Annotated in this window: 114 protein-coding genes (2 of these 114 cut by a window edge); 108 read left to right on the top strand and 6 right to left on the bottom strand. The window is 45.3% G+C overall.

The window, feature by feature from the left end:
• The 7 genes from DW183_RS02930 to DW183_RS02900 form a co-directional block, all read left to right on the top strand.
• On the top strand, nucleotides 1-293 hold the 3' portion of the coding sequence (locus DW183_RS02930) for an ABC transporter substrate-binding protein (RefSeq protein WP_118280561.1). The gene continues 1,060 nt to the left of window position 1, outside the view; the window shows 293 of its 1,353 coding nt (coding positions 1,061-1,353); the start codon falls outside the window, past its left edge; the stop codon is at nucleotides 291-293.
• A gap of 177 nt (nucleotides 294-470) precedes the next feature.
• Complete coding sequence (locus DW183_RS02925) at nucleotides 471-1,292, top strand: carbohydrate ABC transporter permease (protein ID WP_118280702.1); 822 nt, start codon at nucleotides 471-473, stop codon at nucleotides 1,290-1,292.
• Nucleotides 1,285-2,115, top strand: a complete 831-nt coding sequence (locus DW183_RS02920; protein WP_178010200.1) for a carbohydrate ABC transporter permease — start codon at nucleotides 1,285-1,287, stop codon at nucleotides 2,113-2,115. The genes DW183_RS02925 and DW183_RS02920 overlap by 8 nt, the downstream gene beginning before the upstream one ends.
• A 57-nt stretch (nucleotides 2,116-2,172) precedes the next feature.
• Nucleotides 2,173-5,193 carry a glycoside hydrolase family 2 TIM barrel-domain containing protein gene (locus DW183_RS02915; protein WP_118280560.1) on the top strand — a complete coding sequence of 1,007 codons (3,021 nt, stop codon included), beginning with the start codon at nucleotides 2,173-2,175 and terminating at the stop codon, nucleotides 5,191-5,193.
• Nucleotides 5,194-5,262: 69 nt separating this feature from the next.
• The gene (locus tag DW183_RS02910; protein WP_118280559.1) at nucleotides 5,263-7,275 is read left to right on the top strand and encodes a beta-galactosidase; all 2,013 of its coding nucleotides are present in this window, start codon (nucleotides 5,263-5,265) and stop codon (nucleotides 7,273-7,275) included.
• Complete coding sequence (locus tag DW183_RS02905; RefSeq protein WP_118280558.1) at nucleotides 7,272-7,784, top strand: hypothetical protein; 513 nt, start codon at nucleotides 7,272-7,274, stop codon at nucleotides 7,782-7,784. The genes DW183_RS02910 and DW183_RS02905 overlap by 4 nt, the downstream gene beginning before the upstream one ends.
• 37 nt (nucleotides 7,785-7,821) lie before the next feature.
• Nucleotides 7,822-8,994, top strand: coding sequence for a galactokinase (locus DW183_RS02900; RefSeq protein WP_118280557.1), 1,173 nt, complete (start codon nucleotides 7,822-7,824; stop codon nucleotides 8,992-8,994).
• A 70-nt stretch (nucleotides 8,995-9,064) separates the two neighbouring features.
• Here DW183_RS02900 and DW183_RS02895 read toward each other — a convergent pair whose 3' ends face one another.
• Nucleotides 9,065-9,967: a PucR family transcriptional regulator gene (locus DW183_RS02895; protein ID WP_118280556.1), complete on the bottom strand. Its 903-nt coding sequence runs from the start codon at nucleotides 9,965-9,967 to the stop codon at nucleotides 9,065-9,067.
• A 198-nt stretch (nucleotides 9,968-10,165) separates the two neighbouring features.
• On the opposite strand from DW183_RS02895, the gene DW183_RS02890 reads away from it, so the two are divergent.
• The 6 genes from DW183_RS02890 to DW183_RS02865 all read left to right on the top strand — a co-directional run bounded on the left by DW183_RS02890 (nucleotide 10,166) and on the right by DW183_RS02865 (nucleotide 16,322).
• Nucleotides 10,166-10,399 carry an HPr family phosphocarrier protein gene (locus DW183_RS02890; RefSeq protein ID WP_118280555.1) on the top strand — a complete coding sequence of 78 codons (234 nt, stop codon included), beginning with the start codon at nucleotides 10,166-10,168 and terminating at the stop codon, nucleotides 10,397-10,399.
• A gap of 38 nt (nucleotides 10,400-10,437) precedes the next feature.
• Nucleotides 10,438-11,550, top strand: a complete 1,113-nt coding sequence (locus DW183_RS02885) for an ABC transporter ATP-binding protein (protein ID WP_118280554.1) — start codon at nucleotides 10,438-10,440, stop codon at nucleotides 11,548-11,550.
• A gap of 151 nt (nucleotides 11,551-11,701) precedes the next feature.
• On the top strand, nucleotides 11,702-13,759 hold the full coding sequence (locus tag DW183_RS02880) for a DHH family phosphoesterase (protein ID WP_118280553.1): 2,058 nt from the start codon (nucleotides 11,702-11,704) through the stop codon (nucleotides 13,757-13,759).
• Nucleotides 13,756-14,202 (top strand): 50S ribosomal protein L9, encoded by a 447-nt coding sequence (gene rplI / locus DW183_RS02875; RefSeq protein ID WP_118280552.1) that lies wholly within the window; start codon nucleotides 13,756-13,758, stop codon nucleotides 14,200-14,202. Before DW183_RS02880 ends, rplI begins: the two co-directional genes overlap by 4 nt.
• Before the next feature lies 1 nt (nucleotide 14,203).
• A complete protein-coding gene (gene dnaB / locus DW183_RS02870; protein ID WP_118280551.1) occupies nucleotides 14,204-15,541 on the top strand; it encodes a replicative DNA helicase in 1,338 nt (445 codons plus the stop codon).
• A 106-nt stretch (nucleotides 15,542-15,647) separates the two neighbouring features.
• Nucleotides 15,648-16,322 carry a helix-turn-helix domain-containing protein gene (locus DW183_RS02865; RefSeq protein WP_118280550.1) on the top strand — a complete coding sequence of 225 codons (675 nt, stop codon included), beginning with the start codon at nucleotides 15,648-15,650 and terminating at the stop codon, nucleotides 16,320-16,322.
• Nucleotides 16,323-16,395: 73 nt separating this feature from the next.
• Here DW183_RS02865 and DW183_RS02860 read toward each other — a convergent pair whose 3' ends face one another.
• The gene (locus DW183_RS02860) at nucleotides 16,396-16,602 is read right to left on the bottom strand and encodes a DUF1858 domain-containing protein (RefSeq protein ID WP_118280549.1); all 207 of its coding nucleotides are present in this window, start codon (nucleotides 16,600-16,602) and stop codon (nucleotides 16,396-16,398) included.
• 168 nt (nucleotides 16,603-16,770) lie between these two features.
• On the opposite strand from DW183_RS02860, the gene DW183_RS02855 reads away from it, so the two are divergent.
• On the top strand, nucleotides 16,771-16,941 hold the full coding sequence (locus DW183_RS02855; RefSeq protein ID WP_118280548.1) for a DUF362 domain-containing protein: 171 nt from the start codon (nucleotides 16,771-16,773) through the stop codon (nucleotides 16,939-16,941).
• Nucleotides 16,942-17,078: 137 nt separating this feature from the next.
• Here the strand turns inward: DW183_RS02855 and DW183_RS02850 are convergent, their stop codons facing one another.
• The gene (locus tag DW183_RS02850) at nucleotides 17,079-17,831 is read right to left on the bottom strand and encodes an adaptor protein MecA (protein WP_118280547.1); all 753 of its coding nucleotides are present in this window, start codon (nucleotides 17,829-17,831) and stop codon (nucleotides 17,079-17,081) included.
• A gap of 209 nt (nucleotides 17,832-18,040) precedes the next feature.
• Between DW183_RS02850 and DW183_RS02845 the strand changes: the two genes are divergently transcribed.
• The 20 genes from DW183_RS02845 to DW183_RS02750 all read left to right on the top strand — a co-directional run bounded on the left by DW183_RS02845 (nucleotide 18,041) and on the right by DW183_RS02750 (nucleotide 35,239).
• Entirely contained in the window at nucleotides 18,041-19,345 is a 1,305-nt protein-coding gene (locus DW183_RS02845; RefSeq protein ID WP_118280546.1) for a serine/threonine protein kinase, read from the top strand.
• The gene (locus DW183_RS02840; RefSeq protein WP_118280545.1) at nucleotides 19,338-19,913 is read left to right on the top strand and encodes a hypothetical protein; all 576 of its coding nucleotides are present in this window, start codon (nucleotides 19,338-19,340) and stop codon (nucleotides 19,911-19,913) included. Before DW183_RS02845 ends, DW183_RS02840 begins: the two co-directional genes overlap by 8 nt.
• A gap of 238 nt (nucleotides 19,914-20,151) precedes the next feature.
• Complete coding sequence (locus DW183_RS02835) at nucleotides 20,152-21,909, top strand: glycosyl hydrolase family 18 protein (RefSeq protein ID WP_118280544.1); 1,758 nt, start codon at nucleotides 20,152-20,154, stop codon at nucleotides 21,907-21,909.
• A 70-nt stretch (nucleotides 21,910-21,979) separates the two neighbouring features.
• Nucleotides 21,980-22,672: an N-acetylmuramoyl-L-alanine amidase gene (locus DW183_RS02830; protein WP_118280543.1), complete on the top strand. Its 693-nt coding sequence runs from the start codon at nucleotides 21,980-21,982 to the stop codon at nucleotides 22,670-22,672.
• A gap of 44 nt (nucleotides 22,673-22,716) precedes the next feature.
• The gene (locus DW183_RS02825) at nucleotides 22,717-23,766 is read left to right on the top strand and encodes an L-threonylcarbamoyladenylate synthase (RefSeq protein ID WP_118280542.1); all 1,050 of its coding nucleotides are present in this window, start codon (nucleotides 22,717-22,719) and stop codon (nucleotides 23,764-23,766) included.
• 27 nt (nucleotides 23,767-23,793) lie between these two features.
• On the top strand, nucleotides 23,794-24,267 hold the full coding sequence (locus DW183_RS02820; protein WP_118280541.1) for an arsenate reductase/protein-tyrosine-phosphatase family protein: 474 nt from the start codon (nucleotides 23,794-23,796) through the stop codon (nucleotides 24,265-24,267).
• Complete coding sequence (locus DW183_RS02815) at nucleotides 24,264-24,749, top strand: deoxycytidylate deaminase (protein WP_118280540.1); 486 nt, start codon at nucleotides 24,264-24,266, stop codon at nucleotides 24,747-24,749. The genes DW183_RS02820 and DW183_RS02815 overlap by 4 nt, the downstream gene beginning before the upstream one ends.
• Nucleotides 24,750-24,764: 15 nt before the next feature.
• Nucleotides 24,765-25,064, top strand: a complete 300-nt coding sequence (locus DW183_RS02810) for an AtpZ/AtpI family protein (RefSeq protein WP_243069499.1) — start codon at nucleotides 24,765-24,767, stop codon at nucleotides 25,062-25,064.
• The gene (locus DW183_RS02805; protein WP_118280539.1) at nucleotides 25,036-25,473 is read left to right on the top strand and encodes a hypothetical protein; all 438 of its coding nucleotides are present in this window, start codon (nucleotides 25,036-25,038) and stop codon (nucleotides 25,471-25,473) included. Before DW183_RS02810 ends, DW183_RS02805 begins: the two co-directional genes overlap by 29 nt.
• Nucleotides 25,474-25,487: 14 nt before the next feature.
• Nucleotides 25,488-26,207, top strand: coding sequence for a F0F1 ATP synthase subunit A (atpB, locus tag DW183_RS02800; RefSeq protein ID WP_118280538.1), 720 nt, complete (start codon nucleotides 25,488-25,490; stop codon nucleotides 26,205-26,207).
• 29 nt (nucleotides 26,208-26,236) lie between these two features.
• A complete protein-coding gene (locus DW183_RS02795) occupies nucleotides 26,237-26,494 on the top strand; it encodes an ATP synthase Fo subunit C (protein ID WP_118280537.1) in 258 nt (85 codons plus the stop codon).
• 48 nt (nucleotides 26,495-26,542) lie between these two features.
• Complete coding sequence (atpF, locus tag DW183_RS02790) at nucleotides 26,543-27,058, top strand: F0F1 ATP synthase subunit B (protein ID WP_118280536.1); 516 nt, start codon at nucleotides 26,543-26,545, stop codon at nucleotides 27,056-27,058.
• A complete protein-coding gene (gene atpH, locus DW183_RS02785) occupies nucleotides 27,046-27,612 on the top strand; it encodes an ATP synthase F1 subunit delta (RefSeq protein ID WP_118280535.1) in 567 nt (188 codons plus the stop codon). The genes atpF and atpH overlap by 13 nt, the downstream gene beginning before the upstream one ends.
• Entirely contained in the window at nucleotides 27,609-29,114 is a 1,506-nt protein-coding gene (gene atpA, locus DW183_RS02780; RefSeq protein WP_118280534.1) for a F0F1 ATP synthase subunit alpha, read from the top strand. The genes atpH and atpA overlap by 4 nt, the downstream gene beginning before the upstream one ends.
• Nucleotides 29,115-29,132: 18 nt before the next feature.
• The gene (gene atpG / locus DW183_RS02775; protein ID WP_118280533.1) at nucleotides 29,133-29,990 is read left to right on the top strand and encodes an ATP synthase F1 subunit gamma; all 858 of its coding nucleotides are present in this window, start codon (nucleotides 29,133-29,135) and stop codon (nucleotides 29,988-29,990) included.
• Nucleotides 29,991-30,045: 55 nt separating this feature from the next.
• Nucleotides 30,046-31,437 carry a F0F1 ATP synthase subunit beta gene (gene atpD / locus DW183_RS02770; RefSeq protein ID WP_118280532.1) on the top strand — a complete coding sequence of 464 codons (1,392 nt, stop codon included), beginning with the start codon at nucleotides 30,046-30,048 and terminating at the stop codon, nucleotides 31,435-31,437.
• Nucleotides 31,438-31,448: 11 nt separating this feature from the next.
• Entirely contained in the window at nucleotides 31,449-31,850 is a 402-nt protein-coding gene (gene atpC, locus DW183_RS02765) for an ATP synthase F1 subunit epsilon (RefSeq protein ID WP_118280531.1), read from the top strand.
• A 163-nt stretch (nucleotides 31,851-32,013) separates the two neighbouring features.
• Nucleotides 32,014-33,999, top strand: coding sequence for a DUF6020 family protein (locus tag DW183_RS02760; protein WP_118280530.1), 1,986 nt, complete (start codon nucleotides 32,014-32,016; stop codon nucleotides 33,997-33,999).
• Between the two features lie 17 nt (nucleotides 34,000-34,016).
• Nucleotides 34,017-34,220 (top strand): hypothetical protein, encoded by a 204-nt coding sequence (locus DW183_RS02755; RefSeq protein WP_118280529.1) that lies wholly within the window; start codon nucleotides 34,017-34,019, stop codon nucleotides 34,218-34,220.
• A complete protein-coding gene (locus tag DW183_RS02750) occupies nucleotides 34,220-35,239 on the top strand; it encodes a DMT family transporter (protein ID WP_118280528.1) in 1,020 nt (339 codons plus the stop codon). The genes DW183_RS02755 and DW183_RS02750 overlap by 1 nt, the downstream gene beginning before the upstream one ends.
• 38 nt (nucleotides 35,240-35,277) lie before the next feature.
• Here the strand turns inward: DW183_RS02750 and greA are convergent, their stop codons facing one another.
• Nucleotides 35,278-35,781 (bottom strand): transcription elongation factor GreA, encoded by a 504-nt coding sequence (gene greA, locus DW183_RS02745; RefSeq protein ID WP_118280527.1) that lies wholly within the window; start codon nucleotides 35,779-35,781, stop codon nucleotides 35,278-35,280.
• Between the two features lie 217 nt (nucleotides 35,782-35,998).
• Here greA and DW183_RS02740 point away from each other — a divergent pair, with 217 nt between their 5' ends.
• The 11 genes from DW183_RS02740 to DW183_RS02690 all read left to right on the top strand — a co-directional run bounded on the left by DW183_RS02740 (nucleotide 35,999) and on the right by DW183_RS02690 (nucleotide 48,415).
• The gene (locus DW183_RS02740; RefSeq protein WP_118280526.1) at nucleotides 35,999-36,715 is read left to right on the top strand and encodes a glycosyltransferase; all 717 of its coding nucleotides are present in this window, start codon (nucleotides 35,999-36,001) and stop codon (nucleotides 36,713-36,715) included.
• A 55-nt stretch (nucleotides 36,716-36,770) separates the two neighbouring features.
• Nucleotides 36,771-37,241: a GtrA family protein gene (locus DW183_RS02735; protein ID WP_118280525.1), complete on the top strand. Its 471-nt coding sequence runs from the start codon at nucleotides 36,771-36,773 to the stop codon at nucleotides 37,239-37,241.
• 3 nt (nucleotides 37,242-37,244) lie between these two features.
• Complete coding sequence (locus DW183_RS02730; protein ID WP_118280524.1) at nucleotides 37,245-38,207, top strand: GDP-mannose 4,6-dehydratase; 963 nt, start codon at nucleotides 37,245-37,247, stop codon at nucleotides 38,205-38,207.
• A gap of 19 nt (nucleotides 38,208-38,226) precedes the next feature.
• Complete coding sequence (locus DW183_RS02725) at nucleotides 38,227-40,140, top strand: DUF6311 domain-containing protein (protein WP_118280523.1); 1,914 nt, start codon at nucleotides 38,227-38,229, stop codon at nucleotides 40,138-40,140.
• Nucleotides 40,141-40,179: 39 nt separating this feature from the next.
• The gene (gmd, locus tag DW183_RS02720; RefSeq protein WP_118280522.1) at nucleotides 40,180-41,232 is read left to right on the top strand and encodes a GDP-mannose 4,6-dehydratase; all 1,053 of its coding nucleotides are present in this window, start codon (nucleotides 40,180-40,182) and stop codon (nucleotides 41,230-41,232) included.
• Complete coding sequence (locus DW183_RS02715; RefSeq protein WP_118280521.1) at nucleotides 41,233-42,300, top strand: acyltransferase family protein; 1,068 nt, start codon at nucleotides 41,233-41,235, stop codon at nucleotides 42,298-42,300.
• Nucleotides 42,301-42,334: 34 nt separating this feature from the next.
• On the top strand, nucleotides 42,335-43,435 hold the full coding sequence (locus tag DW183_RS02710; RefSeq protein ID WP_158573005.1) for an acyltransferase family protein: 1,101 nt from the start codon (nucleotides 42,335-42,337) through the stop codon (nucleotides 43,433-43,435).
• 68 nt (nucleotides 43,436-43,503) lie between these two features.
• The gene (locus DW183_RS02705; RefSeq protein ID WP_118280519.1) at nucleotides 43,504-44,580 is read left to right on the top strand and encodes an acyltransferase family protein; all 1,077 of its coding nucleotides are present in this window, start codon (nucleotides 43,504-43,506) and stop codon (nucleotides 44,578-44,580) included.
• A 68-nt stretch (nucleotides 44,581-44,648) separates the two neighbouring features.
• Nucleotides 44,649-45,908: a hypothetical protein gene (locus tag DW183_RS02700; protein ID WP_118280518.1), complete on the top strand. Its 1,260-nt coding sequence runs from the start codon at nucleotides 44,649-44,651 to the stop codon at nucleotides 45,906-45,908.
• Between the two features lie 16 nt (nucleotides 45,909-45,924).
• Nucleotides 45,925-47,172, top strand: a complete 1,248-nt coding sequence (locus tag DW183_RS02695; protein WP_118280517.1) for a hypothetical protein — start codon at nucleotides 45,925-45,927, stop codon at nucleotides 47,170-47,172.
• Between the two features lie 10 nt (nucleotides 47,173-47,182).
• The gene (locus tag DW183_RS02690; protein WP_118280516.1) at nucleotides 47,183-48,415 is read left to right on the top strand and encodes a hypothetical protein; all 1,233 of its coding nucleotides are present in this window, start codon (nucleotides 47,183-47,185) and stop codon (nucleotides 48,413-48,415) included.
• 2 nt (nucleotides 48,416-48,417) lie between these two features.
• Here DW183_RS02690 and DW183_RS02685 read toward each other — a convergent pair whose 3' ends face one another.
• Complete coding sequence (locus DW183_RS02685) at nucleotides 48,418-49,527, bottom strand: glycosyltransferase family 2 protein (protein ID WP_158573004.1); 1,110 nt, start codon at nucleotides 49,525-49,527, stop codon at nucleotides 48,418-48,420.
• A 147-nt stretch (nucleotides 49,528-49,674) separates the two neighbouring features.
• Here DW183_RS02685 and DW183_RS02680 point away from each other — a divergent pair, with 147 nt between their 5' ends.
• The 46 genes from DW183_RS02680 (at nucleotide 49,675) to DW183_RS02460 (ending at nucleotide 101,710) form a co-directional block, all read left to right on the top strand.
• A complete protein-coding gene (locus DW183_RS02680) occupies nucleotides 49,675-51,231 on the top strand; it encodes a lipopolysaccharide biosynthesis protein (protein WP_118280514.1) in 1,557 nt (518 codons plus the stop codon).
• A gap of 5 nt (nucleotides 51,232-51,236) precedes the next feature.
• Nucleotides 51,237-52,352, top strand: a complete 1,116-nt coding sequence (locus DW183_RS02675) for an acyltransferase (RefSeq protein WP_118280513.1) — start codon at nucleotides 51,237-51,239, stop codon at nucleotides 52,350-52,352.
• Nucleotides 52,353-52,379: 27 nt separating this feature from the next.
• Nucleotides 52,380-53,414, top strand: a complete 1,035-nt coding sequence (locus DW183_RS02670; RefSeq protein WP_158573003.1) for an acyltransferase — start codon at nucleotides 52,380-52,382, stop codon at nucleotides 53,412-53,414.
• Nucleotides 53,415-54,671, top strand: coding sequence for a hypothetical protein (locus DW183_RS02665; protein WP_118280511.1), 1,257 nt, complete (start codon nucleotides 53,415-53,417; stop codon nucleotides 54,669-54,671).
• Between the two features lie 29 nt (nucleotides 54,672-54,700).
• Nucleotides 54,701-55,933 (top strand): hypothetical protein, encoded by a 1,233-nt coding sequence (locus DW183_RS02660; RefSeq protein WP_118280510.1) that lies wholly within the window; start codon nucleotides 54,701-54,703, stop codon nucleotides 55,931-55,933.
• 17 nt (nucleotides 55,934-55,950) lie between these two features.
• Nucleotides 55,951-56,940, top strand: coding sequence for a hypothetical protein (locus DW183_RS02655; RefSeq protein WP_118280509.1), 990 nt, complete (start codon nucleotides 55,951-55,953; stop codon nucleotides 56,938-56,940).
• 5 nt (nucleotides 56,941-56,945) lie between these two features.
• Complete coding sequence (locus DW183_RS02650) at nucleotides 56,946-58,262, top strand: hypothetical protein (RefSeq protein WP_118280508.1); 1,317 nt, start codon at nucleotides 56,946-56,948, stop codon at nucleotides 58,260-58,262.
• 1 nt (nucleotide 58,263) lies between these two features.
• Nucleotides 58,264-59,556: a hypothetical protein gene (locus DW183_RS02645; protein WP_118280507.1), complete on the top strand. Its 1,293-nt coding sequence runs from the start codon at nucleotides 58,264-58,266 to the stop codon at nucleotides 59,554-59,556.
• On the top strand, nucleotides 59,537-59,953 hold the full coding sequence (locus DW183_RS02640) for a MaoC family dehydratase (protein ID WP_118280506.1): 417 nt from the start codon (nucleotides 59,537-59,539) through the stop codon (nucleotides 59,951-59,953). The genes DW183_RS02645 and DW183_RS02640 overlap by 20 nt, the downstream gene beginning before the upstream one ends.
• A complete protein-coding gene (locus tag DW183_RS02635) occupies nucleotides 59,953-60,690 on the top strand; it encodes an SDR family NAD(P)-dependent oxidoreductase (protein ID WP_118280505.1) in 738 nt (245 codons plus the stop codon). The genes DW183_RS02640 and DW183_RS02635 overlap by 1 nt, the downstream gene beginning before the upstream one ends.
• Nucleotides 60,691-60,709: 19 nt before the next feature.
• A complete protein-coding gene (locus DW183_RS02630) occupies nucleotides 60,710-60,955 on the top strand; it encodes an acyl carrier protein (RefSeq protein WP_118280504.1) in 246 nt (81 codons plus the stop codon).
• 12 nt (nucleotides 60,956-60,967) lie between these two features.
• Nucleotides 60,968-62,488: an MBOAT family O-acyltransferase gene (locus tag DW183_RS02625; protein ID WP_118280503.1), complete on the top strand. Its 1,521-nt coding sequence runs from the start codon at nucleotides 60,968-60,970 to the stop codon at nucleotides 62,486-62,488.
• Between the two features lie 9 nt (nucleotides 62,489-62,497).
• Complete coding sequence (locus DW183_RS02620) at nucleotides 62,498-63,556, top strand: hypothetical protein (RefSeq protein ID WP_118280502.1); 1,059 nt, start codon at nucleotides 62,498-62,500, stop codon at nucleotides 63,554-63,556.
• Complete coding sequence (locus DW183_RS02615) at nucleotides 63,549-64,625, top strand: acyltransferase family protein (protein ID WP_158573002.1); 1,077 nt, start codon at nucleotides 63,549-63,551, stop codon at nucleotides 64,623-64,625. Before DW183_RS02620 ends, DW183_RS02615 begins: the two co-directional genes overlap by 8 nt.
• Nucleotides 64,622-65,677 (top strand): acyltransferase family protein, encoded by a 1,056-nt coding sequence (locus DW183_RS02610; RefSeq protein ID WP_118280500.1) that lies wholly within the window; start codon nucleotides 64,622-64,624, stop codon nucleotides 65,675-65,677. The genes DW183_RS02615 and DW183_RS02610 overlap by 4 nt, the downstream gene beginning before the upstream one ends.
• A gap of 2 nt (nucleotides 65,678-65,679) precedes the next feature.
• Nucleotides 65,680-67,467 carry an HAD-IIIC family phosphatase gene (locus tag DW183_RS02605; protein WP_118280499.1) on the top strand — a complete coding sequence of 596 codons (1,788 nt, stop codon included), beginning with the start codon at nucleotides 65,680-65,682 and terminating at the stop codon, nucleotides 67,465-67,467.
• Nucleotides 67,468-67,474: 7 nt separating this feature from the next.
• Nucleotides 67,475-68,518, top strand: a complete 1,044-nt coding sequence (locus DW183_RS02600; RefSeq protein ID WP_186854184.1) for an acyltransferase — start codon at nucleotides 67,475-67,477, stop codon at nucleotides 68,516-68,518.
• A gap of 15 nt (nucleotides 68,519-68,533) precedes the next feature.
• Nucleotides 68,534-68,731 (top strand): hypothetical protein, encoded by a 198-nt coding sequence (locus tag DW183_RS02595; protein WP_118280497.1) that lies wholly within the window; start codon nucleotides 68,534-68,536, stop codon nucleotides 68,729-68,731.
• Nucleotides 68,732-68,805: 74 nt separating this feature from the next.
• Nucleotides 68,806-69,036, top strand: coding sequence for a hypothetical protein (locus DW183_RS02590; protein WP_186854183.1), 231 nt, complete (start codon nucleotides 68,806-68,808; stop codon nucleotides 69,034-69,036).
• Nucleotides 69,037-69,089: 53 nt separating this feature from the next.
• Nucleotides 69,090-70,727, top strand: a complete 1,638-nt coding sequence (locus DW183_RS02585) for a DUF6020 family protein (RefSeq protein ID WP_118280495.1) — start codon at nucleotides 69,090-69,092, stop codon at nucleotides 70,725-70,727.
• 816 nt (nucleotides 70,728-71,543) lie between these two features.
• Nucleotides 71,544-72,533, top strand: a complete 990-nt coding sequence (locus tag DW183_RS02580; RefSeq protein ID WP_118280494.1) for an acyltransferase family protein — start codon at nucleotides 71,544-71,546, stop codon at nucleotides 72,531-72,533.
• 12 nt (nucleotides 72,534-72,545) lie between these two features.
• Nucleotides 72,546-73,532, top strand: coding sequence for an acyltransferase (locus DW183_RS02575; protein ID WP_158573001.1), 987 nt, complete (start codon nucleotides 72,546-72,548; stop codon nucleotides 73,530-73,532).
• 102 nt (nucleotides 73,533-73,634) lie between these two features.
• The gene (locus tag DW183_RS02570) at nucleotides 73,635-73,940 is read left to right on the top strand and encodes a helix-turn-helix domain-containing protein (protein ID WP_118280492.1); all 306 of its coding nucleotides are present in this window, start codon (nucleotides 73,635-73,637) and stop codon (nucleotides 73,938-73,940) included.
• The gene (locus DW183_RS12780; protein ID WP_330416263.1) at nucleotides 73,900-74,142 is read left to right on the top strand and encodes a HipA N-terminal domain-containing protein; all 243 of its coding nucleotides are present in this window, start codon (nucleotides 73,900-73,902) and stop codon (nucleotides 74,140-74,142) included. The genes DW183_RS02570 and DW183_RS12780 overlap by 41 nt, the downstream gene beginning before the upstream one ends.
• A complete protein-coding gene (locus tag DW183_RS12775; RefSeq protein WP_330416262.1) occupies nucleotides 74,124-74,702 on the top strand; it encodes a HipA domain-containing protein in 579 nt (192 codons plus the stop codon). The genes DW183_RS12780 and DW183_RS12775 overlap by 19 nt, the downstream gene beginning before the upstream one ends.
• Complete coding sequence (locus DW183_RS12840) at nucleotides 74,606-74,884, top strand: HipA domain-containing protein (RefSeq protein ID WP_334294450.1); 279 nt, start codon at nucleotides 74,606-74,608, stop codon at nucleotides 74,882-74,884. Before DW183_RS12775 ends, DW183_RS12840 begins: the two co-directional genes overlap by 97 nt.
• 23 nt (nucleotides 74,885-74,907) lie before the next feature.
• On the top strand, nucleotides 74,908-77,205 hold the full coding sequence (locus tag DW183_RS02560; protein WP_118280491.1) for a type I phosphomannose isomerase catalytic subunit: 2,298 nt from the start codon (nucleotides 74,908-74,910) through the stop codon (nucleotides 77,203-77,205).
• Nucleotides 77,206-77,240: 35 nt separating this feature from the next.
• The gene (locus DW183_RS02555; RefSeq protein ID WP_118280490.1) at nucleotides 77,241-78,308 is read left to right on the top strand and encodes a mannose-1-phosphate guanylyltransferase; all 1,068 of its coding nucleotides are present in this window, start codon (nucleotides 77,241-77,243) and stop codon (nucleotides 78,306-78,308) included.
• A gap of 12 nt (nucleotides 78,309-78,320) precedes the next feature.
• Entirely contained in the window at nucleotides 78,321-80,051 is a 1,731-nt protein-coding gene (locus tag DW183_RS02550; RefSeq protein WP_118280489.1) for a phospho-sugar mutase, read from the top strand.
• A 35-nt stretch (nucleotides 80,052-80,086) separates the two neighbouring features.
• Nucleotides 80,087-81,034 (top strand): glycosyltransferase family 2 protein, encoded by a 948-nt coding sequence (locus tag DW183_RS02545; RefSeq protein WP_118280488.1) that lies wholly within the window; start codon nucleotides 80,087-80,089, stop codon nucleotides 81,032-81,034.
• On the top strand, nucleotides 81,028-82,635 hold the full coding sequence (locus DW183_RS02540) for a response regulator (protein ID WP_118280487.1): 1,608 nt from the start codon (nucleotides 81,028-81,030) through the stop codon (nucleotides 82,633-82,635). The genes DW183_RS02545 and DW183_RS02540 overlap by 7 nt, the downstream gene beginning before the upstream one ends.
• A complete protein-coding gene (locus DW183_RS02535) occupies nucleotides 82,632-84,080 on the top strand; it encodes a sensor histidine kinase (RefSeq protein WP_118280486.1) in 1,449 nt (482 codons plus the stop codon). The genes DW183_RS02540 and DW183_RS02535 overlap by 4 nt, the downstream gene beginning before the upstream one ends.
• Nucleotides 84,081-84,242: 162 nt before the next feature.
• Nucleotides 84,243-85,238 (top strand): ABC transporter substrate-binding protein, encoded by a 996-nt coding sequence (locus tag DW183_RS02530; RefSeq protein ID WP_118280485.1) that lies wholly within the window; start codon nucleotides 84,243-84,245, stop codon nucleotides 85,236-85,238.
• Nucleotides 85,239-85,363: 125 nt separating this feature from the next.
• Nucleotides 85,364-86,854, top strand: a complete 1,491-nt coding sequence (locus tag DW183_RS02525) for a sugar ABC transporter ATP-binding protein (protein WP_118280484.1) — start codon at nucleotides 85,364-85,366, stop codon at nucleotides 86,852-86,854.
• Between the two features lie 2 nt (nucleotides 86,855-86,856).
• Nucleotides 86,857-87,945, top strand: a complete 1,089-nt coding sequence (locus DW183_RS02520; RefSeq protein ID WP_118280483.1) for an ABC transporter permease — start codon at nucleotides 86,857-86,859, stop codon at nucleotides 87,943-87,945.
• Between the two features lies 1 nt (nucleotide 87,946).
• Nucleotides 87,947-89,008 carry an ABC transporter permease subunit gene (locus DW183_RS02515; RefSeq protein WP_118280482.1) on the top strand — a complete coding sequence of 354 codons (1,062 nt, stop codon included), beginning with the start codon at nucleotides 87,947-87,949 and terminating at the stop codon, nucleotides 89,006-89,008.
• 151 nt (nucleotides 89,009-89,159) lie between these two features.
• Entirely contained in the window at nucleotides 89,160-90,260 is a 1,101-nt protein-coding gene (locus DW183_RS02510; protein ID WP_243069497.1) for an ABC transporter substrate-binding protein, read from the top strand.
• 14 nt (nucleotides 90,261-90,274) lie between these two features.
• Nucleotides 90,275-91,582 carry a hypothetical protein gene (locus tag DW183_RS12495; RefSeq protein ID WP_243069496.1) on the top strand — a complete coding sequence of 436 codons (1,308 nt, stop codon included), beginning with the start codon at nucleotides 90,275-90,277 and terminating at the stop codon, nucleotides 91,580-91,582.
• Between the two features lie 38 nt (nucleotides 91,583-91,620).
• Nucleotides 91,621-92,691, top strand: a complete 1,071-nt coding sequence (locus tag DW183_RS02495) for a 6-phosphofructokinase (RefSeq protein ID WP_118280481.1) — start codon at nucleotides 91,621-91,623, stop codon at nucleotides 92,689-92,691.
• Between the two features lie 19 nt (nucleotides 92,692-92,710).
• The gene (gene dnaX / locus DW183_RS02490; RefSeq protein ID WP_118280480.1) at nucleotides 92,711-94,315 is read left to right on the top strand and encodes a DNA polymerase III subunit gamma/tau; all 1,605 of its coding nucleotides are present in this window, start codon (nucleotides 92,711-92,713) and stop codon (nucleotides 94,313-94,315) included.
• Nucleotides 94,316-94,666: a YbaB/EbfC family nucleoid-associated protein gene (locus tag DW183_RS02485; RefSeq protein ID WP_118280479.1), complete on the top strand. Its 351-nt coding sequence runs from the start codon at nucleotides 94,316-94,318 to the stop codon at nucleotides 94,664-94,666.
• Nucleotides 94,667-94,675: 9 nt separating this feature from the next.
• Nucleotides 94,676-95,272: a recombination mediator RecR gene (recR, locus tag DW183_RS02480; protein WP_118280478.1), complete on the top strand. Its 597-nt coding sequence runs from the start codon at nucleotides 94,676-94,678 to the stop codon at nucleotides 95,270-95,272.
• Between the two features lie 92 nt (nucleotides 95,273-95,364).
• Nucleotides 95,365-96,543, top strand: coding sequence for a LysM peptidoglycan-binding domain-containing protein (locus DW183_RS02475; RefSeq protein WP_118280477.1), 1,179 nt, complete (start codon nucleotides 95,365-95,367; stop codon nucleotides 96,541-96,543).
• Between the two features lie 60 nt (nucleotides 96,544-96,603).
• Nucleotides 96,604-99,621 (top strand): DUF6240 domain-containing protein, encoded by a 3,018-nt coding sequence (locus DW183_RS02470; protein ID WP_118280476.1) that lies wholly within the window; start codon nucleotides 96,604-96,606, stop codon nucleotides 99,619-99,621.
• A 149-nt stretch (nucleotides 99,622-99,770) separates the two neighbouring features.
• Nucleotides 99,771-101,213 carry a flagellin N-terminal helical domain-containing protein gene (locus DW183_RS02465; RefSeq protein WP_118280475.1) on the top strand — a complete coding sequence of 481 codons (1,443 nt, stop codon included), beginning with the start codon at nucleotides 99,771-99,773 and terminating at the stop codon, nucleotides 101,211-101,213.
• An 11-nt stretch (nucleotides 101,214-101,224) separates the two neighbouring features.
• Nucleotides 101,225-101,710, top strand: a complete 486-nt coding sequence (locus tag DW183_RS02460; protein WP_118280474.1) for a flagellar export chaperone FliS — start codon at nucleotides 101,225-101,227, stop codon at nucleotides 101,708-101,710.
• Nucleotides 101,711-101,778: 68 nt separating this feature from the next.
• Here the strand turns inward: DW183_RS02460 and DW183_RS02455 are convergent, their stop codons facing one another.
• Nucleotides 101,779-101,991 (bottom strand): DUF2508 family protein, encoded by a 213-nt coding sequence (locus DW183_RS02455; protein WP_118280473.1) that lies wholly within the window; start codon nucleotides 101,989-101,991, stop codon nucleotides 101,779-101,781.
• 53 nt (nucleotides 101,992-102,044) lie between these two features.
• Here DW183_RS02455 and DW183_RS02450 point away from each other — a divergent pair, with 53 nt between their 5' ends.
• The 17 genes from DW183_RS02450 to DW183_RS02370 form a co-directional block, all read left to right on the top strand.
• Nucleotides 102,045-102,293 carry a hypothetical protein gene (locus DW183_RS02450; protein WP_118280472.1) on the top strand — a complete coding sequence of 83 codons (249 nt, stop codon included), beginning with the start codon at nucleotides 102,045-102,047 and terminating at the stop codon, nucleotides 102,291-102,293.
• Between the two features lie 33 nt (nucleotides 102,294-102,326).
• Nucleotides 102,327-102,833, top strand: coding sequence for an A24 family peptidase (locus DW183_RS02445; RefSeq protein WP_118280471.1), 507 nt, complete (start codon nucleotides 102,327-102,329; stop codon nucleotides 102,831-102,833).
• On the top strand, nucleotides 102,830-103,849 hold the full coding sequence (locus DW183_RS02440) for a hypothetical protein (RefSeq protein WP_118280470.1): 1,020 nt from the start codon (nucleotides 102,830-102,832) through the stop codon (nucleotides 103,847-103,849). The genes DW183_RS02445 and DW183_RS02440 overlap by 4 nt, the downstream gene beginning before the upstream one ends.
• On the top strand, nucleotides 103,836-105,068 hold the full coding sequence (locus DW183_RS02435) for a CpaF family protein (RefSeq protein WP_118280469.1): 1,233 nt from the start codon (nucleotides 103,836-103,838) through the stop codon (nucleotides 105,066-105,068). Before DW183_RS02440 ends, DW183_RS02435 begins: the two co-directional genes overlap by 14 nt.
• The gene (locus DW183_RS02430; RefSeq protein ID WP_158573000.1) at nucleotides 105,056-105,754 is read left to right on the top strand and encodes a type II secretion system F family protein; all 699 of its coding nucleotides are present in this window, start codon (nucleotides 105,056-105,058) and stop codon (nucleotides 105,752-105,754) included. Before DW183_RS02435 ends, DW183_RS02430 begins: the two co-directional genes overlap by 13 nt.
• Before the next feature lie 21 nt (nucleotides 105,755-105,775).
• Nucleotides 105,776-107,059, top strand: a complete 1,284-nt coding sequence (locus DW183_RS02425; RefSeq protein ID WP_118280467.1) for a hypothetical protein — start codon at nucleotides 105,776-105,778, stop codon at nucleotides 107,057-107,059.
• A gap of 17 nt (nucleotides 107,060-107,076) precedes the next feature.
• Nucleotides 107,077-107,241, top strand: a complete 165-nt coding sequence (locus tag DW183_RS02420) for a Flp1 family type IVb pilin (RefSeq protein ID WP_118280466.1) — start codon at nucleotides 107,077-107,079, stop codon at nucleotides 107,239-107,241.
• A complete protein-coding gene (locus DW183_RS02415) occupies nucleotides 107,242-108,729 on the top strand; it encodes a DUF5702 domain-containing protein (RefSeq protein ID WP_118280465.1) in 1,488 nt (495 codons plus the stop codon).
• Between the two features lie 103 nt (nucleotides 108,730-108,832).
• A complete protein-coding gene (locus tag DW183_RS02410) occupies nucleotides 108,833-109,651 on the top strand; it encodes a TadE/TadG family type IV pilus assembly protein (RefSeq protein ID WP_147403361.1) in 819 nt (272 codons plus the stop codon).
• A gap of 15 nt (nucleotides 109,652-109,666) precedes the next feature.
• Nucleotides 109,667-110,101, top strand: a complete 435-nt coding sequence (locus DW183_RS02405) for a prepilin peptidase (RefSeq protein ID WP_118280463.1) — start codon at nucleotides 109,667-109,669, stop codon at nucleotides 110,099-110,101.
• Between the two features lie 16 nt (nucleotides 110,102-110,117).
• Nucleotides 110,118-110,345 (top strand): hypothetical protein, encoded by a 228-nt coding sequence (locus DW183_RS02400; RefSeq protein ID WP_147403360.1) that lies wholly within the window; start codon nucleotides 110,118-110,120, stop codon nucleotides 110,343-110,345.
• A 13-nt stretch (nucleotides 110,346-110,358) separates the two neighbouring features.
• A complete protein-coding gene (locus DW183_RS02395; RefSeq protein WP_118280461.1) occupies nucleotides 110,359-111,501 on the top strand; it encodes a DUF6382 domain-containing protein in 1,143 nt (380 codons plus the stop codon).
• 80 nt (nucleotides 111,502-111,581) lie between these two features.
• Entirely contained in the window at nucleotides 111,582-112,583 is a 1,002-nt protein-coding gene (locus DW183_RS02390; RefSeq protein WP_118280460.1) for an SCP2 sterol-binding domain-containing protein, read from the top strand.
• Between the two features lie 24 nt (nucleotides 112,584-112,607).
• Complete coding sequence (locus tag DW183_RS02385; RefSeq protein ID WP_118280459.1) at nucleotides 112,608-113,021, top strand: HIT family protein; 414 nt, start codon at nucleotides 112,608-112,610, stop codon at nucleotides 113,019-113,021.
• A gap of 25 nt (nucleotides 113,022-113,046) precedes the next feature.
• Nucleotides 113,047-113,757 (top strand): LytR/AlgR family response regulator transcription factor, encoded by a 711-nt coding sequence (locus DW183_RS02380; RefSeq protein WP_118280458.1) that lies wholly within the window; start codon nucleotides 113,047-113,049, stop codon nucleotides 113,755-113,757.
• A complete protein-coding gene (locus DW183_RS02375) occupies nucleotides 113,754-115,094 on the top strand; it encodes an ATP-binding protein (protein ID WP_118280457.1) in 1,341 nt (446 codons plus the stop codon). Before DW183_RS02380 ends, DW183_RS02375 begins: the two co-directional genes overlap by 4 nt.
• 133 nt (nucleotides 115,095-115,227) lie before the next feature.
• Nucleotides 115,228-115,343: the 5' portion of a glycoside hydrolase family 3 C-terminal domain-containing protein gene (locus DW183_RS02370; RefSeq protein WP_158572999.1), read on the top strand. 3,007 nt of this gene lie beyond the right edge of the window; only the first 116 of its 3,123 coding nucleotides appear in the window; the start codon lies at nucleotides 115,228-115,230; its stop codon lies off the right edge, out of view.

Below are 115,343 nucleotides of genomic sequence, written 5' to 3'. Positions count from 1 at the left end.
GCGCAATCGATACATACGACAATGCACTTCGTAACGGTGGTGTTATCACAACATGTATCTCAGCTGGTAAGTCTGATGTTTACCAGGAAGGCGTTGCTTACTTCAACGATCAGCCAATCTACGCTAAGATCGTAGAAATGGGAGCAAACGTTAAGACTGTTGAGCAGAGTGATTACCACTACACACTTCGTGAGAAGTTGTCAGCAGCAATCACAAACATCCACAATGGAACATCTATTAAGGATGCAATTCAGCAGACACAGGATGATATCGACTTTGCAATGGAAGAGTAATTCCATACATTATATTTAAAAAAGCGGGGAATCGGATCTTCCGACTCCCCGTTTTCCATAAAGAAACCTCAATGAAATCGAAAAGGGGGGCTTAACTTGAGCAAGCAGCATAAGAGTTTGAACATACAGGGTAAACAACAAAGAGCAGGCTGGTTCTTCTTGGCGCCTGCAGCGATCATGATCGCAGTCTTTAGTTTTTGGCCGATGGTTCAGGCTTTCATTACATCATTTACAACAGGAACCGGTGTCAACCAAAAGATGGCGGATCCTATATTTTACAACTACACACGTATGTTTGCCGACAGGACATTCCTTCGTTCTGTAGGTAATACATTCCTTTATTTGGCGATCGAAGTGCCGGTCATGTTAGTTCTGGCAATTCTTTTGGCACAGTTACTGAACAACCGAGACCTCAAATGTCGTGGACTTTTCCGTACCATGGTATTCTTACCATGTGCGACATCACTCGTATCTTATGCATTGATCTTCAAATCACTCTTTGCATTAGATGGACTGATCAACACGATCTTTGTCAATCTTGGTATCCTTGAGACCAACTACAACTTCCTTGGAAATACCGGAAGTGCAAGAGCCATCATCATTATCGCACTGATCTGGAGATGGACGGGTTACAACATGGTATTCTATCTGGCAGGACTTCAGAATATCGAATATTCCGTATACGAGGCAGCCAAGATTGACGGTGCCAACGGATGGAAGACTTTCTGGAAGATCACAGTTCCGCTTTTGATGCCGACCATCGTTATGACAGTTATCATGTCAATCAATGGTACCTTACAGTTGTTTGATGAATCTGTAAACTTGACACAGGGTGGACCTGCATATTCAACCATGACCATGTCACATTACATTTACAACAATGCATTTGGTCAGGGTGTTGGTAAGTTTGGATATGCATCAGCAATGTCCTTCTTCATCTTTATTTTGGTTGCTATCCTATCTGCAATCAGTATGAAAGTAGGTGATAATCGTGACTAATAAAAAGAACTCTTCCGCTATCCAGCGTAGATTGATACCAACTTATATTTTTCTGATTATCGTATCCTTTATTTCGGTATTCCCGTTATACTGGATGATCGCAGCAGCAACCAACCGTTCTGTCGATGTTGCAAGAGGTAAGATCACTTTTGGCTCTTATGCCTTAGAGAACTTCCAAAATCTGACATCCCAGACAGATCTGTGGGGAGCACTTGGAAACTCTTTCCTTTATGCGATCGTACAGACAGTCGTAGCACTTTTTATCTGCTCTTTGGCAGGATTTGGTTTTGAATTGTACCACGACAAAGGTAAGGATAAAGTATTTTCTATCCTGCTTCTTGCAATGATGATCCCACAGGTGGCAACCATGATTCCACTCTTTAAGATGATCTCATCTGCAGGACTTTTGAATACGGTATGGGCATTTATCTTACCAAGTATTTCCACACCGTTTTTGATTATGATGTTCCGCCAGAACTCACGTAACTTCCCGATTGATATCATGGAGGCAGCGCGACTGGACGGATTGTCAGAGTTTCAGATCTACTTCCGCATGTATATGCCGGTCATGAAGTCAACCTATGCAGCAGCAGCGGTTATCACCTTCATGAACGCATGGAACGCTTATCTTTGGCCAAAGGTTGTTATGGCTGATACCAGAGCACAGACCATGCCAATGTTGATCGCCAACCTGGCAAGTGGATACACAGTAGATTATGGAATGCTTATGATGGGCGTATTGTTCTGCTCCATCCCAACCATGATCATCTTCTTCGTATTGCAGAAGCAGTTCGCAGAAGGTATCACAGGTTCTGTAAAATAAGTTTGGCAAGTCATACTTGCTATGATGTTTGATTAAAGTTAAGTGAAGGTAATGAATATGGCAGAATTTCGATATAGTATCATAAAAAATCCTGAAATCTTTATGGAAAATCGTTTGCCGGCACATTCCGATCATGCATATTATCGCAGTGAGGAAAGTGCCCTGGCAGGATGCTCTGATTTCAGGGAATCATTAAACGGTATCTGGAAATTCTCCTATGCAAAAAACATCTCATCTGCGATCGTAGGCTTTGAGAAAGAGGACTACGATTGCAGGACTTGGGATGATATCCGAGTGCCGGCACATATTCAGATGGAAGGATATGACACACCGCAATATGCCAACACCCAGTATCCATGGGATGGAAGACAGGCAGTTCTGCCGGGAGAGATCCCGGAGGAATTCAATCCAGTAGGGTCATATGTCAAATATTTTGAAGTGCCGAAGAGCATGGAGAATGGTCCGGTATATATTTCTTTCCAAGGTGTAGAAAGTGGTATGGCATTGTGGCTGAACGGCCATTATGTTGGATACAGTGAAGATTCTTTCACACCATCTGAATTTGAACTGACACCGTATCTTACAAAGGGCACCAACAAATTAGCCGTACAGGTCTACAAGTGGACGGCAGGTTCTTGGTGTGAGGATCAGGATTTCTTCCGATTCTCCGGTATTTATAGGGATGTTTATCTCTATACGATACCAAAAGTTCATATTCGCGATATGAAGTTAAAGACTGTCCTTGACAATGAGTACAAGGATGCTGTCTTACAATTAGATTTAGAGGCTACCGCAGATGGCAAGGCAGAGATCTGCCTGTCAGATGATGAGGTAGAAATGGTCATGACGGGGGACCTTACCAGGGGATCCAACCACATGGAAATGCCAGTTAAGAGCCCGTCTCTTTGGAGTGCAGAGGATCCTTATCTGTATGATCTGACCCTCCGTGTCACAGATCCGGCAGGAGTTTTAGAGGAAGTGGTAAAAGAACGGGTAGGTTTCCGCAAGTTTGAAATGAAGAACCGTATGATGCATATCAACGGCAAACGTATCGCATTTTACGGTGTCAACCGTCATGAATTCAGTGCAGACCGTGGCAGAGCCATCACGGAGGATATCATCTTAAAAGATATCATCACCATGAAGCAGCACAATATCAATGCAGTCCGTACCTGCCACTATCCAAATCAAAGCGCATTGTATCGTCTTTGTGATGAATATGGATTGTATGTGATCGATGAGACCAATCTGGAAACGCATGGAACATGGAATGCACACCAGATGGGACTGGTTGACAGAGATTTTGTTGTACCGGGCGACAGACCGGAATATCAGGAGTTGATCTTAGATCGTGCCAGAAGTATGTTCGAGCGCGACAAAAATCATCCGTCTATTGTGATCTGGTCTTGTGGTAATGAGTCCTTCGGTGGCAAGGATATCTTAGAAATGAGCAAGTCCTTCCACAAATGGGACGACACCAGACTGGTACATTATGAAGGTGTCTGGTGGGATCCGCGTTATCCGGAGACAACGGACATGGTAAGTTCCATGTACACACCGGCAGCAGAAATTCGGGAGTATTTAAAGAAGCATCGTGACAAGCCGTATATTCTTTGCGAATATACACACGCTATGGGCAATTCCTGTGGTGCGATGCACAAATATACAGACCTTATGGAAGAGGAGCCTCTTTTCCAAGGGGGATTTATCTGGGATTATATCGACCAGTCGCTGACAAAGAAAGACCGCTATGGCAATGAATTTCAGGCATACGGCGGTGACTTTGGTGAGCGCCCGTGTGATTACAATTTCAGTGGCAACGGCATCTGCTATGGCAAGGACAGAGATCCATCGCCAAAGATGCAGGAAGTCAAGTATAACTATCAGCCGATGGCGATCGAGATCCATGACCGGATCGCGACCATCCACAACAAAAATCTCTTTACCAACACGAATGTATATGATGCGATCGTGACGCTGGAAAAAGAGGGGCAGTTTGTGGATCAGCAGGTCATGACCATTGATGTAGAGCCATTGGGAAAGAAGAAGATCGAATTGGACGTTTCGGTTCCGACAGACGGCGAATATGTATTGACCTTATCCTTTATATTGCGCGAGGATACCCCTTGGGCAAAGAGAGGACATGAGGTGGCATACGGGCAGGAAGTGCTCGGGCATATGCCGGAGGCAGTACCGTCCGACAGACCATATCAGGTGACAAGAGGCTGGCATAATGTTGGTGTTAAGGGACAGGATTTTGAAGTTTTATTCTCTATCTTACACGGAGGACTTGTTTCCTACCGTTATGGTGGCGTAGAGTTGTTCAAGTCCATTCCAAAGCCAAACTTCTGGCGTGCCCTGACTGATAATGATGTAGCAAATCTCCTGCCATTTCGGGCAGGACAGTGGAAGATTGCAAGTATGTATTCTTCCTTTAAATATGAACACGGACGTGCAGCAACCGACTGCACGATTGATGAGGCAGAGAATCATGTGACCATCACCTATACCTACCATTTGCCGGTCAAACCACAGATGGATTGTCAGGTGGCATACAGTGTCTATGGTGACGGCGAGGTCAAGGTTGCAATGACTATGGATCCATCCGCTGAAGTTGGCGAGTTGCCGGAGTACAGCATGCTCTTTACCATGGATGCAGATTATGACAATCTGACATGGTACGGCTTGGGACCGGAAGAGACCTATGTCGACAAGCGCCATGCAAAATTGGGACTTTATAGCAATAAAGTGGCTGACAATATGGCAAAATATCTGGTTCCGCAGGAATGTGGCAACAAAGTCGGTGTCCGCTATGCAAAGGTGACAGACGAAAAAGGCAGAGGACTTTTATTCCGGGGCGATAAGTTACATTTTTCAGCCCTGCCGTACTCGCCGCATGAGTTGGACAATGCCCTGCATGCGACAGAACTTCCACTGGTACATTACACCTTTATCCGTGTCGGCTTGGAGCAGATGGGTATTGCGGGAGACGATACCTGGGGCGCATTGACGCATCCGGAATATCTGATCGACAACAGCAAAAAATTAACATTGACATTCTCTTTCCGAGGCATATAGAAAAGAGAGTTTTCAGCAAATGCTCTCACGAAGGTGGGAGCATTTGTCTTTTGGGAGAAGGAGGAATTTATGGACTTGGACAAGGTTTTATACGGAGGAGATTACAATCCGGAGCAGTGGTTAGACCGACCGGATATCTTGGAAGAAGATATCGCCATGATGCAGGAGGCGCATATCAATACGGTAACGCTGGGAGTGTTCTCCTGGTCGACCTTAGAGCCGGAAGAAGGAAAATACAACTTTGGCTGGCTGGATACCATCATGGATCGTCTGGATCAGGCTGGCATATCGGTCATTTTGGCAACGCCATCCGGTGCCAGACCACAGTGGATGGCAGAGAAATACCCAGAGGTGCTCCGTGTGAATGAGAGGCGTGAGCGTGCTCATTACGGCTATCGCCACAATCACTGTTATACCTCCCCGATCTATCGTCAGAAAGTGCGTGCCATCAATATGGAACTGGCAAAGCGCTATGGCAAAAGAAAGCAGGTCATTCTCTGGCATATTTCCAATGAGTATGGTGGGGAGTGCCATTGCCCACTCTGTCAGGAGGCTTTTCGTAACTGGGTAAAGGACAAATATAAGACTGTGGAGGCACTCAATCAGGCATGGAGTACGACTTTTTGGAGTCACACTTACCAGTCTTTTGACCAGGTGGAGAGTCCGTCTCCACTGGGCGAGACCATGTTACACGGCTTAAATCTGGACTGGAAGCGCTTTGTCAGCGAACAGACCGGAGATTTTATTGCGGAGGAGATCAAGGCGATCCGTGATGCGGGATCGGATATTCCTACTACCATCAATATGATGCATGATTTTTATGGGCTCAACTATCACCAACTGGCAAAACTGATCGATGTAGTGTCCTGGGACACCTATCCGACCTGGCACAAAGAACAGGAGATCCTGACCGCTACGGACAATGGATTTTGGCATGATTTCATGCGTTCTTTGAAGAATCAGCCATACCTGATGATGGAATCCTGCCCGTCCAGCACCAACTGGCAGTCGGTCAGCAAACTGAAAAGACCGGGCATGCTGGATGCGCAATCCATGCAGGCGATCGCGCATGGATCTGACAGTGTGCTTTATTTCCAGATCCGCCAGAGCCGGGGAGCATCTGAGAAGTTCCATGGTGCTGTGATCGATCACTATGGCGGCAGGGATACCCGCGTCTTTAAAGAAGTGACCAAGGTGGGTGAGGAATTGGGAGCCATCCGCGAACTGGTCGGATCGACCACCCATGCGGATGTGGCTGTGATCTATGATATTGAGAACCGCTGGGCAATGGAAGATGCACAGGGACCTAGAAACAAGGGGCTCCACTATGTAGAAGCCGTGCAAAAGTCCTATTATGCTTTCCGCAAACTTGGCTTAAATGTAGATGTGATCAATATGGATCATGCCTTTAAGGGATACAAGATCTTAGCGGCACCAATGGCATATATGTTCCGCGAGGGCTTTGCTGAAAGAGTCCGTGATTTTGTGGCACAGGGAGGTATCTTCATTACGACTTATCATTCCGGCATTGTGGATGCGACCGACCGCTGCTATCTGGGAGCAACACCGGCAGGACTTACAGATTTGCTTGGACTGCGCCAGACCGAGATCGACGGCTTGTATGATGGAGAGACCAATCAACTGGTGCCGGAGGACCGCAGTATTTTTGCAAACCAGATCTCATACGAGAGCAAGTATCTGTGCCAGTTGATCGATGTGACCAGCGCGCGTGTGCTGATGACCTATGGCACGGATTTTTACCAGGGACAGCCGGCTGTGACTTTCCAGCCTTATGGCATGGGCTATGGCTACTATATTGGGGCGGATGTGGAGCAGTCATGCTACGACGATCTCTACAAGCGTATCGTGGAACTTTCCCGCGTGTGCAAGCCGTTTAACTACATCCCGGAGGGCGTGGAAGTGACAACGCGCAGCAAGGAAGGATGCGATTATGTGATCCTGCAGAACTTTTCTGCCATGAATCAACATGTGGAACTTGGCGAGGGCGAGTTGCTTTTGGGTAGTCGGAGTGGTAAAATATCACCTTACGAGACTATTATCTTACGGAGGGATAAAAAGTGATCTACCAGGATGTATATATAGAAAAATCTGTCCATAGAAAGGCACCGGCGGTTACCAAGATCTACAATGTGCTTATGATCATGATCACGATCTTTATGGCACTCAATTTTGTTTTTGTAGATTACAGGGTGTTTGGTATTCCCTTGATCGTTATGATCATTGCCTGCTATTTTGTGACGCAGAATACCAAGATAGATTTTGACTATACCTATACCAATGGTATTTTGGAGATCACCAAGATCAAACGTAAGACCAAGCGACAGGAGTTGATCTCCTGCGAGATGAAGGACCTGGTTGTGGTTGCCCGTTCCAAGACAGAGCCGGTACAGCCATACATCGGACGAAATATGAAGACTTACGATTGTCTTTCCCATGACCCGGCGGTGACTTATTATACGATGATCATCCGGGATCCGGATATGGGAAATGAGATCAAGGTCTTGTTTGAGCCGGGAGAGGATCTGCTGGAAGCAATGCAGCGGATCTCACCGGACAAGGTACATATATAAGCATATGAAATAAAAGCAAATGGAAGGAGAAAAAGGCATGGACGCAAAGGATTTGCGAGCAAAATTTGTAGAGATCTACGGAGACGGTGGAGATATCCGCGAGTATTTTGCACCGGGACGTGTAAATCTGATCGGAGAGCATACAGACTATAATGGAGGTCACGTTTTTCCATGTGCCCTTACCATCGGTACTTATGGTGTAGCAAGAAAGAGAGAGGACGATAAGATCCACTTCTTCTCAGCAAATCTGGAGGATTGCGAGGTTGTGGAAGTATCTTTGTCAGACCTTAGTTACCAGACAAGATACAGTTGGGCAAACTATCCGCTGGGCGTTGTCTGGGCATTTGACGGCAAGGGCAAGAAGATGACACAAGGCTTTGATATGGCGATCTGGGGCAATATCCCAAACGGATCCGGACTTTCTTCTTCTGCATCCTTAGAGGTATTGACCGGAACTATCCTGCGTGATCTTTATGGATTTGCTGATCTTTCTATGACAGATCTGGCTTTGATCGGTCAGTATTCTGAGAATAATTTCAATGGTTGTAACTGCGGTATCATGGATCAGTTTGCCGTTGCCATGGGCAAAAAGGATTGTGCGATCTTCCTTGATACGAGCGACCTTTCCTATGAATATGCCAAGATTGCATTGCCGGATGCCAAGATCGTCATTACCAACAGCAAGGTAAAGCATAGTCTGGTGGACGGACAGTACAATAAGCGCCGTGAGGAATGTGCAGAAGCCTTGGCACAGTTGCAGACGGTCGTTGATATCCAGAGTCTGGGCGAATTGGATAACGAAGGCTTTGAAAAATACAAGGATGTTATCACTGATGAAGAATGTAAAAAGCGTGCCCGCCATGCGGTTGCAGAGAACCAGCGTACCATTGAGGCAGTTGCTGCTTTAAAAGATAACGACGTAGAAAAGTTCGGCAAACTTATGAATGCATCCCATGTATCTCTGCGCGATGATTACAAGGTATCCTGCGAGGAGATCGATATCTTGGTAGATCTGGCATGGTCTATCGACGGTGTGGTTGGATCCCGTATCACCGGAGGTGGCTTTGGTGGCTGTACCGTCAGCATTGTCAAGAATGATGCAGTAGACGCCTTTATGGAAAAAGTTGGTGCCGGATACAAGGAAAAGACTGGTATTGATGCAGAATTTTATGTGGTAGACATCGGCGACGGTGCCAGAAGAACCGTATAAAAAATTACATAGAAACTATAGAAATCCCGGACAGGTTCTTTGCCTTGTCCGGGATTTTTTAACTATATGTTTACTGATCGCTCTTATGTATGAGATAGGTGGAGATCATGAGCGCCATTTTACAGATGACGGCATCATCAAACTTGCGGATATCCAGCCCGGTCAATTGCTCGATCTTGTCCAGGCGGTAGATCAGGGTATTGCGGTGGAGATAGAGATTTCTGGCGCACTCTGCAATGCTAAGACCCGAGTCCAGAAAGGTATGGATGGTGTGCAGGGTCTCATCATCAATATCCGTCAGGTGGAGCCCGTGGAAATGATCGTGCAGATATTCTTCACAGGTCTCGACCGGCAGTTGATAGACCAGTTTGCCAAGCCCCAGATCCTGCGCCCAGTGGATGTGCTCCGTATCGGAGAAAATATTGCCGATCTCCATAGCGGAGGAGATATTGAGAAAAATACCCGGCAACTGGTCTAAGGATGTGGCGATACGGTCATAGGCAAAATGCAGGGAGATCATGGCTTCTGCCTCCAGAGTGCCCTGCATATCAAAGAGCATCTGGCGCAGTGTCTCCTGGGAGGATTCCTGCGGTAACTGGCGGATGAGCGCTATATGACATTCATCGGTCTGGATCAGAGTATCCGCACCGGAGGAGAAGAACTGGGCAAAGATAGACTGCTCCATGGATGAGATCGGTTGTCTGGTCTCCATGAGGACCGGGAAAAAGTAGCCGTTCTTTTCCAGATGAAAGCGGTGGATCCCCTCGGCGATCTCCTGATCAGATAAAAGCCCCAGCAAAAGTCCGCGCAAAAAGCCCTCCTTGGATGTACTGCTGTGCCCGGCACGGAGCATATTTTTTAAGGTGATGAGCAATTCTTCATCATCGATCTGGCTATCCGTAATGGAAAAACGGATGCCTGTCTGATTTTGTATCTGGTCTAATAATTCCTCAATTTCTTCTGCGCTTGTCATGATCTCTCCTCGTTCAAAATCCTCTGTATTTTTATAGATATTTTAACGTTTGTGCAAGCACTTCGTCAACCAAGTTAAAGTGACGAACATCCCTTGTTTATTTTGGTTAGTTTAACGATGACAGGTGGGAGGGGATTTCCTATAATAAGTTCATGAGTTGGCGAATAGTGCTTATACCAATCAGAAAGGAGATTTCGTATGACTTCAGTTACTGTTAATATCAATTCTATTGACAAGGTAAAGCGCTTTGTCAGTGCAATCACATCTTTTGACAATGATTTCGATCTGGTATGCGATCGTTATGTGATTGATGCAAAGTCTATCATGGGTATCTTCAGTTTGGATCTTTCCAAGAACCTGACACTGAATATCCAGAAGGATGACAATCTGGATGCTGTTTTGGCAGCCATCGATGAGTTCATCGTAAAATAATGACAGAAGATTTTTAGTATTGAAGAGAGGTTTTTATTATGGCAAGCATTTCATTAAAGAACATCAACAAAGTATATCCAAATGGATTCCATGCGGTTAAGGATTTCAACCTTGATATCGAGGACAAGGAATTTATCATTTTCGTAGGACCATCTGGATGTGGTAAGTCTACTACCCTTCGTATGGTAGCAGGTCTTGAGGATATTTCCAGCGGTGATCTTTTGATCGACGGCAAGCGTATGAATGACGTAGAGCCAAAGGATCGTGATATTGCAATGGTATTCCAGAACTACGCTTTGTATCCACATATGACCGTATATGACAACATGGCATTCGGCCTGAAACTTCGTAAATTACCAAAGGCTGAGATCGATCAAAAGGTTCGTGAAGCAGCCAAGATCCTGGATCTGGAAGGTCTCTTAGACCGTAAGCCAAAGGCTCTTTCCGGTGGACAGCGTCAGCGTGTTGCCATGGGTCGTGCGATCGTTCGTAATCCTAAGGTATTCCTTATGGATGAGCCACTCTCCAACCTGGATGCAAAACTGCGTGTGCAGATGAGAATTGAGATCTCAAAATTACATGAGAAATTAGGCGCAACCATCATCTACGTTACACATGATCAGACCGAGGCTATGACACTTGGTACCAGAATCGTTGTTATGAAGGATGGTGTTGTTCAACAGATCGATACACCACACAACTTATACAATAAGCCACAGAACTTGTTCGTTGCAGGATTTATCGGATCTCCACAGATGAACTTCATGGATGCTAAGATCGCTGTCAATGGTGAGACTGTTACAGCACAGGTGGGAGATGCTAACATCACAGTTCCGGCTGGAAAGGCAAAGGCTTTGATCGAAGGCGGATATGACGGCAAGACCGTAGTTCTCGGTATCCGTCCGGAGGATATCCATGATTCCCAGATGTTCATTGAAGCATCACCAAACAGCGTGATCGAAGCAAAGATCCGTGTATATGAATTACTTGGTGCAGAAGTTTTCCTGTATTTCGATTATGCAGGCACACAGGTTACAGCCCGTGTAGATCCAAGAACGACGGCAAAGCAGGGCGATCATATCAAGTTTGCGCTTGATATGGAGCATGCACATTTCTTTGATAAGGAAACAGAATTAGTGATTACTAACTAATCTTTTTCTTATATATCTTCCTATCTTATATGATGATACCCTCGGAGCGATCCGGGGGTATTATTATTCTACCCACAAACATAAAAAGTGTGTTATACTATAGGACAAAGCATCATGCCATAGGTGGCTGATACAGATAAGGGAGAATATTATGGAGACAATAAAATATACCGGCAAATTGCAGCGATACTTTCGGGCACCGATCTATATGATCATCTTGTTTGTTGCCGGGGATGTCCTGGTCTACCTGCAAAATATCAAGGCGGGGGCATTGGTTTCGGTCTGCATCATCATTTATGCAGCCATTGCCCTTTGGTACTACCGTACCTGTGCTGCGAGGCTGAATGAGGAGATTATCCATTTTGCGACGCATTATGGGACGGTGCAAAAGGAACTGCTGAACAAGTTTCAGATTCCTTATGCACTTATGGATTACACAGGAAAGGTCTTGTGGGTCAACGAAGAATTCGCGCGCGTGACCGGCAGGGACAAGCATTACAACAAGTCCATTACTTCTATCTTTAAGGAGATCACCCGTGAGGAGATCCAGAAAGCGGTCAATGACAATTTTTCCGTGGAACTAGAATTTGGCGACCGCAAGTATGCGGCAGATATGCAGCGCCTGCAATTCCATGAAGACCAAGATGCGGATGCCATGGAGATCATGACAGAGGCAGACAATTTCAATTCTCTGATCGCACTTCTCCTGTTTGACCAGACAGAACTGGATTACTACAAAGAAGAAAACGAAAAGCAGAAATTGGTCGTCGCTTTAGTGCATATTGACAATTATGAGGAAGTCTTTGATTCGATCGAGGAAGTCAAGCGCTCTTTGCTCACGGCGATCATTGATCGAAAGGTCAATAAGTATTTCCAGAATGTAGATGCTATTGTCCGTAAACTTGACCGAGATAAGTTTATGGTACTCTTCCAGCAGCAGTATCTGGCAAAGTTGGAGGAGGACAAATTCTCCATTCTGGAGGATATCAAGTCGACCAAGGCAGGTAATGAACTGGAGATCACACTGAGTATGGGCTTTGGTATCGGTGGCAATTCCTATGTGCAGAATGCAGAGTTTGCCCGTGTAGCGATCGATCTTGCCTTAGGACGTGGCGGATCGCAGGCAGTCATCAAGAATAATGGCGATGTCTCATACTATGGTGTGCGTGGTAAGGAGATCGAGCGAAATACCCGTGTCAAGGCGCGTGTCAAAGCACAGGCTCTGCGTGAGATCATGGAGACCAGAGAGCAGATCATCATTATGGGGCATCCGATCGCTGATGTCGATTCCTTTGGTGCGGCAGTCGGTCTGTATTGCGCGGCGCGTGAAATCCGAAAGAATGCAAGGATCGTCTTAAATACCGTGACAAGTTCCCTGCGCCCACTGGTCGAGTCTTTCTCAGAGGAAGCAGGCTATCCGGCGGATATGTTTATCAATTCCGAGCAGGCAGAGGAAATGGCAGACGCACAGACGCTTGTGATCGTCGTTGATACCAATCGTCCGAGTTATACGGACTGTCCGCGGCTTTTGGAGATCAGCAAGTCCATCGTTGTATTTGACCACCATAGACAGGGAAGTGAACAGGTCGTCAATCCAATCCTTTCCTATATTGAGCCGTATGCATCTTCTGCATGTGAAATGATCGCGGAGGTTTTACAGTATTTTTCCGAAAAAGTACATTTGAAATCAAACGAGGCAGATTGTATCTATGCCGGTATTTTGATCGATACCAACAACTTTATGACAAAGACAGGTGTGCGTACCTTTGAGGCTGCGGCATATCTGCGTCGCTGCGGTGCCGAGGTTACCCGTGTGCGAAAACTTTTGCGTGAGGATATGGCAGCCTATAAGGCGAGAGCCGAGATCATCCGCCATGCCGAGGTTTACCGGGGGCTCTTTGCGATCTCCATCTGTGAATCGCAGGAGTTGGAAAGCCCTACCGTTGTAGGAGCCAAGGCAGCCAACGAACTTTTGAATATCGTAGGCATCAAGGCATCTTTTGTACTGACGGAGTTCCAGCACAAGATCTATGTGAGTTCCCGTTCGATCGATGAGATCGACGTGCAGCAGATCATGGAGCGTCTGGGCGGCGGCGGTCATCTGAATGTCGCAGGTGCACAGATCGAAAATGCCAGCGTGGAAGAAGTCAAACGCAGAATCGAAGATATTCTGGATATTATGATAGATGAAGGAGAGATCAAACTATGAAAGTGATTTTATTACAGGATGTTAAGTCTCTTGGAAAAAAGGGAGAGATCGTCAATGTAAGTGAGGGCTATGCCCGCAATATGCTTTTGCCGAAAAAGTTAGGCGTAGAAGCAAACAATAAAAATTTGAATGATCTGAAATTACAGAACCAGCATGCCGATAAAGTAGCACAGGAAAATCTGGAAGCGGCACAGGCAATGGCAAAGAAGATCGAGGACTGGCTGGTTGAGACCAAGATCAAGACAGGCGAAGGCGGAAGAACTTTTGGCTCCGTTTCTTCCAAGGAGATCTGCGCGGCAGTCAAGAGCCAGTACAATGAGACGATCGACAAGAAAAAGGTGCATTTGGAAGAACCGATCCGTGCGCAGGGCACCTATGAGGTCAAAGTAAAATTGCATCCACAGGTAACAGCAGTGATGCGCGTACACGTATCAGGAGAGTAGCATGGAAGAAGCACTGATCAAAAGAACAATGCCTAATAGTCTGGAGTCCGAACAGTCAGTTGTCGGCTCCATGATTATGGATCGTGATGCGATCCTGACGGCATCTGAAATTTTGACAAAGGATGATTTCTATCATCAGCAGTATGGCGTCTTGTTTGAAGCCATTGTAGAACTTTATAATAGCGGACAGCCGGTGGATCTGGTCACCCTGCAGAATAAGTTGCGGGAAAAGGATGTGCCGCCGGAAGTGGCAAGTCTGGAATATATCAGTGATCTGGTCGCAGCTGTGCCGGTGACGATCAATGTGGCATCCTATGCCCAGATCGTCAAGGACAAAGCTCTGCTCCGTCAGATCATCAAGGTCAATCAGGAGATTGAAAACGATTGCTATAACGGCAAGGAGAGCGTGACGGAGATCTTGGAAAAGACAGAGCACGATATTTTTGCCTTAGTACAAAATCATGGAAATTCCGAGTATGTCCCGATCCGGCAGGTCGTTATGAATGCCATCCACAAGATCGAGCAGGCATCCAAGCAGAAGGGAACGGTTACCGGTATCCCGACCGGATTTATCGATCTGGATTATCAGACCGCCGGATTGCAGCCGTCCGATCTGATCTTGATCGCAGCGCGTCCTTCTATGGGTAAGACGGCGTTTGTTTTGAACCTGGCACAGTATGTTGCCTTTCACGAGGATCTGTGTACTGCCATATTTTCATTGGAAATGTCAAAGGAACAGTTGGTAAACCGTCTGTTCTCTTTGGAATCCCGCGTGGATGCACAGAAACTGCGTACCGGTAATCTGCAGGAGTCTGAGTGGGAAAAATTGATCGAGGGTGCCGGTATCATCGGTAATTCCCATTTGATCATTGATGATACGCCTGGTATCAGCATTTCGGAACTCCGCAGTAAGTGCCGTAAATACAAGATGGATCAGGATCTGCGTCTGATCATCATTGATTACCTGCAGTTGATGAGCGGTTCCGGTCGTTCGGAATCCAGACAGCAGGAGATTTCTGAGATTTCAAGATCCTTAAAGGCGCTTGCCAGAGAACTGAATGTGCCGGTCATTGCCCTGTCGCAGTTATCCCGTGCGGTGGAACAGCGTCCGGATCACAGACCTATGCTTTCGGATCTGCGTGAATCCGGAGCCATCGAGCAGGATGCCGATGTGGTAATGTTCATTTATCGTGATGATTATTATAATAAGGATACCGAACTCAAAAACATTTCAGAGATCATTGTAGCCAAGCAAAGAAACGGCCCGATCGGTACGATCAATCTGGCATGGTTGCCGGAATACACGAAGTTTGGCAATTTAGATCATACCCAGCAGTAAGATGTCGAAATCTTACGATTAGATTTGCTTGTCCGCCTTTCTGTAAGCGTTTATACTGGAATTATACATAGAAGAGAGCAGTATACATACAGGAAGGACTGGTTTTTTGGAAAAGGCACGTTATATGATCTCGGATGCGGCGCGCATGGTGGCATTGGAACAACATGTGCTGCGCTACTGGGAAGATGAACTGCAGTTGGATATCCCGCGCAATGAGATGGGGCATCGTTACTATACAGATGAGAACATCAAGGAAATTCTTCGTATCAAAGACCTGCGGGAAAAGGGCTATCAACTCAAAGCCATCCGCATGTATCTGAAAAAGGAAAAGCGCAACGAGGAAAAGGAGCAGGAAGCCAGAAAGAACCACGTGGACATTGATGGATTTGTCACCTTGACCTCTTCTAAAGACCTGGGGCTGGGAGAAGATATGGATGCTGAGCCTGTCGCAGATGCGGCATCGGATCCGATACATCCGGTCAGCCGGCGGGAAGACAGTCAGGTGTCTGCAGAAGCGCAGCAACAGGCACGCATCAAGATCGAGCAGTTTCAAAAACTGATGACAGAGATCGTGGCAAATGCCATGCGTGAGAATAATGACGCGCTGACGACCTATGTGGAAGAGCGCATTTTAAAAGAAATGAATTATCTGATGCAGGAGCATTATCAGTTGGAAGAAGATCATTATAGGAAATTGGACGAAGTTATCCGTAGCAGCCTAAAGCGCAAGCGGAACCGTGGTGTTAAGTGGCTGCTTCCGACCAAGAAATCAGAAAAATAGAGAACAGAAAAATAGAGAAAATAAAAGGGCGGCGCCATGAGAGATCATAGCGTCGCCTCTTTGTGCTTACTGATTAGCCCTGTGCTTCTAAGAAGTTGTTGATCTCGTCTACCAACATATCAGGGTCAATACCGTGTACCATAGCAGCCTGCTCGATAGTCTCCATCTGAGATGATGGGCATCCCAAACAGTGCATGCCGATATTTAATAAAATTGGTGCTACATTCTCATCGATCTGTAACAATTCACCAATCATAGTTGACTTATTTACTCTAGCCATGATCCTTATCCTCCTTATTTTTGATGGTGTTATTATAATGCCTTTTTTTGCCTTTTGCAATTCCTAATCTTGTTTTTAAATAAGAACTTGTCTTTTTAAAATAATTGATTTATTATGTGGTTACAGCAGAGTGCTGAATAAACAACAAGGTGATTGGAGGAATTTATAATGGCATACGTAATTTCTGATTCATGTGTAAGTTGTGGAACATGCGAACCTGAATGTCCAGTAGGTGCTATCTCTCAGGGAGACAGCCAGTTCGAAATCGATGGATCTGCTTGTGTTGAATGTGGCACATGCGCAGGTGTTTGTCCTACAGGTGCTATCTCTCAGGAGTAATCTTTAGATAGTTACATAACACAGACAAAGCAAAAGGCGTCCGCGTAAGCGGGCGTCTTTTTTGGTTCTATGAAGCAGTCTACGCAACGTAGATAAAAAGAAAAGGTGGTGGATCAAAGATCCATCACCTTTTGCATTTACAGTTTCGCTAACATACCAAGAGCATCGTCCGGGATGATCAAGGTGTAGTGTTCTTTGAAGTAAGCATCCTGTCCGACAGAAAAATCTGCCTGTGAACCATACTCGGTCAGGATATTGCAGGCCTTGTTGAAATCTTCCGGTGTGTGATCGCTCTTGCTGATGATCAGATAGAAAACATCATCCGAAGGACTCTTGTATAAGGAGTTGCGTCCATGGTAAAAATCACCAAGGACATGTGACAGGCGGATCATATCATCAAGGGATGAGAATACAAACAACTTGGTGATGTCGACCGGTACGGAGATCTGGCTGGCATCCGGCAGACTGGCATCTGCGGACTTGCCGATACGGGCTGCGGCTTCTTTTGCCTTGGAAAAGAGGGACAAAATATCGTCTGCCGCGGTTGGCGGATGTGGCATGGCGTCATCATAAGAATCCATGTCAAAATCATCCGAATCCATATCCTCTGAAAAATGAGAGAACCGGGTATCCAGTTCCTCAGGGTATTCCACCTTGGTCACTATCAATAAAATGGAGTCAGCGGTAAGTGGAACGGCCTCGATCATCAGAGGAATGTCCTCCGCATCAAAGCCGAATTCGTAAGAGGCTTTCTCCATCATCTCGCGAAAAAGAGATTTGGCTTTCTCTGTGCCATAAGCGAGTTCACTTAATTTTAAGTGCCTGCTATCGAGATCTTCTCTGGTAAGGGTGCAGCGAATCTGGTTATCGTTTACTTTTTCAATTTTCATAAGATCACATCCTTTACAGAAAATTAGGTAAACTTATACCTATACACATTATAAACAATGAAAAATACAAAGTAAAGAAAGCAAAGTATTAAAAATGTCTAAAAATGTTAAAAAAGTATAAACAATGTAGAAATGTCTTGCGTTTCAAAAAGGAATTTGCTATAAAATATGCAAGAGATGCTTTTCCGGTTCTAGGGAGGAGCATATGAATGTCATATTTTCTATCTGATCGCTACGAGACGCAGGACGTTTTGTATGAGACGTCGCATACGCGGGTAGTGCTTGTCAGAGCATTAGATACCGGTGATTTACATGTTATCAAGGGTATTAGAAAGGACCCGACTACACCGGAACATTTTTTTCTTGAAGCAAGTCTGCTACAGGATCTGAGTCATCCTGGAATTCCCATTCTACTTGAAACAGAAGAAGATGAATCATATTTCTATATCGTAGAAGAATATATTTATGGAGATTCCTTAGATCAGTATTTGCTTTATCATCAAAACATTTCCCAGGATACATTTTTACAATTTGCCATGCAGTTATGTGAGATCATAAGATATCTGCATACGCATGATCCATATCCTATTTTACATTTGGATCTGAAGCCGGATCATATTATAGTATGTGGCAATCAGTTGAAATTAATCGACTTTGGCAATGCAAAGATTCTTACCAGTTCGGGAAATGATTTCCAAAATTTTGGAACAAAAAAATATGCTGCACCGGAGCAAAAGCATGGTGGTGCGGTGGATCAAAGAACCGATATATACGGTCTGGGCAAAATCTTTTCTTATATGCTTTTATTTTTGCCAATGCAAAAACGTTTGCGGTTCTTTGGACTTGTCACCCGGATGCTTCGTTATGACAAAGGCAGGCGCATCACAGACATAAGTCGCGTGCAGGATCATCTGCAAAGGGTGTGGCAGAAAAACAAAAAAGAAAAGAAGAACAAAAAGCATCTCTTAAATCGTATCGCTGTTGTAGGAAGTGAGAGTGGTGTGGGGGCGACACACGTGGCTGTGGCACTGGTCTGTTATTTGAACCGGGCGGGGTTTTACGCGTATTATAGGAATGAAACAGAAGCGCCGACACTCGAACGCATGCTGCAATACAATATGGCTTGTATAGGACAGGATGGAATGATATATCACGAATTTTTCCGGGGCTATCTGGATGATGGACCGGCACTCGCCAAGGGCGAACCTCCCTATGGGATACAGGTCATAGACTGTGGATGCAGGACAGACGTCACGGCAGGTGCGACTATCTATGTCTGTAGTGGCAGAGTCTGGCAGAGACAAGAAAAGGTATTGGCGGAAAATATGATCCTCGTGGGAAATCATTTCTCACGGCAGGAAGCCGGGCAGTATGCAAGGGTGCAAAAGAAACGTATGTATTTGTTTCCATGGCAGAAAAATCCGTTTCATACGACACTGGCGGTACAAAGACTTTTTTCAAAAATGATAGAGAGGGAGTTGTTATGTGAAAAAAAGAAGCAGGCAGATGCCTAAAAAAGTAATGGGGTTCTTTGGCACAAGGGAGGGAGTGGGCTGTACGCATATGGCGCTGAGCGTAGCAAATTATCTGCACTCAGTGGAAAAGTGGGAGGTAATGTACTTGGAATTGGGGGATTTCAGTCATTTATATCCCATGTTTTCGGACCGAGTCGTAGAGAAAAGCGGCGATATCCTCTATGCCTATCAAGGGGTATTCTATCTGATCTGTCCCAAGGAGAAAGAGGCTTTACGCCTATTGGATGCTTTCGACGGGATGATGGTCATTGACTTTGGCAGATTCGCAAAGGAAAATCCACTTTTGGAAAGCAGATGTCAGCGCAGAGTTCTTATGGGCGGCTTACAGCCATGGGAACGCGAGGCTTATGCGACATGTATTGAAAAAAATAAAAAGAAAAGCGACATGGCGCAAATGGAATACTATAGCAGGCATGTAAATAGAAAGTCGCAGGTCTCATTTGCAAAAGAAAACGGCGTGTGGGTCAGACCAATGCCGGACATAGCAGATCCTTTTTCGTTGGAGGAAAAAGATATTTACTATTTGAAACAGTGGTTACAGAAGTGATCACACAAGAAGGAGGAGGTAAAGCACCGAACGAATAAGCAAATGACAAAATGTTGTTATCCTTATGTTTGAAAGGAAACAAGAATGCTAATACAGTAAACACGAAAAAAGATGAGGGCGTATCTGATAAAGAGGTGCGCCCTATTTGTTATGTGGCTTTTCTTGGCAGATGACATAGCACGACAAGATGTGCTATAATGAATGCAAATTTGCACACAAATGACCATTGGAGGGTAGAATGGACAAAAGAGATAGAAGAAAAGTGGGCGGCGGCAGCCGGAAGCATGAGCGAAAGAACCAGCAGATACCGAATCATATTTATCTGCTCGCAATCGCCTTTCTACTTTTGGTCGTCGTGGGGATGATCTTTGTTATCCGCAGATACACGCCGACCAAGGAGCATATGAGTCTGAGCGATTACTTTACTTTGACCGAGGAAAATCAGGCAGCCGTTATCTTAAATGGCGAATATAAAGAAGTCTCGGACAGCGATGATGCGATCTATGCCATTGCGACAGACCAGGGCATTTATCTGGAGATCAGTTTCTTAAAATCCAATCTGGATGACGGCTATGTTTACGATACGACGGAGGGAGTCCTGCGTTATGTGACAGATCAGGATGTGGTCTCTGCTTCCTTAAACAGTGATGCCTACACGGTAGGAAAGTCCAGAGAATCTCTGGGCAAAGACGTTGTTGTTTCACAAAATGGCGCTTACTTTGTGTCAGCGGATTTTGTCAAATTATATACCGATATGTCCTTTGAACTTTTTGACAGTCCAAACCGCGTCGTGATCGAGACGGCAGGCTATGAGAAAAAGGTTGCAAGCCTCAAACGTGATGCAGCACTGCGCCGTTTCGGCGGAGTCAAGAGCAAGATCTTAAAGGATGCGAAAAAGGGCGATCAGTTGACGATCTTGGAAAACTATGGCAAATGGAGCCATGTGCTGACAGAGGATGGTGTTCTGGCTTGTGTCCAGAACAGGCGCTTATCCAAGTCGGAAAAGCAGACGGTAGAGGCGACGCTGCCGGAGCGTACTTACAATCATATCACCGTCAAGGATCCGATCGTTATGGGCTGGCATCAGGTGACATCCCAGTCTGCCAACAGCGGCGTGTCACAGGTGGTGGCGGGCACAGGCCTCAATGTCATTTCACCGACCTGGTTCTCGCTCAGCGACAATCTGGGCAATATCAAGAGTCTTGCCAGCAGCGATTATGTGACTTATTGCCACCAGAACAACATTCAGGTATGGGGCTTAGTCAGCAATCTGGAAAATAAAAATGTCGACACGACAACGGTACTGAATACGACTTCCTACCGGGATAGTCTGGTCAACAACCTGATCACACAGGCGATTTCCTATGATCTGGACGGTATCAATGTCGATATGGAGGCGCTCAGTGTTTCTGCCAAGGATGGCTATATTGAGTTTATCAAGGAATTGTCCATCAAGTGCGAAAAGAATGACATTATCTTATCGGTAGACAACTACGTGCCTTCCGCATCCACTGCTTTTTATAATAGAAGCGTGCAGGCAGACTATGCAGATTATATTGCGGTCATGGCATATGATGAGCATTATGTCGGTGGTGATGAGGCGGGATCCGTCGCATCCATCGGTTTTGTGGAAAAAGGTGTAGCGGATACTCTGGAAGAAGTACCGGCAGATCAGATCATCTTAGGCATGCCTTTCTATGCCAGAGTGTGGGCGCAGTCCGATAGCGGTCTGACCAGTTCGGCATACGGTATGGAAGATATGCAGTCTTTCCTCAATCGCAATCAGGCAACGAGCACCTGGTCAGAGGAAGCAGGTCAGTATTATGCCGAATTTACGGAAGGTGACACGACCTATATGGCATGGATCGAGGATGCGACTTCACTTTCCAAGAAGTTAGACGTCATGAAAGAAAATAAACTGGCAGGTGCATCCTTCTGGAAACTTGGCTTCGAGACAAAGGATACCTGGCAGACCATAAAGACTTACTTTAAATAAAGCCAAACAGACTGTCATTACATATTTCTATTTTTGACACCATATATTATAAAAAACACGTGGTGATCTTATGAAACGAGAAATAGAAATGGTGATGGCAGTCTTTTTTATTGCGATCAGTCTCTTAGCAAGTGTCTGGGGCGTGTCGGTCGTTTCTGCAAAAAAGACGGCAAGCCACCTGAAAGTAGTGATCGACCCGGGGCATGGCGGCAGTGATCCGGGAAAAGTGGCGGTGGACGGATCTCTGGAAAAAGACATCAATCTGGCGATCGCACAGAAACTGGGGGCATATCTGGAAAAGCAGGGCGTGGAGGTCTATTACACAAGGGAGAGTGACTGCGAACTCTGCACCGAGTCCGGGGGCAGCAAAAAGGCAAAAGATTTACAAAAGCGCTGTCAGATCGTAGAAAATGTAGACCCGGATGTGACCATCAGCATCCACCAGAATTCTTATAGCGATGCCGGGATCTCCGGCGCGCAGGTCTTTTATTACAGTACCTCAGAAAAGAGCAGGCTCTTGGCGGAGCAGTTACAGGAGAAACTGATATCCATGGTCGATCCGACCAACCACAGGGCAGCCAAGGCAAACGATTCCTATTATATGCTGCGTAAGACCGTCAGTCCGACCGTGATCGTGGAATGTGGTTTTTTAAGCAATGAGAAGGAGTGTAAGAAACTACAGGAAGAAAAGTATCAGGACAAGATCGTGGAGGCGATCTATCAGGGAATTGTGACATTTGCACAGATGCAGGAGAGCAACTAGCGTTTTTAGTTGTGTAATTTACGAAAAGTGTTATAATGAGGACTATGAAAACGAAAGTATTTGTGGCTAGAGACAATCAGATAGAAGAAGCGGAACTCAAGGAAGCCTCTGCGGTCATTCGTAGCGGCGGCTTAGTCGCCTTTCCTACGGAAACGGTGTATGGATTGGGCGGTGATGCGACAAATCCGGAGGCTTCCCGCAAGATATATGCAGCAAAGGGTCGTCCGTCGGATAACCCTTTGATTGTTCATATAGCAGATTTTTCACAGTTGGAAGATATCGTGGCAGAGGTGCCACAGGAGGCGAGAGACTTAGCGGAGGCTTTTTGGCCGGGACCGCTTACCATGATCCTGCGCAAGAATGAGGTCATTCCTTATGAGACGACAGGAGGTCTGGATACGGTTGCCATCCGTATGCCGTCCCATCCGGTCGCCCGCAGGTTTTTACAAGACAGCGGTTGTATGATCGCAGCGCCGAGCGCCAACACATCCGGTCGCCCGAGCCCGACAACGGCACAGCATGTGTGGGAGGACTTACAGGGCAAGATCGAAGTCCTTTTGGATGGAGGACCGGTCGGTATCGGCATTGAGTCTACCATCGTGGATCTTTCCGAGGACCAGCCCATGATCTTACGACCGGGCTTTATTACTCAGGAGATGTTATCTCAGGTCTTGGGGCAGGTCGGTATGGATCCGGGCATTGCATCGGAAAACAGCAAGAAGCCGCCAAAGGCACCGGGCATGCGTTACCGCCATTATGCACCAAAGGCAGACCTTACCTTGGTCGAGGGACATATGGATCAGGTGATCGCAAAGATCAACGCACTGACCGGGGAGGCACAGGTCAAGGGACAGTCCGTTGGCGTATTGGCAACAGCGGAAAATCAGGATGCTTATATAGCGGATCATGTGATCGTGATCGGACAGCGGGAGGATGAAGCGGAGATCGCAAGACACCTCTTTGATGTCTTACGTCAGTTTGATACGCTTGGTGTAGATGTTATATATTCAGAGAGTTTTGCGGCTGCCGGAGTGGGACAGGCGATCATGAACCGATTGCTGAAAGCGGCAGGGCATAAACGGATTTTTGTATAAGGGAACTTTTTGGGAGAAGAAGTAACTATGGAAGAAATAAAACGTGTGATCTTTGCCGCGGGCAGTGGAACATCCCGCGCGCCCATGGCGGCAGCGATCATGAAGCAGATGACGGAGGGAAAAGATATCGATGTCTTAGCAAGAGGAGTTGTCGTTTTATTCCCGGAACCGATGAATCAAAAGTCGGAGGCAGTGCTGATCAGCAATGGCATTGCACCGGATAATTTTGCGGCAGAGCAGTTGACAGCGGCAGACATCGTGCCGGGCACACTGATTCTGACCATGGATGAGGCACAGCGCGTCAAGGTAATCGAGGAGATCGAGGGGGCAGATGAGGATAATACCTTTGTCTTATCGACCTATGTGGGAGATGAGATCGAGGTCGTCGATCCTTATGGGGCATCCTTACAGACCTATGGCTTATGCTTTGAAGTGCTGAAAAAGTCCATCGAAAAGTTATTGACAAAGTTAGAGACAGCTGATAAAGGGGGAGCATCATGAGTGACAAAAGACAGGATTATATCAGTTGGGACGAATATTTTATGGGTGTAGCCATGTTATCGGCTATGCGGTCCAAGGATCCGCACACGCAGGTGGGAGCCTGCATTGTCAGCGACGATCATAAGATCCTATCTATGGGGTACAATGGATTTCCTATGGGATGTTCGGATGACGATTTTCCTTGGTGTCGTGAGGGAGAGCCTTACGATAACAAGTATTTTTATACGACACACAGTGAACTAAATGCCATTCTAAACTATCGTGGGGGCAGTTTGGAAGGGGCTACTTTATATGTATCACTGTTTCCTTGTAATGAGTGTGCCAAAGCCATCATACAGTCTGGCATCCGCCGTATTGTCTATGATCAGGACAAATATGAGCACACGCCTGCCGTCATGGCATCCAAGCGTATGCTGCGTGCCGCAGGGGTAGAGTTCTATAAGTATGAACATACAGGACGCGAGATCACGATCTCGTTATAGTTTTTAGGAGAAGATTTGAGAAAAAAAGAAAGCAATGAGGTGGCAAATGCTCTGGTTCTGATCGTCCAGATCGGCGTGACTATGTTAGTACCTATTTTGTTGTGTGCGATCGGTGGCGCATGGCTGGATCATAAGTTGGGAACCAGATGGATTAGTGTATTGGGGTTTGTTCTAGGGGCGATAGCTGGTTTTCAGAATGTCTATCGTCTGGTCAAGAAATATCTAAAAGACACAAAATCCCCGGGTCAATTGCAAAGAGAAAAAGAAGAACAGGAAAAGGCATCATATGATCAAAGCATTAAAGAGACTGAATGAGGCTCTGCCGGGACTGCTCCTTGGCATTGCCATATATGGACTGATCGTAGAATTTGCCGGTGTGTGGTTTGTTTCCGACAAGCTGCGCTATACATCGGGCTTGTGGATCGGCATCGCCTGCGCTATGGGCATGGGAATTCATCTGGCCATGGTGATCGAGGAAGCGGTGCGCATGGGAGATACTGGAACCAAGCGCTTATCCTTTAAGTCTGTTCTGCGCTATCTGGTTGTGGTATTTGTATTTTTTATCATGATGTATTTTCACCTGGGTAATCTGGTGAGTGCATTTATAGGAGTTTTGGGGCTAAAGGTGAGTGCATATGTACAACCTTTTATGCATAAAATGATTTTTAAGGACATTGCGCCGGAAGAATCAACGAATGAACAGGAAGAGGAGGTGAAATTGTGAATGAAGCAATTCTAATGTCGGCTTCTGCTGATAACATTGACTTTATGATACATGGCTTGTTCTCATTTCAGTTATTTGGACAAGAAGTATGGATCACCACATCCCATGTATGTATTGCCATTGTTATGCTTGTGCTTGTGATCTTTTCTATTGTAGCCAATCGAAAAATAGCACATGCTACAGAAGTGCCTGATACCTTTCAGAACGTTCTGGAACTGATGGTAGAAAAATTGTCCGGTATCGTGGAAAACAACATGGGTTCCCACGCACCAAAGTTTACGAATTATATCTGTACGATCTTCGTATTTATATTGTTCAGTAACATATCCGGACTGTTTGGACTCAGACCGCCAACCGCGGACTATGGAACCACATTTGCCCTTGGTATCATTACGTTTGCACTGATTCACATCACAAAATGGAGACACCAGTCCTTCAAGAGGATCTGGGTTGACATGTGTTCTCCATTACCGCCGTGGTTTCCACTATGGCTGCCGATCAACTTGATCAGCGAGATCGCAGTGCCGATTTCCTTATCACTGCGTTTGTTTGCGAATGTATTGTCAGGAACCGTAATGATGGCCCTGGTTTACGGTCTGTTGGCGAAGATTGCATATGTCTGGCCTGCTGTATTACATGTCTATTTTGACCTGTTTTCCGGAGCCATTCAGACATACGTTTTCTGTATGCTTACCATGACATACATCACACAGTCCTATGGGGACGAAGAATAATTTATATTTCATATTAGGAGGAAAGAATTATGAATATCACAGGAGAAGATTTGATTTTAGCATGTTCCGCAATTGGTGCAGGTCTGGCAGTTATCGCCGGTATCGGACCTGGTATTGGACAGGGTATTGCAGCAGGTTACGGTGCAGCAGCCGTGGGTAGAAACCCGGGCGCACAGGGAAAGATCATGTCAACCATGTTACTTGGACAGGCAGTTGCCGAGACAACAGGTCTGTATGGACTTCTTGTTGCCATGCTCTTACTTTTCGTAAAACCATTAGTAGGCTAATGCGTGTAGTTTGGAATTTCCCGGGAAAGGAGGAACTACAGGAAAGTTATGACAAGATTATTTGACTTAGATTTTCAGTTGCTGTTTGACTCTGTTTCACTCGGCATTTCTGTCTTCTTTCTATTCCTGATCATGTCGTATTTTCTGTTCAATCCGGTAAGAAAACTCTTGCAGGATCGACAGGAAAAGATCCGTCAGGATATTGCCAGTGCGGCGCAGGATAAAGAAGACTCCGCCAAAGTCAAAGCAGAGTACGAAAAGCGTTTAAAAGATGTTGATAAAGAGGCTGAGACAATTCTTTCAGAAGCCAGACAAAAGGCGCTTAAGAACGAAGCCAAGATCATAGCGGATGCCAAAGAGGAAGCGGCACGTATTATTGCAAGAGCCGGAGAAGAAGCGGCTCTGGAGAAGAAGCGTGCAGCGGATGAGATGAAGCAGGAGATGATCTCCATCGCTTCTGTCATGGCTGGCAAGGTCGTGGCTGCCAATATAGACACCACGATTCAGAATGAATTGGTGGAAGAAACGCTAAAGGAAATGGGTGATGCTACATGGCAAAGTTAGTTTCAAATGTGTATGGTGAAGCATTGTTTGAACTGGCAATGGAGCAGGACCGTCTGGATGCCTATCTGGAGGAGAGCCAGGGAGTTCTTGATGTCCTTAGGGACAATCAGGAATTTAGTCAGATGATGACTCATCCCAACATCATAAAAGAAGAAAAATTGCAGATGGTAGAGATTGTTTTTAAGGGCAGGATTTCCGATGAGATGGTCGGGCTGATGCGGATGATCGTGGAGAAGGATCATTTTGCAAAGATGCCGGAGGTATTGACCTTCTTTATCGACAAGGCATTGGAAGAAAAGAAAGTCGGGATCGCCTATGTAACGACACCGATGGAAGTTACCGATGCCCAGAAAAAGCAGATTGAGGACCGTTTGCTAGAGACCACTGCATACCAGTCATTTCGTATGCATTATGCGGTGGATGCCGACCTGATCGGCGGGATGGTAATCCGTATTGGGGATCGCGTTGTGGACAGCAGTGTGCGCACCAAGATCTCAGAACTATCGAGAGAATTATCCAAAATACAGTTGAAAGTAGGTGAAAGCGCTTCATGAATTTAAAACCAGAAGAAATCAGCTCTGTGATCAAAGAGCAAATGAAAAGATATGCAGCGCAACTTCAAGTGGCAGACGTCGGCACCGTTATACAGGTGGCAGACGGTATTGCACGTATACATGGATTGGAAAATGCCATGCAGGGAGAACTTTTAGAGTTCCCTGGAGAAGTGTATGGTATGGTACTCAACCTCGAGGAAGACAATGTCGGTGCGGTTCTGCTTGGCAATAACCGCAATATCAATGAGGGAGATACCGTAAAGACAACAGGACGTGTAGTAGAAGTGCCGGTTGGAGATGCAATGTTAGGACGTGTCGTCAATGCGCTGGGACAGCCGATCGATGGCAAGGGACCGATCGAGACAGACAAGTTCCGACAGATCGAACGTGTGGCATCCGGCGTTATTTCCAGAAAGTCCGTTGATACCCCGTTACAGACAGGTATCAAGGCGATCGATTCCATGATCCCGATCGGACGTGGACAGAGAGAGTTGATCATTGGTGACCGTCAGACAGGTAAGACCGCCATCGCGATCGATACGATCATCAACCAAAAGGGACAGAACGTCAAATGTATTTATGTAGCCATCGGGCAAAAGGCATCTACCGTTGCTACGATCGTAAATACCCTGGAAGAATTCGGTGCTATGTCTTATACCACGGTAGTTGCATCTACCGCCAGTGAGTTGGCACCGCTACAGTATATTGCTCCGTACGCAGGATGTGCGATCGGAGAAGAATGGATGGAAAACGGAGAGGATGTGCTTGTTGTTTATGATGATTTGAGCAAGCATGCAACGGCATACCGTACCCTTTCCTTGCTGCTCCGTCGTCCACCAGGACGTGAGGCTTATCCGGGAGACGTATTCTATCTGCATTCCAGACTTTTGGAGCGTGCAGCACGTTTGAATGATTCTCTTGGCGGCGGATCACTGACAGCCCTGCCGATCATTGAGACGCAGGCGGGTGATGTATCTGCTTATATTCCGACCAATGTTATCTCGATCACAGATGGTCAGATCTATCTGGAGACCGAAGCCTTCAACGCAGGTTTCAGACCGGCGATCAATGCCGGACTTTCCGTATCCCGTGTTGGTGGTTCCGCACAGATCAAGGCGATGAAAAAGATCGCAGCCCCGATCCGTGTGGAGTTGGCACAGTACAGAGAACTGGCGTCTTTTGCACAGTTTGGTTCGGAACTCGATGCAGACACGACAGAGAAGCTGGCACAGGGTGAGCGTATCCAGGAAATGTTAAAGCAGCCGCAATACAAGCCGATGCCGGTAGAATATCAGATCATGATCATATATGCGGCAACCAAGAAATATCTTTTGGATATTCCGGTCGAGGATGTACTGCCGTTTGAGGCAGCCCTCTTTGCGTATGTGGATACCAAATATCCGGAGATACCGGAATCCATCCGCACCGAAAAAGTGCTGACAGAGGATACCGAAAAGGCGCTTATTCAGGCGATTGAGGAATGTAAGAAAAGCTATAAATAGCAAAGGCGGTGAGATGAAATGGCCTCAATGAGGGACATTAAAAGAAGAAAAACAAGTATTTCAAGTACGCAACAGATCACAAAAGCCATGAAACTTGTATCTACCGTAAAACTCCAAAAAGCCAAGAATAAGGCAGAAGAAACGACACCTTACTTCCGGTATATGTATCAGACAGTGTGTTCCATGCTGGCAAAGGCAGGGAATATCGATCATCCCTATTTGCGGGAGAGCGCGTCGGATCAAAAGGGAATCATTGTGATCACATCCAACCGTGGTCTTGCAGGCGGCTACAATTCCAATATCATCCGTCTGATCACGGGCAGTGACATCCCGCTGGAGAGCGCAAAGATCTACACAGTGGGGCGCAAGGGGCAGGAGGCTCTGGCGCGCAAAGGCTATCACATGAAGTCCGACTATTCGGATGTCATGGAGGCTCCTACTTATGAGGATGCGCAGGCGATCAGTAAGGAAGTCTTAAGTGCCTATGCAAAAGGCGAGATCGGTGAGATCTACTTAGCATATACACATTTCAAGAATACAGTCAGCCATGAGCCGACCCTGCTTCGTTTGTTACCGGTACAGGTAAAGGAAGAAGATCTTGCAGCAAATGACGCGGACCTTCTCATGAATTTTGAACCAAATGAAGAAGAGGCTCTGGATATGATCATTCCAAAGTACATTACCAGTCTGATCTACGGCGCGCTGGTTGAGGCGGTAGCCAGTGAGAACGGTGCGCGTATGCAGGCGATGGACTCAGCGACCAGCAATGCTGAGGATATGATCAACGACTTATCACTGAAATATAACCGTGCAAGACAGGGTTCCATCACACAGGAACTGACAGAGATCATTGCCGGTGCGGAAGCCATTTCCTAATCTTTACCAAGGGAGAAGGCAAAAACAAAGTTTTGATGAATTAGGAGTGACAAATATGGCGAAAGAAAATATAGGAAAGATCACTCAGATCATTGGTGCGGTACTTGATATCAAGTTCTCCGAAGGCGAACTGCCGGAGATCAATGATGCTATCAATATCCCAACAAAAGATGGCGGGAAATTGGTAGTCGAAGTAGCCCAGCATCTGGGAGACGATACTGTGCGTTGTATTGCCATGGGAACGACCGACGGATTGGTACGTGGAATGGAGGCACACGCTACGGGGGCACCGATCAGTGTTCCAGTTGGCGAGCAGACCTTAGGACGTATCTTTAACGTATTGGGCGAGCCTATCGACGAGATTGATGCACCGCAGGACGTGGAATATATGCCGATCCACAGAAAGGCACCTGCTTTTGAAGAGCAGGCAACTTCCACAGAAATGTTGGAGACCGGTATCAAGGTCGTAGATCTGCTCTGTCCTTATCAAAAGGGTGGAAAGATCGGACTCTTTGGTGGTGCCGGTGTAGGAAAGACGGTACTTATCCAGGAGTTGATTCATAATATCGCTACCGAGCACGGTGGATATTCTGTATTTACCGGTGTAGGAGAGCGTACCAGAGAGGGAAATGACCTCTACTATGAAATGAAAGAATCCGGGGTTATCGACAAGACCTGCATGGTCTTTGGACAGATGAATGAGCCACCTGGAGCAAGAATGCGTGTCGGTCTGACCGGTCTTACCATGGCAGAATATTTCCGTGATAAGGGTGGCAAGGATGTATTGCTCTTTATTGACAATATCTTCCGTTTCACCCAGGCTGGTTCTGAGGTGTCCGCCCTTTTGGGACGTATGCCGTCAGCCGTAGGTTACCAGCCGACCCTGCAGACAGAAATGGGCGCTTTACAGGAGCGTATTACATCAACCAAGAGCGGATCCATCACATCTGTGCAGGCAGTATATGTGCCGGCGGATGACTTGACAGACCCGGCTCCGGCAACCACGTTTGCCCATCTGGATGCCACCACGGTATTGGAGAGATCCATTGCCGAACTTGGTATTTATCCAGCAGTAGACCCATTGGCATCTACTTCCCGTATTCTGGATCCTCGTATCGTAGGACAGGAGCATTTTGAGGTAGCGCGTGGCGTGCAGGAGATCTTACAGAAGTACAAGGAATTACAGGATATCATCGCGATCCTTGGTATGGATGAATTGTCAGAAGATGACAAGTTGGTTGTCAGCCGTGCCAGAAAGATCCAGAGATTCCTGTCACAGCCATTCTTCGTAGCGGGACAGTTTACCGGATTGGAAGGAAAATACGTGCCGATTGCAGAAACCATCCGCGGATTTAGAGAGATCCTGGAAGGCAAGCATGATGATGTGCCGGAAGGACATTTCCTGAATGCAGGAACCATTGATGAAGTACGCGCCCGGATGCAGTAAGGGAGGCGACTATGGCAGATAATTTGTTTCAAGTCGAGATCATAACGCCTGACCGTATTTTTTATAAGGGGCAGGCAAGCATGATCGAGTTTACAACGACCGAAGGAGAAATCGGTGTTTTTAAGGATCACATTCCGCTGACGACAGTTCTGGCACCGGGGATCGTGACGATCACGGAGGCAGACGGCGCAAAGAAGGCCGTGGTGCATGCCGGATTTGCGGAGATCTTGGGGGAGAAGGTAACACTTCTTGCCGAGGTGGCTGAATGGCCGGAAGAGATTGATCTGGAACGTGCGAGAAAGGCGGAAGACCGGGCAAGGGAACGTCTGAATCGCAAGGATGCTGATCTGGATGTCGCGCGGGCAGAACTGGCATTAAAGCGGGCGCTGGCGCGCCAGGATATTTTGGCATAAGAATTGACCCACCATGGAGTCGCGATCTCATGCGGCTTTCTATTGGTGGGTTTATTTTTGACAAGAATTACGCTATACTAATACACTGAATGTAGACTTTTGTTGCGTAGAAGAAAAGTCACATAGAAAATCTGGTGGATATATAAGAAAAGATAGGAAGATAATGAAAGAAATTACAATAAAACTGAAAGGGAGAGATTCCTGGATCTCCGTGATCCTGGGAATCTATGGTGCCCTAGGTGCCTTTATTTCTCTTTCGCGGGAAGCAACCATAGACAACAGCCCGGATATTGATCTGGAGAGTCAGATCATGTTATATACGCGGACCATGTACCGGTCTTTTTCGTCCAATCGTCTGCGGACTTTTTTATTTGCACTTGTGATCGGCATACTGGTCTATATGGTCCTGCAATTCAGCCGAACTTATAAAGAACGTCTGGCAGATCTCTTATTCAGTCTTCTGTTTGCGTCAGGGCAGTTGGTTGCCATGATCTTTAAAAAGTGGGGCGGCTGGTACGCCATGATGGATGCCATGGAGGAGAGCGGTGTGGCAGAGATCCAGATGTACCGCATTTTCTTGAAGTGGTCTGCCTATGTTCTGATTTCCTATTTTATCGTGGCTGCCATGATGCATTTCTTCCGAAATTTTGCGGAGCAACAGGAGATCAGAGGACAAGCGGGACGAAAGGTCCCACCGGTATTGCAGATTCTTTTGATGGCAGTCTGTATGTTTGTGGCGTGGCTTCCGTATTTTATTTATTTCTACCCGGGAACCAGCAACGAAGATACGGTCATTATGATCATGGAGTATAACGAGATCCCGTCTTATATCCAGACCATGTCAGCGGTGCAGGCGGATGATATCTTCATCACAAATCATCATCCTTATATCCTGACGCTGGTGTTTTCTTGGTTTATTAAATTAGGATTGCATTTTGGAGACATCTGTATTGGCGTGGCAGCCTATGTTATCTTGCAGATGATTGCTCTGTCACTGGTATTTGCCGGATGTCTGTATTATATCCGCACTTGTGGCGTGACGACAAAGCGCATGATCGGAGCCCTGCTGATACTGATGTTCTTACCGATCTTTCCTATGTATGCCATCTGTATGCTAAAGGATACGGTCTATGCCACCTTTTGTCTGATCTTTATTATGATGATGCACTATGTGGCAAGGACAAAGGGACAGGCTTTCCGCAAGGTCTGGTTTGATCTGGCAATGTTTGCCGTAGCCTGTATGATGGTTTTGACCAAGGTATATGCAATGTACATTTTGCTGATCGTTGGCGTGGTATATCTGGTCAAATATCGACGGACTTTTGCCCAGATCATCGCGTCGGTTATCCTGCCGGTTATCTTATATAAGGTGGTATTCTGCGGCATCCTGCTTCCAGCACTGAATGTAGCACCGGGAGGCATCCAGGAGGCGCTGTCCGTGCCGTTTCAGCAGACGGCGCGCTATGTCACGGAATACGGCGACCAGGTGACAGCGGCAGAAAAGAAAGCCATCAATAAGGTGCTCCCTTACAAAAAACTGGCAAAGAAGTACAACCCGGAACTTTCGGATCCGGTCAAGAAATATTACAATCAGGAAGCGACAAAGCAGGATCTTAAGAATTATTTTAAGGTCTGGTGGCAGATGTTCCTAAAGCACCCGGAAGTCTATGTGGAGTCCGTGTTGCATAATACCTATCAGTATTATGACATCAATAAGATTTCCAGCCTGGTGTATTATAAGTTTAATGATTATCTGCAATTGCACGATAAAGAAGGGCAATATACCTATCTTTATGTGGAGAACACAGAGGAGTATCTGGAACAGCGCTACGCGATCAACCAATTGGTTCTTTTTTCGGAAAAAGTGCCAATCGTGAATATCTTTGCCTCGATCGGATTGTGGCCGTGGCTGTTTTTGTTTGCCCTGCTCTACAATCTGAAATGGAAGAAAAAAGAAGCGCAGGCGCTGCTTCTGGTGCCACTGATTACGATCGCAGTCTGTATGGTGTCGCCGGACAATGGAAATACACGTTATGTGATGCCGCTTTTATATACACTGCCGTTTTTGATCCCTTTGGAACTTCTGCCGGCAAAGGCAGATGATAAAAAGGGCATGGAAACAGCGGAAATAGCAGAAGATCAGGCATAGCCTGGGAGGAAAATACAATGGATATGGAGAGACGACTTGAGGTGGAAAGCCTCACGAGAGAATTACAGGTCTTAGAACGGGAAGAACAAGAGTTAAGAGAAAAGATCGACATGATCGCGATCAAGAAGGGCGATCTGCTCAAAAGGATTGCAGATTATTCGGATGAAAAATACGAGCAGGATGCACTGACACGCTTGTATGAGCAGAGAAGGGGCAAGTAATGCAACAAAAGACAGAGAGAAAACTTGTCTGGACTAATACAGCCGTAGTATGTCTGGTTGCCCTTTTGTGTTGCTTTTTGTGGGGCAGTGCTTTTCCGGGCATCAAGATCGGTTATGGGATTTTTGACATTTCGGGGGAGCAGACCGGATTACAGATCATTTTTGCCGGAACTAGATTTTTCCTGGCAGGAATCATGGCGGTGGTGATCGGAAGTTTTGCCCATAAACGTCCGCTTTTCCCAAAGAAAACGTCCTGGTTGCCGATCCTGCATCTGAGCCTTTTACAGACGACTCTGCAATATTTTTTCTTTTATATCGGCCTGGGAAAGACCAGTGGCGTCAAGGCATCCATTATCGAGGCTTTGAATGTCTTTGTGGCATTGTTTGTGGCATGCCTTCTTTTTAAACAGGAAAAATTAAAACAAAATAAAATTATTGGATCTATCCTTGGTTTTGCAGGAGTCTTTCTTGTAGAGATCTGGGGAAGCCGGGGGACGGGAAGCAGTCTGGGTGGTATTGGCATAGGAGAGATCTGTGTCTTTATCTCCACGGTCGCTTATGCTTTTTCTTCGGTCTATCTGCGGAAGTATTCCGAACAGGAAGAACCTTTTGTATTAAGCGGATATCAATTTATCGTGGGCGGGATCACATTGATCCTTCTGGGATTTTTGATGTGCATCTTCCTGCCGGCGAGTCTGGGATCCGGCTATGCGGCTATGACGACAGGACAGGTGCTGGGAGCCGTTGCAAGCCATATGGCGGGCGGGTTTTTCAGTCTCAAAGGATGCGGTATCGTGCTCTATCTGGCAATGGTATCGGCGGTGGCATATTCGCTCTGGGGTGTCCTCTTAAAGTACAACCCGGTATCAAAAGTGGCGGTATTTGGCTTTACCACGCCGATCTTTGGCGTGCTCTTATCCGCGATTTTATTGCGGGAGGCGGACACCTTGCGCATAGGCGTTTTGGTGATCTCTTTGATCCTGGTATCCATAGGAACACTTATGGCGCAGAAAAACTGATTTCTGCGCCATTTTTATCTGTTTATCCATATAAGATTCTAGTATCTGCGGATCTGGTCATCCTCATCCCCGACATTGCGGTCGATTTTTTTGATGACAACATCATAGGAAAAGGACGGATCCACCTGTACGGTCGCGGTCTCGCCAACCTTTTTACCACGGATGGCTTTGCCCAGAGGTGATTCAATGCTTACCATATCACGCAGGGAAGAACTGCGGATGGAGGTGACCAGTTTGTAAGTCTCCTCGCAGTCTTCATCCGGGATGTAGAGGGTCACGATCGTATTGATACCCACCTCGTCCTCGGAAGTATGGTCCTCAATGATGGTCGCATTCTTTAACATGCGCTCCAGATAACGGATGCGGCTTTCGTTCTGGTTCTTGTCCTTTTTTGCGGCATAATATTCAAAATTCTCGCTGAGGTCGCCCTGTGCCCGCGCTTCCTTTACGGCTTCAATGGCTGCCTTTCTGACAACCAGTTTGCGGTGGTCGATCTCTTTTTGTATCTTTTCTACATCTGACGGTGTTAAACGTTCTCCCATAGTTATACTCCTTATTCTGCCTGAATTTAAAATGTGAGACGCGGTCTTTCTTTCAAGTCTGACCGCATATATTAGTATAGCACAGGGCGTCAAAGAGAGAAAGTCAGACGGCATCAGAAAAAGATATAGCAAAAATCGTGCATTGATGGTAAAATATAGCAGTATATGTGTAAAAAATGTCTTTGGACAGTAGGAATCAAGGAAGGAAATCGGCATTATGGGAATTAGCCTTGTGTTGTTGGCATATAAGGAAGAAGATAATTTACGTGTTCTTTTGCCACAGATCATTGAAGAAGTAGAAAAGTGTAATGAGGAATATGAGATCCTTGTTGTAGATACAGCCAAGCCTTTGGATAACACCAAGGGTGTTTGTCAGGAATATGGCGCAAGATACATCAATCAGGAAGAACCGGGATTCGGAGGGGCTTTCCGTACTGCGATCAAGTATGCGAACAAGAGCAAGTTTTTGATCATGGACAGTGATGGCTCCCATCCGCCAAAGAGCATTCCGGCAATCCACAAGATGTTTGTCGAGGAAAAATGCGATGTTGTTATCGGATCACGTTATGTCAAAGGCGGTGTGACAAATGATGCCAAGTCGTCACAGATCATGTCGCATATGCTCAATTTTGCATTCCGCGTCTGTCTGGGACTGCATGCCAATGACCTGTCTACAGACTATCGTATGTATCACACAAAGCAGTTGAAAAAGGTCAAACTGACCTGTGAAAACTATGATGTTCTGGAAGAAGTTTTGCTCCGCTTAAAACTCAACAAGCGTGACAAGAAGTTAAAGATCGGGGAAGTGCCGATCAATTTCCAGAAGCGTATGTACGGCGAGTCCAAGCGCCAACTTTTGAAATTTATCATCAGTTATATCAAGACACTTTTCCGTCTTATGGGCGTGCGTATCCAAGATGCACTGCATAAATAAGAGACCGATAGAAAGATGAAATGTGATCGGAGAGATCACAGGAAGGCAGTATTAGATGAAAAAGTTAATTGACCAGATCTTAAAATTTGGTGTGGTAGGAATCATTTCTTTTATTGTGGACTTTGTCATTACCATGGCAGTATCGACCGGACTTCGTCAGGGCGCGGGTATGGGGACATCACAGGCGGCGTTGATCGGTGCCTTTTTCGGTTTTGTCGTATCGGTCATTGTCAATTACATCCTTTCTATGAAGTATGTGTTTGAGCGCAGGGATGATCTGGATCGTAAAAAAGAATTCATCATCTTTGTTGTGCTCAGTGTATTCGGTCTGGGCATCAACGAACTCATCATTCTTTTCTGCATTGATATTGTCTATGCAAACTGGGCATGGCTTCATGCACTGGTTGGTGCTACCCTTGCAACAGCGGGCGCTAAGATCGTGGCAACGGCAGTTGTTATGGTCTACAATTTCGTGACCAGAAAGATCTTCTTAGAAAACAAAAAGACGGAAACTGAGGGAGAATAGGATATGAAAAGAATGCTTATCACCGGATTTTCCGGTTTCGTCAGCCGTCATTTTTTAAATTATCTTGTAGAAAATAATCTGTCCTATGAGGTGCTTGGCGTAGATGTCAATCCGCCGAAATTTGCCATGGAGGACTATACGCCAACACTGGCTATGTCCTTTGAGCAGGTAAATCTCCTTGATAAAGAGGCAGTGGAAGATATGATCGCAACTTTCCGACCGGACTATATCCTGCATCTGGCATCTTTTTCCAGTGTTGCCTATAGTTGGCAGCATCCGGCAGACTGCTTTATGAACAATACCAGCATCTTTTTGAATGTGACAGAGGCATTGCGCAAGCATGACTTGTGTGACTGCCGTCTTTTGTCGGTGGGATCTTCGGAGGAATACGGCGATGTCAAAAAAGAGGAACTGCCGCTGCAGGAGGATATGCCTTTAGTTCCGGTCAATCCTTATGCGGTTGCCAGAGTTTCCCAGGAAATGATGGCAAAGGTATTGGCAGACAGTTTTGGCATGCAGATCATGCTGACCCGGTCTTTTAACCATATGGGACCTTTTCAGGATGAACGCTTTGTGATCCCGAGTTTTGTGCGCAGGATCTTAGATATTGCAGAAAGCGGTGCAAAAAGCGGCGAGATCGAGACCGGAGATACTTCCATTGTGCGTGACTTTGTGGATGTACGCGATGTCGTGCGTGCTTACTACCGTCTGCTTTTGGACGGAAAAGCGGGAGAAGTCTATAACATCTGTGGCGAAAAGGGCGTGTCTCTGGCAGAAGTCGTGGATCAGATCGCAGATATCGTGGGCGTTTCCGTGACAACCCGCGTCAATCCGGACTTTGTGAGACCGGGCGACAATCAGGTTGTGATCGGCTCGGCAGAAAAAATCCGACAGGATATCGGCTGGACAGCGGAGATCCCACTGCGTCAGACGCTTATGGATATGATAGGACACATGTGTGCATAGAGCGGTGCCGGAGAATTAGATGGAAAAATACTACGGGATGAACATAAGAAAAAGATTACAAAATCCATACCTGATTTTTGTACTAGGTTGTCTGCTGGGCAGCCTAGTTTTTGTATGTATCTATAGTCTGGCTGTGGTAAATGTCACAAATGTGGCGTGGCTGACGGACTCCTCACAGGCAGAAGGGCTATGGGATCTGACCCAGCATTATCTGGGCTGGGTCTTCTACCGGAAAAGTCCATGGCACTTTCCACTGGGGCTGGTCGAGGGGATTTACAGCCAGCCGGTGTCTATCGTCTATACAGACTCCATCCCTCTCTTTGCCCTGCTTTTTAAGATACTATCGCCCCTGCTCCCGGCTAATTTTCAGTATTTTGGCTTGTTTGAACTCTTGTCCTATGCCCTGATGGGGGGCTTTGGGGCGCTGTTTGTGCGGGCATTTTCAAAAAGAAGCCAGATCTGTCTGCTTTCTTCTCTCTTTTTTGTCCTGTCACCGGTCATGTTGAAACGGACTTTTTATCATACGGCGTTGTCTGCCCACTTTTTGATCCTGGCGGCATTTTGTCTCTGGGTCTGGAGAGGTAGCCTTTTGCCGGAGTATGCATCGACAGAGAGGGAAACAACGGGACAGATCATCAGAAGGCGCTGGCGTTATGCCGGGCGTTGGATCATCCTTTTATGTCTGTCGGCTCTGACCAATGCCTATTTTACGCCTATGATCCTTGGCATCTGGCTCTGTAGTGATCTGCAGGAGTATCTGGCGAAAGCGGGAAAGAAAGACAAGGGGCTGCTTGTAATCTATCTAGTGGAAGTGCTCGTTGCCGGACTGATCCTTTTTGGGATCTGTTATATCATGGGCTATTTTTATGGGGAGGTGTCTGTCTCTACGACAGGACTGGAAGAATTGTCTTTTAATCTGTTACAGTTTTTTGATCCGAGCAATGATCTTTGCGTCATTGATCACAGGAACTATATTTTCAGTAAACAGAATTATTCCTCACTTTTGCCGACCCTTCCGACTGTATCCGGTTGGCAGGAAGAAGGCTTTGCTTATCTTGGCTTTGGCATGATCTTTCTCCTTGCCTGCCTTGTGGTCTATGGCAGCATCCGCTGGATCGCAGGTAAATATAGAAAAAGACATGAGGGGGAGAAGGCGCAGATAGGGCAGGCGCAAAAAACCAACCGGCGATCTTGGAGCATCAGTATTCTGGTCGGTTTTTTGGTTTTTACCTTTCTTGCCCTGTCACCGCGGGCGAGTCTTGGCAGCAGGATCCTGTATCAGATCTCCTATCCGCAGGTCATCTATCAGGCGCTCAGTGTCTTTCGGTCGACGGGGCGCCTGATCTGGCCGGTCTACTATGGACTGCTGGCATTGGGGATCTATGGCATGGTTTTCCTCTTGGAAAGATCCAGGGGCAGGTTTTCTCTGGGATTTTTGATCGGTCTTTTAGTATTACAGGTCTATGACCTCTATCCGGGTGTTTCCTACAAACATCAGGCATATACCTATGCGGCAGAGACCGGCGGCGAAAGGGATGCGTCTCAAAGCCGGGATACCATGACAGCGGCATACAAAAAGTATTTGTCGTCGGATGTCTGGGATATGCTGGGAGACCAGATGGATGAGATCGTCTTTTATCCGCCGACCCAGTTTGGGATCGAGTGTGATCCAAAGACATCCTGCATTTTTGAGGAATATGCGCTTGCCCATGCTATGTCTTTGAACGTGACCTACATGAGCCGGGATATGAGCAGGACAGCGGATCAAAAGACCTATGCGCATTTTGAAAAGCGAAAAGAGGGAGAGAAATTTACGCATACCCTCTATATCTTTTTTGATATTTCAGATATACCACCGTCTGAGGAGACGCACTTGCAGTATTATCAGGTGGACGGCTATGTGATAGGGGTAGAGAAATCCCTGATTTTATGATATGATACAAGTATTTTATGAGGACAAAGGAGACAAGCAATGAGCAAAAATGTAGCACTTATTACAGGTATCACCGGACAGGACGGTAGTTACTTAGCAGAGTTTTTATTGGAAAAGGGATATGAGGTGCACGGTATCATCCGTCGTTCTTCCGTATCGACCACAGAGCGTATCGATCATCTGATCGCTGAGAATGCCATTACCTTACATGATGGAGACCTTTCGGATTCTTCTTCCATCATCCGTGTGGTAAATGAAGTCCGCCCGACAGAGATCTACAATCTGGCAGCACAGAGCCATGTAGGCGTGTCTTTTGATGCAGCAGAATATACAGGAGACGTAGACGCGCTTGGCGTTCTTCGTATCCTTGAGGCAGTACATATGCTTGGCATGGATAAGACCTGCCGTATTTACCAGGCTTCTACTTCTGAGTTGTACGGAAAGGTTGAGGAAGTTCCGCAGAACGAAAACACACCGTTCCACCCATTCAGCCCATATGCGGTTGCAAAGCAGTATGGCTTCTGGATGATGAAGGAATACAGAGAGGCTTACGGCATATTTGCCTGCAACGGTATCCTCTTCAATCATGAATCTGAGAGACGTGGTGAGACCTTTGTTACCAGAAAGATCACCCTTGCAGCAGGACGTATTGCCTGCGGATTACAGGATCATCTGGAACTCGGCAATCTGGATTCTCTGCGTGACTGGGGCTATGCCAAGGATTATGTAGAATGTATGTGGCTGATCTTACAGCAGGACCAGCCGGACGACTATGTTATCGCAACCGGTGTTCAGCATACCGTCCGTGAATTTACAACACTTGCCTTTGCCAATGACGGTATCGAACTAGAATGGCGTGGTGAAGGCATGGAAGAAAAGGGTTATGACAAGGCAACCGGCAAGATGCTGGTATGTGTCAACCCACAGTGGTTCCGTCCGACAGACGTTGTCAACCTCTGGGGAGATCCGACCAAGGCAAAGACCAAACTCGGCTGGAATCCACAGAAGACCAGTTATGAAGAATTATGCCGCATCATGGCACAGCATGACTTAGAACTTGCCAAGAGAGAGGCAAAGTTAAGGGCAGAATAAATGACGCAGGAGAAAAAAGAACGGCAATCCAACTTTGAACTGCTCCGTATTCTTTTGATGCTGACGATCCCGGTTTACCATCTGATGCTCTATAATGGCGTTTTCTATATGGACTATCATAAGAATGTGGCACCGGGATTGTTCCTCTCCAGTGGGGGAGCGATCACGGCGGATTATGCCTTTATTGCTCTGACATCTTATTTTCTGCTGGAAAGCAAAGACCGCCCAGTAATCCGGCGGTTTTTGACGTTTGGCGCACAGGTGCTGACGCTTTATGTCATCCGTTTTATTGTCATTCGCGGGCTTTGGGGATTCCATTCAGGAAACTGGTTTGTAGAAGACTATATTTTGGGTGGAGCATGGTGGTTCGTAGCACCTTATATGGTCCTGCTCCTGGTCTATCCGTGGCTGAACCGGCTGATGGAGAGGCTGTCCCGCGGCTGGCATGGGATGCTTTGTCTGGGCTTGGCTATCTGGTTTGTCATCAATGGTATGACCCTACAGATGAATTTTGTCAATGATCTGGTCGCTTTTCTGCTTACCTATTTTGTCATGGGTTATCTGCGCAGGGACGATTACAGGCGCTGGATCTTTCCGACAGGGAAGAAATGGATGGCTGGCATTTATATGACAGGCTTTCTGTTTACGTTTTTTTACGCCTGGTATGTCAAGATGCCGGGAGTCATGGCAAATGACGATGCCGCCAATCTGGTCGTAAAGCATCTGATCGGCAAATATGCGCCTTTGCAATTTGTCATGGGACTTGCCGTGTTCTTTTTCTTCCGGGCATTGCGGCTCCGCCAGTCGCCGCTTATCAATCGTATGGCAAAGAGTGTATTCTTTGTATTCCTTTTGCATGAGACAGTCATGGGCGTCTATTGGTATTTTGGCAAGATCAATGGGCAGTATCCTTACTATTCGGTGGCAGGATTTTGGGGCTGGCTGGTCGTCTATGCGGCAACCTGTCTGCTTGTAGGAATAGTGGCGCAGAAGTTATACACCGGATTTCTGGCACCGCTCTGGAAGCGGGGCATTGATGCCTTTTGCAAAAAATGCGGATTTCAGTAGTGTTAGGAAAGCCGATGGATCGAGAGATAAGAAAATGACCAATACAAGAGCAGAAAGAAAACAGTATCGCGCGATCGATATCGCAAAATTTGTCATGGCAATTCTTGTCGTGGCGATTCATGTGCGTCCTTTTACAGGACAGACAGCCTTTGTCTATGATGACATCATAGCGCGTATCGCAGATCCTCTCTTTTTTCAGATGACAGCATTTTTGTTTTTTGAAAAGATATTTGCACAAATATCCGGCGATCTGAGACAGGGGATGTCCTGGCGCATGCTGGGAAATTACATGAAGCGTATTTTGGCTTTATATACCGCATGGTTTGTTATCTATGCGCCTGTCGTTTTGCCGCGGACATGGCAGGAGTGCGGAAATATCCGCGGGATGCTTTTGGCACTGCTTAAAAAATACTGGCTGAGCGGTTATTATGGGGCAATGTGGTTTATGACAGCCCTCCTGCTGGCTATGCCTCTGGTCTTTATCCTGACAAAATATTTAGGATCGCGACTGTGTCTTCTCTTATCGGCACCATGGTTTTTGCTTACGGTGGCAAGGATGGAATATTGCAGTATCACCGATGGCTGGCAGGTGGCGGGTTATTTTGACTCTGCCATCTACGGTATTTTTGGCTGGTATGGAAATGGTCTGACTTACGGATTTTTCTTTTGCGCTCTGGGCATGTGGATCGCTTATAAACGGACACTGGGAGGACAAAAAAACGACAGCAGGGACTTCGCCCTGCCGAGTCTGATCAGTTTTTTACTCCTGATCATTGAATCCTATGTCATCCGTGACAAGGGACTGGGACAGAGTTTTGGGGCTATGTTCTTTTTGATTCCAACTTCTTATTTCCTCCTGCAGTGGCTTTTGTCTGTGGACATCTTTGAAAAAATGGGAGAGCAGAGCAGGAAACGGTTGGATTGCGCCTGTGCGCATATGCGCAGGCTTAGTATTTTGATCTTTACCATACACTATGGCGTCATGGAAGGCTTGCAGTATATGGTTGGAAAATATACCACATATGTCTGGAATGCGACAGTCCTATATTTCGTTGTATTGGTCGTAACGATAGTCTTAGCAGAACTTATCCTGCTGGCACAAAAGAAGATAAAATGGCTGCATATCCTGTACTGACGATGGCAAGAGGCTGTTTGCAGAAAATCTGACAGAAAACATAGATCAAATGAAATGAGTTGTAAGAGATGACACAGAAAAGACGAAATGAGATTACAGGCCTGCGGGGCTTGAGTGCCTGCGCGATCGCCTATATCTTTCACTATACAGAATTGTTTCATACCATGCCGGAACGTTTCCCCATACAGGCGGCTGTCATGGGATTTTTGGCACGCTATGGTGTCTGCATGTCTGAGATCTTTTTTATGCTCAGTGGTCTGCTTTTGTACTGGTCCTATCAGAAACGTCTGTCCGAGGGCGAATTGCGGCTGGGTAGTTTTATCCTGCCAAAGATGAAAAAGATCTATCCTATGATGATGGCATCTGCTTTGGTGACTTGGCTTTTGCAGAAAGTCGGCTATGCTATCTATGGTGTCTATATCCTGCATCCGGATGGAGCCGGGGTGCGAAATTCCCTCAAGGCACTCCTGGTATCGCTGCTGGGCTTGCAGACAGGATGGATTTCTGACAATGATACGCTGGCGGTCAACGGACCGAGTTGGTTTGTCAGTGTTTTCTTTGTCTGCTATGCCATTTACTATCTGCTGACGCGCTATGTCAGAGGACGTTTGTGGCAGAATGTATCCTATATGGGTATGATGGCATTGGGGATTTTCCTCATGATTCATCCCTTGGGACTGCCTCTTTTATACTGTACGAGTGGCAGAGGTTATTTTAGTTTTTTTGCCGGCATTATACTGGCACAGATCATAGAAAAGACCAAGGAGCGGGGCAAGACGTTTTCTTGTATATTGGCAAGTGTGGTATTGATCGGCAGTCTGATCTTGGCAGAAACTCACGAGAACTTGCGGACTTTGTGGTATGTCAGCGCTTTTGTGTGGACAAGTCTGATCTATCTGGCATGTCAGGTGGATATCCTGCGAAAGATCTTTGGGGCAAAACCTTTTGTCTGGCTGGGAAATGTCTGTATGCCGATCTTTTTGTGGAACATGGCGACTGATCTTGGGATGGAACTCATCAACCGTCTGTGTCATCTGGACTTAAATTACAGCAGTCTGACGGTATGGAGCATGCACCTTGTCATTTCTCTGTTGGTCGTATGGATCATGAATGAGGGAGATTGCCTGTTCCATAAAAGGCACTAAGGTGTTCGTGATGGCAGGGGTAGAAGTGTGAAAGATATGAAAAAGTATGCGTGTATGGAGTTTGTAGCATGGGAATAGAAAAAACAATGAGCCAAATGCCAAAAAAGAAGCAGATCAGCCGTTTTATGTGGCTTTTGATCTTGTTGTCATGCGCCATTTTCTTTTTGGACTATGACGAGAGAGTGCTGCCTTACAATTCGACGATTCTGGCATTTTCTTACAAATATGGTTTTATATCGCGAGGTCTTGCGGGAACGATCTATCAGTGGATAGACCATATCCTGCCGGTCAATATGATTGATTATGCTATGGTGCTCCGCTTTACGCTGATCGTGACGCTTGTTTTTTATGTGCTTTTCTTTGCTTTTTGCTATCAGTGCATGAAGCGGTGTCAGGAAGAGTATCTGGGCAGGTTTTTGTATCTGATCCTCTTTTACGCTGTTTTTGTTGTTTCCATGTTTGCCTACAAGCGCAATTTCGGAAGACTGGATCTCTATCTGATGGCGCTGACCGTCATCGGGACCATGTGTCTGATCGCAAAAAAGGCAGAATGGCTGATCGTGCCGCTTTCCATGATCAGTGTTATGTACCATCAGGGCTATGTCTTTATGTTTTACAATATCCTGCTTGCCCTTTTGGTTTATCGGATTTTGTCGGAAAAGGAAAAAAAGGCACGCATTTATTATGGCGTCATTCTTCTGGTCAGCCTGATCGGATGTTCTGCCCTCTTTTTGTGGTTCGAGTTCTTCAGCCATACGGACGGTGCCCGCTATGTGGATGAGATCATCGCTAATGCTAAGGCGATGACAAAGCCTTTTAACGGCATGACCTATCATGATACCCTGATCGACCATGAGATTCTGGGGATCGATCTGTCCGATGTGGAATATCCTTACCGCGTGATGAACTGGATCGAGATCCCGTTTTTTATAGCCATCATCTCTCCTTATATTGTTCTGGCGGTGAAACTATTCCGGCGGATCCTGGCGCGGGCTCAAGGAAAAACAGAACGGCTCAAATACGGCTTTCTTGCCATTGCCGCAGGAACGCTTTTGCCCCTGTTTTTGATGAAATGCGATTATGCGCGCTGGGTATTTGCCCTGATCTCCTATTACTGTATGATCTTTCTGGCACTGGTTGCCATGGGAGACCGGATCGTGGCGGAGGAGTTGACCGGCATTTTTACAGAGATCAAAGAAAAATATCCTTTTGCCATCCTTTTGCTTTTGCTGCCGGCGCTTTTGACACCGTTTTGGGATGTGCATATCAATGGGCTGCTGCGAGGAATCAGCAACCCGATCAATGAGACATTTTTGAATTTATGGTAGATAGACTGAGGTAGAAATGACAGAGCAATTTGATAAAGTTGAGAAAAAAAGATACAGGCAGTTTATCGGAACCATGCTGGCATTTGCGGTATTCTATTATCTGCGTTATTTTAAGCACACCATGACAGAGTACAATACGACGCTCTTTGCCATGTCCTATAAGTATGGCTTCATTTCCCGCGGTATGTTGGGGACGATCTGGGCAGGCTTGGATAAGATCCTGCCACTGGATCTGATGACCTATGAGGCGGTCTACTGGTTCAACTGGGGAATTACCTGGCTCTTTAGCCTTCTGGTAATCGTCTTTTTGGGAAAATGCATTCGAAAAGTCAAAGCTGAACATCGTCATAACATGTATTATATGGCGATCGCCTGTGCCATCTATTTCTTCCCTATGTTCTGGTCGGAAGAAATGTTTGGCAGACTGGATGTATATCTCTATATACTGACCTTTATCTGCCTTTTTGCCCTGCTTGATGAAAAAGCCGAGTGGATCATCATTCCTATTGGCATCCTTTGCATGTGTATTCATCAGGGCTTTGTTTTTACCAATGCGAATCTGATTCTGGTGCCGCTCTTTTATAAGATCATGACGGAAGAAGGAAAAAGGCGGAAAAAATATATCCTTCTTTTTGCAGGATTTTTCCTGACCATTTCTGCCTTGTTTTTATACTTTGAGTTTTTCAGCCATGGCAATGGGGCATCCATCTATAAAGAGGTCGTAGCCGCTGCAAAGGCACTTTCGGAAAACGGAAAAGGCTACAATAAATCCGTGATCCAGCATGAGATCCTGGGAAAAGATGTTTATGACTCAGAGGCGCGTTATCATGCGTTGAACCGGACAGAGTTCCCGGCATTTTTGGTTTTGTATGCGCCATATCTGCCGATCGTGATTCACTTTTTCAAAGGCCTGTTTGGACGGAGCAAGGATGCACGGAGCAAATGGGCGCACGCGGCATTTTTGCTGGGCGCATGTACGATCCTGCCGCAATACCTCCTAAAAGTAGATTTCGGCCGCTATGCCTTTACGACTTTTACCTATTATATCGTTATGGTCATGATCCTGATGGTCATGCAGGATAAGGCTGTCGCAGACCAGTTGGAGACGACCAAGGAAAAGATTAAGGCAACGATTCCGGTGCCTTGGATCGTTCTTTTGTACCCTATGTTTTTGATGCCTTTTTATGATGTGATCATTTCAGGGGCGACATCCAAGTTGCGGACGCTGGTGATGGAAGTGCTTGGTATGCAAGTAGGACAGTAGAGGAAAAGAGATGGAAACAGCAGAGAAAAATAGAAAAATCAAAGAATTTGTCATAGCAGAAGTCCTGTTTGGGGCACTTTTGTTCCTGCGTTATTATGAGGCGTGGGTACACCGAATCAACGGGACCATGATGGCATTTTCCTATAAATACGGCTTTATTTCCAGAGGTCTGATCGGAACCATCTATCAGGGACTGGATAAAATATTGCCGATCAACATGATGACCTATCAGGCATGTGTGGGCTATACGCTTGTTATCACGCTGCTTTTTTATGCAACGGTGCTGGGGCTCTTTGTCCTGTGTTTAAAAAGAGCCAGGGCAGAATATCTGGATGTCATGCGCTATCTGATGCTCTTTTTGACGATCTTTACCGTGCCTATGTTTGCCAGTCATTACAATTTTGGCAGACTGGATATTTATTGCGTATTCTTAAGCCTTCTTGGGGCTATGCTTTTGATCCAAGGTAAGGCAGAGTGGCTTCTGATCCCGATCTCAGCCCTTGGCGTTATGGTGCATCAGGGATATGTCTTTATGTTTTTTAACATCATTTTAGTCCTGCTCATGTATAAGATACTGTCGACAGAGGGCAAAGAACGCAAAAAATACATTACGATCTTTGCTTTGTCCCTGCTGGTGGCATGTATTCTCTTTTTCTGGTTTGAACTTTTTGCTCATGCTAATGGCAATGGTATCTATGAGGAGATTGTGGCAAGTGCCAAGAAATTGTGTAAAAACGGGAAAATCCATCAGGACGTTGTGGATAAAGAGATTTTAGGGATCGATCTAACAGGTCGTGAGGTAAAATACCACCGTATGAATGCGGTGCAGTTTCCGATATTTATTCTTTTGATGCTGCCTTATATCCTGCTTATGGTGCGCTTTTTTAAAGGATTGATCGCACAGGCGGCAGAGAAAAAAAATAAGATAAAATATATCTTTGTTGCCATCGGGGCAGGAACCATCCTGCCAGACCTGCTCTTAAAGGTGGATTTCGGACGCTGGATGTATGCGATCATCGCCTATTATTGCGTTGTGTTGCTGGCACTGTTTGCCATGGGGGATGAGGCGGTCGGCAGGCAGTTTGTCCTAGCGGTGGAGCGCATCAAAAAACATGGATTTGCGGCTCTTGTCATGCTCTTGTATCCGCTGATCTTCCAGCCGCTTTGGGATGTGGCAATCTGCAGCGTCGTTGCCAAACTTGCCGGTTATATCAATACCGGGCTGGGCTTGGGTTGGTGGTAGGCTTAGGGAAGGGTGCGTTCCTTCAGCCAACTGCAAAACTGCGGTGACCGGACCGGATAATATAAGGTACGAGGGGCTATGCGTTTGCATAGCCTTTTATAAGTTGCCATGGTCTCGGTGTATTGCTTCTGATAATGATTGCGATGTCTGGCATCTTTTAAGACATGGATGTCATCAAAGATCACATCAAAATAGAAGTTGTAGGCTCTGATATAGGCTTCCGGAAAATCCTTTTCCAGAAAATCCAGGATCTTGTCGTATGCTTTGTATGCCAGTGGCTGCCGGTCGATGATGTCCGTGTCCTTGTGGGTCAGACTGCCAGGCAAAAACATATAATGATACAGGATATGAGGCATGATAAGGGCAGAGGAAATCCGTGCACCGGCTTCCAGTACCCAGAGTTTGTCCTCGTAGATGGTAAGTGACTCATCATAAAGAGGCAGGGAACCGTCCGCATCCCGCAAGGCAGAGGTACGCCAGATCTTATTCCAAGGATAGCCGCCGCCATAATGGATATTGTCAGAGGCGATTTCGGTCAGAAGTGTTTCACGGTCACAGACAAGAGGCTGATTGCTTTCTTTCGAGCGAGGGAGTGATACACGCTTTTGACCGGAAGCAAGTGTTTCTTCTATTGGCGTTATGTGTCTCATGGCTTCTAAATGTTTGGCAATAGTGGACATAGAATAGTCTTGCGTAATGCAGTGGTCGACCAGAGTGCCATCGGCAAGATGATCCTGCCAGCCGAAGCAGACCAGATCGGAGTCGTGGCTTTGCATGGATTCTATACAGAGCGACCAGGCGTGAGAGTCTAAATAGTCATCAGAATCCATGAAAGTCAAAAATTCTCCTGTTACTTTGCTAAGTCCCAAATTTCGGGCAGAACTTACGCCTCCGTTTTCCTTATGAAATAAGTGGATGCGGTTATCACGAGTAGCAATTTGTTCCAGAACAGCGCAGCAATCTCTGCTAGATCCGTCATCCACCAAAATGATCTCGGTATTTGTATAGTCCTGCTGCAGCAGGCTGTTAATGCAGCGGTTCAGGTGTAAGGTCGGTGTGTTATAGACCGGCACAATGACACTGATTTTTGCGTTTTTTACGTTTGTTTCCATAAAACCCCTCATTTTCCTGCAGAAATCTGCCATATTTCCCATATATACATAGGATAATCATACCCAATGTTGAATTTTACATCAAGATAAAATATAATTTAATAATATGCTAGGTGCATTGTGTCCGGGCATACAAGGATAGGTGAAATGAGAACAAAGAATACTTTTTTAAATGCCCTGGCAAATTCGGGCTCTTATATTGTGAATTTGATACTTTCTTTTGTGGCACGTACGATCTTTATCCGCGTCCTGTCACAGGAGTATTTGGGCGTGCAGGGATTGTTTGGCAATATCCTTTCCGTGCTTTCTCTGGCAGAACTCGGTATCGGAACAGCCATGATCTACCATATGTATGGCCCGATCGCGCGCGAAGATGAAAAAGAGATCACGGAACTGATGAACCTCTACCGCAAACTCTACTCTTATGTAGCAGGCTTTATCATGGTAGCAGGACTTTGCCTGGTTCCTTTCTTAAAATATTTTATTGCGGACGATCCCGGGATCAGCGGGCTGACAGGGATTTATCTGCTCTATCTGTTGAATACGGTCGTGTCCTATTTATGGGGCTATAAGAGAGCGCTGATCGACGGACATCAAAAAGGCTATATCAGTACGCTTTATGTGACAGCCTTTATGACCATCCAGTTCATTGCGCAGATCATTGTTCTTTTGGTATTTGAAAATTTCATCATATATCTTTTGATGCAGATCATATGCAATATCCTGACCAATCTTTCAATCGCCTGGAAATGCGACCGGATGTATCCGTATCTGAAAAAGGATCGCAAGTCTCTGCCATCCAAGGGAACACAGAAGAGCATCTTTAAGAATGTCAGTGCCATGTTCATGCACAAGTTGGGTGATGTCATGGTCAACAATACGGACAGTCTGATCATTTCTGCCTTTGTCGGTCTGGTGACCGTGGGTATTTTTGACAATTACCGTATGCTTCTGGGAAGTGTCAATACAGCCATCAATGGCATTTTGGGTTCCTTTGTCGCAAGTATCGGAAATCTTAGCGTCACGGATGACAAAGAACGCGTTTTTCATATCTATAAGACCTTGAATTTTATCGGCTTCTGGATCCATTCCTATGCGGCAGTGACCTTTCTTGTCATGTTCAATCCGTTTATCGAGGTCTGGGCGGGCAAAGATTATCTTTTCCCGATGAGTGTTGTGTTTTTGATTGTACTGAACTTTTATATGAGCGGTATGCGCAAGGTGACATTGAATTTCCGTGATGCGATGGGACTGTATTGGTACGATCGTTACAAGCCGATCTTTGAAGTGATCGTAAACCTTGTGGTTTCTATTGTTCTGGTCATCAAGTATGGTCTGGTCGGTGTTTTGATCGGTACTTTTGTATCGACGGCTGGTGTCTGCTTCTGGGTGGAGGCACTGGTCACCTACAAGCACGGTTTTGAAAAGAGCGTCAGCCATTACTTCAAGATGTTTTCTATCTATACGGCATCTGCGGTGGCAGTCGGTGGATTTACTTATTTTGTCTGTAGCTTTATTGTCATGGGCGGATTGCTGGAGATCTTCTTAAAACTTGTCGTTTGTACGGCTATGTATAATATCCTGCTGATGCTGCTTTATGGCAGAACGGTAGAGTATAAGGAGTTCATGGAAAAGTTGATCGGTCTGATCGAGGGCAGGATGGGACGCGAACTGACGGGGCTGCGCAAGGTATTGATGCGGTAGAGGTTATGGAAAAAGTTATGCAACAAAAGACGAGTCGAATTGTATATTTGGATGTGTTAAAAGGTGTCAGTATGCTCCTGGTGATCTATTGTCATGGCGTTTTGCTGCCCTATCATTCTGTGGTAGGAAATTTGATGATGACCTTAGCCTGGGGAGCCGTTCCCTGTTTCGTTATGGCATCGGGGGCAGTACTGCATCAGAGCCGACATTTTACATGGCAAAAACACGGGAAACGCCTTGGATCTATGTATATGACTTTGGTCTGCTGGCGTTTGCTGTATTTGGTGGTTTATAGGATTGCAGGAAAGATCACCGGGATTTCCCTTTGGACATGCATCAAGTATCTGTTCTTTTTACAGGATTACGAGGGCGTGGATACAGGTCTTATGTGGTATATGATCGCCTATTTGGGGCTTATGATCGTATATCCTATTACCTATTTCCTGTTTACCGGCGGTACACTGGGAAGGCAGATTACATTCTTTATCATGATCCTATCCGGTCTGACAGGTATCCTTTTTCCATCTGTGAATTGGCTGGTTGGACAGATCATACATGGAAGGGAACTGCCATTGCAGGCATGGAATAGCATATTGACTTTTGGCAACAATAATAATTTGCTGTTTTATTTCCTGTTGGGAGCATTTTTACTGGAATATCAGCAAGGCGTTGATCGAAAAGAATGTGGGCGGATCTATAGATGGCGATTGCCTTTATCGGGGATATGTCTGGTAATCGGACTTATGGGGCTTATGTTTATCAAATACCGTGAGACCGGCTTACTGATATGGGGAGACACTTATCTGAGTTTTGGCTATGTCAGATTATCTACCGCCCTGATTGCAATAGGGCTGTATGGGGTATGTGAGAGCCTATTTTCCGACCGCGAGAACTTGGCAAGCAAAATCATAGGAGAATACATAGGACAAAATACACTGGGAATTTATTATCTGCATTACATATTACTGGCGGTATTTTCATGGACAACTTGTTTTTCATGGTTGCAATTCCATTATTTTATAGGGATGAATTTGATAAAAACGTTCGCAGTAGCGTTTGTATGTTACGTTGTGGTTGGTCTGGTGAGCAGGGTACCGCTGATTCGGAAAATGGCTTCATAAATGTGGCTAATATGGATGAAAGATAAAATGAAACAGAGAAGAGTTATATTTATTGATTATATTCGTGCTTTGGCAATCCTGATGGTTATCATGTGCCATGTGATTGATGTCAACTGCATGTTCTGGCTGGGATATCAGGACATGTCCGGGGCAAGACAGATCATCCTATATACTTTGCTGATCTTTGGCAGATGCGGCGTGCCGCTCTTTCTTATGATTACAGGTTATCTGCTGCTAGATCGAGACTATAGCGATGGAAAATGGAAAAGTTTTTATTTACATAAATGGTTATATTTGTTGCTGGTAACAGAAATATGGTTTGCCATTTACGAAGTATTTGCTGTTTGCGTGCAAGGGAAACCTTTTGTATGGAAAGATTTTGTTCTTAGATTATTATTTATAGAGGAACCAGTTTTGTCACATGCCTGGTATCTGCCGGTTATATTGGGGTTATATTTGCTCTTGCCTGTTTTTGCACTGGTTTGGAAAGAACTTTCCAATCGGGGATGCCTCATTACCGTCCTTTTGCTATGGGTACTTGTATTGTTGCTGCAGAATTTTGCCCAAGAAAGTATGGCGCAACATATAACCTATGCCGTGTATATGCTGATTGGCGGAGCATACAAGAGGTGGCATACAGCGTTGGTAGAACACAAAAAAGATGCTTACACCATATACAGTCTGGCAGGCATTTTCGCTTTGGCTGGATGTGAGGGCTATTTATGGCTCCAGCACAGAAGGGGAGAAAACGTGAGTCTTTGGTATGACCACGCGGGGATTGTTTTGCTCAGTCTGGCACTGTTTGGTTTTGCGATGTTTCTTGTGCAAAAGAATTGTTCCTTCGTGGAGCGTCTGTCACAGGATTCTTTTGGCATTTACCTCATACATAATATGATCGCACTCATGATGATGCCGTGGTTTAGTCAGTGGAACAGCAATCTATATTTGAAAATGATCCTTACCTATCTGTTGGTTTGGGGAATTGCCTGGGGGCTGGTCCGTCTGATCGGGAAAATACCATACGTCGGAGACTGGATTCTTTATAAGAGGAGATTGAAATAGATGAAGATAAAAGATAATAAATTTACATGGGCAATGATCCTCTTTACCTTTGTACTATTCTGGAATAATTTTGCGGGAACGACAAGCAATATCAATACGACTATGCTTGCTTTTCATTATGGGTATGGCTTTATTTCCCGTGGGCTACTGGGGACGATTTATGGTGTTTTAAACCGGATCCTGCCTTGGGATTTATATACTTTCGGCTGGGCAATGCTCTTTTTTGAAGGATGTTTTCTGGTCTTTGTTGTATTACTTTTCCTCTTTTGTATGAAGTGTCTGAGAATGAGCGACGAAAAGGTAAAACAGAGTGCCCGGTATTTTATCATCTTATATTTTATTGCAGCGATCCCTATGTTTTCCAGTGAGTATAATCTGGGAAGATTGGACATGTATTGTCTCATGTGCAGTATGCTGTCTGTGCTTCTTATGATCTATGGAAAGGCAGAATGGCTGGCGGTGCCGCTCTCTGCCATTGGCGTGATGTTCCATCAGGGACATGTTTTCATGTATATGGGAATGGTGCTGGCGATGCAATTATATAAAGCACTGGATGCGGTCAAGGGACAGGAAGACTTGAGGATTATCTTTTCAAATAAGACCAGCCGGAAATATCTGGGCATGTTTTTGGCGACCATGCTTACGGTGTCTGCTTTATTTATCTGGTTTGAGGGTTTTTCACATATTGATGGAGAAAAATTCGCGGATCACTTGATCGATACGGCATGCAGTATGGGACCGGATGCTGATTATCATATTGAAGTTGTGGAACATGAGATTTTAGGGGTGGATTTATCGGCTAAGGAATGGGAATATCGCAAACAAAATCTTGTGGAATTTCCATTATACTGCCTGTTTATGCTGCCTTATATTTTGATCGCGCTAGGCTTTGCGCGGGAACTGCTTGGCTTGGCAAAAACAAAGATTGACAAGGTAAAGTATATCATTGTGCTTGCCGGTGTCCTGACGATTTTACCGGATATGATACTAAAAGTAGATTATGGTCGCTGGATCTTTTCCATCATCAGTTATTATGCCGTCGTATTATTGGCACTGCTTGCAATGCGCGATACGGCAGTGACAGAGGTGAGCCGGCAGACAGTAGACAGGCTAAGAAGCAAATATCCATATGCGGTCTTATTGTTGATATACCCGCTTTTGTTCCAGCCGCTCATGCATATTAGCATCTGTCCGCTGACAGAGAGGATCGTTAATATCCTGAATATGCATCTGCATATATGGATTCCGTGGCAATAAAAATAGGAAACGCAGGAGAAAAGAGGAAAATGAAAGAGAAACTTGTAAAGGCAAATTACAATATCAGACAGTTTATCATGATGCTGGCTTTTGTGGATTTGGCAACCTTTGTTACAAATTACAGAGGCTGGGTCAGATCCTATAATACGACCATGCTTGCGCTGTCCTATGAATATGGATTTACATCAAGATCCCTGCTTGGAACCATCTACCATATTCTGGATGCGGTGATACCGGTAGATATGATGCAATATCAGAATGCCTTGGTATTTGCCAATGTGGTAACGGTCCTGTTTATCGTATTCCTTTTATTTTTTTCCTATCATGTTTTAAAGAAGAGTGATATGGAAAATGGCATGGTGACAAAGGCAGAGCAATACATCTTGCTGACCTTTCATATTGCCATGGTAGCAACCTTTACCTATGCATACAATTTCTTGCGTGTAGATTTTTGCATGGTATGGATGATGTTATTGGGCTTTATGGCATTGATGAATGAAAAGACAGAATGGTTGTCCCTGCCATTTGCGGCATTGGGTATCATGTTCCATCAGGGCTTCGTCCTCATGTATTTTAATGTGATCCTGGTGATCCAGTTTTATTATATGATGACACGAAAGAATAAGAAAAATACCATTTTGTTTTTCCTGACCTTTCTGATAGGATCCGGTATGTTTTTGTGGTTTGAGTTGTTCAGCCGCACCAATGGCAATGACATTTTTGAGACTGTTTTGCGGGATGCGACCAATGTATCTTATCAGGGAATCTATCATACGACTCTCTTGTATCATGAGGTCTTAGGCATTGATGTTTCCGGTGCGGAGACGGATTTTGTATATATGAACCATGTGCAATTAGTCCTTTATCTGCTGATACTTTTGCCGGCGATCGTTGTTCTGGCAAGGGCTTTCGTAAGGATCATCAAGAAAGCGGACGACCTGTTTGCCAAGTTAAAATATCTTGCGGTAGCGGTCGGTTCCCTGACTATTTTACCGGATATGCTCTTGAAGGTAGATTATGGTCGCTGGATTCTGGCAGTGGTTACTTACTATCTGCTTATTATTCTGGCAATGTTGATCTTGCGGGATCCACTGGTTACGGAAGAAACAAAAGTTGTCGTAGATAGAGTAAAAAAACATCCTGCATGGTTGGTATATTTTACTCTGGTAGTATTGACTGTCCCTTATATGGATGTGGATATCGACATGTTAGTCAAGGGCTTACAGCGATTTATGCAAAGTAAGGGCATATTGTTCTACTAGAGGATGAGGTGATTTGGATGAAAGATAAGTTACAAAAAAAAGATATGACCTTTCTGCTTGCTTTGGCAGGTTTTGGTTTTCTGTGTGTCTTGCGTTATTACAATGAAAATATGATGCAGCACCTGTGGGCACTATCCATTCTGGGGAACCGACGTATCATACAGGGGATGACGGCAGTATTTTTCCTTATTTTGATCGGAGTGGCTGGGCAGGCACTGCGTAAGGTCAATAAAGAAAATAGAAGCGGGATCTATTATATGGCAACGCTGCTTGCCGTATGCCTGATGCCGATGTTTATCTGTGACAGTTATATGGGATCACCGGATCTGTACGCGTGGGTCATCATACTCTTATGCATTGTGGCACTTTTGGACGGAAGATGTGATGGTATTGTTCTGCCGGGCATCCTGCTTGCCGCATATATCTGTCCGATGATCGTATTTTCCGGTGGAGCATTATTGTTCGCGGCAGTATTGGCAAAGGGCATGTGGGAAGATAACAAGAGAAATATGGTGCAGGCGGCAGGGATGGTCGTTATGGCTTTCGTGGCATTTGTTCTGGCAAAGGAAACTTATGGATTTGCAGCAGATGTGCAGGGGCGTATTTCAGGGAAACGCTTCCTGGTCATTGTTCTTTTGTTTCTGCCATATACTTATGCCATCTTTCAATTTTTTGCCTCTCTGATAAAAGAACAGACAGATGGACGGCACAGACTTGCTTATCTTTTGTGTGGTCTTGGCTCCGTGCCGGGCTTTTTGCTGTGGGCTTATCTGGGTGATTATTGCCGGGCGGTCATATATGCTTTTGTATATTACCTGTTACTGCTGTTGATCCTGTATTGTCAGGATCTGGCATTTCAGACATCATGGAATACATTTCGACTGTGGATCAAAGAAAAAGTGGTTTTAGAGCCGGTTGTTGTGATCTATCCATTGATCATTCTGACATTCTGGATGGTATCCAATGACTTCATCGATGCAGAGTCGATCATAGAATTTACGAGGTAAAGAAATTGAAAGAGTGGATCAAAGATTATGTCAAATCAATAGGGCTTGTGATAGGGTGTGCCATCGCAGCAATACTCTTGCTGACGCTTGCGTATATGATACCGCGCGATCTTTTTGTAAAACATATAGAGGAGTCAGAAAATCTTTTATATGCCCTGTGCGATGACAATAATATCAACGCGAATATAGACGGGTATGTATATGATACCAAGACCAATATCATTACCTTAGAAGAGGTGATCGCGCCGAGAGAACACACGGCTTTCCAGGATGCCTTGCTGGCACCGAGTTCCAATTATATCCGGGATTTCTTTGGAGACTGGGTCAATACTCTGCAAAATGATGCACATGCGAAAGCCTATAGTGAGGATAATAAATTGACCTATCCGCGTTATTGGCACGGTTTTGTACTGTTCTTGAAACCCATGTTTGTTTTCTTTAACCTGAATGAGATTTATCAGATCAATACCTTGATCTTATGTGGCTTGTGTTTTGCCACTCTGCTTTTGATCTATAAAAAAGAAAAAGCATACGTTGGGCCGTTTCTTGTCCTGCTTGCACTTTTTAATCCGCCTTATATTGCGAGGTCATTTCAACTTTCGAGTGTCTTCTATGCGATGATCCTTACATGTATAATGGTACTTTGCTGGGATGACAAGGAAAAAAGGGAACATCTTTTCCTGTATGCCTTTGTGATCGATGGTATTATTCTGGCATTTTTGGATTTCCTTACTTATCCGCCGGTGGCATTCGTGGTTCCTCTTTGTTTTGTGCTGGTATTCTCAGAACAAGACCTGTTACATAATCTGCTTGCGAGTATCCGTTATGGTATAGCCTTTTTATTAGGCTACGCCGGAATGTGGGTAAGCAAGTGGATCCTGGCATCTTTGTTTACGGATGAGAACGTGATCGCCGAGGGCATTGAAAGTGTCCTGCACCGAACAGGAAAAGGCGCGATGTCGGATGTGGATAGCGCTTTTAACGTGGAGATCAGTCCGGCAGCCGCCATGCGTGAAAATTTACATGCCTTTGGCACAAGACCGGTCAGGATCATGGTTTTCCTGCTCCTATGTGCTGCGGTTGTTCTGGTCATTTATATGATCCGGCATAAGGCTGGTTTTACGAAGCGAGCAGCGGGAATGTTTGTGATCTTTGCATTACTGACAATCATTCCGATTGTGTGGATCGTGGCATTGAATAACCATTGCTCCCTGCATCCACATCTGGAATGGAGAGAATGGCTGGTGGCAGTTTTTGCACCATTAATGTGGCTGGCATGGTTCTGGACAGATAGAAGAAAGAAAGCAGTGGAGTGCAGATAAGATGAAAGTGAAGCAAAACATCCAAGTATTGATTAAAATGATAGGGATTGTAGTCATTAGCAGTATAGTATTGGTGGGGCTTTTATGCCTTGTCTATAAATTGCCAAGAAATCGCATGGTAGAGCATGTTATCGAATCAGACAATACGATCCGTTTGCAAAATGATGATTACAATATGAGTATTTCCAATTTTTATGATACCTACGATACAGACACCAACATTATCATGTTATTAGAAGCCATCGCACCGGATTTCAACGGTTCATTGCAGGATGCCCTGCTGTGTCCGTCCGGGGCATATCTGGAAAATCAGTGGGGAGATTGGGCAGATACCTTGATGAACTATGCAAATGATGCGCAAGGCGATCTGTCTTATGTCAACTATGCCAGATATTGGCATGGCTATCTGGTATTTTTGAAACCGCTTCTGATGTTTATGAATGTGCAGGACATCTATTATCTGCATGCTATGCTTATGGTCTTTTTGACAGGATGGATCTTCTGCCTGCTCTATAAGAGATTGGGAAAATATTGTATTGCGTATGCGGTAACTATCATTGCCATGAATCCGGTTGCGATTGCGCAGTCCTTTCAGTTGTCTACCATCTATTATGCCATGCAGTTGACCCTGCTCTTACTTTTGTATTGCAAAAAGGAAAAACAGATCCCTTACATATTCCTGATCGATGGTATGCTGGTGGCATTCTTTGACTTTTTGACCTATCCGCTGGTTGCCTTTGCCATTCCGGTTCTGACTTACTATCTATTATATCGTGAGGACGGATTTTTACAGAATGTAAAGAAGATCGTGGGCAAGGGAGTTTCCTTTTTGATCGGCTATGCCGGATTGTGGTTTATGAAGTGGATCTGGGCAACTGCCTTTACCCATGAAGATATTTTAAGAGACGGCTGGATCAATGTACTGCGAAGAACAGGAACCGGTGACAACTTTGGAGACAATCAGTATGGGATGGCGATTGGCCCTATGGCGGCACTCCGCATTAATCTTCATGCTTTTGTCGGATGGACGACAGTCCTGCTTGGAGTGATCTTCCTGGTCGGTGTGATCGCCTATATGTTGTATAAAAAGCAAAAACCGATCTTTCAAAAGATAACAGTCCTTATTTCATTTCTCGTAGCATGTTCGCCGATCCTCTGGTATGTGGTTGTCAATAATCATGCATCTTTGCATCCACATCTGGAGTGGAGAGAATGGGTAGTCAGTGTGTTTGCCGCATGTGTTTTGGTCTTGAGTTTACTAAGGGAGAAAACAGATGAAAGAATATCGGTTTGAAGAAATAAGTCTGGGTCTGAGTGAATCTTTTCAAGTTGAGATCACCCGGGAAATGATGGATAAGTTCCGGGATATATCCGGTGATGTCAATCCTTTACATAACGATACAGAATTTGCCAAAGCCAGAGGATATGAAGATCGTGTGGTTTATGGCATGTTGATCGCATCGCAGATATCTACGCTGGGAGGTGTCTACCTGCCGGGGAAATACTGCCTGATCCATGGCGTGGAGATTGATTTTGCACGTCCGGTCTACATAGGAGATAAGCTGACTATTAGTGGCACAGTGAAGGAAATACATGAATCTGTCAGACGTCTGACAATCAAGTTTGTGATCAGGAACCAGACAGGTAAGACAGTTTCGAAAGGTATTTTGAAAGCGGGGTGCATGCTATAATGAGCAGAGAGAAAAAAGTCTTATTTGTCACGGGGGCATCATCAGATGTCGGGCAGGCATTGATCCTGCAAATAGCAGATCAGTATGACACGATCGTAGCACATTATTGTCATAGTCATGAGAGTATCGACGCTCTTGCGCAAAAGTTCCCGGGCAAGATCCAAAAGGTCAAAGCAGATCTGGCAGATCCCAAAGAAGTACGGGCGATGATCGATGGGATGATAAAAGAACAGTGGCTGCCGGACCATATCGTGCATCTGGCAGCGCCAAAGACTACGAATGAGCGGTTTCACAAGATGGATTCGGTCAGATTAGATCAGGCATTTGAAGTTTCGGTCAGATCTATTTTTCATATACTACAGAGTTTTGTGCCACATATGAGTAAACAAAAGTATGGCAGGGTTGTATTCATGCTGACATCCTATTGTCTGGGACTGCCACCTAAGTATCAGAGTGCTTATGTGACATCCAAGTATGCCCTGTTGGGTCTGATGAAAGCTCTGGCAACAGAATATGATAGCAAGGGGATCACAGTCAATGGCATTTCCCCGGAGATGATCGACACCAAATTCCTCAGTGATCTGCCGGATTTGATCGTGGAAGAAAATGCAGCCAAAAGTCCCTTGAAACGCAATCTGCAAGTGGATGATGTGGTGCCGATGCTGGCATATCTCTTGTCTGATGCAGCAGAGGCGATTACCGGACAAAATATTGCCATTACCGGTGGCATGAGATAAAGAAAAGGAGAACAAACAGATGAGTAGAGAAGAAGTGTTTGAAAGATTACATGAGATTTTTTGGGATGTTTTTGATGATGAAGATATTCGATTGACCGATGCGACCACATCGGATGATATTGAAGATTGGGATTCCCTGGAGCATATCAATCTGGTAGTTGAGATTGAAAATCAGTTTGGCATGAAGTTTACCATGGGTGAAGTACATGAAATGAAAAATGTAGGTGAGATGGTAGATATTATCATCGAGAGAGCGACTAAGTAGGCGGGGAAGGACATGGCAATCACGTCACTTAAATTTTTTGCCTTTTTGGCAGTCATATATTTGCTGTATTGTCTGGTGCCGCGGCAAAAACGCTGGTTTGTCTTGCTTGGGGCGAGTCTGTTCTTTTATGTGGTCTGTGGATCACTCCGTTTGTTTGTCGTCACACTCTTACAGATCCTCGTGGCATATGGCGCGGCAATCCGGACGGACAAGCAGCAGAGGGAGGGTGTTTCTACAAAGATAAATACCGCAGGGATCCTTACCTGTCTGGCAGTGCTTTTTCAGATAGGCGCTTTGCTTTATTACAAAGAGATGAACTTCTTTGTGACCAATGGCAATATCCTGCTTCATCTGCTGGGAAAGGAAAGTACCTTGTTCCTTTGGCAGATAGTAGCACCGCTGGGGATTTCTTATTATACATTAAGTTATATCGCATACATTTTGGATGTCTATTGGGGCGTTGTCAGCCCGCAGAGGAATTTTTTGAAGTTTTGCCTTTTTGGCATTTACTTTCCGATCATGATCTCTGGTCCGATCACACGGTATCAGGAGATCGAACAGGATTTGTATGCGGGAAACAGAGCTGACTATCAGGGCTTTTGTTTTGGATTGCAGCGCATTCTGTGGGGACTTTTCAAGAAACTGGTGATCGCGGATCATATGGCGCCGATCGTACAGGAGATCTGGTCGGGAGACTTTTATGGATGGTGTGTGTTGATCGGGGTACTCGGTTACGCATGGCAGTTATACATGGATTTCTCCGGATGTATGGATGTTGTGTTAGGGGCATCGGAATTGTTTGGCATACGACTTCCGGAGAACTTTAATACACCATTATATGCGACTTCACTATCCGAATATTGGAGAAGATGGCATATTACCTTGGGAGCCTGGGTAAAAGATTATGTCATGTATCCAATCCTGAAAACAAAAGGCTTGCAGACGCGGGCTAAAAAATGGAAAAAGAAATACGGCAAGAAAATGGGAAAGAAGATGACGACATGGATCGGTCTGTTTTTTACTTGGCTGGTTGTAGGTCTGTGGCACGGCGGAGCATGGACCTTTGTTTTCGGATCCGGTCTGTTTTTCTTTCTTATGATCGTTGGTGGGCAGATTTTAGAGCCGATTGGTAAATGGTGTATAGAGAAGATGCATATCCCGACGCAGAGTTTTGGATGGAAACTCTGGCAGCGGATCCGTACCTTTGTATTATTTTCTGCCAGCATATCGTTTAGTTGGTCTGCCAGCATGAAAGATGGTTTTCGTATGTGGGCAAGATGTTTTAAACCGACAAATCTTTCATCCCTTTTGCCACTGGCATCGCGTGCAGACTGGTTCCTTCTTGTTATCGGAGCTGTCATTGTATGGCTGATCTCCTATGGTAAGCAAAAAGAGGATGTGCGGATGTATGTGGCAAAGAAGGCATTGCCGGTCCGCTGGATCCTTTATCTTGTATTGTTATTTGCAGTCTTGATCTGCGGTGTTTACGGTCCGGGTTACGATGCATCATCCTTTATATATGGACAGTTCTAGGAGTACATATTGAAAACGAAACAAAGACACATAACAAAAATCATTGCATTTCTTCTGGTGGTGGCGCTTCTCTTTGGGGGAGCGGCGCAGGTGCTTAGGATATCTGACGATACACATTCCAGAGCAGAATTTGATACCTTTTACAGGCTGGATAAAAATAGTCTGGATGCCGTATGGATTGGTGCCAGTGCGGTACAGTCGTCCTTTATACCGTCAGAAGCCTACGCGCATAATGGCGTGCAGATGTATGGGCTTGGAACGGCAAGCCAACCGGTTGCACTGACGAAATATCTCTTGCAGGAGGTGCAAAAGACACAGGATTCCAAGGTCTATCTGATCGATATTCGGATGTTGGCATATGATTATGATGTGATGGGAAATGAGATCTTCTGTGATAACTATATTCGGCGTGTAACGGATTCTATGCGGTTTTCGCATAATCGGACACAAGCCATAAAGGATATGGTGGAGCGTTTGGAGAAAAAAACGGGCAGCCGTGTCAATGCGTTTGATTACTACTTTAGTTTCACGCTCTATCATAATCGCTGGAGTCAGTTGACGGCGGCAGATTTTGGACAGGATGCGGATAGTTTTATGGGCTACTATATCTATGATGATACAGAAAGTTTTGATAAACAGGAAACACTGGCAAGAAGAAGCGCAAAGCCACTGGAAGTTTCAAGTGACAACCAGCAGTATTTAGAGGAACTGCTGGATTATCTGGATACTTTCGATGGAAACATTCTCTTTACAAATACCCCGAATAATCTGGAAGAGGACAAATTTGCCAACTACAATTATATCAAGAAGAAGATTGAGGACCGAGGCTATGAAGTGTTGGATCTGAACGATCGTGTAGATGAGATCGGCTTGGACTATGAAACGGATTTCAACGAGAATATGCATGTGAATTATCGTGGTGCATTTAAGATCACAGACTATATGGCAGACTATCTGAAAGAAAAGTACGAACTGCCGGAACATGAAAAAGAAACAGACAGCATTTATGAAAAAACGCAGGAAAGATTATTGTCTCGTACCGAAGAAATGGAAAAACGCAATGAATAATGTAATGACGGATGAAAATGGAAAATTGCAAAGGGATTACTGGAATATTTTAAAGGGAATCGGCGCTTTTTGCGTTGTGCTCGGACATTGTGCTATGCCGGTGCAGAACTTTGTCTATCTGTTTCATGTGCCCCTTTTCTTTTTTATCTCAGGCTATATGTATAATGAGCAAAAATACGGGGATGCCCCATATGATAATCTCAAAGGGCGTATGAAGTCCTGGGTAAAATATGTTGCTTTATATATCGTTTATATTTTACTTCATAATGTCTTGGGGTATTATGATATGCTGCGCATAGATGAGCCGCTTTATACAAAAGCACAGATGGTGGAACAAATGGCGTACGCTGTCATCGGAGACGGAAATGAACTTCTGGCAGGTCCGCTGTGGTTTGTTCCGGTGCTTGTGATCGGCTCTGCCTTCATGGGCTTTGTTATCTATTACAGCCGTATGCTGGAAGATCGGTTTAAAAGTAAAAAGATCAAATTCCTCTTTCAGGGAATTGTCATAGGATGCAGCAGTATCGTGGGCTATCTTATGATCGCCTATGGCTGGGATCTGCCTGCACATATGCAGATCGCCTTTGCGGTACAACCATATTTCTGGGCTGGCTATCTTTTACGCAATTATATGTCCGATCTGGAAAAGTACATAAAATACTGGGTGGGTATCATCCTGTTTCTGCTTCTTGCAATCTATAGTAGAGATCATTTGTATAGCCTGGTGGATGGATACGTCAGTCCGATCATGTATCTGACTGCATTTATGGGATTTTATGTCTGTATGTGTCTGGCAAAGGGAATCTGTGTTTTGCAAAAAAGCAATTATCTGCGCAGTTTATTCGTCAAAATGGGACAGGCATCCTTCCTTTTGATGGGAACACATTTTATGATTATCCGCGGCATTGATCGTATCTATGCAGGATATCATCAGGATATCTCTATGATGTATGAACATTATTTAGGAAATCACAATATGCTGATCCCTTTGTATTTAGTATTGGGTATTGGCTTGCCATTACTGTTACAGGCATTTTGGAATAGACTGTCGAAAGGAGTTGCCAAATGATAGAACAGAATCCGATCATGCCGGATCGACGATATTGGAATGTGTTAAAAGGGATAGGAATCCTTTGTGTTGTTTTGGGACATGCATGTAGTTGGGCACATGATTTTGTCTATGAATTTCATATTCCCTTATTCTTTTTTATCTCCGGGTTTATGTATAGCGAAAAAAAATATGGGGATGATCCGTACTTAAATGTGATCAACCGCTTCAAGTCTTCCTGGATCAAATACGTTATTGTTTATTGGATCATTATGTTATTACATAATTCCCTGATCCGCTGGGGCTTTATGCCGATCGGAACAGAATATTTTAGTTTGCGGAACTTAGCGGAAGCCTGTGCTTTTGTGCTTTTGGGTACAGCCAATGAATTGATGGGAGGAACCTTGTGGTTTGTTCCGGCACTTTGTATGGCATCTGTATTCCTGAGCTTTCTGGTTACGATCAGCAGAAAAATAGAAAAGAAAACAGGAAATTCCTATCTGAAATTTGCATTTCAGTTTGTAGTCATCCTGGTATGTTCCATCGTCGGCTGTATCGTTATATCTATTTTAATGCCTGCCAATATCCAGGTATCGCTTACGGTCATGCCATTTTTGTGGATAGGATACCTGCTCAGAAATTACGGAAAAGGACTGGAGCAATATCTGTCTGTATGTGCAGCAGCCATCCTGGCACTAGCCGTTTATTTTATCAGTTTTCATCATAGTCTGGATCTGATCATCGGTATTTTATATCCGGGAATGTATCTGGTGGCATTTTCCGGCATTTATGTATGTATGGTTCTGGCAAAATATATCAGCCGGTTGAACAGGCTCGGTTCTTTGATAGCATCCTGCGGAAAGGCTTCTTTCTGGATTATGGCGGTGCATTTTCCGCTCATAAAGATCATTGATCGTATCTGGGCGGCGCACATAGGAGATCCGGACCGGGTATTGTATCTGACGCTGCCACATTCTTTCGACTATATGTGGCCGGTCTATTTACTGCTGGGCATTGGCGTGCCGTTATTGGGATATCAGTTGGTGCAAAAGATAAAAAATAGAGGGAAATGATCATGAAAAAAGAATTACTGTATCCGTTTGATGCAAACTATATTTTAGCAAAAAAGAAAAGGATCAAAAGAGAACTGTTGGCAGAGGGCGAACGTTTTGTCGATAAAAAGATTGCTATTTTAGGAGGATCTACGACAAATGATATTAAACTGATTCTGGAATTATTTTTATTAAATCAAGGAATCCGTCCAAGTTTTTATGAGTCCGAATATAACAAGTATTATGAGGATGCAGTATTTGATAATGCAGAGTTAGAGGCATTTGCACCGGATCTGATCTATATCCACACCAGTAATCGCAATATCACGCGTTATCCACAAATGAGCGATTCCAAAAGCCGGATTACAGACTTATTGGAGGCGGAATATCAGAAATATTGCACGATCTGGGAAAGTATTGCTGACCGATATCATTGCCCGATCATACAGAATAATTTTGAAATGCCTATGTATCGGCTTATGGGCAATCGGGATGCCAGTGATAGACATGGAAAGGTCAATTTTTTGACCAGACTCAATATGATGTTCTACGATTATGCGGACAACCATGAGGATTTTTATATCTGTGATATCAATTATATTTCCGCTGATTATGGGCTGGCAGAATGGTCTGATCCATTTTTCTACCATATGTATAAATATGCCTTAAATGTCAATGCCATTCCGTATCTGGCATTTAACGTGGCAAATATCATTAAATCCGTATTTGGCAAAAACAAGAAGGGTCTTGTGCTTGATCTGGATAATACCTTATGGGGCGGTGTTATCGGTGATGATGGTGTGGAAAACATTGCACTGGGGCAGGAAGTCGCAGAGGGACAGATCTATTCCGAATTTCAAAATTATGTGAAAGAGCAGACGCAATTGGGTGTAATTTTAAATATTGATTCTAAGAATGATTTTGAAAATGCCAAGGCGGGTATAGAACACCCGGATAGTGCCTTTTGTATGCAGGACTTCATTGAGATACAAGCGAATTGGGATCCTAAAGATCAGAATTTCAGGGAAATTGCAGAAGATCTAAATTTGTTACCAGAAAGCCTGGTATTTGTAGATGACAATCCGGCAGAGCGCAGCATTGTGGCGCAAAATTTAGATGGGGTATGCGCGCCGGAGATCGGGGATGCAAGAGATTATATCCGTATTTTAGACCGCAATGGATTTTTTGAGACAACGATTTTGTCCGAAGATGATCAGAAACGTAATGACATGTACCGTGCTAATGCGAATCGAAAGAAAAGCCTGCATGCCTTTACAGACTACCATGCATATCTGGAATCTTTGCAGATGAAAGGGACGATTCTGCCATTTGATGAGATGTCTTTGAATCGTGTGGCGCAGTTGTCGAACAAGAGCAACCAGTTTAATCTGACGACGAAGCGCTATACGCGTGATGAGATGGAAATGCGGGCGAAAGATGAGAACTATATTACCTTATACGGGAAATTAGAGGACAAATTTGGCGATAACGGCATCGTATCTGTAGTCATAGGCAAGAGGGTTAAAGAAGAATGTCACATTGAATTGTGGATCATGAGTTGCCGTGTTTTAAAAAGGGATATGGAATACGCTATGCTGGATACCCTGATAGAGACCTGTCAAAATAAGGGAATCAAAAAGATCCGCGGCTTCTATTATCCGACTGCAAAAAATGCGATGGTAAAGGATTTCTACGGCAAGATGGGATTTTCACAGGTGGCATGTGATGCAGCCGGAAACAGCGAATGGGAATTAGAGATCACATTGGTCTGGGAAAAGAAAAACAATGTGATCTGTGTCAATGGGGAGTAGAAAATCAATGAAGAGACTAGAGTATATAGATATATTAAGGGGTATATCCATTATTGGTGTTGTATTGATACACGTTATCAGCATTTTGGGAGGTGTTGAAGCGGGAGTATGGCATATTGTTTATCTTGGACTAACTCGTTATTGTGTCCCTATGTTCTTCGTTTGTATGGGAGCAATTCTGTTGCAGAAAGACAGAGAACTGAATATCCATAAATTATATACGAAAAACATTCCAAGATTTTTAATTGCTATTTTTCTTTATGGGCTCTTACATAAGATCACACGCTTTTTCTTGGGACAGTATGGGCAACTCAGTTTTGGAGAACTGTTGTTCGCATATCCTAAAAAATTTATCACGGGAGAGTTGGAATTTTCCTTTTGGTTTATGTATGCGCTGATCCCTATTTATTTCATGCTACCTATTTTAAAAGCGATTGTGGTGCAGGATCATTCCCTAAAAGTTGTAAAAATATTTTTGGGACTATGGATGATGGCGAGTCTGATCAATGGACTTTCTTATTTAGAACCGTTTTCCTTTTTAAACACATGGACAAATGGAAATCAAAATCTTTGCACAGTATATGGATATCCTGGGTATGTGGTGCTGGGAGCCTATTTGGGAGAAAAGAAATTTACCAAAGGCCAGAGATATGTGCTATATAGCATAGGGGGATTCGCATGTATTGTATCTATTGTCGAGCAGACGATACGAGTGGATAGAGGCTACGGACTGGAATATACATTGTTTGATTATTACTCTCCGACAACTATATGGCTGACTATTGCAGTATTCGTTTTTATAAAATATATATGGAGAGAACGTCAAATCAGAAAATGGTATAGCAGAGTTCTACTCTTTGCAGGATGCTATTCTATGGGAATCTACTTTCTACATACGATTGCGCTTCTGTTATTGCAGCATTGGTTGACAATCCGGTATGTTAGTTGGAGACCGATTAGGAGTTTGGTGGATGTGATCTTAGTTTTTGCTGTTACTCTTTTGGTCGTGTGGAGCATGTCGAAAAATAAATACAGCAGAAAGTGGATATAGTTAGGAAATGGTATTGTGGCGCAAAATTTAGATGGGGTATGCGCGCCGGAGATCGGGGATGCAAGAGATTATATCCGTATTTTAGACCGCAATGGATTTTTTGAGACAACGATTTTGTCCGAAGATGATCAGAAACGTAATGACATGTACCGTGCTAATGCGAATCGAAAGAAAAGTCAGCATGCTTTTACAGATTATCATGCATATCTGTAGTCATCGGCAAGAGGGTTAAAGAAGAATGTCACATTGAATTGTGGATCATGAGTTGCCGTGTTTTAAAAAGGGATATGGAATACGCTATGCTGGATACCCTGATAGAGACCTGTCAAAATAAGGGAATCAAAAAGATCCGCGGCTTCTATTATCCAACTGCGAAAAATGCGATGGTAAAGGATTTTTACGGTAAGATGGGATTTTCACAGGTGGCATGTGATGCATCAGAAAACAGCGAATGGGAATTAGAGATTTCATCATCCTGGAAAAGAATGAACGATGTAATTAGTATAAATAGAAAGTAGAAATAAGGTAGAGAGGAGAACATATAGATGTTAGTGAAGGAGAGAAAAGAATAATGTTAAGAAATATAAAAAACATAGGGCGACGAAATATCGAATGTCAACTAATATACCTATTATTCTCTTTTTCAGTAGGTATTGCAGGTATGTGTACTTATCAATTGAATCCGGTAGCAGTAGATAAAGGAGGATTTTTGAGGTATGACATTGACTTAGTTAATGAAAGAGGACTTTTAGTGTGTGCCATACTTTCCATTATGGCGTATCTGTTGATTACCGTTGTTGATAAAGGAGCGCATCAAACTAATGTCGCCACAATGAAACCATATAATGAAAACAGAGTATTTTGGAGTACATTTATTATATACTCGTTTTTATTAGGAATATTGTTGGCATTATATTTTCCTGGAACAGGGATGAACGATACAATCAACTGTTTGATGGGATTTTGGCAGAATACGCTTCAACCAGCGATGTTTCAGATGATTATATATGGTTTTTTTCGGGGCATCTTTTTTATGTGTAAAAATGCAACCATAGCATATGCTATCATTGTCATTTTGCAAATTTTTGCAGCATCCTATATTGTTGCCAACTATTTGCGGTGGATTGCGAGGAAAGGCATAGCCAAGTGGTTGCTTATCTTGAATATGATATATATTATGGCTATGCCATTGATAGGGAATTATACGATTGCTTTATTGAAGGATACATGGTTTACATATGCGTTTTTTCTGTTGTTACCGAACATTTACGATTTGATACACGGAGAAAAAGCATGCTGGTGGCAGATTGTTGTGGCAGTTTTCGTTGTTTGGTTTTCTCGTTCTAATGGTAAATTGGTATTAGTGCCGATTATGATATTGTTGTTTATTTTTTGTAAAAGCCAAAGAAAACATTTGGCGATACTTCTAATCACATTAGTAGTATTGAATAGTGGCTTGGATTATGCAAAGAATGTTCGATTTGGAGGATATGATGAGTCGTTTAGAGAATCTATGAGCGTACCATTAGTCCAAATGGCTGCAACTGTTGTGTGGAATGGAAACATGTCAGAAGATGAGGAAGAAGTGCTGTATGCGGTATTGCCAGAAGAAAAATGGAGACAAAATTATGCTTTTGCGTTTGTGGATCCAATAAAGTTTGACGAGCATTTTGATAACCTTTATCTAGCCGCGCACAAAAAAGAATTTTTGCAAACATGGGCAAGTATGTTAAAAAAGAATCTTACAATCTATGTGAAGGCATATCTGTATCACACGTATGGAAATTGGAGTTTGGCTGCATACAATACGAACGCGGTTGATAAGACGCAATCAATTTTTCTAAAACTTAATAATAATACAGGGGATACTAGTATATGGGGCGAATACTTAGCAAGCATATCCTTGAAAAATGATTCTTTATTGCCGAATGGTTTGACTAAATTGCTTCAAGGATTTCATGAAGATGCCTGCGAATGGAACCTGTGGCTTACGCCAGGAATTATGTTTTTACTTTTAAATTTGTGTACATGTATTGCCTGGAAAAATAAACGATATAAATTAATGTTAACGTTTCTGCCACTGTATTTATGTTGGGGATGTATGATGGTTGCAAGTCCTGCGTCTATGATCTACCGCTATAGTTTTTACATATTACTTTCGTTGCCATTTGTTTTAACTATGACATGGAGAGATATAGGATACAAATAGAAGAGTTCATAAGAGAGAATTTGCTCCCCTAAATTAGTTTTTAGAGCTAGAAGGAAAAGCTAGCATTTATGCGAATCACTATGCTGATGAGAAAGGGGCTCTTGATAAAGTTGCAGGTGATTTGGGTTACACAGGAGAGGAATATGTTGCGGGAGTTTCGATTGTCGATTGGAAAGCATATAAACTAATAAAATAAGAAAGATGCAATTGAGAAAACTTATAGCAAAATCAATTGTGTAAATTTACATATGATAACGTAGAGGCACTGATGCGGGTGCGATTAAATGGCATATTAGAACCATGAGGTGATGGTAATAAGAAGAATAAACTTATAAATCCGTATAGACCGGGAGCGGGAACGAAGCCTCTGGTTCTCGCTGGACGTGATCAGGATCTGGAAGAAGTAGCACAGATATTTGAAACTTTGCGGCTTAACATACCGACACAATCTATTATTTATAGTGGGCTTCGGGGGGGGGGAGACGGTCTTGTTAAATGCGCTGGAGGAAATTGCAGAGGACAAGGAGATTTTCAGCAGACACATAGAGGTGGAGACAAGAAATGATTTTATCTCTCAAATATCTGCATGTGCACAAGCATACATTCGTAAGTACAGTGCCAAAGACAAGTTGTAGCATCTGGTAGAGGCTGCACTTGATGCAGTCAAATCCTTGAATGTTTCTTTTGATCCTTCAAATAGCACGTTTTCCTTGTCTGTAAAAGAAAGGGAATTATATATCCGGTTCGATACCGAGAATTGGACTTTACGGTTCCTGAATTTGATGGTTTTATCAAGAGATTGGAAGAGTACCAGACATGGGACGAAAAGAAGAAAAAAAACGCAACTTAACACTGGATTTTGCCAGAGGATTTGCCATTCTTCTAATGATTTATGATCATATTATAGGGCATGGAAAGGTCATTACCTCTTTTCACATGCCCTTGTTTTTTATCATTAGCGGATATCTTCTGAAAGATCAACCATTTAGACAGACTTTGAAAAAGAAAGCGAAAGGACTGCTTTTGCCATATCTGGAGTTTGCCGGACTGGCAATACTTGTAGGTTTTTTCAAGGCCATATTTATTCTGCACGCTAACTGGCAGGCAACAGGCAAATATCTGTTTCATAAGATGGTTGATACACTTTGTGCAAGGGATATCTGGCTTTTGTGGTTTTTGCTGGCATTGTTTGAGGCTCTTATGATTTATGTTGGCATCAAATGCCTGACGAAAAATCGGTATATGCAGATCATACTGGTTTTGCTTGTTTTTGTACTGGGCTACTGTTTATCACAAAAGTATGGAAGTGCTAATTTTTATTATTTGGATCAGGGGATGATGGCGGTGCTTTTTGTGGCGGTTGGCGACGCAGCGAAAAAACTATCCCGGGAGAAATTATATAGATTCTCATGGATGCGTATGGGAATTCTAGCAATGATGCTTGTCATATGGATGTTGGGGATCTGTTTCGGCCTGCTTGTCATGGCAAATCGTGTTTACGAAGGTTTCCCTCTATGTATTTTTTCTGCTATCGCAGGAACCTATCTCGTTGTATTCTGCAGTCATTTTATGAAAAGAATACCTTTGCTGGGATCAATGATTGTCTGGTGTGGGCAAAATACCTTAGAAATACTGTGTCTAGCCAATATCTTTCGGCAGTTTAGCGATTGGAAGGCTTTGTGTCAGGGCTTGGGAATACATAGTATATTCGTTATGTCCCTACTTCAGACCGGACTGATTGTAGGGATAGTTCTGGTCTGGAAAATTATAATAAAACACACAAGAAAACTTGACGAACGTCAATAAATGGAAGCCGAAATGATACAACTAAATGAAAAATCTAAAAATAGAATACAGATTATTCGGGCGATAGCCATTATATCTGTGCTAGTGATTCATACCGTAGGGCAGAGTCCATATGAACTATACATCCGTCCGTTAGTGAATTTTGGTGTTGGAGTATTTCTTTTTTTATCAGGTTTTCTGACACCCCGTATAGAGGATGTGAAGGTATTTTACACAAAAAGAATACTTAGGGTATTCATACCCTACCTAGTCTGGTCACTTTTGCTTTGCGTGGTTTATGGAGATTATCAGGATCTGGCATGGAACCTGCTGACATTTCAGGAGAGTAGCATTTACTACTATATTTTTGTTTATCTGCAGATCACATTGCTTGTGCCAATTTTATGGAAACTATTAGATGCAAGATATTATTGGCTGGGACTTGCTATTACGCCGGTGGCAATTCTGGTCGAGGTAATCTGGGCATTGACGGGACACTATCTGATTTATCCATGGAATATCAATAACTGCCTGGTTTGGATATCTTTTGTTTATCTGGGAATGCTTTTTAGAAGAGGAATAATTCGGATACACGGCAGATATCAACAGTGGAGTATAGTTATGGGGCTGGCAATGTTTTTAGAAGTGTTGGAAGGAAAATTCTGGCTATCTTTTGGCAGAGAAGATTTTGCTACAACACAGGTCAAACTTTCGTCTATGTTTGTGACAGGATGTGTGTGTGTGCTGGTGTTTTTTTATATTACAGGTCTTCATAAAGATGAAATATATACGGAGAAAGGTAGTAAAAAAGAAATTTTTAGGCGAATCGTGATTTCTATTGGTGATGCTTCCTTTGGTATTTATCTGGTGCATCCCCTAGTGATATATTTTTTGAGGCATAATACAGGATTTTTATTTCCTCTTAACACGATACTGACCTTGATACTCACTTATCTGTGTGTATGGATTGGGCAGCGTATATGTGGAAAAAAACTTGGGAGATATCTGGGATTTTATTAGGTTGAATCATCGATAAAACCATGCTATTATAGATAATATATTATACAAAAATAAGCAAAAATGCATAAATTGAACAATATATTATCCAAAAGGAGCACTGAAATGGAAGCCTTGGTTTGGGAAACGGCAGAAGAATTAGATAAGAAAGTAGCAGAGCATTTGCGAAATATCCGCAAACGACGTCAGATATCTCAACGGAGTTTAGCAGATCTTAGCGGTGTTAGTTATGGCTCTGTCAAACGATTTGAAACAACAGGACAGATTTCCTTATTATCGTTGACTAAGTTGGCTATGGCATTGGGACTGGCGGACGAACTGAGAGATTTGTTTTCACAAGTGCCATATCAGGATATTCAGGAGGTAATCAATGAAAACAGAGAAAGGACTGGAGGTTTATCTCGGCAGTGACAAGGTAGGAATACTTGCGGAAACATCCAATCATAAGGTGGCATTTTCGTACAGTGACGTGTGGCTGGAAAAGGGTTTTTCCATCAGTCCCTTTTCATTACCCTTGAAAAGAGGTGTCTTTGTTCCTTCAAAGTTATATTTTAATGGATTATTTGGTGTATTTGCCGATAGTCTTCCAGATGCATGGGGCAGTTACTTTTAGAGCGGATTATAAAAGAGCATGGCGAGAATATTAGTTCTTACAATGTCTTGGATCGCCTTGCGATTGTAGGAACCTCTGGCAAGGGAACGTTAACATATCAGCCAGCATATTCTATCAGATTGGCAGAAAGTCAGGCTGATTTAGATGAATTGGCTAGACAATGCCAAAAAATTCTTTTAACAGAATATTCGGACAAATTAGATGAACTGTACCAACTGGGAGGAACCAGTGGTGGAGCAAGACCAAAGATTATGACGCAGATCAATGATAAATATTGGATTATAAAGTTTCCGGCACATGTTGATAAGCAGAATAGTGGAAAGATGGAGTATGATTATTCCCTTTGTGCTAGAAAATGTGGGATTGAGATGACAGAGACAAGACTTTTTCCGTCACAGACCAGTTCTGGTTATTTTGGAACAAAGCGTTTTGATAGAGTTGTAGAAGAAGGAAGTGTTTTAATGTGTATGCGCATAACCGTGACGATCACGCCAAAAATTTTTCATTTATCTATGATGAAGAAAGAAAAAAATGGCATACGAGTCCTGCTTATGATTTGACTTACAGTAACACGTACTATGGTGAACACACAACAACAGTAGACGGCAACGGCAGGAATCCGGGCATGAAAGATCTTGTTGCAGTGGGGAAAAAAGTCGGAATGTATAAGACTCGCTGTGAGAGAATAGCGAGGGAGATTGAGGAATGCGTGTGGTACGATTTGAAGGAGTATCTTAGATAGATTTTAATGATAGGAGTAGATCAGTGAAAGCAATCATATTAGCGGGGGGCGCAGGTGACCGGTTGTGGCCGCTTTCCAGAAAAAATGCACCCAAACAATTCTTGAATCTGAACCAGGATAATTCTTTGTTCCAGGAGACCATTATCCGTAATATTCCTTTTTGTGATGAGTTTGTCATCGTTACCAATCAGGAATACCAGGAGATTGTTGAAGGGCAGATGAACCAGTTCCAGGGGATCTCCTACCAGATCATTGTGGAGACGGAGGCACTTGGTACGGCACCGGCGGTACTCAAGGCGAGTTCTGTTCTTTCCAAAGAAGAAATGGTACTGATCATGCCGGCAGATCTGGTTTTGATCGGTGAGGGATATTCGGATGCCCTTTATCAGGCAAAGGTGCTTGCAGAGCAGGGACAGTATGTTCTGTTTGGTGTTCGGGCGGATGCACCGAAAACAGGTTATGGCTATATCCGGCATCAGGGAAATCATGTCAGCCGTTTTATTGAAAAGCCATCCAAGGCGCTTGCCCAACAATTATTCTATCAGGATGATATTTTGTGGAATAGTGGCATGATCCTTTGTAATAATGGCATGTTGCAGGAAGAACTGGAAGATACTTTGCGGATCCGGCAGGAAAAGTATGAAAAAGAGCATGAAAGTCCATCCGGCGTACATAAGACCGGACGTATTCACATAGAGAAAGCACTTCTTGAGACATCAGATCATCTATCTGTGATACCGCTTTTTATGCAGTGGCAGGATGTCAGTAATTTCCACTCTTATGAGAGTGTGTCCGTCGGAACAGAACATAAAAATACCATCCTGCGTGATTGCAAGAACACGACGGTCATCAATCGGACCGATCGGCAGTTGATCGTGGGCAATGATCTGGATGATCTGTTTGTGGTCAATACAGAGGATGCCATTTATATTACCAGAAAGGAATCTGAGCAGGATATCAAGAGCATTATCGCAGAGGCGCCGGATACTTATGAGGCATATTTTAACTATAGTCCCATGGTATATCGTAACTGGGGCATGCGGGAGATCATCGCACAGGCACCGGGCTATCGTGTGCGGCGTATTCTGATGTATCCGGGAGCGACCTTATCGGCACATTCTCACGAGAAAAGAAATGAGAACTATGCTGTGATACAAGGTCGGCTTTCGATTGAATTAGATGGCAGGTTATTACATATCCGGGAGCATGAAAGTATCAATATTCTGCCCAATCAGATGCATCGACTGTTTAATGATGGAGACCAGAATGTAGTCGTGATCGAGGTCGACACAGGGCAGGAGATTGATGAACGAGACATGATCCATCTGGACGAGGTGCCGATGGCAGGACAGAAATTACCGGAACTGTATCTCTTATCTCCGGCATACAAGGACTATCTGTGGGGAGGGGATCGTCTGGTAAGACAGTTCGGCAAACAGAGCCCCTATGATATCACTGCGGAATCATGGGAATTATCGGCGCATAAAGATGGACAGAGCCATATTGTCGGGGGGACTTTTGATGATCAGCCGTTTGGCGATTTTATCCGCCAATATGGATCGAAAGTCTGCGGCTGGAAAAGCCGTACCTTTGACCGTTTCCCGATCCTGATCAAGTTTATCGATGCGGCAAAACCGCTTTCCGTGCAGATCCATCCCGGGGATGACTATGCTTTTGTTCATGAAAAAGAGTTTGGCAAAAATGAAATGTGGTATGTGATGGATGCCGTAGAAGGCGCTTATCTGTATTGCGGCTTTTCGCGCAGGGTATCTGAGGAGGAAGTGCGAAAACGTCTGGCGGACAATTCCATCACGGAAGTGTTGAATAAGGTTTATGTCAAAAAGGGGGACGTGATCTTTATCCCGGCGGGGACGATCCATGCCATTGGTGCAGGTATCCTGATCTGTGAGATCCAGCAGAATTCCAATTCCACCTATCGTGTATATGACTACGATCGTGTGGATAAGGAGGGGAAGAAGCGTCCGCTCCATGTGGATAAGGCACTGGATGTCATGAAATTTGAACCTTATGAGCAGGGAGCATTTGGTTTGCTGGAGCCACAGGAAAAAGATGGGAATGTGGTGCAGCAGTTGAGCCTTTGCAAGTATTTTCAGTGTGAAAAGTACCGGATCCGGGAAAAACAGACACTTTATGTGGATGAAGCATCTTTTGTTTCTCTTGTGATTTTGGCTGGAAATGGCATAATATCATGTGGAGAGGAAAGCATTTCTTTTGGAGCAGGAGACAGTATTTTTGTTTCCGCAGGGCGCAAGGTTCTTCATATCGAGGGGACTTGCGAACTGATCACAACGAGAATTTAGGACATATTGCAGAATAAAAAGAGAGGTAGAGTAGAATGAAGACATATGGCGTGATCATGGCTGGTGGCGGCGGTACGAGATTTTGGCCGCTCTCCAGAGCAGAGGAACCAAAGCAGTTATTGAATTTGAGTGGAAAAGACCTGATGGTCAATGAAACGATCGACCGGATCGCTACTTTTACAGACAATCAGGATATTTTCATTGTGACAAATGAGACCCAGGTGCCGAAAATGCGTACGGCAACAGAAAGCCGTATCGTGGCAGACCATATCTTAGCGGAGCCGGCAGCAAGAAATACTTCCGCCTGCATTGGATATGCAGCATTAGAGATCGTAAAAAAATATGGTGACGGCATCATGTGTATCTTTCCGTCGGATCATTTCATCAAGAACCAGCCGGAATTTACGCGCGTTTTAAAAGAAGCCATTCAGATCGCCGAGCAGGAGGATAAGTTGATCACGCTGGGGATCACACCGACTTTCCCATCGACCGGCTACGGATATATCAAGTTTGATGCTACAGATGCTGCTTATGCAAAAAAAGTCGTAGAATTCAAGGAAAAACCGGATGAAGAGACAGCAAAAGCCTATGTCGCCAGTGGAGAGTACGCTTGGAACAGCGGCATGTTCATCTGGCGGGCATCTACCATCCTGCGTGCTTTTGACCAGTTACTCCCGGATGTGGCAGCCTGCCTGCATGAGATTGGTGACGCCATGGGAACGGATGTAGAAAAAGAGACGATCGCCCGTGTTTATCCAAACATTCCAAGCATTTCCATTGACTATGGTATCATGGAAAAGAGTTCTGATGTGCTTGTGATCTCTGCGGAATTTGGATGGAATGATGTGGGAAGTTGGGATAATCTGGGTGTTCTTTATGATGCGGATGCATCCGGCAATGTGATCGCAGCCAACCATATCGGCATTGATACGACAAATAGCATTGTCTATGGAAAGAAACGCCTGATCACCACGATCGGCATCGACAATCTTATCGTCGTCGAGACCGACGATGCGATCCTTGTGTGCGACAAGAACCGTGCCCAGGATGTTAAAAAGATTGTGGACGAGTTGAAGAAGCGTGGAGAAACAGATTTTTTGTAATAGGAGGCAAGCATGAACTACAAAGATACATACTGGGACTGGCTGCAAAACCCATACTTTGATGCAGCAACAAAGGAAGAACTGCGCGCCATCGCAGATGATGAAAAGGAGATCGAGGACCGCTTCTATCGCCAACTGGAATTTGGTACCGGTGGTCTGCGCGGCGTGATCGGTGCAGGAACCAACCGCATGAACATCTACACCGTCCGTCAGGCAACCCAGGGATTGGCAAACTACATTCTGGCACAAAAAGGACAGGATAAGGGCGTGGCGATTGCTTATGATTCCCGTATCATGTCACCGGAATTTGCCAAGGAGGCAGCCCTTTGCCTCAATGCCAACGGCATCAAGACCTATCGCTTTACCAGCCTGCGTCCGACACCGGAACTTTCTTTTGCGGTTAGAAATTTGGGTTGTATTGCAGGTATTGTCATTACCGCTAGCCACAATCCGAGAGAATACAACGGTTATAAGGTTTACTGGGAAGATGGCGCCCAGATTACACCGCCGCATGATAAAAATATCTTAGCCGAGGTGGCAAAAGTGACTTCCTTTGATCTGGTCAAGACTATGGACGAGGTCAAGGCAAGAGAAGCCGGACTTTATCAGGAGATCGATCAGGAGATCGATGATGCTTACATGGCAGAACTGAAGAAGCAGTCCATCCACCCGGAGGTTATTTCTGAGATGGCGAAAGACTTTACCATCGTTTATACCCCTTTGCATGGAACCGGAAATATCCCGGTCCGCCGTGTATTAAAGGAACTGGGCTTTGAAAAGGTCTATGTTGTGCCGGAACAGGAAAAGCCGGACGGCAATTTCCCGACCGTTGCCTATCCAAACCCGGAATCGCCAAAGGCATTTGAACTTGCCCTTGCACTTGCAAAGAAAGTGGATGCGGATATCGTGCTTGCCACAGACCCGGATGCCGACCGTCTTGGCGTCTATTGTAAGGATACCAAAAGCGGTCAGTATGTTTCCTTTACCGGAAATATGTCAGGTATGCTGATTGCAGAGTATATCTTAAAGGAGCGGACAGCCACGGGAACCATGCCGCAAGACCCGGCTCTGGTCGAGACCATTGTTACTACGGATATGGCAAAAGTCATTGCCGAGGCTTACGGTGTGAAACTGATCGAGGTCCTGACCGGATTTAAATACATTGGTGAGCAGATCCGTCTGTTTGAGGAAAATCACACATATCATTATGTCTTTGGTCTGGAAGAAAGTTACGGCTGTCTTGCCGGGACCTATGCCAGAGATAAGGATGCCTGTGTTGCCGTTATGATGCTTTGCGAAGTTGCATCCTGGTATAAAAAGCAGGGCAAGACCCTGTGGGATGCCATGTTGGATATGTACGAAACATATGGCTATTTCAAAGAGGGATTAGAGACCATCACCTTAAAGGGCATGGATGGCGCAGAACAGATCCAGCAGATGATGGCAGATGCGAGAGAAAATCTGCCGCAGGCGATCGGTGATTATAAGGTGCTGGCAGTCCGTGATTATAAGACAGATCTGCGTATCGATATGGCAGACGGCAGCAAGAGTCCTACCGGACTTCCGACTTCCAATGTGCTTTACTATGAGTTGGAGGATCATGCATGGTGCTGTGTACGTCCTTCCGGTACAGAACCAAAGATCAAATTCTACTTTGGCGTAAAGGGGGCTTCCCTTGCAGATGCAGAGGATAAGTTGGAGGACCTTACCAAGGGCATGATGGCTCTGTTTGACCGTAAGTAGAGCAGATTATATTGATTTTGACAGAGAGAAAGAGTATGAGTGAAAAGAAGTTGACCATGGTGGTTCCGGCATACAATGAGGAGGAGGCACTGCCTATCTTTTATGCGGAGGCATTGCGGGTAGAAAAGAAATTACCTGGAGTGGAGATCGAGTATCTCTTTATTGATGACGGATCTTCGGATGGAACCCTTGAAGTTCTACGGGATTTACATAAAAAGGATGCGCGTGTGCGATATGTTTCCTTTTCCAGAAATTTTGGAAAGGAAGCAGCCATCTATGCAGGGTTGCAGAATGCGGCGGGTGACTATGTGGCAATTTTGGATGCAGATCTACAGGACCCGCCGGCATTGTTGCCGGAAATGCTGCAGGCGATCGAGGAGGAAGGCTATGATTGTGTAGGCTCGCGCCGTGTTACCCGAAAGGGAGAGCCGCCGATCCGGTCCTTTTTTGCCAGAATGTTCTACCATATTATGAAGAAGATTTCAAATGCAGATATTGTGGATGGAGCCAGAGACTTTCAGTTGATGAACCGCAAGGTCGTGAAGGCGATCTTAAGCATGGGGGAGTACAATCGCTTTTCCAAGGGTATCTTTGGCTGGGTCGGTTTCCGGAAGAAGTGGCTGGAATATGAAAATATTGAACGGTCTGCCGGAGAAACAAAATGGTCTTTCTGGAAGTTGTTCCTGTATGCTTTGGACGGCATCGTTGCCTTTTCAACGGCACCGCTTGTGATCGCATCGGTGATGGGGATGGTATTTTGCCTAGTGGCATTTGTTGCGATCATTTTTATCATAGTAAGAACGCTGATCTTTGGTGATCCGACTTCCGGCTGGCCTTCCATGGTCTGCATCATTATCTTTATTGCGGGCATACAACTTCTGTGTATGGGTATTTTGGGGCAATACATGGCAAAGACTTATCTGGAGACCAAGAAGCGTCCGCTTTATCTGGTGGAGGAAACAGAGGAAGATGAGATATGTTGAAGGTATTTTTAGTCGAAGATGAATTCGTTATGCGGGAAGGCATCAAGAATAATATTGACTGGGCTTCCCATGGTTATGAATTTTGCGGGGAAGCAGGCGATGGGGAAGTTGCCTATCCTATGATCCAAAAATGTAAACCGGATATCGTCATTACGGATATCCGTATGCCTTTTATGGATGGTCTGGAATTGAGCAAACTGATCAAGAAGGAGATGCCATGGATCGAGATCATCATCCTGACAGGATTTGAGGAGTTCGCCTACGCCAAAGAAGCCATCAAACTTGGTGTGGCACAGTATCTTTCCAAACCGATCAGTGGGGATGAACTCTTGCAGGAGTTGGATCAGTTAGCGGAAAAGATCCGGGAGAAAAAGAAAGAACAGGAAGTCCGCGAGCAGTATCAGCGGGAAATGGAAGAAAATGTCCAGAAGAACCGTAAAGATTTCTTTAAGTATCTGGTGACCGGAAGCAAGACGCCGGTCGAATTGCTGGAAATGGCAGACCATCTGGAACTGGATATTTCTGCCATTTGGTACAATATCGTCCTGGTACAGATTAAATCGACCAGACATGCCAGAGATGAGTTCTCCAGCAGTATTGTAGAGGCAGAAGAAACCTTAAAGGCCTATGAATCCGAGAGCGATGTACTGGCATTCGAGCGCAGTCTGGAAGGAAAGGCGCTTTTGTTTAAGGGAGACAGCAGGGAAGAGATCGAGGAAAAGGAAAAACTTTTCTTAGAGGTCTTGCAGAAAACGATCGGAACCTATCATCATCTGGTCTACTATGTTGGCATGGGAGAGCCGGTCAACCGTCTGCGGGAGTTGCCGGAGTCCTTTGAACAGGCGAGACGTGCTTTTGCACATCGTTATCTGCAAAAGGAGAATATGGTCATTCGCAGTCAGGACAGTGAAAAGGCGGAGGCTGAGGAGGCATTTTCTATCGAGAGTGTCAATACCAAGGAAGTCAACCGCGGTAAGATCACGGAATTCTTAAAGGTGGGCGGTTCGGATGAAGTGGTATATTTTGTGGAAGAATTTTTCCGCGGAGTCGGTACAAATGCCTTAAAATCCGGTATTTTCCGCCAGTATATCGTCATGGATGCCTACTTCTGCGTCAGTGATTTCCTGGAGAGTATTCATGTAGGAAAAGAGCAGGTGGCTGCACCGGACTTAAATTCCGGTATTGTGGGCGATGAAAAAGAAGCCATGGACTATGTGCAGGGCATTTTACAAAAGGCGGTCAACCTACGGGAACAGCGGGCAACTGACCGTTACCGTGATGTGGTAGAGCAGGTCATGCATTATATAGGCGAGAACTATGCAGAGGAAGATCTGTCTTTAAATACGGTTGCTTCCTATGTCAATTTCTCACCCAACCATCTGAGTACCATTTTCAGCCAGCAGACCGGTCAGACCTTTATCAAATACCTGACAGATTACCGCATGGGAAAAGCAAAGGAACTTTTGCGCTGCACCGGCGAAAAGAGCAGTGCCATCAGTCTTTTGGTGGGATATAAGGATGCACATTATTTTTCCTATCTCTTTAAAAAGACTCAGGGAATGACACCGACCCAGTATCGAAATGGAGCCAAGACGGTATGAGAAAACGATGGATAGAATTTTACAATCGATCCACATTAGCGACCAAGATCCGATTTTCGTATCTTGTCCTTTTGGTGCCAATTTTTTCCATCCTCTTTTTTAGTATTTACAATCTTTGGTCCAGCAATCAGCGTTATGAGGACATGATCAACTCGACGCTGGTGGCGAGTGAGTTCAGTCTGGATTTTAAGAAAGATTTTGACTATGAGATCTATCTGGTGATTGTTGGTAATAAGACGCTCAAGGAGTCGGATGTAGACACCATGCTGCGTCATGCCAAAAATGTTGTCAAGGGCTTGGAAAATATCACAGAATCGCAGGATAATCGGGATCGTTTGCAGGATATCCGTAAATACTTGGATAGTTTGCAGGTCTATGTGGCGCGTATTGATGAAAACATGGCAGAGGGCAACCTGTACGAGGAGAACATGGAAATCTGGGAAAATGATGTCCAGATCGTTACGACCCTGGTGCGGGACGAGATCTCGCAATACACCTACTATGAGATCCAGGGGATCCAGAAGTCAAAGGATGACTACCAGAAATTCTACACCTGGATGCTCCGTTTTTGCCTGATCGCTCTGGTGGGCGTTGTGGTCGCAGTCGGTATCATGTCTTATCTGATTCCGCTGAGCATCACGCGGCCTTTTAAGGAATTGAGCCAGGTGACGGATGAGATTGCCAAGGGAAATCTGTCTGTCCGTGCCAACGTCAATACTGGTGTGGAAGCGACGGCACTCAGCAATTCCATGAATACCATGATCGATAAGATCAACGAACTTTTGGAACAGGTCACGACAGAGCAGATCCGTCTGCGCAAGGCGGAATTTGAACTTTTGCAGGCACAGATCAATCCGCATTTCCTCTATAATACGCTGGATGCCATCATCTGGCTGGCAGAAGCAGGCGAACAGAAGCGGGTCGTCGGTATGGTGCGAAATCTTTCGGATTTCTTCCGTACTTCCTTAAATCAGGGGAAGGACATCAATTCCATTAAGGAAGAAATGCTCCATGTAAAGAGTTATCTGGAGATCCAGCATGTCCGGTATCAGGATATCTTAAGTTATGATATTGAGGTGCCGGAAGCCCTTTATATTTACAGTATCCCCAAGATCACGATCCAGCCGCTGGTAGAAAATGCCCTCTATCACGGCATCAAGAATAAACGCGGCATGGGGCATATCAGTATTCGTGGGGAGGCGGGGGAAAAGGATTTTACCATCACCGTGACAGACGACGGTATCGGTATTGACGAGACGCGCCTTAGGCAGGTGCAGTCCGGCATACAAAATAAGGTCCTGACCGGCAAGGACTTTTACGGGCTTTACAATGTCTGCGAAAGGATCCGTCTGAATTTCGGTGAAGAATATGGCATTTTTATTGAAAGTGTCTACGGAGAGGGCACAAGTGTACGTGTGATTCTCCCTTACGTTGAAGCAAAATAAAAAAATCAACTTCAAACATAAAAAAACCAAATAAAATATGGAAGGCAGAAGAATTTCAACTTTTCTGAGATTTTTCTGCATGGATAAATAAAGGATCATCTCATAGAATGTAATACATCAAGGGATGGTCCTTAAAATTTATAATTTGGGAGGTACAATTATATGAAGAGGAAAGTTCTTGCAGCCATCTTGGCACTCACAATGGTATTTGGTTTAGCCGCTTGTGGATCTAAGGGCGCATCATCAGATGGGGGGTCATCTGATTCAGGATCAGGAGATCTGATCAAAGTAGGTATCATCAACAATGATCCTAATGAGTCTGGTTATCGTACAGCAAACGATAAGGACATGAAAGAAATGTTCACAAAGGAGAATGGATATGACGCTTCCTTTGCTTACAGTTTGAAGAACGATGAGCAGATCACAGCAGCACAGAAGTTCATTCAGGACGGTGTTGATTATCTTCTTCTTTCTGCTGCTGATACAGCAGGATGGGATTCCGTATTAAAGGATGCACAGGATGCAGGCATCAGAGTTATCTTATTCGACCGTACAATCGACGCTGATGACAGTTTATATGAAGCATCTATCGTATCTGATATGGACAAAGAAGGCGAGACAGCAGTTAATTGGTTAGCAGATCAGGGCTTAGATGAATACAATATCATCCACATTCAGGGTGTTATGGGTTCTGCAGCACAGCAGGGACGTACCGGCGCTTTGGATAAGAAGGCTAAGTCAGATGACAACTGGAACATCGTTACACAGCAGACAGCAGAGTGGAACGCAGAGAAAGCACAGCAGATCGTTCAGTCAGAGATCGACAAGGGAACAAAGTTCAATGTTATCTATGCTGAGAACGACGACATGGCTAAGGGTGCTGTAGCAGCTCTTGACAAGGCAAACATCTCTCACGGCGTTGGCAAAGATGTTATTGTTATGGGATTTGACTGCAACTCATGGGCATTGGAAGAACTCTTGAACCAGAACTGGAACTATGATGGACAGTGCAACCCTTATCAGGCATCTACCATTGATGGCATCATCAAGAAGTTAGAGGCTGGCGAGAAATTAGAAGACAAGGTAGTCATCATGGAAGAAAAGGGATTTGATGCTACAACGATCACACAGGAAGACATTGATAAGTACGGAATCTAATCTTTCCTGACAATTTAAAAATTTTGAAAATGCGTGGTGCGGCGTACGAAGATTCTACGCATGGCATCACGCATTTTTTAAAGAAAAGGAGTGAAACGCAGGTGAGTAATAAAACCATTTTGGAAATGAAACATATCAATAAATCATTTCCTGGAGTTCGCGCTTTACAGGATGTAGATTTTACATTATGTGGCGGTGAAATTCATGCTCTGATGGGCGAAAACGGAGCTGGAAAATCGACACTGATCAAGGTTTTGACAGGCGTTTATGAAAAGGACGATGGTCAGATTTTCGTAGAGGGAAATGACAAAGAAGTATCCATCCGATCACCACAGGATGCACAGAGACTGGGAATTAGTACGGTGTACCAGGAGATCACACTTTGTCCTAATTTGTCAGTAGCTGAAAACATGTACATAGGTAGAACAGAAAATATCTATCAGGACTGGAAGAAAATGAATGCGGATGCTGACAAATTATTGCGGTCTCTCGACATTCCGGCAAAGGCAACGCAGCAGCTTGCTTCTTGTTCCATCGCCGTCCAGCAGATGGTTGCCATTGCTCGTGCGGTAGATATGGACTGTAAGGTTCTGATCTTAGATGAGCCGACATCCTCTTTGGATGAGCAGGAAGTAGAAAAACTCTTTACCCTGATGCGGGATCTGAGATCCAGAGGCGTAGGCATTATCTTTGTAACCCACTTCTTGGATCAGGTATATGAGGTCTGTGACAAGATCACGGTACTGCGTGACGGCAAACTGGTAGGTCAGTATGAGATCAAAGATCTGCCGCGTGTGAAATTGGTTGCCAAGATGCTTGGTAAAGAATTGGATGATATGTCCGATATCCGCGGCGAGCAGGAGCCATACAGTGGCAAGGATGCAGACCAGATTGTATTTGAGGCAGAAGGACTTTACAGTAATGCGGGTATCAAGCCATTTGATTTCAACATCAAAAAGGGTGAAGTCAATGGATTTACCGGACTTCTGGGTTCCGGTCGAAGTGAATGTGTCAGAGCTATTTTTGGCGCCGATCATGTGCTTGGCGGAAAGGTAAAGAAGAACGGTAAGGAGATTAAGATTACAAAACCGATCGATGCCATGAAAAACGGTATTGCATACTTACCGGAGGATCGTAAGAATGACGGTATTATCGGAGATCTCTCCGTTCGGGAAAATATTATTTTTGCAATGCAGGTAATGCGTGGCTTCTTCCGTCCGCTCTCAAAGGCAGAGGCAAACAAATATGCGGAAGAATACATCAAACTTCTGGATATCAAGACAGCATCCGCTGACACACCGATCAAATCACTCTCCGGTGGTAATCAGCAGAAATGTATCTTAGCACGCTGGCTTCTGACCCATCCGGATTATCTGATCCTGGATGAGCCGACACGTGGTATCGATATCGGAACCAAGGTCGACATCCAGAAATTGGTATTGAAACTGGCTTCCGAAGGTATGAGCGTGACCTTTATTTCTTCTGAGACAGATGAAATGCTCCGTACCTGCTCCCGCCTGATCGTTATGCGTGATCGCAAGGTGGTTGGCGAACTTTCCGGAGAAGATCTGACACAGAACAAGATTATGAGTACAATCGCTGGAGGTGAAAATTAATCATGGGAAATACAGCAGTGAAAAAAACGAAAGGATCTGGATTTTTCAGTAATCTGGTAAGACAGCAGATGTTTATCCCGGTGGCAGCGCTTGTGATCCTGGCTGTGTTCAATCTGATCGCAGATCCGTCTTTCTTTAAGATCACACTTGGATACAGTAGTTCCGGGGCACCGGTCTTATCCGGTTATCTGATCACCATCTTAGACTATGGTTCAGAACTTGCCATCTTAGCGATCGGCATGACACTGGTAACGGCTGCTTCCGGCGGACAGGATATCAGTGTGGGCGCTACCGTTGCCATTGCGGGCAGTGTGATCCTGCGTGTACTTTGTGGTTCCAATTCCAGACCGGAGACACTTCGTACCTCGGTTTTGGTGGCATTCTTGGTAGCATGTCTTGTATCTATGTTATTTGGAGCATTCAACGGTGTCCTGGTAGCCCACTTTAAGATACAGCCGATGGTCGCAACCCTGATCCTATATACTGCAGGTCGTTCCATTGCAGCCTGGATCAACAACAATGAATTGCCATTGATCAGTGATCCGTCTTTTGGCTACTATGGTGGATTTTTACCGGGAATTCCGATCCCAACGCCGTTCTTTATCGCGGCTGCCTGCGTTATCATTATCGCGCTGGTATTGAAATTTACAAATTTGGGACTTTACACACAGGCTGTTGGTATCAATGAAAAGTCATCCCGCTTAAACGGTATCAACCCGACCTTTATCAAGTTCTTGAGTTTTGTTATCTTAGGACTTTGCGTTGCCGTTGTTGGTCTGATCAAGGTCAGCCGACTTTCAACGATCAACTATTCCGTTATCGCAAAGGATATTGAAATGGATGCCATTCTTGCCGTAGCACTTGGCGGTAACTCCTTAAGTGGTGGTAAGTTTAATATGGCGGCATCTATTCTGGGTGCTTATGTTATCCAGTTCTTGACAACGACCCTTTACAAATTCGATGTGCAATCCGATGCACTTCCGGCATACAAAGCGGTTGTCGTTATCTTACTGGTTGTCCTGAGTGCACCGGTTGTCCGTGAAAAACTGGCAGGTCTTGGCAAAAAATTCCGTGCAAAGGAGGTAGCATAATATGGCTAATAAGACTTCTACAGCACAAAAAGGTATTGGATACAAAATCAAAAATATGACGGATACGAATATGCTTCTGACCATCACGATCGTTATCTTTTTCCTGATGTATATTGGAGCGATCGTATTCCAGGGAGAGGGCTTTTTGAGGCCGCAGACCTTCCTTAGTATGTTAAATGCAAACGGAGCACTGATCATTACCTCCTGCGGCATGAGTTTGGTCATGATCACAGGCGGGATCGATATTTCCGTTGGTGGTGTGGTAGCACTGGTCAGCATGTGCAGTGCCGTATATCTGGATTATCATAACGGTTCCATCTTAGGGGCTGTGCTGATCTCCCTTGGTATCGGTCTTGCCTTTGGTATTGTTCAGGGCTATCTGGTAGCCTACTTAGATATCCAGCCATTTATTGTATCTTTGGCAGGTATGTTCTTTGCCAGAGGTATGACGACGATCGTCAACACCAATCCTTTCAATGTGCAAAACGAAGCATTCGTTGCATTAAAGGATACCAGAGTGATCGTTCCGGGACTGGGTTCTGTCAACAAATTAGGCAGATATGTGGATGCATATGTAGAGATCGGTGTGGTTGTAGCACTTCTGGTCGTCATCCTCATGTTTATCATGCTCCGCTGGACCAAGTTGGGACGTAGTTTCTATGCTGTTGGTGGCAACCAGCAGAGTGCACTCATGCTTGGTATCAATGTCAGAAGAACAAAGTTTTTGTCACATCTGATTTGTAGTTTGTTAGCAGGTATTGGCGGATTTGTATATTTCCTCCATGTTGGATCCGGTTCTGCTTCCCATGCCATGGGTATGGAAATGAACGCCATCGCATCTTCTATCATCGGTGGTACCATGCTGACCGGTGGTGTGGGAAATATCATCGGCACACTCTTTGGTGTACTTTCTTTGAGCACCATTCAGAATATCGTTTCTTCTGCAGGTCTGGATCAGGCTTGGTGGACAGGAATTACGATCGCCGCAATGCTCTGTCTCTTCTTAGTGATCCAGAGTGTAGTTATGGCACGTAAGAAAAAAGCACAAAGTTTAAATAAATAACCTCCTTCTTTTTTAGAAACGACATGAGAAAAGTAGAGATGAACGCATATCCGGCGTCATCTCTATTTTTCGTTTTCTTTTGGTATGGGTGTTGCGAAATTGTCGCAATTCGGAGATAATAAGAAGTGGTATTAGAAGGGGTGTTTTTACAATGAAAGGAATCAAAAAGACCAGACGCAGTATGGCAAGCCGGCTGGTTGCTGTATTTAGCGTCTTATTGTCAGCCTTTACGCTGACAACAGGCTGTGGAGATACGACGACGGCAGCGACATCACAGGATACAGAAAGTCAGGACAGCAAGCAGATCGTGATCGGTTTTTCCCAACTGGGAGCAGAGTCGGATTGGAGATCGGCCAACACCGAATCCATGAAGTCGACCTTTACCGCAGATCAGGGTTACAAGTTACTGATCGAGGATGGGCAGCAGCAACAGGCAAATCAGATCATGGCAATCCGCAAGTTCATCCAGCAGGATGTTGATTATATCGTGCTTGCCCCGGTGACGGAAACAGGTTGGGAGACCGTTTTAGAGGAGGCGCGCAGTGCCAATATCCCGGTTATTGTCATTGACCGCCAGGTGGCAGTGTCGGATCCGACACTCTTTAACTCCTGGGTGGGATCTGATTTTGAATTAGAGGCAAAAAAGGCAACCGCATGGCTGCATCAATATGCGGTCGCCAAGGGCATAGCAGAGGACAGTCTGCATATTGTCAATATTCAGGGAACGATCGGTGCATCCGCGCAGATCGGCAGGACCAAGGGCTTGCAGGATGCGGTAGTCACCTATGGCTGGAATCTTCTGGCGGAGGTGCCGGGAGAATTTACTCAGGCAAAGGGCAAGGAAGCCATGAGCACGCTGCTCAAGCAGTATGATGACATCAATGTTGTCTATTGTGAGAATGACAATGAAGCATTCGGAGCCATTGAGGCGATCGAGGATGCCGGCTATCATGTGGGGTCGGATATCGCGGCAGGTGATATCATGGTCATGTCTTTTGACGGCGTGAATAAAGAAGTTTTATCCTATCTTTTACAAGATAAGATCTCCTATGTGGGAGAATGTAATCCCAATCAGGGACCAAAGGTACAAAATCTGATACAGACCCTAGAAGCAGGCAAGACACCGGATAAGTATTCCTATATGGAAGAGCATGCATTTGCGCATGATGCTACCGTACCGTCTGTAGAGGTAGATGGGCAGATGTATCCGGTCACTGTGATGACCAAGGACAAACTAAAAGAGTATAAGTAAGGAAGTGTGTTTCTATGAAGATTTTTGAAAATCTGGATGAGATCAAACAAAAGGCAAAGGGATTAGAAGAAAAGGTGGGGCAGACCATCGGGGATATCGAGGAAAAGATCGGACAGAGCGTCGAGGTGGTGGAAACCAAGGTCGATCTGCCTGAGATCAATTTTAACCACTCGGATGTCAGTCGAAATAAATTCATGCTGCATGGAAAACTGGCAGAACAGGGCTTTGACTGGTGGTGGCATTCCTTTACAGCCCACCATAGCAAGACCGGAGAGGAGAGAGCCTTTTTTGTAGAGTTCTTTACGATCAACCCGGCACTTGGCGGGGAAGAAGCCATTTTAGGGCAGACCGAGGAAAATCAAAAAAAGCAGGTCAAGCCTTCTTATATGATGGTCAAGGTCGGTAGCTGGGGAGAACATCCAATACAGCTGCACCGCTTCTTCGCATGGGATGAGGTGACGGTCAAGGAGGACGCCCCTTACCTGATCAGTGCAGACAACTGTTTCTGCTCTGAGACAAGAACGCTTGGTATGGTGGACGTGACCGAAGAAGAATGTCAGGCGCATCCGGAATATATGTCAGATGCTGGCAAGATGTATTGGGATCTGACCATGGACAAAAAACTGACGTTTAATGTAGGTTATGGCGCCAGCGAACCACTTCGCGATGCAGAGGCCTTTGAGATGTTCTGGCATTGTGAGGGCATGAAGACTGCCTTCGAGGGAAAAGTCGTATTAAATGGCGAAGAGTATATCGTTTCCAAGGAAGATTCCTATGGATATGCAGATAAAAACTGGGGCAGGGATTTCACAAGCCCTTGGGTATGGTTGGCGAGCAGTGATCTGACCAGCAAGACGACCGGAGAAAAATTAAAGGACTCCGCATTTGTGATCGGTGGTGGCAGACCAAAGGTAGGACCGGTCGCTATGGAGAATAAATTACTTGGAGCCATGTGGTATGAGGGCGAGCCGTTTGAATTTAATTTTTCTAAGGTATGGACGCTGACCAAGACGAAGTTTAAATGTAAAGAGACAAAGCATCATGTCGTATGGCGTGTTGTGCAGGAAACACCGATGTCAAAAATGTGTACGGAGATCGCCTGCAAAAAGGATCAGATGCTTTTTATCAATTATGAAGCACCGGATGGCAGCAAGCGCCATGACCATCTGTGGAATGGCGGCAATGGCAGTGGTACGATCAAGTTATATCGCAAGCATCTGCGCCTGAACAAGGATGGGGCAAAGCCAAAGTGGGAGTGGGAACTGGTCGATGAGATTGCAGTTGCCCATGCAGGCTGTGAATATGGTGAGTACAACAAGTAAATAATACAGACAGATCAAAAAGAAAGGATGGGGTACGAATGAAAATTGGAATGTTGACGAGCGGTGGCGACTGCCAGGCACTCAATGCCGCAATGCGAGGTGTGGTCAAGGGACTCAGTGAGAACGACAAAGACTTGGAAGTATATGGCTTCTATGATGGCTACAAGGGCTTGATCTATGGAAATTACCGCCTGCTGTCAAGCAAGGATTTTTCAGGTATCCTTACGGTGGGAGGAACGATCTTAGGATCATCCAGACAGCCTTTCAAACAGATGCGGATTCCGGATGAGAATGGTCTGGATAAGGTCGAGGCAATGAAAGAGACTTACTATAAACTCAATCTGGATTGTCTGGTCATTCTGGGGGGCAATGGTACACAAAAGACAGCCAATCTTTTGCGTGAGGAAGGGCTGAATGTGATCCATCTTCCAAAGACCATTGACAATGACATCTATGGAACGGATGTGACCTTTGGATTTCAGAGTGCCATCAATGTCGCCTGCAATGCGATCGACTGTATTCATACCACCGCGGCTTCCCACAACCGTGTCTTTATCGTGGAGGTTATGGGACATAAGGTCGGCTGGCTGACCCTTTATGCCGGTGTGGCATCCGGGGCAGATATTATTTTGTTACCGGAGATCCCATATGATATTGATAAGGTGATCGAGGCGATCGATAAACGCCATCAGGCAGGCAAGGGCTTTACGATCTTAGCGGTAGCGGAAGGCGCGATCTCCAAGGAGGATGCAGCACTTTCCAAAAAGGAATGGAAGAAAAAGAGAGAAAATTCACCATATCCGTCCGTTTCTTATGAGATCGCCAAACTGATCGGAGACCGTACCGGTTCAGAGGCAAGGGTGACAGTGCCGGGACATACACAGCGGGGCGGCAGTCCTTGTCCGTATGACCGGGTGCTTTGTACGAGACTGGGATCTGCGGCAGCTCAGGCGATCCTGGAAAAAGATTATGGCTATATGATCGCTATGATCGATGGGCAGACAAAGCGTGTTCCGCTGGAAGATGTGGCGGGCAAACTTAAGATGGTAGATCCTGACTGCCAGATGATTCAGGAAGCAAAGCGGATCGGCATCAGTTTTGGTGATTAGGAAGTAAGAGGTGTAGAGGATGTCTTATACGGCATTATATCGTAAATTCAGACCACAGGATTTTGAGGATGTAAAGGGGCAGGATCATATTGTGACAGCCTTAAAAAATCAGGTCAAAGCCAATCGGCTGGGGCATGCCTATCTCTTTACCGGGACGAGAGGAACCGGTAAAACGACGGTTGCAAAGATCCTGGCAAAGGCAGTCAACTGTGAGCATCCGGTGGATGGCAGTCCCTGCAATGAATGTGAGACCTGTAAACGTATCGCGGAAGGCAGCAGCATGAACGTATTTGAGATCGATGCGGCTTCCAACAACAGTGTGTCAAATATCCGAGATATCGTAGAAGAAGTGGCATATTCACCGACAGAGGGCAAGTACAAAGTCTATATCATCGATGAGGTACATATGCTTTCTGCAAGTGCTTTTGCGGCTCTTTTAAAGACTTTGGAGGAGCCACCGGCATATGTGATCTTTATTCTGGCAACAACAGAAGTGCATATGATTCCGATCACGATCTTATCCCGCTGTCAGCGTTATGATTTCCGGCGGATCTCCATTGATACTATTGCAGGACGTTTGCAGGAGTTGATGGTCAAGGAGAATATCTCTGTAGAGGATAAGGCATTGCGCTATGTGGCAAAGGCGGCAGACGGTTCTATGCGTGATGCCCTAAGTCTTTTAGACCAGTGTATCGCTTTTTATCTGGGCGAAAACCTGACCTATGATAAGGTATTGCAGGTGCTGGGGGCTGTGGATAATGAGATCTTTAGCCAACTGCTCCGCCATGTCTTACAGCATGATGTCACAGGTGCGATCGGTGTCTTGGAAGAGATGGTCGTACAGGGCAGGGATCTAAACCAGTTCGTTATCGAATTTACCTGGTATATGCGCAATCTTATGTTGGTAAAAAGCGATACAAATATGGAAGATGTGCTTGAAGTTTCCAGTGAACATATGGCATTATTAAAGGAAGAGGCAGCTATGGTAGGGGATGAGACGCTGATGCGTTATGTCCGTATTTTCTCGGAACTGTCCAACCAGATACGCCAGTCATCACAGAAACGTGTGTTGATCGAGATCGCACTGATCAAATTGTGCCGACCGCAGATGGAACAGGATTACGAGGCGATCGTAGATCGTTTGGATGTGGTAGAGCACAAGATCGAGGAGGGCGTTCCAGTCATGGTGCAGCAGGCAAGTGCAGGAACCGTCAATCCGGGGCTATCTGGGGCAGGAGCATCTGTCGTGCAGAAAAAAGACCTGCCGGATGCTATGCCGGAAGAAGTGCAGAAATTGTGCCGTGAGTGGAAACAGATCGTTTCCGGTTCCAGCGGACTTTTGCGGCAGGCACTTTTAAGTGCTTATCCGACGGTCAATGAGCAAAATCAACTTATGCTCGTCTATGACGAGCCACCAGGAGCCAAGAGTATCAATAGTTCGATCTTAGCCAGCGAAGATACGATGGCAGATCTAGAGGCTATGGTGGAAGAAGCGATCGGTAAACATGTGCCGATCGTTGTGAAAGTCAATACATCAAGTGCGGCAAGCAGCCAGTTATATACCAATGCGGTAGATTATTTTGCAAAGGTCGCAAATATTGAAATTGAAGAGGAGGACTTTTAAATGGCAAGAAGAGGTGGAGGATTCCCAGGCGGTGGTGGCATGGGTAATATGAACAACCTTATGAAACAGGCGCAGAAGATGCAGCGTCAGATGGAAGAAGCATCTAAGGCATTAGAGGAAGAAGAACTGACAGCAACCGCAGGTGGCGGTGTCGTAGAAGTGACAGTTTCCGGCAAGAAGGAGATCACAAAGATCAAGTTATCCGAGGAAGTCGTAGATCCGGATGATATCGAGACTCTGGAAGATCTGATCATGGCAGCGACCAATGAGGCACTTCGTCAGATGGACGAAAAGGCACAGACACAGATGTCGAAAATAACCGGAGGCATGGGTGGCGGATTACCATTCTAAGCAGAGTACATGGATTATTATAGCAAGCAGATCACAAAACTGATCGCAGAGTTATCTACATTGCCGGGCATTGGTGCAAAGTCGGCGCAGCGTCTGGCCTTTCATATTCTTGATATGCCTACAGAAGAAGTAGAAGATCTGGCAAATGCCATGGTCAGTGCCCGAAAGGGTGTCCACTACTGTAAGCAGTGCTATACGCTGACAGATGATGAGATCTGTCCGATCTGTAGCAATCCTGCCAGAGATCAAAAGGTGATCATGGTCGTAGAGGATACCAAGGATCTGGCGGCATATGAAAAGACCGGTAAATACGAGGGCGTTTATCATGTCCTGCATGGTGCCATATCACCTATGCAGGGGATCGGACCGGCAGACATCAAGTTAAAAGAATTGATGCAGCGTCTGCAGGGAGATGTAGATGAAGTTATCATAGCAACCAATTCCAGTCTGGAGGGCGAGACGACAGCAATGTATATCAGCAAACTGATCAAGCCGACAGGCATCAAGGTATCGCGTATCGCGAGCGGTGTTCCTGTAGGGGGCGATCTGGAGTACATTGATGAAGTGACCCTGCTACGTGCGCTGGAGGGCAGAACAGAGTTATAAGATCATCGGGAGAAATCCCGGTGATTTTTTTGTGTAATTTCTACATTTTTCTTCGCGGGGGTGTGGTAGCGTGAAGAAAAAAGGAGACCGTTATGATAGAAATAGTAAAAGAACCCACACCCGTAGAAAAAGTAGTTGAGGAACCAAGAAATGTAAGACAGATCGGAACTTTGCCAAAAGATGCCCGCGTGTACGTGGAAGATTATGTGTATCGTTTTTTACATGGAAGCAGTCGCCAGAAGAAACGGTATGCTTTTATTTTGCTAGGAGAGATCCGTCAGGGAGGGCAGCAGCCCAATTTATACATAAAAGGCGCTATGGAACTGGAACAGATCAGTTTCGGAGGCGGTATGCCGGTCTTTTCCGAGGATATCTGGGATCGGATATACCGGCAGGTCAGAAATTATTTCCCCCAGTGGAGTATCTTAGGTTGGGCAATGCAGTGCCTGGGCGAGCCGACCCGGATGGAGGACATCCAAAAGATCTGTAGCCGTCATTTTCCGGGGGATCATGGCAATGTCCTATTGTATGATGCCTATGGAGAATGGGAAAAACTTTACATGGATCGCCATGGTATCATGGAGGAGGTAAGCGGATTTTTTGTCTACTATGAAAAGAATACCCTGATGAGTACCTATCTCAGTGAGTATCATGGAAAAAAAGAGCAGATGGCAAAGCGGGCAGATCTGGATGAAATGGATCGTTTCCTTTTGCATGACGAGAAGCGATATGACGAGGAAATCCGGCAGGATCGAGAGGCACTGGCGAGGTATCGGTCTTATATGAATGACCGCAGGGGAAGCGGAAAAAGCCAGATGTCTAAAGTGGCGGTATCGGTTGCCCTGGTCGTTATGATCCTGCTGTCCGGCGTACTCTTTCAAAATTATACCAAGTTAAACGAGATGCAAAAGACGGTCGCGTCACTGGGTGGCAGTAGTGATGATGCCAGCAACCAGATGATAGAGGAGACCATCAGCAAGGGAGCAGAGGAACTGGCAAAAGCGGATGGATCGCAGGAGGCACAGGACGATAGCGGGGGGAGTCAAACGACCGAAAACGCGACGGCAAGTGCTTCTGCCGAGGCAAATAACAGCACAACGACGAACGTATATCTGCAGCAGGGCTATTATATTGTAGAACAGGGAGATAAGTTGACGGATATCAGCAGAAAAGTCTACGGAACAGAAGATATGGTCAGACAGATCTGTCAAAAAAATAATATCGAAAACGGAGATCATATTTGTGCCGGAGATAAATTGCTCCTGCCTTAAAAGGTCAAGTTTTACCCACAGACGACCGAAATATAATACAACAGATAAAGGAGGCAGTGCATGCAACTGGAGCAGATTGGAAGAAAAGACATCATAGAGCAGGTAGGAAAGGTTGATGGAAAAGCGACTACCACAGATGCCGCGCAAAGTGAGCAAAAGATCGCTAAGGAAAAATTGCGCAGCATCTCGGTCAATAACCCTTTTTACAATAAAAATGATCTGAAAGAAAAGACTATGGCAGAGAAAATGGAAGAACAGTTGGCACAGGGAACGGATGCCAGTCTTTTACATAACCAGATGGCAGTCTATGCCCAGACGATTTCGGACAAGGACTACGAAAAAATGCAGGAGGAGGGATTTTCTCCTATGCATATGGAAGCACACACCATTGTGACCGTGACAGATCGTATTAAGGTTGCTATGGCAAAAGGCGGTGCGGATATTTCCCGGATGGGCGGTATTTCGGATGCCAAGTTGGAGGCTATGAGTGACAGTGCGGGACAAAAAGTCCAGTTGGAATATGCGCTGGAAAATTCCGATCTTCCGGTGGAGGAGGATACGCTTGCGGCAGGACAGATCGCAATGACCAAGACGCAGGAGATGGATGGTCAGCTGTCCTTGGGGGCTGCCTGCTATATGTTAAAAAATGACTTGTCTCCGACTATTGATCATGTCTATCAGGCGTATTTTTCCGGTGGAACGGAAAGTGGGGTGGCAGACGATATGGAGGCTTTGCCAAAAGATCTGCAAGCCCAGTTGGAGACCATGCTTACGGATGCAGGCATGGAGGCTTCCGATGAAAACCTGACTTATTGCAATTATCTGATCAAAAATCAGATCCCGGTCACTACAGAAAATCTGACCTATATGGCAAAGTTGTTAGAACTGCCTTTGAATCAGGAGAGCGGCGCTACAGCAGAACAGATCGCAGATGCCGTAGCAGAAGGCAAGGAGCCGGGGGATGCCATGCTTTTATCGGACTACAGTCTGATGGGGCAGGCAAAAGATCTGTATGCGAAACAGATGAAAGAACTGGATGCGATCACAAGCACGAGACAGATGCAGGAAGCAAGGCTTCTGATGAGTGTGGAGGCGAATTACAGTCTTTTGAAAAAGGGCATTGCGATGGATATCATGTCGATCGAGGAGACGGTAGATGCCCTCAAGTCTTTGGAAGAAGAATATGTAAAGCAGATGCTTTCCGTGGATGATCCGGAGCAGACAGCGGAGAATGTTGCCGTTTATCAGGATTACAGAGAGGCACAGGAGACGCTTGGCAGTGCACCGGCAGCATTCTTAGCGCAGATACCGGCAGTGGAGGAAATGACCCTGCGCCAGGTGAGCGCAGAGGCGGGAAAGGTATCTGCTGCATTTGAAAGTGCTGAGAGCCGCTACGAGACGGTCTGGACAGAACCGAGAAAAGATCTGGGAGACTCCATACAAAAGGCATTTGCCAATGTGGATGATATTTTGCAGGATCAGGGCATGGAACTGACCGAGGAAAACCGCCGTGCCGTGCGTATTCTGGCATATAATGAGATGAATCTGACCGAAGAAAATATCCAAAAGGTGCGCCAGTCCGATATGGCAGTGCAGAAAATGTTCCGGGCGATGAAGCCGGCCAGTGTCATGGAAATGATCCGACAGGGGCATAACCCGCTGGATCTGACGGTAAAAGATCTGACCGATCTGGCGGAAGATCTTTCCGGTCAAGGGGAATCCAAGACCGGACAGGACAGCGATGAGTATGCAAAGTTTTTGTGGAAATTAGAGCAGACCGGTGACATCAGTCAGGAGGAGCGCGACAGTTACATTGGCATTTACCGTATGATCTATCAGGTGGAAGCGGGCGATGGTGCCGCGATCGGAGCCTTGATGATGCAGGGAAAAGATGTGACCCTGCGCAATCTCATGACGGCAGTGCGGTCAACCAAACATAGCGGACAGGAATATGCGGTCGATGATTCCTTTGGGCAGGTGGACTCTTTTGACCGGGCATCCCTTTCCATCACTGAGCAGGCAGAGATGGCATTTCAGGCAAATTGCCTGTATGAGGCAAAAGATACCATGACACCGGTCAAGATGAAGCAGTTTGAAAGTCAGGACGCTTACATGGATCTAACACCGGAGCAGTTCAAATCCCAACTGGATATTATTGAGGCAATGCGCCTGGCACCGCAGGAGACATTAAGCGGGCAGGATGCGGCTTATGTTAAGGAAGAAGAAGCGGTCGAGGAGATGGCGCGGGAGCAGACCAGACAAGAGGTGGCAGAGGCATTAAAGAGCGAGGAAGCCGTTTATCAGATGCTTGATAAATATGACCTGCCACAGACACCGGCTTTTCTGAGCGGTATTTCGGAAATGCTTAAGGACCGCAATAGCGTCTATCGCAATTTACAGAGATTTGCTTCCGGCGACAGTCAGGATATATCCGCAAAGCAGATTTCGGATCTGATCGAAGATTTGATCGAGGAATACGGCGAAGCCTGCAAGACACCAAAGGAAATGGCAGATGCCCAGCATAAATTAGAGGAAACCGCAGAGAAGGTCATGAAAAATATGCTGGTGGAAAAAGATGTGACCTCGATCGATGTGCGTGGCATGAAACTTGTCATGACTCAGATCCAGGCATTGGGACAGATGGGAGAGCAGAGCGAGACCTATAATATTCCGATTCTTGTGGAAGACAAACTGGGCAATCTTTCCCTCAAGATCGTGCGTGGAAGCGAGGAGAAAGGTCTGGTCGATGTGGCACTGGATATGGACGAAAGCGGTGCTGTCTCTGCAAGTTTCCGCTATGAAAATGGTCAGATCTCGGGCGATGTGGCTTTTGAAAAGGAGGATATCGCCGGACTGTTTTCAGATCATATGCCATATTTAGCCAATGCTATGCGTGAGGAAACCGGTCTGCCGGTATCTTTTGCTTACGCTGCGGATGCCGGGACCAATGTAGATGATTTCTATGAAAAGGAAGACGCAGATTTTGCTGTGACAAAAGAGCAGGACGCGGTTTCGACCAAGGTCTTATACGGGATCGCGCGGAGTTTTGTAGCAGAGGTGGCAGAACTTTTGTCTTAAGGATGGACCTGCAAAAATCAGCAAGGATCGGTTAAGTTGCAGGGCAGATAACCGATATAAAAAGTGTGACAAAGGATTGTCCGCTTTAAACCCCGCATGGATGCGACAGATGAAAACGAACTGGCAAAGGATAAAGCGAGGTATCAGATATGAAGATCAATAATAATATTTCAGCAGTGATCACAAATAAGCAGTTACTCGGAACGGAGAACAATCTGAGTTCATCTATGGAGAAACTTTCTTCCGGCTTAAAGTTGAATCATGCATCAGATAATCCGTCCGGGATGGCAATCTCCAATAAGATGAAAGCCCAGATCCGCGGATTGGATCAGGCATCACAAAACGCTTCTGACGGTACGTCCGTCATTCAGATCGTGGATGGCGCACTTGGCGAAGTGACCGATATGTTACAGCGTATGCGTGAATTGGCGGTACAGGCTGCCAACGGAACCAACTCACAGAAAGAAAAGGAAGCCTGTCAGTTGGAAATCGCATCTTTGCGTGATGAGGTCGACCGAATCTCCGAGACGACAGAATTTAACACCAAGAGCCTTTTGGATGGCTCTTTGGATGCGCGAGTGTATGCGGACAAAGAAAACCGTGATAATATTTCAAGAATTTATGTCTCTGACAGTGTGGCAGAGGGCACCTATAGTCTGACTGTAGATAAGGCAGCGACCAATGCGACCTATGACACAGGAATCCAGGTAGATGATCTGGTTGGCAAGAACGGACAACTTTCTATCAATGGCTATACCGTCAAGATCACAGATCAGATGACAAAAGAAGAAATCTACACAGCCCTGCGTGATGGGGCAGAGATCGGAGAGTGCACGATCAGCCGGATCGATAAGCCATTGTCCTTTACTTCGACAGCCTATGGATCACATGCATCGGTTTCTTTGATACAGCAGTCAAAAGATGGAGATATCTTTGGCGCAGGCATCCCAAATACGCAGACGAATCCGGATGCAAAAGCCGTTGTGGCCACCGGCGATAATGCAGAAGTGACTTTGGATTCAGCAAACAGTGCTTTTGATCCGAGAGCGACCGTTTCCTATGATGGCAATAAGATCACGATCACCAACACAGATGGATTTAATATGAGTTTCCTTTTGGAAGCAGGCTTTGAGGCAGGCGCGACAACAGCAGCCGGAACGACCACTACGGGTGTCATCAATCTGGAAGTGACAGATATCGGCATCATGGATCTGCAGATCGGTGCCAATGAAGGTCAGACCATGCAGGTGCGCATTCCGTCCACCAATGTGGACAGCCTCTATATTGACGATATTGATGTGACGACGGTAAATGGACCGTCAAAAGCCATGGATCGTCTGGATAGTGCCATTTCAACGATCAGCCAGATCCGTTCCCAGATCGGTGCTTATGAGAACCGCCTGGACTATACGGTTGGCAGTTTGGATGAAACGCAGGAAAATATGGAATCTGCCCTGTCCCGTATCGAAGATGTAGATATGGCAGAGGAAATGACAGAGTACACCAAGTACAATGTCTTGCAGCAGGCAGGCACCAGCGTTTTGGCACAGGCAAATGAACTGCCAACACAGGCACTTCAGTTATTGCAGTAAGGATATAAGGTATGACAGCAGAAACAATCGCGACATTTACCAGAAAAATCGTGGCGAGCAATCGTTCAGAATTGATATGTGTATTATATGAGATCTATTTTTCCTATGAACAAGAGGCAATCGAGGCTCTGACAGGGGAAGAAAAAGAGGCAGGAGATACTTATACCAAGGCTTTGCGCCAATGCGGACAGGTGGTCAGACACTTAAAGGATGCCTTAGATTTTTCTTATAAGATTTCCTATTCCCTGTATGCACTTTATGATTTCGTGGAGAGACAGTTGGCGAAAGCCATGTATGAGCAGAAGGTCGAAAGGATCCAAAGTGCAGGGAAGATCATGCGAGATCTGGAAGAATCCTTTGTCCAGGTGGCAAAACAGGATGCCAGCGGACCTATGATGGGAAATGCTCAGCAGGTGACGGCAGGACTTACCTATGGTAAGGGACAGTTGAATGAGTCCATGGGGGCTATGGAAGGCAACCGCGGTTTTTTCGCATAAAAGATAGGAAAAGAGCCTAAGTGATCGTTGGGTCACCTAGGCTCTTTTTGGGTGTGCTATGCAAAGATTTAGAGATTTAACTGTTTTACCTTAGTCAAGAGAAATTTATGCCGCATCTGTACGGCTTTTACCTGATAAATATAGTAATCGATCAGATCGGGATCTGTCATGTACTCTAAATTGGAGTATGCATTGGCAAGGTCGTGCTGTGTCTGAGTCAGATCATCGAGAAGAAGGCGGACCTGCGGGTCTGTCTTTTTTGTATGGGTAAGTAATCGCATAAAATAACCTCACTTTCTATCCCTTTACTCTTTATTACAAAGTATGAGTCAGAATGTTAAATTTATACATACATGAGAAAATTCGTTATTTTTGGGATTTGCCCAAAATGCAAAAAGTAAGGGTATCTGCCTATGCAAAATCAGATGCGTGGCTAAACTATACAAAAAATGCCCGCCACACCTGTAGAAAAACAGGGGCTTTTTGGAGCATATGCTTAAAGACAGGTGAAAAAGTTTGTAAGAATTCGACAAATATCAAACAAATCGCAGAGATCATGGACAGAAGGGGATTTATCGTGTAATAATTGTGGGCAAGGAAGGGGAGGTGAGCCAAAATTATTGCATGGGGAGTAGCCATAGTATTTTCATGCGCGGCGGTCTGCACAGATCTTAAGACCACGCGTGTACCCAATGGGTTGATTGTACTTGGTATTTTAGCGGGCGTCATGCTTTCGCTTATGGGGATAAGATCTGGGGGAGTAGTTCTATTTCTGATACGCTTGATCTGGCCGGTGGCACTTTTGTATCCGATCTATCTGATCCGGGGACTGGGTGCCGGGGATATCAAATGCTTTGCGGCATTATCGGTTATACTCGGAAGTCGTCTTGCGCTATCAGTCATCATCTATTCTTTGATCATCGGTGCCGTCATAGGGCTTTGCCGATGGATTCTGAGAGGACAACTGAAAGGCCGTATGTATGGAATGTACGCCGGCTTATGCCAAGTCCTGCTCTACAAGCAAAATTCCGCTTATTTCACAGAAAGAGGAGAAAAACTGCATTTTACCATCTGCATTTTTTTCGCATTGGTAGGATGTCTATTGAGGGAGGGGTTAAAGTGACAAAACAAAGTATCGTTGTATGTGACAGCGATGAAGCATATGTGCGTGCCTTTGCGGCATACCTGATGGAATGTCTTTCGGATGTGACGATCGTCTCGTTTACATCGGAGGAAGCGTTCCTGGCAAGCGAGGCAGTGTATTCTATAGGCATTTTGAGCAAGGATTTCCTAAGTGTCTTAGAGTTTTCCGGCAAAGAAATGGTGCATGAAAAGTTTTATCTGTGTGACGAGATCATTGCAAGCGAATATGAGCATCTGCCTATGGTCTATAAATATCAATCTATGGAGATCGTGGAAGAAATGTTAAAGCGCCTGCAACAGAAAGAGACAAGCAGTTGGTGGCACCGCGCCGGAAAGGAAAAGACACAGTTTATCGGGATCTATTCACCAATCTCACACGAACTGCAATTACCGTTTGCTTTATCCTTAGCACAGGTCTATCGGGAGAGTGGCAAGGTCTTATTTTTAGACATGGAGGAACTTAGCATTTTACAGATGCTGACAAAGCAACAGGGAAACCGGAGTTTTGTCGATCTGCTTTATCTGATGACCCGACAGGAGGCGGGCGGCGAGGACATTAGAGCCTATACCAACTGTTTTATGGGGGTGGATTATGTCAGTCCGTTTGCAGGACCGGAGGAAATGGCGGATGTGGAAAAGGAAACCTGGGTGGCGTTTTTTCAGCAGTTGATGGCAAGTGATTATGATACGGTGGTGCTGTTGTTTGGCAGGACTATCCGAGGCTTTCAGGAAATCATATCGGGCTGTCAGGAACTGATCGTTCTGGGAAAACCCGGAGACTACTACCGGATGAGTCAGGGAAAATTTGTAGAATACGCCGAGAACCATTACACGGGAGTGCAGGTACATGAGGTCCTGCTTCCTATGTCCGCAGGTAATCTGGTAGATGGTACCTATGCGGTGGAAGAACTCATCCAGGGCAATCTTGGCATGTTTGTACGTCGGATGATTCGCCAGGGTGTCATGGCACAGGGACTGGCTTATGGCATCGGTTGAAAAACGCATACAGGAGGAGATCTTACGGGATCTGGATATGACGCGGGAGATTTCAGATGAGGAACTCTTAGGCATCATTCGGCAGAAAATCTGTGATGTTGGAAAGGGGGAATATCTATCCATAGCCTATCGCATGGAATTGGAACACCGGATCTTTTACGGCCTGCGTCGTCTGGATGTTCTGGAAGACCTGTTGGCAGATGATACGATCACGGAGATCATGGTAAACGGGCCGGATCAGATCTTTATTGAAAGAAATGGCTGCCTGGAGGAGACCAAGTATCATTTTTCTTCCAACGAGAAGTTGGATGATGTGATCCAGCGGATCGCGTCTGCCAACAATAAAATGGCGAATACATCACATCCGATCGTAGATACCAGACTGGCAGACGGATCGCGCGTGAATATGGTCCTGGCACCGATCGCGGTCGATCATAGTGTCCTTTCCATCCGAAAATTCCCAAAAGAGCAGATCACGATGGAAAAGTTGATCGCCTGGCAGGCTTTATCACAGGAAGCAGCAGACTTTATCTGTCAACTGGTGCAGAGCGGATACAACATTTTTGTATCGGGAGGAACAGGCTCGGGCAAGACAACCTTTTTAAATGCCATGTCCGAATTTATCCCAAAGGATCAGCGCGTTATCACCATAGAGGATTCGGCAGAATTGCAAATGTCGTCGGTTCCCAATCTGGTTCGTCTGGAGGCGAGAGATGCCACCATGGAAGGAAAACTACAGGTTTCTATCCGCGACCTGGTCAGGACTTCGCTTCGTATGCGCCCGGATCGCATTGTTGTGGGGGAGTGCCGCGGTGTGGAAGCCATCGAAATGTTGCAGGCATTTAATACCGGGCATGACGGAAGTTTTTCGACCGGGCATGCAAATTCGGCAAAGGATATGTTGAGCCGATTGGAAACTATGGCACTGGGGGCAGGCGAGATACCGCTGGTGGCATTGCGTTCGCAGATCGCTTCGGGGGTGGATCTGATCATTCATTTGGAGCGTATGCGTGATGGCAGCCGCAAGGTGCGGGAGATCGTCGAGGTGCTGGGAGTCGAGCAGGGGGAAATACAGTTACAGCCGATTTTCTCTTTTGAGGAAAAGGGGAGTGGAGAGAAGGTGAAGGGCGCATGGATACTCAAAAACAAAATGCAAAGAGATCAAAAGTACAGACGATCTGTAGGACAGGTGAAAGAAAAAAGCCCTTGGTGGAAGTGAGTATCGCTGTTCTTCTGACCCTGCTTGTGGCGTGGATCTTCTACAATGCATGGTACGGCTTACTCTGGTTTCCGGTGGTATATCTTTTGTCCAGCCGTATTTATCGGGAGGAAAAACAGGCGAAAGAAGGGCAAAGGAAGAACCGGGCTTTTAAGGAGTTATTGGAATTGCTTTCCGGTTTTTTACAGGCAGGCATGTCACTGGAAAACAGTTTTTTGCAGGCAGAAGGGCAACTTGCCATGTTAGGGGAAGATGGCAAGGACATGATCTATGCCCTACACCAGATGAATCAGAAAGTAAAGGTCAATATTGCAGTAGAGCAGGCATACATGGAGCTGGCAGAACAGATGGACCTGGAGGAGGCTTGTGCTTTTGGCGAGATCCTCTTATTTGCCAAGAGATTGGGAGGAAACTATGGGAAAAATATTCAGAGGACCGCCACAAAGTTAGGGGAGAAGATGAGTTTACAGGAGGAGATAACGACGATGATGGCGCAGAAGAAGTTGGAGATGAAGGTTATGCTTGTGATCCCACTTGCTATCATTGCCTATGTACGCCTGACATCTGCAGACCTGCTTGCCGTTTTGTATGGCAATCTGGCAGGAGGCCTGATCATGAGTGTCTGTCTGGTGGTCTATGTCCTGATGGCATTGTGGAGTCGGCGTATTATGGATATTGTGATCTGAAATGATGGGGAGTATGTGGTTATGGTGCAGACAGTGATCGTAAGTCTGATCTGTCTTTTGACGTTTCTCTTATGGAAAAGAAAAAAGAGAAAGGAGAAGTATGAAAAATATAAGCGTGCAGTGCTTCTTTTAGGGATCATGGAACTGATGGGGCTCATGCTCAGTCTGCAGCAGTGGTATGAGGCAGGATGGGGATTTAGCGGAAGGCTCAAGCGAGAGGATATGGGACAAGGATCTTATAGAGAAGAACTGGAACTTTCATCTTCTGTTTACAGCGGTAGTCTTGAGGTTGAGGTAGAAGATAAATGGCCGGATCAAAAAGAAGCAGAAAAGAAGATCAAGGATGCCATAGCAGAGATCGATGCGACTTTTTTGGCAGAAAACGAATCGCTGGATCAGATCTATAGGGATGTGCAGATATCGGAGGTTTATCAGGATGGTCAGGTCGAGGCGGATTGGAGTTTTGATGACTACACCTATGTGTCGGCGGATGGCAAATTAAAGACCGAGGAGTTGGAGGAAGATACTTTGGTGGGGGCAAGTGTTCTTTTGTCCTGTGGTCCTTATCAGGAGATCTATGATTTTTCCTTTTGCCTGTGTCCGAGTCCTGCGGACAGCAAAGAGGGGCTTTTGCGCCAGATCCAAAAGAGCATCCGAGACCAGACCCGAGAGAGCGGGGACATAGTCCTGCCGGAGGAGGTGGCAGGTATTGCCCTGCACTGGAAAAAGGCAGGAAATGGGGATGGAGCCCTATTGTCCGTATTAGGATTGCTTGTATGTTTTCTTTTGCCCTATGGAGACAGGAAAGAAAGGGAAAGGCAGAGGGCAAAGATACGGCGGGAGCGAAAGAAAGATTATCCCTTGGTCGTGGATGAACTGGCATTATTTTTATCTGCCGGTATCACCTTGCCGGAAGCCGCCCGTAAGATGACGGAGGCTTATGAAAAAAGAAAGAAGCGGACAGGGAAAGTCCAGGCAGGATTTGAGTTATGGAAATTTTTTTCTTATGAAATGCGTGAGGGCGTGCAGGAAGGAGAGGCGATCGCGCATATGGGGATGCGGAGTGAGTTGAAAGAGTACAAGAAACTGGCACTTTTGCTGGAACAGAATAGGCGGCAGGGCAGTGAAAAACTTGTGCAGCAGTTGGAAGAAGAAAATCTGCTGGCATATGAGATGCGCAAGAATCAGGCAAGAAAGGCGGGAGAAGAAGCATCCGTCAAGTTGCTTTTTCCTATGCTGGGGATGCTGGGGATCGTCATTATGATCCTTCTATTGCCAGCCATGATGACAATGGGAAGTTTGTAGAAAGAGGAGAAAAGTATATGAGGATAAAAGATTTTTTGATGGAAGAAGATGGCGTGGGTGTGGTAGAAGTGATCCTGATCCTGGTGGTTCTGATCGGGCTGGTGCTGATCTTTAAGAAACAGATCACGGAACTGGTAAACAGTATCTTTAAGACCATCAACAAGGAAGCAGGAAAAGTATAAATGAGACAGGGGAGTCTTACCATATTTTTCAGTATGATCCTTTTGAGTTTATTTAGCCTGTTTTTTTCTATGGTCGAGACCTTGCGTATCTATGAAATGCGTCTGGAAAGCAGGAGTGTGACAAAAATCGCCATAGCAAATGCTTTTTCGGAATATCAGCCCTATCTATGGAAAACATACGGGATCCTGGCATTGGACGTCGGCTATGGAACAGAGGATTTTGATCTGGCACATATCGAAAAGCGTTTGTCGGATTTTGCATGGGAAAATTGCTTGGGATCAGAAAAGGAACATGGACTGGAACTGTTTTCGATCGAGCCGGAGCAGGCAGAGGTCACAGCCTATGGACTGCTGACAGATGATGAGGGAGCAGCCTTGATCTGTCAGGGGGCAGAAGTAGCGCGACAACAGATCCTACAGGGCATTTGGGAGACATGGGATTCCAAGTATGGGCAAGTGGCGGATGACAGAGAAGTCCCGGATGTTGGGCAGATTGTTGCGCAGGCGAAAAAGGGGATAGAGGTAGCCAAAGAGCAAAAGACAGAAGAAGGCTCTGCTGGGAATGAACAGGTGGCAGAAGATCAAATGAGTTCCACCCCGGTAGAAAAAGTCCGGGAAAATCCGCTGGAATTGTTTTCACAGATCAAAGAGCAGGGATTGTTGGGATTGGTGCTTAAGGATCAGGCGGTTTCGGAGAAGACGCTAGCGATAGCGATAGGGCTGGAAGAACGCTTGCTGTGTCAGGGAAGCGGGGAAAAGAGGAGAGAAGTCTCCGGGTACGACCGGATATGCTTTGACTGGTATGTCTTGCAGGAGTTTTCACACTTTGACCGGGAGGTGTCTGCGGATCGTGCGCTTTCTTATGAAGTGGAGTATTTGATCGCAGGAAAGGCAAGTGATCGAGAAAATTTAGAAGCAGTCGTATTACGCTTGCTTGCCATGCGGGAAGTACAAAATGCTGAGGTCATACTGACGGATCCTACTATGATGGGACAGGCATATGAGATCGCACTTGCATTGGCAGGGGCTAGCGTCAATCCTGCGCTGGTGCAGGTAGTGCAGGTTGCTGTTGTGGCAGTGTGGGCATTGGTTGAGAGTATATTGGACTTGCGTGCCCTACTGGATGGAAAGAAGATCCCAATGCTTAAGACCAGAGCACAGTGGAAAAGCCAGTTGGGGGCTTTGCAGACGGCATTGGATGGAGGGGAAGATACGTCGGTGCAAAAGGGGATTGGTTATCAGGAGTATTTATTTGCCCTGCTTGCCCTTTTGCCGCAGAAGAAATTGGCGTATGGCTGTATGGATCTGATGGAAGCCTCCATGCAGCAGCAGGAGGATTATGCCTATGTCAAAATGGATCATATGGTCTATACCATGGATATTTCCTGCTCTTTTACAGGTCAGGGTCTCTTTGATGCCTTCCTGCCCATGCAGCCCCTCTGGGTAGATCTATACAGATCCGAATGTCAGGAAACTTTATATTACTAAACAGGAAAGGAGGTGTAAAAGGGTGTCTCTTTCTCAAATGTGTTTCCGTGTTGCGGCGGAAGCAATCCAGAGTAACGAACCTTTTATTCAAAATCAATCTAGTATGAAATCTCTTCAAAATAGCAGAAAAAAGTTATTCTTTTCTTCAGACCTTAATCCAAATAAAGAGACACCCTTTTGCATCTCCTATCAAGGAAGTTACACGATCGAGGCGGCGCTGATCCTGCCACTTATGATCAGTGCATGTATTTTCATTCTGTTTTTTCTTCGCATTGCCATGGTACAGATCGGTGTGAACCGCAGTATGGAAGAAGTCGCCGGGAAGACAGCAATCTGCGGAGAGCAGGATGCGGTCGGGTTGTCGGGACTGGTGCTGGCGTGCAATGCCAGAATGATAATGATCGGTACACCGACATCTTATATCCGAGGGGGAATTTTAGGGATCTCTTATGATAAGTCGTCCGTAGAAGATAACTATATCACACTGGTGGCAGAGTATGGGATCACCTTTCCTATACGGATCTTTGGGACTTACCACTGGAACATGGAGTCTAAGACAAGTTGGCGAAAGTGGATCGGTTGGGACCCGGAGGAAGATGGGGAGGGTCATGGCTATGTCTATGTAACAAAAGAAGGCAGTGTTTATCACGAGCGGTATGACTGCACCTACCTGCATCCATCGATTCATGCGGTGGCTGTCAAAGAACTGGATGCATACAGAAATACAAGTGGTAATCGTTATAAGATATGCCGCAGTTGCAAGAGTGGAAAAAAGAAAGAGGGAACTGTGTATATTACCGACTATGGGGACAGTTATCACAGCAAATTGTCTTGTGGTGGATTGAAACGGACAATTTATCGTAAGCGTAAGGAAGATGTTCTCATGCTGGCAGGATGTAGTAAATGCAGTATGGGAAAGTAGCAAAGGGGGAGAAGTATGAAAGTTATGGGATTGGTAGGGATGCTTAGTATCTGTAGTGTGGAGGATCTGTGGAAACGGCAGATCCATCTGGTTGTGATCAGTGCATTTGGGATCTTAGGTGTTTTGCTGCATTTTTATGATGGCAAGCAGACCGCGCTGGATATGTGCGGCGGTATGCTGGTTGGCATTGTGCTGTATCTGCTCAGTATTTTTTCACACGGAAAAGTAGGGAAAGGGGATGCCTTTCTGGTGACATCCATGGGCGTCTATCTGGGATTTTGGGACAATATGACGGTGCTTTGGATGGCATCTATCATGGCGGCGATCTTTGGCGTCGTGGTCTGTATCTTTTTTGGAAAGAAGAAGGATGAGAGCCTGCCTTTTGTGCCATTTTTACTGGTCGCATATCTCTTGTTTTTGATTCTGGGCGCGACAGCGGCAAATATTTGAAAGCGGGGAGCAAGGAATGGTAAGTGAAAGGGTGAAACGCCCCAGAATGTGGCTGGCGGCATCTTATACGGTGGAAGCCTCCTGGGTAATGGCAATCTGTCTGGGCATCGTCTGTATGCTGATCCTTTTGGGATACGAGGTTTATCATGAGGCACTGGTATTTGCCAGAGATACAGTGTGTGAAATGGATGTGGTCACATCTTTTCGGAAAGCAAAATTGCTGATGCAAAGCGTTGGCAGGTAGGGGAGGATGAGAAATGGAGATTAGTTATAAAAGAACACATAAAGAAAGTTATATGATCATTTCAACAGAGGAGTATGTATCGGATTATGAAGAACAGATGTTAAAGGAAAATGAGATCCGGTCGCTCTTGTCTTTTTATACCATGGAAATGAACGGCAGAATACAATTCTGGTACGACATTTCCGGCAAACAATCGCTAAAAGACTATCTGCAACAAAAAGAAGTGACTTTTGAGAGTATGGAGGAGGTCTTTTTGTATCTGGCGATGGCGTATGAGGAGATCCATAAATATCTTTTGCACGAGGACAAGGTGTATCTGTGCCCGGAGACTGTCTATGTGGCAAGACAGGGACAGTTTCGGGTTTTTCTCTGTTATTGTCCTTTTGAAAACTTTGATGAAAATCCGTTTGCTGCCTTGATGGAATATGTCCTGACGATCGTGGATCATGGGAAAGATGATCTGATGCGCACCTGTTATGAAATTTATGATATGACTTTACAGGATGGAACGACCTTATATGACCTTTTGCATTATCTGCAAGAACAAATGGAGGGCATGCGCTATATAGAGGAAAAATCAACGCTTGCTTACGAGGAGTCGGAAATTCCCTCGTACAATGAAGATGTGCCTCCTATGGTAGAAGAAAAGGAGAGTATGGTGCTGGAGGAATCTGTCTATTACGAAAGCAGTTACGAGAAAATTCTGGAGACTATCCGGGCAAAGGGGCAACACATCAAGGAATTGATCCTGTCCTGGTTTGCACAGAATCGGGAAGTACACGGTGGAAAGAAGGATGTTCTCATAGAACCGGAGCCGATCCCGGTGGAACGAACGGTTCTTCTGCATGAAAAAGCGGCATCCTGTCAGGGACAATTATTGTATCAGGGAAATGGCGGAGAAGAAGATTTTTTCATCAGGGAAAAGACCTTTCGCATTGGTACGGATGCATCCGGCAATGAGGCGCAGTTGCACTCATCGGCGGTCAGCCATCAGCATGCCCGGATCATACGCCAGGAGAGAGAGTTTTACATTGAGGATCTGAATTCGACCAATGGCACATTTGTCAATGGTGTCATGCTGGCTTATACCCAAAAGAAAAAACTGGAGCCTATGGATCGTGTTACCTTCGCGGATGTGGAGTATTTGTTTGTTTAAAGATTGCGTTTGACTAAGAAAAAGAGGTTATTTATAATAAAAAAGTAATTGATGAGCGATAAGTAAGAGCAGAGGTTTTTATGAAGGTCAATATTTATTATGGTGGACGAGGCGTATTGGACGATCCGACGCTTTACGTTATTCAAAAAATGGAAAGCGTACTGATAGAACTTCGGGTAGAGGTACATCGGTATAACATATATGAGCAGAAAAACGCCATTTCCATGTTGCCACAGACCTTAAAGGATGTGGATGGCATTATTCTGGCGACGACCGTGGAGTGGCTGGGGATCGGCGGATATATGAACCAATTTCTGGATGCCTGCTGGCTCTATGGCGATAAGGAGAGTATTTCTTCTATTTACATGCAGCCGGTTGTGATGTCTACGACCTATGGAGAGCGTGAAGGTGCTTTGACCTTGGAAAATGCATGGGAGATCCTGGGTGGTCTGCCTTGTGCCGGATTGTGTGGTTATGTTGAGGATATCGTGAGTTTTCAGGTCAATCAGGAATATGCCCACATCATTGAGAAGAAGGCAGAAAACCTTTATCGCACGATCTCGCAGAAGTCCAAAGGGCTTCCGACCAGTAATCAGGCAGTCACAAGAAGTATTCTTCGTACCCAGCAATTAGAACTGACCCCGCAGGAGAGCGAGCAGTTATCACAATATGTGTCAGATGACAATTATGTCAAGAAGCAGAAGCAGGATATTGAGGAGTTATCCAGCATGTTCCGTGGTATGATGGGCAAGGAGGCGCAGGAGTCAGCAACCGAGTATATCATGGAATTTCAGTCACATTTTGCACCGCAGCCGGATTTCTCGGCACGCTACCTCTTTATGATCGGCGGTAAGAAAAAGCCTTTGTTTGTCGGTGTGGATGGCGATGAGATCGTCTGCCATTACGGACAGGAAGAGGAGATTGATGTGTACTTAAAAGTGCCGCAGGAGATCATGGATCAACTGGTGCGTGGGCAGATGACATTCCAGAGAGCCTTTAGTGTGGGAGATCTGACGACCAAGGGTAACTTCAAGACACTTCGTATGTTAGATGATATTTTTACTTTTACACAGGACAAGTAAGTAGTAGATAAAGGAGATGCGAAAATGAGAGACGACAACTGTATTTTTTGTAAGATTTTAAATGGAGACATTCCATCCAGAGTAGTTTTTGAGGATGCGGATTTTCAGGTTATCATGGATGCGGAGCCTGCAACCAAGGGACATTGCCTGATCCTGCCAAAAGATCATTATGCCAATGTATTTGAAATGCCGGATGAGGTGGCGGCTAAGGTGCTTCCGACCGCAAAAAAAGTGGCAGCGCATTTAAAAAAGACTCTGCACTGCGATGGCATTAATCTTGTGCAGAACAATGGGGAAGCCGCAGGACAGACAGTGCATCACTTTCATATGCATGTGATTCCGCGCTACGAAGGCGGCAATGCAAAGGATGTCACATGGAGCCACAGTGAGTTTAGCGCTGAGGAGTTGGATAAGATTCGCGACCAGATCCGGATGTAGGGTAGTAGGAAAGTAGGAGAAGGCTTTGATAGCAGTAGCGATTGTAGAGGATGAGGAAAGTGCATCCAAACAATTAACAGAATATATCAACCGATATGGCAAAGAGCAGGGAGAACAGTTTCAGGTCTCCCTGTTTTCCAATGTGGGAAGTTTTCTGGAGCCCTACAAAAAAGTAGATATCGTTTTTATGGATATCATTATGCCGGGCTTAAATGGCATGGATGGGGCCAGACAGATGCGGGAGATCGACCCGGAAACGAAAATTGTTTTTGTTACCAATATGGCGCAGTATGCAGTGCAGGGATATGAAGTGGATGCACTTGATTTTGTGGTCAAGCCGGTCAATTATAAGGATTTTTCTTATAAAATGAATCGTGTGGTTAAGGCGGTCAAAAATCATAGGAGAAATCTCTTGTCTATCGAGATTCCCGGAGGAATCCAGCGCGTCTGTGTGCAGGATATTTTGTACGTGGAAGTGGAACAGCATACCGTGATCTATCACACGACGGATGGAGAATACCGCGTGCGCGGGACAATGAAAAATGTAGAACAGAACTTGCAAAAATGGCATTTTTTGCGCTGCAATAATTGTTATCTGATAAATCCTAGACATATGGAGTGGGTCAGGGGCTATGAACTCAAGATCGGAGAGGATGTCCTACAGATATCACACCCGCGGAAAAAGAAGTTTTTAGAAGAACTCGCTGATTATTATAGTATGGGAGAGGCGGAATGATGCTGTGGTATCTGGCATTTTGTTATGCCATTAGTTTTTATATACAACTGTGGATCGCGACGGTTGCCTTTTCTCCCAAGATGGAAAAACGAAGAGGCTTTGCAAAAAGAGCATTTCTTGGCTCTCTTTTCGTGATTCTTTTGGGAAGCCTGACCTATCAGATCCTGTGTTATGGAAAGACGTGGTTTGTGACCAATATGGCCTTTTACTTTTTGATGGCTGCTTATGTAGTCATTGCTGTGCGTATTATATATCAGGTAGACTTTTTGGAAGCGTTTGATGTGACCCTGACCGGTTATATGGTGCAGAATTTGTCATCGCAGATCAGCCAGATATTTATCAGTAATAAAACGATTGCTATGCGAAGCATTTGGAACATGGTAGAGAGGGAAAGTACGCGGTCGATGCTGACTATGGCAACTGCCTTTTTTGGAACCCTGCCCCTGATCTTTGCCGGGTATCTGATCTTATATATTCCCTTTCATCCGAAAAAGGATATGCGGACTTATACCAGAAGAACCAGACAGAAAATGGCAGGCATTTCTTTGATATCCCTGATTGTTGTTGTATTTTTGAGCAGTTACCGCGACAGCCATGCAGGGGAAAGTCTTTCGCTGATGATCGCAAGCCGGCTTTTATCCATCATGTGCTGCCTGCTTCTTTTGATCATGAAGTCCAGTATTCTGGAACTCAATGCAGCGGAACAGGAAAAGGCGCTTTTGCAGCAGTTGCGCGTGGAGGAACGCAAGCAGTATGAGCAGAAAAAAGAGACCGTGGAACTGATCAATGTCAAATGTCACGATATGCGTCACCAGATCGATCTGCTGGAAAAACGGGGCAAAGGCATGGATTCGCAGGAATTGGATAAAATGCGCGAACTGCTCAACATTTATGATTCTTCCGTGCAGACGGGCAATGAAACTCTGGATATCCTATTGACGGAGCGGAGCCTCTATTGTGAGAAATATGGTATCCGATTGTCTTGTATCGTTGATGGGAGCAAGTTGGATTTTATGTCGGTCAGTGACATCTGTTCTTTGTTTGGCAATGCCTTGGAAAATGCCATTCGGGCGGTTGAAATCATAGAAGACCCAGAGGAGCGCATTATCAGTCTCAAGGTACAGGAAAAGAATGGTATGCTTTTGATCCGTGTGGATAATAGTTTTCGGGGCAATCTGGTCTTTGATGGAGATCTTCCACAGACAACAAAGAAAAAAGACGGTTATCATGGCTACGGTCTGAAATCTATACAGATGGTAGCAAAGAAATACGCCGGTGTAATGCGGATACAGACGGACGAGCAGTTTGTTCTGACCGTTATGATACCGATTCCTTAAAAGAATATGACGCAAAATCACAAGGTTATGGCATCTCCGACAGGGGATGCCTTTTTTTGTGTTATTTTGACGAAGAAGAATGTCGGGTGTCTGTAACCGGGTGATACAGCACATGGCAAGGAGGAGGTTAAAGATGAAGAAGGACAAGACAAAGAAGTTAAAAGCGTGTCCGCGCAAGTATCGCAACCGTAAAATTGTAGGTTCGGTTATTTTGGTCGCACTTTGCGTTGTCGTCAATTATGCAACCAA

It is taken from the genome of Roseburia sp. AM16-25, from assembly GCF_003473825.1.
GTDB lineage: Bacteria > Bacillota > Clostridia > Lachnospirales > Lachnospiraceae > Pararoseburia > Pararoseburia lenta.
The sequence above is the reverse complement of the archived record's forward strand: the minus strand, read 5'-3'. Positions and strand labels throughout refer to the sequence as shown.

What these genes read in the sequence shown, in the direction of transcription:
- DW183_RS02925 (WP_118280702.1), top strand. Translation starts at nt 471, where the DNA reads ATGATCGCAGTCTTTAGTTTTTGGCCGATGGTTCAGGCTTTCATTACA.
- DW183_RS02915 (WP_118280560.1), top strand. Translation starts at nt 2,173, where the DNA reads ATGGCAGAATTTCGATATAGTATCATAAAAAATCCTGAAATCTTTATG.
- DW183_RS02910 (WP_118280559.1), top strand. Translation starts at nt 5,263, where the DNA reads ATGGACTTGGACAAGGTTTTATACGGAGGAGATTACAATCCGGAGCAG.
- DW183_RS02900 (WP_118280557.1), top strand. Translation starts at nt 7,822, where the DNA reads ATGGACGCAAAGGATTTGCGAGCAAAATTTGTAGAGATCTACGGAGAC.
- DW183_RS02895 (WP_118280556.1), bottom strand. Translation starts at nt 9,967, where the DNA reads ATGACAAGCGCAGAAGAAATTGAGGAATTATTAGACCAGATACAAAAT.
- DW183_RS02890 (WP_118280555.1), top strand. Translation starts at nt 10,166, where the DNA reads ATGACTTCAGTTACTGTTAATATCAATTCTATTGACAAGGTAAAGCGC.
- DW183_RS02885 (WP_118280554.1), top strand. Translation starts at nt 10,438, where the DNA reads ATGGCAAGCATTTCATTAAAGAACATCAACAAAGTATATCCAAATGGA.
- DW183_RS02880 (WP_118280553.1), top strand. Translation starts at nt 11,702, where the DNA reads ATGGAGACAATAAAATATACCGGCAAATTGCAGCGATACTTTCGGGCA.
- rplI (WP_118280552.1), top strand. Translation starts at nt 13,756, where the DNA reads ATGAAAGTGATTTTATTACAGGATGTTAAGTCTCTTGGAAAAAAGGGA.
- dnaB (WP_118280551.1), top strand. Translation starts at nt 14,204, where the DNA reads ATGGAAGAAGCACTGATCAAAAGAACAATGCCTAATAGTCTGGAGTCC.
- DW183_RS02860 (WP_118280549.1), bottom strand. Translation starts at nt 16,602, where the DNA reads ATGGCTAGAGTAAATAAGTCAACTATGATTGGTGAATTGTTACAGATC.
- DW183_RS02855 (WP_118280548.1), top strand. Translation starts at nt 16,771, where the DNA reads ATGGCATACGTAATTTCTGATTCATGTGTAAGTTGTGGAACATGCGAA.
- DW183_RS02850 (WP_118280547.1), bottom strand. Translation starts at nt 17,831, where the DNA reads ATGAAAATTGAAAAAGTAAACGATAACCAGATTCGCTGCACCCTTACC.
- DW183_RS02845 (WP_118280546.1), top strand. Translation starts at nt 18,041, where the DNA reads ATGTCATATTTTCTATCTGATCGCTACGAGACGCAGGACGTTTTGTAT.
- DW183_RS02840 (WP_118280545.1), top strand. Translation starts at nt 19,338, where the DNA reads ATGCCTAAAAAAGTAATGGGGTTCTTTGGCACAAGGGAGGGAGTGGGC.
- DW183_RS02835 (WP_118280544.1), top strand. Translation starts at nt 20,152, where the DNA reads ATGGACAAAAGAGATAGAAGAAAAGTGGGCGGCGGCAGCCGGAAGCAT.
- DW183_RS02830 (WP_118280543.1), top strand. Translation starts at nt 21,980, where the DNA reads ATGAAACGAGAAATAGAAATGGTGATGGCAGTCTTTTTTATTGCGATC.
- DW183_RS02825 (WP_118280542.1), top strand. Translation starts at nt 22,717, where the DNA reads ATGAAAACGAAAGTATTTGTGGCTAGAGACAATCAGATAGAAGAAGCG.
- DW183_RS02820 (WP_118280541.1), top strand. Translation starts at nt 23,794, where the DNA reads ATGGAAGAAATAAAACGTGTGATCTTTGCCGCGGGCAGTGGAACATCC.
- DW183_RS02815 (WP_118280540.1), top strand. Translation starts at nt 24,264, where the DNA reads ATGAGTGACAAAAGACAGGATTATATCAGTTGGGACGAATATTTTATG.
- DW183_RS02805 (WP_118280539.1), top strand. Translation starts at nt 25,036, where the DNA reads ATGATCAAAGCATTAAAGAGACTGAATGAGGCTCTGCCGGGACTGCTC.
- atpB (WP_118280538.1), top strand. Translation starts at nt 25,488, where the DNA reads ATGTCGGCTTCTGCTGATAACATTGACTTTATGATACATGGCTTGTTC.
- DW183_RS02795 (WP_118280537.1), top strand. Translation starts at nt 26,237, where the DNA reads ATGAATATCACAGGAGAAGATTTGATTTTAGCATGTTCCGCAATTGGT.
- atpF (WP_118280536.1), top strand. Translation starts at nt 26,543, where the DNA reads ATGACAAGATTATTTGACTTAGATTTTCAGTTGCTGTTTGACTCTGTT.
- atpH (WP_118280535.1), top strand. Translation starts at nt 27,046, where the DNA reads ATGGCAAAGTTAGTTTCAAATGTGTATGGTGAAGCATTGTTTGAACTG.
- atpA (WP_118280534.1), top strand. Translation starts at nt 27,609, where the DNA reads ATGAATTTAAAACCAGAAGAAATCAGCTCTGTGATCAAAGAGCAAATG.
- atpG (WP_118280533.1), top strand. Translation starts at nt 29,133, where the DNA reads ATGGCCTCAATGAGGGACATTAAAAGAAGAAAAACAAGTATTTCAAGT.
- atpD (WP_118280532.1), top strand. Translation starts at nt 30,046, where the DNA reads ATGGCGAAAGAAAATATAGGAAAGATCACTCAGATCATTGGTGCGGTA.
- atpC (WP_118280531.1), top strand. Translation starts at nt 31,449, where the DNA reads ATGGCAGATAATTTGTTTCAAGTCGAGATCATAACGCCTGACCGTATT.
- DW183_RS02760 (WP_118280530.1), top strand. Translation starts at nt 32,014, where the DNA reads ATGAAAGAAATTACAATAAAACTGAAAGGGAGAGATTCCTGGATCTCC.
- DW183_RS02755 (WP_118280529.1), top strand. Translation starts at nt 34,017, where the DNA reads ATGGATATGGAGAGACGACTTGAGGTGGAAAGCCTCACGAGAGAATTA.
- DW183_RS02750 (WP_118280528.1), top strand. Translation starts at nt 34,220, where the DNA reads ATGCAACAAAAGACAGAGAGAAAACTTGTCTGGACTAATACAGCCGTA.
- greA (WP_118280527.1), bottom strand. Translation starts at nt 35,781, where the DNA reads ATGGGAGAACGTTTAACACCGTCAGATGTAGAAAAGATACAAAAAGAG.
- DW183_RS02740 (WP_118280526.1), top strand. Translation starts at nt 35,999, where the DNA reads ATGGGAATTAGCCTTGTGTTGTTGGCATATAAGGAAGAAGATAATTTA.
- DW183_RS02735 (WP_118280525.1), top strand. Translation starts at nt 36,771, where the DNA reads ATGAAAAAGTTAATTGACCAGATCTTAAAATTTGGTGTGGTAGGAATC.
- DW183_RS02730 (WP_118280524.1), top strand. Translation starts at nt 37,245, where the DNA reads ATGAAAAGAATGCTTATCACCGGATTTTCCGGTTTCGTCAGCCGTCAT.
- DW183_RS02725 (WP_118280523.1), top strand. Translation starts at nt 38,227, where the DNA reads ATGGAAAAATACTACGGGATGAACATAAGAAAAAGATTACAAAATCCA.
- gmd (WP_118280522.1), top strand. Translation starts at nt 40,180, where the DNA reads ATGAGCAAAAATGTAGCACTTATTACAGGTATCACCGGACAGGACGGT.
- DW183_RS02715 (WP_118280521.1), top strand. Translation starts at nt 41,233, where the DNA reads ATGACGCAGGAGAAAAAAGAACGGCAATCCAACTTTGAACTGCTCCGT.
- DW183_RS02710 (WP_158573005.1), top strand. Translation starts at nt 42,335, where the DNA reads ATGACCAATACAAGAGCAGAAAGAAAACAGTATCGCGCGATCGATATC.
- DW183_RS02705 (WP_118280519.1), top strand. Translation starts at nt 43,504, where the DNA reads ATGACACAGAAAAGACGAAATGAGATTACAGGCCTGCGGGGCTTGAGT.
- DW183_RS02700 (WP_118280518.1), top strand. Translation starts at nt 44,649, where the DNA reads ATGGGAATAGAAAAAACAATGAGCCAAATGCCAAAAAAGAAGCAGATC.
- DW183_RS02695 (WP_118280517.1), top strand. Translation starts at nt 45,925, where the DNA reads ATGACAGAGCAATTTGATAAAGTTGAGAAAAAAAGATACAGGCAGTTT.
- DW183_RS02690 (WP_118280516.1), top strand. Translation starts at nt 47,183, where the DNA reads ATGGAAACAGCAGAGAAAAATAGAAAAATCAAAGAATTTGTCATAGCA.
- DW183_RS02685 (WP_158573004.1), bottom strand. Translation starts at nt 49,527, where the DNA reads ATGGAAACAAACGTAAAAAACGCAAAAATCAGTGTCATTGTGCCGGTC.
- DW183_RS02680 (WP_118280514.1), top strand. Translation starts at nt 49,675, where the DNA reads ATGAGAACAAAGAATACTTTTTTAAATGCCCTGGCAAATTCGGGCTCT.
- DW183_RS02675 (WP_118280513.1), top strand. Translation starts at nt 51,237, where the DNA reads ATGGAAAAAGTTATGCAACAAAAGACGAGTCGAATTGTATATTTGGAT.
- DW183_RS02670 (WP_158573003.1), top strand. Translation starts at nt 52,380, where the DNA reads ATGAAACAGAGAAGAGTTATATTTATTGATTATATTCGTGCTTTGGCA.
- DW183_RS02665 (WP_118280511.1), top strand. Translation starts at nt 53,415, where the DNA reads ATGAAGATAAAAGATAATAAATTTACATGGGCAATGATCCTCTTTACC.
- DW183_RS02660 (WP_118280510.1), top strand. Translation starts at nt 54,701, where the DNA reads ATGAAAGAGAAACTTGTAAAGGCAAATTACAATATCAGACAGTTTATC.
- DW183_RS02655 (WP_118280509.1), top strand. Translation starts at nt 55,951, where the DNA reads ATGAAAGATAAGTTACAAAAAAAAGATATGACCTTTCTGCTTGCTTTG.
- DW183_RS02645 (WP_118280507.1), top strand. Translation starts at nt 58,264, where the DNA reads ATGAAAGTGAAGCAAAACATCCAAGTATTGATTAAAATGATAGGGATT.
- DW183_RS02640 (WP_118280506.1), top strand. Translation starts at nt 59,537, where the DNA reads ATGAAAGAATATCGGTTTGAAGAAATAAGTCTGGGTCTGAGTGAATCT.
- DW183_RS02635 (WP_118280505.1), top strand. Translation starts at nt 59,953, where the DNA reads ATGAGCAGAGAGAAAAAAGTCTTATTTGTCACGGGGGCATCATCAGAT.
- DW183_RS02630 (WP_118280504.1), top strand. Translation starts at nt 60,710, where the DNA reads ATGAGTAGAGAAGAAGTGTTTGAAAGATTACATGAGATTTTTTGGGAT.
- DW183_RS02625 (WP_118280503.1), top strand. Translation starts at nt 60,968, where the DNA reads ATGGCAATCACGTCACTTAAATTTTTTGCCTTTTTGGCAGTCATATAT.
- DW183_RS02615 (WP_158573002.1), top strand. Translation starts at nt 63,549, where the DNA reads ATGAATAATGTAATGACGGATGAAAATGGAAAATTGCAAAGGGATTAC.
- DW183_RS02610 (WP_118280500.1), top strand. Translation starts at nt 64,622, where the DNA reads ATGATAGAACAGAATCCGATCATGCCGGATCGACGATATTGGAATGTG.
- DW183_RS02605 (WP_118280499.1), top strand. Translation starts at nt 65,680, where the DNA reads ATGAAAAAAGAATTACTGTATCCGTTTGATGCAAACTATATTTTAGCA.
- DW183_RS02600 (WP_186854184.1), top strand. Translation starts at nt 67,475, where the DNA reads ATGAAGAGACTAGAGTATATAGATATATTAAGGGGTATATCCATTATT.
- DW183_RS02590 (WP_186854183.1), top strand. Translation starts at nt 68,806, where the DNA reads ATGGAATACGCTATGCTGGATACCCTGATAGAGACCTGTCAAAATAAG.
- DW183_RS02585 (WP_118280495.1), top strand. Translation starts at nt 69,090, where the DNA reads ATGTTAAGAAATATAAAAAACATAGGGCGACGAAATATCGAATGTCAA.
- DW183_RS02580 (WP_118280494.1), top strand. Translation starts at nt 71,544, where the DNA reads ATGGGACGAAAAGAAGAAAAAAAACGCAACTTAACACTGGATTTTGCC.
- DW183_RS02575 (WP_158573001.1), top strand. Translation starts at nt 72,546, where the DNA reads ATGATACAACTAAATGAAAAATCTAAAAATAGAATACAGATTATTCGG.
- DW183_RS02570 (WP_118280492.1), top strand. Translation starts at nt 73,635, where the DNA reads ATGGAAGCCTTGGTTTGGGAAACGGCAGAAGAATTAGATAAGAAAGTA.
- DW183_RS12780 (WP_330416263.1), top strand. Translation starts at nt 73,900, where the DNA reads ATGAAAACAGAGAAAGGACTGGAGGTTTATCTCGGCAGTGACAAGGTA.
- DW183_RS12775 (WP_330416262.1), top strand. Translation starts at nt 74,124, where the DNA reads ATGGGGCAGTTACTTTTAGAGCGGATTATAAAAGAGCATGGCGAGAAT.
- DW183_RS02555 (WP_118280490.1), top strand. Translation starts at nt 77,241, where the DNA reads ATGAAGACATATGGCGTGATCATGGCTGGTGGCGGCGGTACGAGATTT.
- DW183_RS02550 (WP_118280489.1), top strand. Translation starts at nt 78,321, where the DNA reads ATGAACTACAAAGATACATACTGGGACTGGCTGCAAAACCCATACTTT.
- DW183_RS02545 (WP_118280488.1), top strand. Translation starts at nt 80,087, where the DNA reads ATGAGTGAAAAGAAGTTGACCATGGTGGTTCCGGCATACAATGAGGAG.
- DW183_RS02540 (WP_118280487.1), top strand. Translation starts at nt 81,028, where the DNA reads ATGTTGAAGGTATTTTTAGTCGAAGATGAATTCGTTATGCGGGAAGGC.
- DW183_RS02535 (WP_118280486.1), top strand. Translation starts at nt 82,632, where the DNA reads ATGAGAAAACGATGGATAGAATTTTACAATCGATCCACATTAGCGACC.
- DW183_RS02530 (WP_118280485.1), top strand. Translation starts at nt 84,243, where the DNA reads ATGAAGAGGAAAGTTCTTGCAGCCATCTTGGCACTCACAATGGTATTT.
- DW183_RS02525 (WP_118280484.1), top strand. Translation starts at nt 85,364, where the DNA reads ATGAAACATATCAATAAATCATTTCCTGGAGTTCGCGCTTTACAGGAT.
- DW183_RS02520 (WP_118280483.1), top strand. Translation starts at nt 86,857, where the DNA reads ATGGGAAATACAGCAGTGAAAAAAACGAAAGGATCTGGATTTTTCAGT.
- DW183_RS02515 (WP_118280482.1), top strand. Translation starts at nt 87,947, where the DNA reads ATGGCTAATAAGACTTCTACAGCACAAAAAGGTATTGGATACAAAATC.
- DW183_RS02510 (WP_243069497.1), top strand. Translation starts at nt 89,160, where the DNA reads ATGAAAGGAATCAAAAAGACCAGACGCAGTATGGCAAGCCGGCTGGTT.
- DW183_RS12495 (WP_243069496.1), top strand. Translation starts at nt 90,275, where the DNA reads ATGAAGATTTTTGAAAATCTGGATGAGATCAAACAAAAGGCAAAGGGA.
- DW183_RS02495 (WP_118280481.1), top strand. Translation starts at nt 91,621, where the DNA reads ATGAAAATTGGAATGTTGACGAGCGGTGGCGACTGCCAGGCACTCAAT.
- dnaX (WP_118280480.1), top strand. Translation starts at nt 92,711, where the DNA reads ATGTCTTATACGGCATTATATCGTAAATTCAGACCACAGGATTTTGAG.
- DW183_RS02485 (WP_118280479.1), top strand. Translation starts at nt 94,316, where the DNA reads ATGGCAAGAAGAGGTGGAGGATTCCCAGGCGGTGGTGGCATGGGTAAT.
- recR (WP_118280478.1), top strand. Translation starts at nt 94,676, where the DNA reads ATGGATTATTATAGCAAGCAGATCACAAAACTGATCGCAGAGTTATCT.
- DW183_RS02475 (WP_118280477.1), top strand. Translation starts at nt 95,365, where the DNA reads ATGATAGAAATAGTAAAAGAACCCACACCCGTAGAAAAAGTAGTTGAG.
- DW183_RS02470 (WP_118280476.1), top strand. Translation starts at nt 96,604, where the DNA reads ATGCAACTGGAGCAGATTGGAAGAAAAGACATCATAGAGCAGGTAGGA.
- DW183_RS02465 (WP_118280475.1), top strand. Translation starts at nt 99,771, where the DNA reads ATGAAGATCAATAATAATATTTCAGCAGTGATCACAAATAAGCAGTTA.
- DW183_RS02460 (WP_118280474.1), top strand. Translation starts at nt 101,225, where the DNA reads ATGACAGCAGAAACAATCGCGACATTTACCAGAAAAATCGTGGCGAGC.
- DW183_RS02455 (WP_118280473.1), bottom strand. Translation starts at nt 101,991, where the DNA reads ATGCGATTACTTACCCATACAAAAAAGACAGACCCGCAGGTCCGCCTT.
- DW183_RS02450 (WP_118280472.1), top strand. Translation starts at nt 102,045, where the DNA reads ATGTTAAATTTATACATACATGAGAAAATTCGTTATTTTTGGGATTTG.
- DW183_RS02435 (WP_118280469.1), top strand. Translation starts at nt 103,836, where the DNA reads ATGGCATCGGTTGAAAAACGCATACAGGAGGAGATCTTACGGGATCTG.
- DW183_RS02425 (WP_118280467.1), top strand. Translation starts at nt 105,776, where the DNA reads ATGGTGCAGACAGTGATCGTAAGTCTGATCTGTCTTTTGACGTTTCTC.
- DW183_RS02420 (WP_118280466.1), top strand. Translation starts at nt 107,077, where the DNA reads ATGAGGATAAAAGATTTTTTGATGGAAGAAGATGGCGTGGGTGTGGTA.
- DW183_RS02415 (WP_118280465.1), top strand. Translation starts at nt 107,242, where the DNA reads ATGAGACAGGGGAGTCTTACCATATTTTTCAGTATGATCCTTTTGAGT.
- DW183_RS02410 (WP_147403361.1), top strand. Translation starts at nt 108,833, where the DNA reads ATGAAATCTCTTCAAAATAGCAGAAAAAAGTTATTCTTTTCTTCAGAC.
- DW183_RS02405 (WP_118280463.1), top strand. Translation starts at nt 109,667, where the DNA reads ATGAAAGTTATGGGATTGGTAGGGATGCTTAGTATCTGTAGTGTGGAG.
- DW183_RS02400 (WP_147403360.1), top strand. Translation starts at nt 110,118, where the DNA reads ATGGTAAGTGAAAGGGTGAAACGCCCCAGAATGTGGCTGGCGGCATCT.
- DW183_RS02395 (WP_118280461.1), top strand. Translation starts at nt 110,359, where the DNA reads ATGGAGATTAGTTATAAAAGAACACATAAAGAAAGTTATATGATCATT.
- DW183_RS02390 (WP_118280460.1), top strand. Translation starts at nt 111,582, where the DNA reads ATGAAGGTCAATATTTATTATGGTGGACGAGGCGTATTGGACGATCCG.
- DW183_RS02385 (WP_118280459.1), top strand. Translation starts at nt 112,608, where the DNA reads ATGAGAGACGACAACTGTATTTTTTGTAAGATTTTAAATGGAGACATT.
- DW183_RS02375 (WP_118280457.1), top strand. Translation starts at nt 113,754, where the DNA reads ATGATGCTGTGGTATCTGGCATTTTGTTATGCCATTAGTTTTTATATA.